Below are 115,343 nucleotides of genomic sequence, written 5' to 3'. Positions count from 1 at the left end.
CGAATACCACGCAAATCGACCAACGCTTACAGCAAGCCATCTTAATGGGTTTACAAAAAAATCAGTTCCAAATTGAACATGTCGCTACTCAACTGAATCTGTCCGTCCGACAATTACAACGCCATTTACAACAACAAGGCAGCACCTATCAGCAACGCATGCAGGAGGTCCGCTGTATGATGGCTGAAGAATTTTTAAGAGACCCACATTTAAGTTTGCAAAAAATTGCGCTACTGCTGGGTTATTCAGAACAGAGTGCATTTCAACGTGCTTTTAAACAATGGCGAAATTTAACCCCACAGCAATGGCGCTTATCGCAAATTGAAGCAGCAAGTTAAAATGTGACGCAGTTATCATTTTATATATTGTGATTTTCAGCAAAATCCATTAAAGCTATGCATATTCAATAAATGAATAAAACAACACTTCACAACTATATTGCACTCATGCTGAGTGAAAGATTGAAAATCTATTCCAAATGACAAAAACAAATGGAATTTTAAATGAATAAATATTTAGCAGAACTGATCGGTACGTTTTGGCTGGTCTTTGGTGGTTGTGGTAGTGCGGTCTTGGCTGCGGCCTTTCCTGAACTTGGCATTGGCTTCGCAGGCGTGGCACTGGCCTTCGGTTTAACGGTGTTAACGGCTGCTTATGCGCTGGGTCATATCTCAGGGGGACATTTTAACCCTGCCGTGAGTATCGGCTTGTGGGCCGGTGGTCGTTTTGAAGCGAAAGAACTAGCACCCTATATTATTTCTCAATTGCTGGGTGCAACCCTCGCCGCATTTATTCTATTCATCATTGTACAAGGTCAGGCCGGATTTACAGGAGTCGGCGGTTTTGCCACCAATGGCTATGGTGAATTATCTCCAGGTAAATACTCTATGCTCTCAGCGTTAGTCATTGAAATTGTGCTGACGGCTGGCTTCCTGATTGTGATCATGGGAGCAACGGATAAACGTGCCCCTGCTGGATTTACCCCAATTGCGATCGGTCTTGCGCTTACATTGATCCATCTGATCAGCATTCCCGTCACTAATACTTCGGTCAACCCAGCGCGTAGTATGGGTGTGGCATTCTTTGCTGAAACTGCTGCGCTATCACAAGTTTGGCTATTTTGGGTAGCCCCAATCATTGGTGCGGTGATTGGTGCGGTCATCTATAAACTGATGGCAAAAGACGAATAAATAGAAGAAGACACCATAAAAAAGCTCACAATCTGTGAGCTTTTTTTCATTCATCCCGAATTGAGCTTTGCTTCCTTCGACGGCCGATGACACAGCTTTAAAGAAATGGATTTTCTACTTCGTTTTCTTCACCGCCCTGCGCTATTTTTTCAGCTAAGTTGGTTTCTGCCTCAAGCGTGGTCACCACATCATTGAAAAATGCCTGTAAAGCTTTCGCTGCAGCTAAACCTGCTTGGTCTTTCGTCACCTGTAAATTGCCATAAATATTAATTCGATCTTGGCCATTTTCTAGTGTTAAGTCATGAATTGCATGCGACGCAGTGTCATTTTCAAATGCTTTGAACATGATGGATATCCTTCTTTTTTGTTGTAGTGATGCAGCAATAGAAATACGTGAAAAAGATTTCAACTGCAAGCAATGATCCTCTTCATCGCTCGCAGTTCAGCGCTATTATCTACTCAATTATTTCAAAATCTGTAGCAGATATTGCAGAATTTCTTCAATCAATTGTTTGACCAAGGCATCTTGATTGTTGTCATTTTCACTGCTTGCCATGGATGTCTCTCCCACAGAACCACCACTCGATTTAAACTCTTTTTGCAAACTTAAAATCTTGTCTTCTGCGACATCTGCAGCACACTGGCTTTCAGCATCCCAATGCAAATAAGCGATATCTTGATTTGCTTTTACTTGGGTGGCTTTGAGTGGCAAACGGTAGGTATTACGCTTTTGGTCTTCAGTTAATTCTGGAAAGAAATTAATTCCAGTCAGTTCTTCTAGCGCACAAATACTCATGACTTTGACTGTCGGTGCCGTATCACGCAAGGTATTGTCCGCATAGTACACGCCTGCAACACCTTTTTTCGGCAAATAGATCGCCTTATAAGTAGCGGTCGGCACGATGACCCCTTGCCCGATGGTTTTTAATTTTTTCGCACTATATACCGGCCCCGTTACCACATAGACATCTTGCTTTTGTTTGGTCACTATCGCCCGTGTGGCTTCTTCTAACTCACGCCACACTTGCTGATTATTTTTTGGAGCTTGCGGCACCATATTGGCCAAAGAAAAACTATCTAACTGCGCAGCTTTATTGGGCATATCGGCATTTGGCGCCATGTGTCCACGGTCATAGCCTGAAGATTTATAGTCTGAAAGCAAAGCCCGATATTCAGACGGCACGCGAGTCTCTTCATGAAAGTTATCTTCACGCGGAATTTTTTGACTCAGGCGTGCGGGGGTTAATGCTTCTGCAACCCAAAGCGGTGTCTTGGATATCCCCGAATACATGACATTAAAGCCATTAAAACACAGTGGAAAACTGTTTTTATGTAGGCTTTCACGGACCAAATAAGGTGGCACTTCACGATAAAATTGGTCCAAACAGGCGCTATTTGAAGTGCTGCTCATAGAAACAAGTTGTTGAATTTTTTCTTGCCCGAAAGCAATAGCAAAGCTTCCTGTTGCCACCAGACCCAACAGCACTTTTATGCCATTTTGCCCAAATAACTGTGAAAGCAGATTTGCTGAATTGCGTTTCTTTTTGACCATGACTTACAACAATGACTTCTAAAAGGACTATTTTTCCGCAGCTTAGCAAGGGTGCAAATTTTAGTACACTTTTCTTTTTTAATTTGCTTAACAATCACACAAATATTGTTTAACAAAGCAGCAGTTGATGTAACTTTATGTCGCAGTTGTGCAGGTCTTTATAGGAAGTCATGAAGCAGTTGCGTATGTTTCATTGAATTCGCCTCAAGAATTATGACAAGGTAAAAATACGAAAAATTGCGATAAAAATATACGGATTGATTATGCATTCTAAAATTTTAGGTTTAGGTTTAATTTCAGGTTTAATGAGCGCAGCAGCATTTGCAGAGCCGCCGATTCAACCCGGTGATACATTAGAAAGCTTGTCTAAAGTCAAAATTGTGACCACCGTGAATGGTCAATCTGGTTCCATTCAGGACTTGGTTTCAAGTGGCCAAGTTCAATTGGTTGAAGCTCCTGCCGGACAAGTCAATGCCGCTGCAACAGAACAGCCCTTAAACCCTGAACAAGCTCAGGCAAACCAAATCGATCCGAATGCCCCTGTAGTCCCTGCAAATGCTGAACAAGCCGTGACTGAAGCGGAAAATGCACTCGCAAATGAACAACAAAGTGTAGCTGCTGCACCTACAGAGCAGTCCGTTCCAACTGAACAAACAGCAGTGGCCAATACACCTGAAGCCGCGGTAACTGAAGCACCTGTGGAAACAGCACAGCAAGCACCTGAAGCCGTATCAGCGGATAACAACGCTGCACCCGTCATTGCCTCTTCTGCAGAAGCGCCAGTGAATGCCGATAGCGCATCGGCTGCATTGCCTGAAGCTCCTCAAGGACAACAAGATGCTTTTATGGCAGCACCTGAGACTCAAAGTGTAAATCCTGCAGATGCATCAATTCAAGCCAACCCAGAAGCACCTGTTGCTGACGAAGCCATCCAAGCTGCGCCTGAAGCCTCTGCAGATGTAGACGCGACAATCAACTAATCAGCATATTTTCAAGGATGAAATAACGCAACATCTTCATTCTGTTGTTTTGCTCGCATACTCCTCCCAGGAAAAAGCAACAGAATGATCTCTATGTCTTTGGACTAAAAAAGTTCAATTATCACAGATAAAAAAAGCCAGAATTGATCTGGCTTTTTCGTGTTTAACTATTAAATCTATGCCTAAAAGTTCAATCTAGGACTTAAATTTCAATCTGACTTCCCAACTCCACCACACGGTTGGTTGGAATTTGATAAAAGTCGCTGACTGGACTGGTATTTCGCTGCATAGAGATAAACAGCTTTTCTCGCCATGGCGCCATGCCTTCACCCAAGGTATGAATAATGCGGTCTCGGGAAATAAAGAAACTGATTTGCATTAAATCAAATTCAAAGCCCAATTCACGATACGCATGCTCCAAAGCCGCAGGAATATTCGGCTGGTCTTTAAACCCATAAAACATCGTGATTCGATAGAATCGATCATCTAGTTGTTCCGTGATCACCCGCTCATTTTCAGGTACAAATGGCACATCTCGGGTGTTGACCGTAACCATAATATTGCGTTCATGCAGAACTTTGTTGTGCTTAATATTATGCAACATGGCATGAGGCACGATCTCAGGCGTTCCTGTCAAGAATACGGCATCACCTGGAACAAACTTGGTTTCACTACCCATGCTAACACTGCGAATAAACAGGTCAATAGGCAAAGCATCTTTACCGAGCCGATTGAGCACCAATGCCCGTCCATCTTTCCACGTCATTAAAATCGTAAACAATACCGCACCAATCAGGATTGGAACCCAACCGCCCGCTGCGATTTTTAATGATGTCGATGCAACAAAAATCAAATCAATCAATAAAAATGGAACTGCAAAAATCGCCACTTTCCAAACCGGCCAACGCCATAAACCATAAGCTAAAACTGAGATCAAAATCGTACCGCAGAGCATGGTCATGGTCACAGCTACGCCGTACGCACTGGCCAAATTCGCACTGTTTTCAAACAGCAAGATCAAGATCAGCACCGAGATAAACAATGCCCAGTTAATAAATGGTAAATAAATCTGACCACGTTCAACTTCAGAGGTATGTTTCACTGTCAAACGCGGCAAGTAACGCAATTGAATCGCCTGATTGACCATGGAGAATACCCCTGTGATCACCGCTTGAGAGGCAATCACCGCGGCCGCAGTTGCCAAAGCAATCATTGGATACAATGCCCATTCAGGAATCAGCATATAGAATGGATTGGCTAAAGCTTCAGGATTACGCAGTAGCAAAGCACCTTGACCCGCATAGTTCAACAGCAAGCACGGCATCACCACAATAAACCATGCCAAGCGGATTGGGAGTCGGCCAAAATGCCCCATATCGGCATAGATTGCCTCACCACCCGTCATCGTCAAGATAACCGCACCCATAGTCAAAAATGCAACATAAGGCTGCTGAACCACAAAATTGAAGGCCCAATGTGGACTGATCATGGTCAATACAAATGGCGTTTGCGAAATACTCCATAGTCCAAAACCACCAATGGATAAAAACCACATGAGCGTTAAAGGCCCAAAGAATTTACCCATCGTGCCTGTGCCATGGCGTTGCACTAAAAATAGCCCCGCTAAAATACCGATCGATAAGGGTTGCAGCCATTGGTTAAACATCGGCGTCGCAATACTTAAGCCTTCAATCGCGGATAACACAGAGATTGCGGGGGTAATGATCCCATCACCAAAGAACAAAGATGCCCCAATAAAGCCAAGGGCAATCAGGTAGATTTTTTTGTTTTCGGCAATTCGTGTGGTTCGTAGATTCAAGGCCAACAGCGACATAATACCGCCCTCGCCATTGTTATCTGCGCGCATGATGATGCTGACGTATTTAAAACTAATCGTCAGCATGATGCACCAGAAAATCAGGGACAGAATACCCAGCACAGACGCTTCGCTAATCGCCAAGTGTGCTGTGAGGAAACATTGGCGCAGCGCATATAATGGGCTCGTCCCAATGTCTCCGAATACTACGCCCAAAGCTGCCAAGGTGATGGCAGGCAATGCGGCTTTTTGTGCAGTACTTTGCATATAATTGTCTTCAATTTAGACAGGATTTTTGCGAATCATAGCACCGCTCAAGATGTTTTTGTCTAATTCAATTGTTTCTCTTGGCAGAATATATTTTTTTCGCTATTATCCACCGCGCAAAAGGTGAAGTGTCCGAGTGGCTGAAGGAGCACGCCTGGAAAGTGTGTAAACGTTTATAGCGTTTCGAGGGTTCGAATCCCTCTTTCACCGCCAGAATAAACTGCAATGCCAAGCAGAATGAAGGTCTAAATTGATAAAATTTAGGCCTTTTTTAATTTTATTGTTCTCAATATTAAATATCCCCCTAATTGATCTTCTATTTGTTTAGCTCAATAACTTCACAGTATTTAAGTCCTGATTGACGGATTTCAATCACACGTTTTTTTCCTAATGCACGACTTATGGATTTTTTATTGGCAGCAATAAGTACACGTATATTTACAAATACAAATTTTATATTCTAAAGACAATTACTTAAGCCTATGCTAAAAATAAATCATCCTCTCAATATAGGTACTATTCAAAAAATTATTCATTAATTTAAACATCATAGAACTGAAACGCGATTGCGGTACTTTTAACTTGATCAACGAAAAACTTAAAAAACACATTTCATATATCACTGCTATTCGGGAGAGAACATGAATAACAGCCAGAATTATGTTAAGCAGATCAAGAACGCCAAACGTGGTGGCTATACCCCAACCCTTGCCAAAGACATCAATAAACATAAAATTCAAAAAGCACAGCGTCTGATTGACGAATGGCGAAAGCTCGCCAATGAACTCCGCCCCCAAATGCAACTGGAGATGGCATATACACTTGAAGAATGCGCACAGGATCTAGACCAAATTTTAAGAATGAAATAGCACTCAACGCTCACCCATCCTATTTTTTCGCCCACATCTTGTGGGCGAAACATTACCTATTTTTATTTCTCTGGTTTTTAGAGCCAAACATCGGTCGAATGCTGAATAAATCAAACGTATAAATTACATTCGATTTGCTGTTTTTTTAACTTGCACCACTTCAAAAAATCTGTAGAATGCATTCCACAACGCCGGCATAGCTCAGTTGGTAGAGCAACTGACTTGTAATCAGTAGGTCCACAGTTCGAATCCGTGTGCCGGCACCATTTCTTAGCCTCGCTTTTTAGTGAGGCTTTGATGTTTTTAAAGCCTCTTTTTTATGGCTTCCTCGCGCTAATCTGCACATAACGAATCAGCCCGTCTCGATACAACTTCTCACACAATTTTGCCGTCATCTTGATTTTGAATTGATCCACATGACTCAGGCTCATCTGACTTTTTTGTTCTTGAATATAATCGGCAAAACCCTGAAATACGAATTCGCTGATATCTTCAATCTGGATATTTTCGAAACCTGCCTGTTGCACTTGGTGTTGTAAATTTTGCTTTGAATTTAAATTTTTCAAATTCACATCTGCTGCTTTCAACAGACTTTGATATTTCAATCGTTGCACTGAATTTAAATTCAAAAACGCATCGGACAACATCAAATAGTGAAAAGCAAAGCGTCCTTTTGAATTCAAAACATCAACGACTGATAAAAGCAATGAATTCAACTCACTATGATACGCAGCATCAATACACAGCACTGCATCCATAGCGTTTTGTGGATAAATATTTTTTAAATTCAAAAATGAATCTTGCTGGATTTTAATCTTTGAATTTAAATTTTTTTGGATTTTTTCCACACATGCGGTTTGCAATTCGACTGCGGATAAGTTTTGAATTTGAAAATGTTCCATCCAAAAAACCAAGCTCGCACCCTGCCCACAACCGAGGTCTAAAACACGATCTGTAGATTTTAATTGAATGGATTCGGCAAGATGGAAAGCGAGTTTTTGACAGGCCGCAGGATAGGATGATTTTGCATCATCCCAATAGCCCAAATTGCTCCAAGCAAGTTCCGCATCATCTCCGAGTAGTCGACTGTTAATCGCATATTTATGGCTAGGGATGTGCTGACGAATTGCTTGAAGCCATTTCATGTTAGTAACCGAGTTGAGGGGCTACCTCCACTTTAGGTTTTAAACCCACAAACGGCAATGGTGCACCAAAAATTTCTGCAATATGCATAGCAGACGTTACCGCAGACTCTAAAATCGGCAGACCGTCACAAGACCATGAACCACAGAAGAAGACTTTACGTTCAGGGGATAAATGTCGTTGCTGTAACTCTTTATTCAGCGCCACGGTATGTGAATCCACCACTGCACGTGTCAAACTGACCGAAGAGATCACTTTTTTAGGATCAATCGGTGTCACTGGCTGCCAGGTTTGGAACACAGGGGTTTTACCCACCAAGCTCGGCTCAATGGAGTTGAGCCATACGGTAAATTGCTGACGGGTAAATTTACGATCCATCATATAACTTAGTACAGACCAATCTTTACGCTTCGGCGGCATCACTGTTTGATCGGTGTGAATCACCAATTGACCTTGCTCAAATTTAAATTTCTTTAAGAGCTCAATATCGTCAGCAAACTGGGTTGAATCTAAAAATTCTTCCGTTTTGGTGGTTGGTGTCGCAACAACCACACGATCGAATAGATGATGTGCTCCGGCCTCAGTTTCCACCAAGACTTTATTGTCTTGCTCGTGCACTTTGGTAATTGCCGTACCACTTTGAATATTTAAACCTTCAATCAGTTTATCAACCAACGCAGGTGTACCACCTTGGATACGCAGCAAGGCATCGCCATTGGTCAATTGACGCAAGAAAATCAACAGCGGTTTAGCAGGCCATTCGCCAATCGTTTTCGGGTTACAGGTGCAAATGGTATACAACACAGGCATGACCGCACCATGCCAAAATACTTCTTCAATTTCATTTTTATTAATGAATTCGGCAAGCGTAATATCCTGATTTTTTGATTTAAAAAATCGAGTGATCGCGGCTTTAAGTTGCAACATTCCTTTGACTAAACGCCAGCCATATTGTTGTAAGCCTTTCCGGTTATTAATAATTGGGAAATTACCAATACGGCTACGACTGGTGGTCAACCACGTTTCTGTACGATCTTCAAATAGCCAACTGCATGCCATATAGGTACGGACTGGGAAGGTTTTAATCCCTAAATGGGTCGCCAAACTTAAGGTATTTTTCCAGAGGTGTGGATTCATCACACGCAAAGGGGCATCGATCAAGCCGCCTTCAAACTCAGTGCTGTGGCTATCCATACCACGACCAGGCAGAGCTTCGAAAATTGTAATGTTATGCCCTGCGTCTTTAAGAATTCTTGCGGTAGCCAGCCCAGCCATGCCACTACCGATGACTGCAATTTCCAATTTTCTTTTCCATCTATAAAACACAGTTTAAAAGTATGACTGATCAGAAGTTAAAAATAGCTATTAAAAAATACCAGATTCGCACTTTTTGTATGGATTTCAGTACAGCCGTTTTTAAGTTAAATTTACAAATATTTACAGTCAAAAAGCACACAATTTAAGCTTTGTTTTTTAAACATATTTTTCTTTAAAATTTTAATTACTCTATAAAACCAAACAATTAAATTAACCATTTTTATAACTTTCGGTTTACTTTAAAGCCAAGTCTTGCTAAGATGCGCCACATAAGAAAGTGATAAATTCATCACAATTTATAAAAAGTAAAATGATATTTAAATCATGACAACTATAAATACTACAGCGCTCAATAAAAAAGCCTCTGACTGTTCAGAGGCTTTTTTTTCGGCTACTTCAACGACATGATTTTCGCTTAAGCTTCATGCACCAGCGCAATTTCACCAAATTTTCCGTTATTGAAATCATCAAAGGCTTGAATGATTTCAGCTTTGCTATTCATCACAAATGGGCCATAACCTTGAATCGGCTCATTTAGTGGCTCACCGCTAAGCAACAAAAATTGTGTGTCCTGCAACGCTTGTAGCTGAATGGCGATATCGTCTTTGGCAAACATGACCATCGAACTGTCTTGCACTTTATGGCTTTCATTCACCACAACCTCACCCTTCAAGACCACCAAAATGGTGTTATGCCCTTCAGGTACATGTAAGGTGGTTTCATATTGAGCTTTCAATTCACCATCCCAGACATTCACTGGACTAAAGGTTTGTGCAGGCCCAAGGTGACCACCCATTTCACCGGCAATCACCCGAATATGCCCTGCACCTTCATCCATGTCTATGCGAGGAATATCTTGGCGTGTGATCGCTTGGTAACGAGGCTGAGTCATTTTGTCTTTTGCCGGTAAATTCACCCACAATTGAACCATCTCAAAAAGACCACCTGCTTGAGTAAATTCAGGCGAATGAAATTCTTCATGCACCAGACCCGACCCTGCGGTCATCCATTGCACATCGCCTGTTTGAATTGTGCCGCCACCACCACTTGAGTCCTTATGAGTCACTTCACCGCTGTAGGCGATAGTCACCGTTTCAAAACCACGATGTGGATGTGAACCTACACCATGCCGTGCAGTGGTGGGATCGAACTGATAAGGTGCCGCATAATCCAAAAGCAAAAATGGGCTAATCGCCTGACCTAGACGATTATAGGAAAATAAGCTTTTGACTGGAAAACCATCGCCCACCCAGTGCATTTGCTGATTACGATAAACACCAATTACTTTTTTCATTTCTTAGCTCCTATATTCATACGATAGGATGAACATAGCGCTTATTTTAAGCTTTGAAATACTTGATGGCCATCATCCAGATAGCATTCTATATCTCAAATTTAGAACAATACTCAGACATACAATCTGCACCTCACTCAAAACCAAGCATTAATTCAGAAATTCTAAGCTTTAAGTCATATATAACGATGAATTATCCCAATTTTATGATTGAGCTTCTCATTTAAACCCATTTCATTGTCTCATTTTTACAACTTTTCTAAATCTAGTTAACACGCAGATTTCATCTGATCCTGCGTACTTGCAAACAGGAAAGAGGACAATAAAATGGGGCAAACCTTACGTTCGTTTAGACAAAGATAATGCCGCGGTACTTTTAGTTGACCATCAAACAGGTCTACTTTCATTGGTTCGCGACATTGATCCAGATAAATTTAAAAATAATGTACTCGCACTGGCTGCAGCCGCAAAATATTTTAATCTTCCAACGATTCTCACCACCAGTTTTGAACAAGGTCCAAACGGTCCATTGGTTCCAGAACTCAAAGAGATGTTCCCTGACGCACCTTATATTGCACGCCCAGGTCAAATTAATGCTTGGGACAATGAAGACTTTGTGAAAGCCGTCAAAGCAACAGGCAAAAAGCAATTGATTATTGCCGGTGTAGTGACTGAGGTTTGTGTTGCATTTCCAACCTTGTCTGCTTTAGAAGAAGACTTTGACGTCTTTGTGGTGACCGATGCTTCAGGTACATTCAACCATTTAACCCGTGACTCAGCTTGGCAACGTATGACGCAAGCGGGTGCGCAGCTTATGACGTGGTTTGGTACCGCGTGTGAATTACACCGCGACTGGCGTAATGATATTGAAGGTTTAGGTGCGCTTTTCGGCAACCATATACCGGACTACCGCAACCTAATCAACAGCTATACGCAAAATACTGAAAAGAAATAATCCTTCAGTAGTAAAAAGCGGCTTCGAGCCGCTTTTTTTATACCTGATGTATAAATTGACGTATGATGATTTGAATTGAAATAATTTTCACTGCATAAGGTGATCCATGCATTCATTTGATGATTATTACTACTTTTACTTGGTGGTGAAACATGGCGGTTTTAGCGCTGCAAGTGAAGCATCGAATATTACAAAATCAAAATTAAGCCGACGCATTTTAGATCTTGAAGCCAAATATAATGTCACCCTTATTCAGCGTTCTACCCGACACTTTAAGGTCACGACATTAGGCCAAGAATTGTATGAAGAATGCATAAAAGTAATCGAACAAGTTGAATGTGCGCATCAGGTGCTCCTGAAGCAAAAAAGTGAACTTGAAGGCTTGGTTAAAATTAGTTGTCCACCGGTCATGATGGAACATCAAATTCGCCCCTTGTTAAATCAATTTTTAAAAGATCATCCCAAAGTTCAGGTCGAACTTGAGCTGTCTAGCCGCCGTGTAGATGTCTTGCATGACGACATTGATTTAGCGATTCGTACCAATTTTAGTAAAAATGAAGACTCGAGCATTATTGTACGTGACGTGATTAAAACCGTGCATTGCTTAGTGATTAGTCCTGAACTTTTACAAGGACGCGAGTTAAAGCATATTTTCGAATTGACAGAATTTCCGAGTATCGTTTTGGGTACACAGAAAAACCGCTATCAATGGCATTTGCATCATACGGGACAGCAAGAGCAGATTGAAATTGCCTTACAACCTCGGATTAAAAGCAATGACTTAGCCGGTGCTTATTATGCGGTACTCGATGGTTTAGGCATCGCAGACTTACCGTATTTAACGGTACAAGCAGATATTGAGGCAGGTCGTTTAATTCACCTCTTCCCCGAATGGTGCTCAAATGTCGGTACGGTACAATTGGTATATGCTTCGCGCAAAGGTCAACGCCTAGTCATGGAAAGATTAATTGACTATTTAGTCGATGGAGTTCGTGGCTATGCTCCAGAACATGATGGCTATTTAGTTTAATGTTCTAGACCACAAAAAAAGCCAGAACTGAGTTCTGGCTTTTTTAAATCTACGGTTGGATCACCAAATTAGATTTTACCCACTAGGTCGATCGATGGTGCAAGCGTCGCTTCACCTTCTTTCCATTTTGCAGGACATACTTCACCTGGGTGTGCATGTACATATTGAGCAGCTTTTACTTTACGCATCAATTCAGAAGCATCACGACCAATACCACCTGCATTGATTTCAACGATTTGGATTTTACCTTCAGGGTCAATTACGAAAGTACCACGGTCAGCAAGACCATCCGCTTCAATTAAAACATCAAAGTTTTTCGCAAGTGTCCAAGTTGGATCGCCAACCATTGGGTATTCGATTTTCTTAATTTCTTCAGAAGAATCGTGCCAAGCTTTATGCGTAAAGTGTGTATCAGTAGATACTGAATAAATTTCTACGCCCATTTTTTTGAATTCAGCATAGTGATCAGCAAGATCGCCTAATTCTGTTGGACATACAAAAGTAAAGTCAGCAGGATAGAAAAACACCACAGACCATTTACCGTAGAAGTCTTTTTCTGAAACTTCAATAAATTGACCGTCTTGGTAAGCGGTAGCGTTAAATGGTTTTACTTCAGTATTAATTAAACTCATTTGATATTCCTCTAACTCATTTCAGGGATTGCTTATCTGTTGAAGCTAGAATACGACTTATCAAATCATAGGTAAAACCGAACTTTTTTATAAAAACTATCGGATTTTTAGATTTATTATTTAAATCAATCTTTGCCTTTCCATCGAGCAAACCAATCAATTTCAATGAGAGCAAGGCTTTATATCCATACAGAGGGCCTGCCAAGCAGCCTGTGTAAACTGTTGTTTATAGTGTGATGGTGGCGTTTTGACTTTATGCGATAACCATGCCCGACAATAATTTTCCGTTGCCCCTAAGACCAAAGACATCATTAATTCTTTGGGTAAATGCTCGATCAAATGCCAATCGGATTGTGCGGTCAACCAATCCAGCAGCGCGGTATTGCGTTGTAGATTATGTTGTTTTAACTCGGCTTGTAGCGTTTCCTTACGCATACTAAACCCTGCCGCATACAAGAATCCTGCAAAATCAGGATACGCTTCGACCCAGTCTATATACGAGCACAAAATGGCTTGAATGCCTTCCTGCAGCGATTGGGCCTGTGTCAAGGCGTCTGCCCTTTTCGCAAATTGATCTTGCAATGCCGCAAAATACAATGCTGCTACTAAACCATCTTTATTTTTAAAATGATGGTAAATCGCACCAACACTGGTCTCTGCGCGGTCTCGCACAAGTTCAATCGTCGTCGTTTCAATCCCTTGTTCTAAAAAACATGCAAGGGCTTCTCCTAAGATCTGCCTTTTAAGTTCCGCTCTGCGACCGCTGTAAATTCGTTGCAATAATGCTTGATTTGACGACATTGATACTTTCCTTTGCTCGGGTCATTTTAAAACAATGTTGGCTTTTTTTAATAGCTGTGACGTCATTTACGCCATTAACAGAACAATATTCTGTATTAGAATTATATTCTGAATAATGACGGATAATTAAGCATGAGCCAAGCATTAAAATTATGGAAGACCTTCCAAAACAAACCCGCAGGGAAATGGACTTTTTCAAAATTGCTGTGTTTAAAAGCACCGTATTTCAGCAGTATTTCGCCTGTTTTTGATGAATTAAAGCCCCAATACTGTGAACTACATATTAAAAAACAGCGCAGTGTGTTGAATCATATTGGCACTGTCCACGCGATTGCCATGTGTAATATGGCTGAATTGGCTGGCGGTACCATGACCGATGTGACCGTTCCGAGCAGCCATCGTTGGATTCCCAAAGGCATGACTGTGGAATATTTGAAAAAAGCCGATACAGATTTAACGGCCATTGCCACGCCTGTCGATGCTAATTTTACGTGGAATGCAGGGAGTGATTATTTGGTGAATGTAGTGGTGAACAACACGCGTAATGAAGCCGTTTTTAAAGCCGTAATTACCATGTGGGTTTCTGCAAAAAAATAAGTCGTCGACTCAATTGCAAAATAAAACTGATCTTTCAAGATGAGACCTGCGAAAAAAAACCCTCAAGATTGAGGGCTTTTTTTGATGATGATCTACCGTTTTAAACGCTGTGTTTAAGGTTCATTAGAACGGTAAGTCGTCATCTAAATCTGCTGCTGCAGGAGCCGGTGTCGGTGCAGGCTGTTGTTTTGGCGCAAAACCACCTGGGTTGTTATTGCCATAGCTATTGCCTTGAGCCGGTTGGTTATTGCCATAACCGCCTTGGTTTGAGCTATTACCGTAGCCACCTTGGTTTTGGTTATTGTTATAACCACCTTGTTGATTATTAAAACGAGGCTGACCAAAATCACCGCCTTGACCTTGTTCGCCTTGTTGGCGATTATTGTCAAGCATTTGCATTTGTTCACCACGAATTTCAGTCGTGTAACGCTCTTGACCGCCTTGATCTGTCCACTGACGAGTACGTAATGAACCTTCAATATAAACTTTAGAACCTTTGCGCAAATATTGCTGTGCAATTTCACCTAAGCGGTTATGTAACACAATACGGTGCCATTCTGTTTGCTCTTTACGTTCACCTGTATTTTTATCTGTCCATGAATCACTCGTTGCAATTGAAAACTGAGTGAGAGAACCACCATTTGGGAAAGTTTTTGTTTCAGGGTCACGACCCAAAGTACCAACTAAAATGACCTTATTTACACCACGCATCAGACGTATTCTTCCTATTTGTTTCTATTATTTACTTTATAAGAGTTATGCTTAAATGGCTACCTCTTTCCCTAACAAGTGCGTTAAATGTTGTCGCGCAGATTCATCCATCTGCTGCTTATCCACTTTTACATAAGCCACTTGCTGGTCAGACATCACCACAACTTCTTCAATACCACGAATTGCTAAAAGCTGAGAAGTCCATTCATCCGTTTCTTTATCTTCAGGCAAACTGAAAACCATAGACGATAAATAACGCGGCTGAGCCAACCCAAAACTAATGATCAACCATAAAATGGCTAGCCCTGTCAGGATGCCCCATCCCATTGCCGTATCATTTAGCAACAGAAGTTGCCCGCCAATCATACCACCAAAAAATGCCCCCAGAAACTGACTGCTGGCGTTCACCCCCATGGCAGTCGCTTTGGATTGAATTGGAGCTGCTTTCGATAACCATGACGGTAATAATGCCTCCATCACATTAAATGCGATAAAGAATAATCCTAAGCCAGTAAGCAGAATATATTTTGATTCGAAACCAAAAATTAAGATGCCCAATCCTAAAATAATGCCACCAATGGCGGTCAAGAAAATGCCGCGCATTTTGCGATATTTTTCCGCCAAAATAATACTTGGAAAGGCAAAAAACAGGCTCACGACCAAAAGCGGCAAATACACCAAACCATGTGAATGTAATGGAATATTGGCAAAGTCAATCAACTGAGACGGTACATAAATAAACATCGCGGTGAGCAGTAAATGCAATGAAAAGACTGAAACATGTAAACGATTTAGATCAGGCATTTTCAGTACTTGCTTTAACTGCGTCAGATAACCTTGTTGAAAATTTTTATGATGACGCGTTACTTTCGGTACCAATAGCAACATCGCAATCGCGGCAAGTCCCATGATGGTGGTCACCCAAAATAAACCCGAGATGCCGACTAAACCTGTGAGCCAAGGCCCAAGGCTGAACGCGACCACAAAGGACAAACCGATACTCATCCCCATCATGGCCATGGCTTTAGTACGCTGTTCTTCACGTGTGACATCGGCTAACAAAGCCATCACTACGGCAGATACAGCACCACCACCGGCAATCGCACGCCCGATAATTACGCCGTAGATGCTATCGGACATCGCCGCAATTGCACCGCCTAAAGCAAACAACAGCAGCCCGATCACCACCAACGGTTTACGGCTATAACGGTCTGCAATCAAACTAAACGGAATCTGTAAAATCGCTTGGGTCAACCCATAGACACCCACCGCTAAACCAATGAGTGCCGGTGTTGCCCCTGCATATTGCTGACCTGCCACAGAGAAAACAGGAATAATCATGAACAGCCCCAGCATACGTAAGGCGAAAATACTACTCAAAGCAAAAGTTGAGCGTCGTTCAAGAGCATTCATCATAGCTGGTTAAAAATTCATTAATCTTGGAATGGGATTATAGGACATTCAGCTTAAAGCGAAGCAGGATTTTTATTGATTTTAAATATCCTGATGATTGGACAAATAAAAAGCGCAGCTGACGCTGCGCTTTTTGGGAGATTTTAGGCAAATTTAAATTAGCCTAAATTTTCTTGACGCTTTTTATATTGAATTGAGGCAATCACAGCCCAAACAATAAATGCCACACCAATTAGACCCGTTACCACTTCAGGGACATGAAGACCTGTGCCACTCGCCAACATAATGAAGGCCAAAGCACCAATCGCATAATGCGCACCATGTTCAAGGAAGATATAAGCATCTAAGGTGCCTTTATCCACTAAGTAAATGGTCATTGAACGCACGAACATAGCACCAATAGCAAGACCGAGCATAATGATTACGACATCAGAGGTAATCGCAAATGCACCAATCACACCATCAAAACTGAATGAGGCATCGAGTACTTCAAGGTAAAGGAAACCACCAAAACCTGCTTTGATCACGCCCGTCGGTACGCCATTTGCGTCATGTCCAACCGCATTACCGTTTTCATCAACTTCAGGTTCACCACCCAATAAATGACTCAGTACTTGGACACCGATATACACCACGATCCCCCAGATACCCGCCATCACTACCGCTAGACGAGAGGCTTCGGCCACGTTTGCTGCCATTACCAATAACGCAATTAGGGCAATAAACACGGACATCGCAGGAACGTTTGCAAGATTAGCTAAACGGCGCTCTAGCCAACGGAACCAATGGGTATCTTTCCCTTCATCTAAGAAGAAGTTCAGGAACACCAACAATAAGAAAGCACCACCAAAGGCCGCAATTTCTGCATGATGTGCCATCAATTTTGCAGAGTATTCAATTGGATTATTCAATGCCAATTGCACCACTTCCATAGCGCCCATGTCAGCCGTTACAGCAACAATGACGATTGGGAAAATCAAACGCATACCGAATACAGCAATCACGATCCCGACAGTTAAGAAAATCATTTTCCAGAAATGATCCCAACCACGGAGTACCGATGCATTCACTACAGCATTATCAAATGACAATGATACTTCCATCACTGCCAAAATTACAGTAATGGTCAGTGCTGTCAGCATGGCTTGCACACCTGCATTTGGGCCATGATTCAGACCCCAATATGCAGAAATGGCAAGACACACGATTGTAAAGACGATTGAGAAACCAAAATGTTTCATCATGATAGATCGACCTATTCATTCAATAAGATTTCAAAATGAGGGAATACCCAGTTTGAAGCTAAGTTTATGGCGCAATTATGCCGCTTTTCAGGATTGAAACCAAAAATTATTCGTTACATTTTGAATAAACACTCTAAGATGGAGTCTCTCAATTACATCGCATCATGGTGTAGACCCGTCTTTCATTTTTAACGACAGGAATGTTCAATGCGTTTTTCTGAAGAAGTTTGGCAACGTAATACCGCGTTATATCAGCAGATACTCCATCTACCGTTTAATCAGGAATTGGCTCAGGGCGGCTTAAGCCGCGACGCCTTTTGTCACTTTGTCATTCAGGATGCCCATTATTTATTGGCCTATGGTCGTGCACTTGCAGTGTGTGCAGCCAAGGCATTTGATGCCGACGATGTGATTCAGTTTTCTGAAGCGGCAAAAATTGCCATCGTGGTGGAACGCAGTCTGCACAATGACTTTATGCAAGGTTTCAACATCAGCAAAGAACAGTTTGAAAATACTCCACTGACCCTTGCCTGCCATCATTACACTTCATTTCTAACAGCGACAGCATGGTCAGAAAGTTACCCTGTGGTCCTTGCCTCACTCCTGCCTTGCTTTTGGATCTATGCTGAAGTCGGCAAAGCCATTGTCAGCCAATCTGTGCCGAATAACCCTTACCAAGCATGGATCGACACCTACTCAGGTCAAGACTTCAACAGCGCTGTACAAAATGTGATTCAAACCATTGATCGAGTGGCGGCTCGCTGTGATGCAGATACACGTGAAAAAATGCATGCGGCTTACACGAACGGCGCAAAATTAGAATGGATGTTCTGGGACAGCGCGTATCAACAGCGGACTTGGCCCATTGAATAAACCTGTGATTTTAGCTGTATAAAAATTTAAGGATCTAAAATTGCTTTTAGATCCTTTTTTTATACGGTTGGATTCGGTTTTTAGAATGACCTTGCATGATCATTTTAAGCATTAGCGTTTAAAACGATACCATCCGAGGAAAACCCCCATCGCAATAATCACCAAAAAAATCGCAAAACGTGCTTCACGCAATTCACTGCGCGCTGCTTTGCGTTCCTGCATTTCTTCTGAATGAAATTGTGATTTGATCATCGGATCAAGTTGAGCAATGGCCAATAAATCTTTGGGTTTCTCGCCTTTACCTAAAATCAAATACAGCCCTTTCATCTGCATTTCATTCAGTTTGCCCAGCTCAATATTCAGTTGAGTTGCTTGTGCATTATAGTCAGGCACCCAATCTTCTACGCGGGCATATACATGGGCACGACTAGCATCAAAGATTGATGCATCCTGCACTTTCTTGCCAGTTTGATCTTCCAGTTGTTCACTCAGATCGGAAAATTGGGACAGTACATAGTCTTTTTTCTGTGCCAACTGCACGCCGTCAAAACCGTACTCTTGTATTTTTTGTGCAGGATTATTTTTTAATAATATACCTTGAGGAACGACTTTAAAGTCCAGTACGGTGTTATCAGGGACTTGGTTGGTTTGCAGCACCATATATACTACAGACCATAGCTGTTCATTTTGCGCGACCACAGGCACGCTCACGCTATAGCGCTGCTCTTCTGCAGGGTCAATAAACTGTTCAAACGCGAGGATTTGACTGTCTTCAGCCCACAGGATTTGGCTTGAAAACATGAGGCAGATGATCACCCAAAATTGTTTTAACATTATTTGCTCTTATCATGATTATTTGCTGTTCTGGCAGAATTATAATCAATTATTCAAATACTTACATTTTAAATCACACATTTAGTGATTGGAAATTCATCATAATTTAATACAAATCTATTGTTTTATAAATGATCTAGAACCGATAAAAAGTTAATCTGAAACAGCATCGATATAGGCTTTTGATGCTTACTGAAAACTCTGCCATGCATAAATCAAAACAGCCGCAGCAAGCACCCAACTCAAAGTTGCTACACTCAAACATGCCGTTAAGCTCAAACGTGTTGCGAGCAGGTACACCATCAATAAATAAATGAAATATGGGATGAGAGACCAGAGTCCAAACAGCGCAGTTTTTTGTAATGCGGCTGCACCCTGATCATTTGCCACAATTACATGAGCAATCAACGCAAAAGTCGGAAACAATGGAACCAAACCTGCAATATAAAACACCTTACTTTTAGACAGCAAAGCAATTAATACCACAACAAAGGCACCCATTAAGCTTTTGAGAAATAAGGACAACATGGCATTCTATGGTTTCGATAAAACTGCATTTTACGCCTTTTCTGCGATAGTCCTGAGATTTTCTAATGCATTTTTATGCGCATAGCACAGGAGATTTAAACGATGAACTTAAAACAGTCATAGTGCCGTGATCTTTATGCACCTTTACACCACAGGCTAGATGTAAAGCGCGCTTTTTGTTGCTCAGCCATGTGCTTAAACTGCGCTTGAACTTTTAAATCTTCAGCGCTCATCAAATGTTGATTGTTTTCGACAATTGCCAAAACTAAATCAAACTGTTGAGGAATCTTTTCACAAGCCAGCTGCTTTTTTTCAGCGTCTGTTTTGGCCTGACCTAATTTCGCAATATACAGATCAATTTTTTCACTTTCGGTATTCAGCGCCAAAGTTGCTTGTTCTAAGCTGTCATATTTTTGCACTTTCGGTGTCTGATTTTCGGTACATGCACTCAAAAACACACTACACATCAATAAACCCATCACAGCTAATATTGGATTGAGATGAAGTTGCCATTTCATGTTAAAAGTCCTAGATTGCTGATTTGCAGATGTTTTAGAGCATCGGCACAGACAGCTATATTTTGATTCGGCCATTTTTCTCACAAAGTCACGCATAAATCTAGGTTTAAATTACACTTGAACATTTTTCATGCGCTATCATATATAGGTTTTTCGATGAATATTTTAGGACCCCTTGCATGAGCCAAAGCCATATCCGTATTCGAGGCGCACGTACCCATAACTTAAAAAATGTGTCACTCGATATTCCACGCGACAAGTTTGTGGTCATTACGGGTCTTTCTGGTTCAGGGAAGTCCTCTTTGGCTTTTGATACCTTGTATGCTGAAGGTCAACGTCGCTATGTTGAGTCCTTATCTGCCTATGCACGCCAATTCCTTTCGCAAATGGAAAAGCCCGAAGTTGACTCGATTGAAGGCTTGAGTCCTGCGATTGCCATCGAACAAAAATCAACGAGCCACAACCCACGCTCAACAGTGGGAACAATCACCGAAATTTACGACTATTTACGTCTACTCTATGCCCGTGTCGGCACGCCGTATTGTCCTGAACATGACCTCCCGATGGTGGCTCAGACTGTGTCTGAAATGGTCGATACCGTCAAAGGTCTAGAAGAAGGCACGGCGCTTATGTTGCTTGCCCCTGTGGTCCGTGACCGTAAGGGTGAATACACCAACTTATTTGAACAATTACAAGGTCAAGGTTTTGTCCGTGCGCGTGTCGACGGTGAAGTCATTGATATTGATACTCCGCCTGAACTCGACAAAAAGAAAAAGCACACCATCGAAGTCGTTGTTGACCGTTTTAAAGTTCGTGATGACCTCGGTAACCGTATTGCAGAAAGCTTTGAAACTGCACTACGTATGGGTGGCGATATTGCCATTTTGTCGTGGATGAAAGGCGAACAAGAAGATCGCGTATTTTCTGCGAAACACTCTTGCCCTGAATGTGAACGTGCCGTTGGTGAACTTGAACCACGGCTATTTTCCTTCAACAATCCATTCGGTGCATGCCCTGTTTGTGATGGTTTAGGCACACGCAGCCATTTTAGTGCTGACAAATTGATTCCCAATAATGAAGTTTCGATTAGCCAAGGGGCAATCCGTGGTTGGGACCGTCAACGTCCGTATTACTACAGCATGATCCAAAAAGTTGCCGATCATTTTGGTTATTCTCTAGACACACCGTGGAATGAACTCGATGCCGACACCAAAAAGAAATTTCTGTATGGGACAGGTAAAGAAAAAGTTGACCTGAGTTATATCGATGAACGTGGTCGTTCGCACAAACGCGTGCAAGCCTTTGAAGGGATTCTACCTCACCTAGAGCGTCGCTACCGTGAAACGGAGTCGAACTATGTGCGTGAGGATTTAGCACAGTATTTGTCGAATGCCGCTTGTGATGCCTGTGATGGTTCTCGTCTGAATGAAATCTCACGTAATGTGAAAATTTTAGATAAAACCATCGCGCAAATCACCAAGATGTCGATTGGCGATGCTGAAAGCTATTATCAAGACCTCAACTTAAGCGGTGCCAAAGGCGAAATTGCTGACAAGATTTTCAAAGAGATTCGTGAACGTTTGCACTTCCTAGTCTCTGTCGGTTTGAACTATTTAAGTTTATCGCGTTCGGCAGAAACACTGTCGGGTGGTGAAGCTCAGCGTATTCGTTTGGCTTCGCAAATTGGCGCGGGCCTGATGGGCGTAATGTACGTGCTGGATGAACCCTCAATTGGTCTACATCAGCGTGATAATGACCGCTTGCTTGAAACCTTAGTTCGCCTACGTGACCTTGGTAATACCGTGCTCGTCGTTGAGCATGATGAAGATGCCATTCGAGCGGCTGACCATATTATTGATATTGGTCCAGGTGCAGGTGTGCATGGCGGTCATGTCATTGCCGAAGGAACTTATGATGAAATTTTGGCAAACCCTGACTCACTGACAGGTCAGTATTTATCAGGCAAGTTAAAAATCGAAGTTCCAAAACAACGTGTACAGCCACCCAAACCTGAAGAACAAATCAAGTTAATGGGCGCTGCGGGTCATAACCTGAAAAATGTCGATTTGACTATTCCTTTAGGTGTGATGACCTGTGTGACAGGTGTATCAGGTTCAGGTAAATCGACGCTGATTAACCGGACATTATTGCCGCTTGCAGCGACTCAATTGAATGGTGCAACCACATTAACGGCTGAGAAATTTGATTCGATTGATGGCTTACAGTTCCTCGATAAAGTCGTTGATATTGACCAAAGCCCAATCGGTCGTACACCACGTTCAAACCCTGCAACATATACCGGTTTGTTTACCCCTATTCGTGAACTGTTTGCGCAAACCCCTGAAGCCAAAGCACGTGGCTATGCTGCAGGTCGATTCTCGTTTAACGTGAAAGGCGGTCGCTGTGAGGCCTGTGAAGGCGACGGTATGATTAAGGTTGCAATGCACTTCTTACCTGATATGTATGTGCCTTGTGATGCCTGCCACGGCAAGCGCTATAACCGCGAAACGTTAGAAGTTGGCTATAAAGGTCGTAACATTTCTGATGTCTTAGAAATGACGGTTGAAGATGCGATGCATTTCTTCGATGCCATTCCTGTGATCCACCGTCGTTTGGAAACCTTGAACCAAGTGGGCTTGGGCTATATCCGTTTGGGTCAGTCTGCAACCACACTTTCAGGTGGTGAAGCGCAGCGTGTGAAATTGGCACGTGAGTTGGCGAAACGTGATACAGGCAAAACCTTGTACGTGCTTGATGAACCGACGACAGGTCTGCATTTCCATGATATTGCCAAATTACTCGACATCCTGCATGAGCTACGTAATAAGGGCAATACCATCGTGGTGATTGAGCATAACTTGGATGTGATTAAAACCGCCGATTGGATTGTAGACTTAGGCCCTGAAGGTGGTGCTGGCGGCGGTATGATTATTGCCGAAGGTACGCCAGAGCAAGTGGCTAAGAATAAAGTGTCGCATACAGCGAAGTTCTTGAAGCCGATGTTGAAGTAACAATCTCCCCTTGCGGAGCAATGCTCCTCATCTTTAAAAAGAATGGGATTCCCTCTCCTCAAAGGAGAGGGTTTGGGAGAGGTATTTATTAATAAAAATCACTAGGATATGTAAAAAAAATTTTCTAAACTTCCTATTAAATCCGTACGATAAAAAGCATTTACCGTAATCTCAATTGGTAGATAAAACATGAAAATTTTAAGCTTACTAATTTTACTTTTTTCAACAAATATTTTTGCCGATCAATTACATGAACCACTTTATTTAATTAAAAAGCAAAATTCCTTGTGTATTTATACAAACAACCCTAGTTCTAAATTACGTGATGATCATATAACACTTATATCTCTAGGTATTCCTGATTCTAATGCTGGATCTGTTTCAGAGACTATTATTAAAAATCTCGTACATCCTCCTATATACGAAGAAAATTGCCTCTCATTTTCCTTAAAAAATATCAGAAAATCTGGGCCATACTCTGTAATTTTAGATATGGATAAAACTTATGCTGCGAATTTCTGTATAACTGTTGATGATCAAAAAAAGATATCAATCCATAAGCAAGGCAGCCAATTACAATGTCAAAAATCTATATATAACAACCCCTTTAATATTTCCTTAGAAATTAAAAAAAATTTTATAAAAATTAAGAGTTTTTTAAATGAAAAAACGGACAGTAGTAAATTTTAAAGTTATTTCTAAGAGATATGCTTTTTAATTAAACAAACTCAATCACATGAAGGCGACATGGATGTCGCCTGTTTGACTAGGGCAACACGGATGTGCCCTCAGTCAAACAAAAGCATTTTGCCTACTTTTGTGCTTTCAAAAGTAGGAATCTCCTACGCAATGGAAACTAAAACCTAATGCAAAGCGAGGACGTGCCAATTCAAAATTCAAAATTCAAAATTCAAAATTCAAAATTCAAAATTCAAAATTCAAAAAATTAACGTAAATAATGAAACACACCCAACTTATCCAACACATCCAACGTCAACTGCTTACGCTCCGCCACATCATCCCCTGCAGCCATCTGCAAATTCAAACTAAACGCCGTGATCTTGCCATGACCATCATCCACCCAACCGGTATACCAACCGACTTGAGGTTCCACATCCATACCCCAACCACTCTTGGCATATAACTTCGCATCCCCACGGCTTTCAATATAAAGCATGTCTTTGACTTGCTTTTGTACCGCGACATCAAACGGTAATTTCTCTGTCGCAAGCTGATACGCAAATTTGACTTCTTGTTCAGGCGTAATCTTTAACGGCCCAACCAACCAAAAATTATCCACCTGTTTGCCAATATTGGCATTGCCAAAACCGACCCGTTTGACTTCTTGTTGCATTAACGCCAAACCTATTCGCCTTGCCAGTTCCTGATATACAGGAACTGCAGATGCTTGCATGGCTTCACCCAAAGTCAGGTCTTTTTCCCATGAGGGGAAAGCACGTTTTTCACCTTTCCATTTAAAAACTTCATTGGCTGTCGCCTTCTGATGCTGCAAACCAATTAATGCATTTAACATTTTAAAAGTAGATGCGGGAATGTATTCGGTGTGGGTGCGCTGTAAGTCATTGCCATAATGGCTCAAACGCTGACCATCAAATGTGACAAATACCGCCTGTGTCTGTGCTTGATTAAATAAAGACGTAATCTCTCTCACCCGTGAATTTACTAAATTGGCTTGAGCCGTTTGTTTTAAGTGTTGAGATGAATCCAACATGCCTTCATTTGTTGTACATGCTGACAAACTCAGGACAGTCATCAACGATAGATATATTTTTTTCATTGCACTATTTTTATGGCGTTTAAAGTCCACAGTATAAGATGAAGTTCAAACCTGAATTGTGTACTTTTCAACAGTCTTGTATCTGTTGCAAACTTAGCATATCGACTATTTATTTTTAAACAAAACATCCTTATGATGACGCCTATCGTGAACTCAACAACGAATAATTCTTAACTTTTTAAAATATAAAAGCATACTAACAATGAATAAATTTATCTTAAGTTTCAGTCTCTTATTATGTCCAATATATAGCTTTGCCGATGGCTATCTAAACGAATACATGGTGCTGTTTGTCTCACAAGAAGACCCTGATCTTAGCCCATGGAAAGATAAGCCGCAGTGTAAAGCCCTCAGTACCCCGACTTCACACAAAGGGATCTATGAAAATCAATATGTCTATGCCAATGGCAATGCCCTAACCACCATCTTTCTGAGCAACAGCAAAATTAAAAATGGTGAATGTGAACATCTAATTCACTTTCCAGATGGTATTCAAGGCTCAGGCGTATTTGAAAGTTTCTTCCCCAACGGCAAATCCCGTAGCCGCATTGCCTATAAAAATGGGGAGTACGAAGGCAAACTCGAGTTTTGGTTTGCCAATGGGATAAAAGAGCAAGAAAGTAGCATCATCAATGGTGAATCTCAGGGGGATTACAAAATTTGGCATCCGAATGGCCAACTGGCTTTTTCTCAAAATTATAAAAATGGTATCGAGCATGGCCTGCGCCAACGCTGGTACAGTAATGGTAAACCGTGGACCTATGCCAATTTTCAAAACAATAAATTGATTGGCGAGCTGAAAATGTGGTTTGAAAACGGCAAACTAGAACGCCAAGGTTATTATCGTAATGGCGTTCGTCATAACAGTTATAAAATTTGGTATGACAATGGGCAACCTGAAGCGGTGCTTCAGTACGATTTAGGCAAAATTACCCAAGCCCAGTGTTGGAATGAAGATGGGAGTCAAATGAACCAACAAGCCTGCAATAAATTATATAAAGATGAAGATTAATTGATTTTTCTAGCTAACTTTATGAATCTGCCAAGATATTTATGAATATCAAGCTGCGTTTAGGCTGAAACACGGTCACGCCCCGCAGCTTTGGCTTTAAATAATGCTTGGTCTGCGCGCTCTAATAAATCGATCCAGCTTTTGGCACCCACTGCAACACCAATACTCACTGTCACGATGAGATCTGCTTCGTCTTCTGCCAAATTGAAATTCACATGCTGAATATCATGCCGTATGGTTTCGGCAATGTGCTGGGCTTTGAGCATATCAATCCCCTCGATCAGGACTAAAAACTCATCTCCACCATATCGCACCACCAAGTCGGATGAACGAATATGTTGTCGTAATTGATTGGCAACATGTTGAATCACCAAATCGCCGACAATATGCCCATAGCGATCATTCACCTGTTTAAAGTGATCAATATCAATCACGATCAGTGCTGTATGTAAAAAGCCTGAATTTTGGCTGTCGCGAAATTTAATATATTCATCTAAGGCAAAACGATTGGCGACATTGGTGAGTGAGTCAGTATTGGCAATATGTTTAAGCTGAAATTCAAAGGCATCACGTTGTTCCAACATGTTTTCAATATGCTGAATGGCATCAAATAAACTGAGATAACCTACTTTGGCAGGTTCAATCACGCCTTGATCCATTTGTCGGTGCCGAGCCAGTTTAAATAACTGATTACGAGCACGAATTAAAGGTTCAAACACCCATTTCTTGGCATAGAACATCGTTAATAATGCAGTCAGTAATGACACAAGCGAGACAAAAAGCGTGAAAATCAATTTATTTCGCGCTTCACGTTGTTCATCCGCAGCTACTTTGAGACTGTAATCTAAAATATAACTTTGCAATTCCACCACTGTGACAAATTTATTGACCATTACATCAGTGAGCTGGGTGCCATCCATGTGATAACGCTGATGTTGAAGACTTTTTTGAGCCAAACCATCAATAATTGGCAAACCTTTATCTAAAAATTCCGTTCGTACCGCATGATGTAACTGTTTAAACTCGGGTGTTTTGTCATGTTCGGACTGCACGACATTGATCAATTCCCATAGATAGCGTGTTTGACGCTGGGTTTGTAAACTCCGCGCTAAATTTTGCTCTGGAATTTCCTGTTGAAATGATACCGCAGCCATAATATTTGATGCGACTCGTCCCGCCTGATCACGTAATTCTGCCAGTAATAAAATCAGCGTGTAATAATTCGATACACGGGTATCTTTACCATGTGAATGATTGACCAATTTCTGCATGGCAATATAGCTTTGATCCCAAGCTTGGAACATCGCCAAAATGGCATGATCCAATTTTTTAGCTTCACGCTGTTGTGTCGGCAGCGCAATATATTGATCGACCGTTTTGCGACCCTGCAACAAATATGGATATAAATTGGACTCTAACTGCTGGGCGATCGGTGCAAAGCCCGTTTCTTTTAAAACCGTCAGCGTATCTTGATATTGTTGATCGACACCTTGGCGATATTCAGCCAATTCAATTATTTTTTGCTCACGCTGAAGACCTTGACTCGACATTGCTCTGTTGGCTGGTGCACGTTCACGGGAAATTTGGTTGGTTAAATCTGCCACTATTTTTAGCATCTGAATTTCTTTCAGCGCTTGAGCATTTTTGAGGTAGTTTTGATAACTGCTCACAATCAGTGGAACACTGATAAATACGATAGACAAGACGATTACTAGCATCGCAAGTTGCAAGCGCTTACTAATATGCTCTGTTCGTAATGTTTCCATCTATTTTATGCCCCACACTTGTTGCATACCCCAACCCACTTATCAACTAAACGCGGGAATATTTAAATTAATGATCAATAATTTATTAATTTATAAAATGAACATTTATACAGCTAAATTCTATACAAATGTGTTGAATCTGTCACATTTTTATCATTTTAAAACGAGATAATTTGCTAAAAAACAGCAACATATTTGAAAGGAATAAATTTTTTTATGAACTTGCTTAAATAAATATTTACAATTGCAATAAATTGGTGCAGAATGCACCGTATTAGGGCACACTAAATTTCTTCCTCAGCAGAATATTTTAGTTTCCCGAAAATTTTGGCTAAAAAATCCTGATTTTCCATGAAAATCAGGATTTTTTTTGTCTGGACCTACTGAACTCGATGATAAATTCAATAATATATGCACCATAAAAGGGCATTTATTTTTATTCCATCTCCGTTTTATCTATAATCTTTGCGGTAAAGTTCCATTTTTAGACAAAAAAAAGCCCAACCTTGGGGAAAGCTGGGCGAATAAAAAACAAATGATGGAGAATCAGGGTCAAAGTCACACTTTTAAACTGTGTGACGACTCGATTGGCAAATTATGAATCAAATAAAACCTGATGTAAAGCCAAGTATTTCACAAGGATATTAAATTTATCACTAAGATATTCATTTAAGTGAATTAGACCTCAGATTTAAAACAAAAACGTCCATTTACTATGCAAATAAACAGTTTTTGCCCAACAATTCGGCAGTCAAAGCCGCAATTTATCGCTTCAAATGCGTGAAAAGCGTTAGAATTTGCCCTTCGTATTAAATGTTATTTTAAATAAAAATAAATACATTGATTGTTATTTCAGATTGAAAAGTTGTGTATTTTTTCAAGTGTATTTTTTTAATTAAGAATTTAATCAAACTTACTTAATTGTTCTCAATGATTTTTTTTCAGTGACTTATTAGTTAGAGTAAAAACTGAATTTCTTATTATGAAATAAAGATCTGAGTCAGAGACTGAATAATAACCTTTAGGATCATTGACTTAATATATTGTTACAATACAATGCTCAATGTTTAATCCATTTGTAACAACTGGTAGAAAATCATGAAAAAACTCGGTTTAGCCACTGCTTTATTATTAGCCATGACCGGTGCTCAAGCTTACCAATTTGAAGTTCAAGGCCAAGCAGAATACATCGACACAACTGCAAATGACAAAGATTTCATTGGTGGTGTTCAAGGTACTTACTACTTCAAAAATGTTGACTCTACAAAAGGTCCTTTAGCAGAAGCTGCATTCTTAAACCAAGCTTCTAACGTATCTGTTGCTTACAACTACGGTGAAGTTGGTTCAAAAGGTACTGACGTAATTGCTCATAACTTCGGTGCTAAAGCTGAAGCTTATGTTCCAACTAAAGTTGTTCCTGTATATGCAAGCGCGTCTTACAGCCACACTATTTTAGATTCTAAAAACCAAGCATCTAAAGTATTAGAAGACAACGGCGACCGTTATGCATTAGAAGTTGGTGCGCTTCCAACTCAAAACTTCTTAGTTGCTGTTGGTTACACTAGCGTTGCTGACCAAGCTGCTGTTGACGCGTTCAACGTTATGGGTAACGGTGTTGCTAAAGCTGTTGCTGAAGCTGCGACTATCGATCAAGACCAAGACGCTATCACTGCACGTGCTAAATATGTTGGCGCAATCGACGACACTAACATGGCAATTGGTTTCGAATCAGGCATCATCTACGGTGATGACACTGCTTACCAATTCAAAACTGATCTTTTCGTAACTCCTAAATTAAGCGTTGGTGCTTCTTACGCTGAATCTAGCTTTGCTGGTACTCCAGACTCAGCTTGGGGCGCGAACGTAAACTACTTCATCACTCCTGCTGTTGCAGTTGGTGCTAGCTATGTAAATGCTAATGCTGAAGAAGTTGCGCTTGACACTCAAACTGTTGGCGTAAACGCTAAATTCCGTTTCTAATTCATATTAGATACTGAATACCAAAAAGGACGCATTTGCGTCCTTTTTTTTCCTGCCATTATTTGTCTTTGGGCTCATGGCGTTCCGGTAAATGGGCAATATATTGCAATGCAATTAAGCGTGAAACGATGAGAGCCAAATACATCACCCCACAGAACATTTGAAGCATCGCCAAGACCCGTGCAGGCGCACTCACAGGCATGAGATCCGACAAGCCCGTGGCAGACTGCAAACTAAAACTTAAAAATAATAAATCTAACCACGACTGCATGCCCGGCTCTGCAGGATTTACAAAACTATCCGGATAAATCAGCTGACAAATACTATAGAGAAAAGCAAAACCCCATGCGATGAGGGTAAATACTGCCCCTGCTGCAAAAAGTTCATCTTTGGTTAAATAACGATCGGCAAACATATAGCGTAATAAGCCATAGGCTGCACTAAAATACGCACAGGCTTCAAAACCATGCGCAATAATTTGAATATTCGGATGATTTACACCGAGCATAATCAAAGTAGAAAACAATACGGCGCAGCCAACAAAACTCAGTCCTAGAATCGTAAACATTGGAGTTTGGCGAATCACTTTGGCAATGATCAATAGTACCGACACCCCAAGTACCCAAATTAGCGCACGAAAAGACAGACTTTCTCGGGTAATCGCGGTTAAAACCAAGATCAGAAACTGCACCAGTAACAGCCATGCTGAGGGTAAAAGTCTAAAGCTTTTCCAAAAATCTACAAAACCTTGCATTATGTTCAATCTCTATATTTTTTTCATGCGCTGAAATGATTGATCTGAAGCATCATCAACTGATTGATTTTAAATTAGCACGAAGTGAGTTTTTTATACTGCAAAGATTTGTTGAGCGTGACCTGAAAAACATCACATATGCCTACTGTTCTGCCTCAATTTTTTGATCACCCTTGAAACTCAAAAAGCTTATTGTAAGTTTCAGTTTTCAGGCACATATTCAAAGGAATCTCCTACGTGGTAGATTTAATTATGAAAAAACATCTCGTATTTGCACCCCTCTGTCTGCTCATGCTCTCTGCCTGTACACAAAACAGTCCGCTCCTCAAAGGCCATGAAAATTATGTGGGGACTTGGCAAAACAACCACAGTGAATTAGTGATCAAATCGTCGGGCGAAGTGACGTATTACCATCAAGAACATACGGAAAAAAGTATTGCCAACCAAACCTTCAGTGGTGCTGAACAGTCGCGAATAAAAGCCCATTTGAGCAGTTTTGGTGATCAGAGCTTTAGCATCGATCAGGATAATTTCTCTCAACAATTCACCATTCAGCGCTCGCCTTATCAAGATGATCAAGGCCATTGGAAAATGTCGATCAATGGAGAAAATTATACACGCAAATAGGACAGAGATTTGTCTACAAACCTCTGTTTCATATCATTCACTCAAACATAAAAAAAGCCCCTTATTAGGGGCTTTTTAGGCGATTCAGATTAGTGATCTGAAGCACCAGAGATACCAATGCCAGTTTGTGAACGTACATACTGTGCATCGAATGCTTTACGCTCAGCTTGTGCTTGTGCTGAATTATCAGTTATAGAGAACAACCAGCAGCAGATGAATGCCAATGGCATTGCAAAGATAGCAGGACCATTGAATGGGTTAATTGGTGTTTCAGAGATTGCGAATGTATCTACCCAAACTGCTTTAGATAAGATAATTAGAATCACGGCAGTTGCTAGACCAACCACACCACCAATCACCGCACCACGCGTCGTTAAACCTTTCCAGAACATCGACAATACAAGCACTGGGAAGTTTGCACATGCTGCTACAGAGAACGCCAAGCCAACCATGAATGCAACGTTTTGTTTCTCGAACAAGATACCTAAAATCATCGCGAAGATCGCAAGACCTAAAGTCGCGATTTTAGACATACGAAGTTCAGATTCTGGCGTTGTTTGACCTTTCTTGAATACGTTTGCATACAAGTCATGTGAAATAGCTGAAGCACCAGACAATGTTAGACCTGCAACTACTGCAAGAATCGTTGCGAATGCTACCGCTGAAATAAAGCCCATGAACAAGTCACCGCCCAATGCATCAGACAAGTGAACCGCTGCCATGTTGTTACCACCAACAAGTTCTAACTTGCCAGTTACCGCCATTTTCGCTACATCAAGAAATTGTGGGTTGTTCGATACATAAAGGATCGCACCAAAACCGATGATGAAAGTCAGTAGGTAGAAGTAACCAATAAAACCTGTAGCAACAACTACTGATTTACGTGCTTCTTTTGCATCTTTTACAGTAAAGAAACGCATCAAAATGTGTGGAAGACCTGCTGTACCGAACATTAATGCAAGACCTAGAGAGATCGCATCAATTGGGTTTGCAGCCAATTTACCCGGCCCCATAATGTTTGCAGCTTCAGCTAAAGATACGTCATGTACTTTAGAGAAAACTTGGATCGATTGAGTGAACATTTCAGAGAAGCTGAAGCCCACGCCTTTCATGACCATAAATGCCATGAAGGTTGCGCCAGACAAAAGCATCACAGCTTTAATGATCTGTACCCAAGTTGTTGCCAACATACCACCGAAGATTACATAAGCCATCATCAGTAGACCAACGATCACAACCGCAATGTTGTAGTTCAAACCGAATAGTAGTTTGATCAACTGACCTGCACCCACCATCTGTGCAATCAGGTAGAACGCTACAACCACAAGTGAGCTTACTGCTGCAAGGGTACGGACAGGTTTCTCAGCCAAACGGAACGATACAACGTCAGATAAGTTGAATTTACCTAAGTTACGCAGACGCTCTGCTACTAAGAACAATACAATTGGCCAACCCACCATAAAGCCCAATGAATACAGCAAGCCATCAAAGCCTGAACTGAATACCATTGCGGAAATACCGAGGAACGATGCTGCTGACATATAGTCACCGGCAATCGCTAGACCATTTTGGAAACCTGAAATACCACCACCAGCAGTATAGAAATCTGCAGTGTTGGTAGTTTGTTTTGCAGCCCATTTAGTAATTAGCAGCGTAAAACCTACAAAGATGGCAAACATGATAATTGCGTGCCAGTTGGTCGCTTGCTGCTGTGCTTCACCTAAATCTGGTCCTGCCATTGCCATGCTTGACATGAGCAGAGCGGGAGCCGCCAGTGCTGTTGCTTTCAATGAATTCCATTTCATCTTAGTGAAGTCCTTTTTCTTGAGTAATTGCTTCTACTTCACGCATTGCTTCTTCGTTTAATGCATCTAATTTATTATTTGCAATGTACGAATACACACCACAGAGCAGGAATGACAATACAATAATGCTCAAACCTAATGGCATACCAATCGTGGTTACACCACCACTCACGGATTGCATCAAGAACTCTTTGTTATAGCCCACAAGTAGCATGAAGCCGACATAGACCACCAACATGATGATCGTCAAAGTCCAGCTCAACTTACTTTTACGGCTAACCATTTCCTTAAATTTTGGATTCTGTAGAATTTGTTCTACCTGTCTCTCATCCATAATGTTCTCCTTACGCCGAACCTTGGCGCGCAATTTTCTAATTCGAATTATTTCGAAGCTAAACTTACCAATGTTCCTTATCTCTTGTAATTTAGACTTTGGTCGTTAAATTTTGAGCAATAACCTCCCTAAGCCTATGGATGCGTTATCATTAAGCGAGAATTAATATGCTGCAGGCTCTATGAATAGTTGGCTTATCGTCGGGGTATTGGCCCTTTACATCGCATTACTCTTTGTATGTGCATTCTTTGGTGAAAAGCATGCCAGCAGGCTCAGTACTCGCGGCAGAATGCTTCTCTTTAGTCTAACTTTAGGGGTTTACTGTTCATCTTGGACGTTTTATGGCGCAACAGGTGCCGCGGTTCGTGAGGGCATTATTTTCCTGCCGATCTATCTAGGACCGCTGCTATTTGTTGCGCTCGGCTATGATATTTGGCGACGTTTAGGCCGTGTCCGTCAGCATCATGCCATTTCATCGATTGCCGACTTTGTAGCAGCACGATATGGTAAAAGTGGCCCCTTAGCGTCATTAGTCACGATCCTTGCAGTGATTGCCATTATTCCCTATTTAGCCTTGCAACTACGTGCAATTGCCCTAAGTGCAACGGTCATTTTAGAACCGACCGCTGGTCTGACCGGCACCACCAATAGTGTGCTGTTTTTGACTGGTGTATTGGCGATTTTGGCGATGATGTTTGGGACACGACAGATTGCCAATACTGAACAGCACGGCGGCTTAATGTTGGCTGTGGCATTTGAGTCTTTCGTCAAGCTGTTTGCACTACTTGCAGTCGCATTTTTCTTTGTTTTTGAATCACCTGAAAACATGGCTCAAATCAGCCATGACATCAACACCACCTTTAAAGATGTTCAGCTCAAAGGTGTGCCAGAAAGCTTTTGGATTCAAACTTTATTGGCTGCATTAGCGATTATTTGTCTACCACGTCAGTTCCATGTCGCGGTGGTTGAACTGCGAGATGAAAAGCATATCCGTGGTGCTCGTCGTTGGTTTGCCATTTATCTGATTTTAACTATTATCGCGATCATCCCGATTGCCAGTTGGGCGCTGCATGCAGCACCTGCCTACTTGGCAATCCCCGATGTTGCTGTGCTCTCACTGCCTTTGAGTTATAACCAAGACTGGTTGACCTTACTTGCATTTCTCGGTGGTTTTTCAGCTTCGACAGGTATGCTGTTGGTGTCGTCAGTGGCCTTGTCGATTATGCTCAGTAATGACTTGATCATGCCTGCACTGTGGCGTACACGCTTATTGTCACGTCATGACAAACGCCTACCACTCGTACTGAAATTCACACGTCGTGTATGTATTTTAGCGGTCATGTTATTGGGCTTCTTGTTCTTCCATTTCTTCAATGACATTGACCAATTATCGGTATTTGGCCTATTGGCCTTCAGTGCTGTGGCACAGTTTGCACCGGCGTTAATTGGTGGTTTATATTGGCGCGGCGGAAGTAAGCAAGGCGTATATGCAGGTCTGTTGGTCGGCTTTGGCATGTGGGCTTATACCCTGTTATTACCAACCGTATTGCGTAGCCTGCCTGAACAATTTAAAACATTTACCGAAAATCTTTTAAGTCAGGGTCCGCTAGGCTTGAGTTGGTTACGTCCTGAAGCACTGTTAGGGTTTGAATCTTTCGATCCACTTACCCATGGCGTAGTTTGGGCACTCGGTTTAAATATCACCCTCTATATTTGGATTTCCCGCGTCTTCCGTCCAAGTGTTGCCGAGCAAATTCAGGCCGAAAGTTTCTTTTATTATGAAACCAAGCCCCTCCCGGCTCAAAGTACATCAAACGACATCAGCTATATTCACCATGATGTGGCACGCTTAAAAGTAGGTGATCTGATTACTTTGGCAAAACGCATTACCGGTGAAGGTCCAACTATGCGCGCCTTCAACCAGTTCTGCGCACAAAACAATGTCGTTTTGAATGAAAATAGCAGCGCCAACGGCATGTGGTGGCGTTTTACCGAACAGTATCTTGCCGGCACCATCGGTGCGGCATCTGCCCGTACCCTACTCACCACAGCCATGGTCAATAATGGTTTAGCACTCGGTCAGGTCGCCAATATTCTTGACCAAGCCTCACAGTGGCAGCGCTTTAACCAAAACCTGATCATGACCATGATCGACCATATGACTCAAGGTGTGTCCGTGGTTGATGAAAATATGTGTTTGGTGGCATGGAATAATCAATACCTCAAACTGTTTGATTATCCAAAAGACATTGTCTATGTCGGTTGCCCAATTTCAGACTTGATTCGTTATAACGCTGAACGCGGCGAATGTGGTCCCGGTTCAGTCGAGGAACATGTGCGTAAACGCATGCATTGGATGCAAGTCGGCAGCGCACACGAATTTGAACGGATTCGTAAAGATGGCCGTGTAATTCAGATGCGTGGTAATCCGATCGAAGGCGGCGGTTTCGTGACGACCTTTGCCGATATTACCGCATTCCGTGAAAATGAAGCCTTGCTTGAAGGGCGTGTGCAAGATCGTACCCAACAGTTGGCAGATGCCCTGTCCGAACAACAATTGGCACGTGAACAAGCCGATAAAGCCAATATGTCGAAAAGCCGCTTTATCGCTGCCGCAAGCCATGACTTATTGCAACCGATGCATGCTGCGCGTCTGTTTAGTACCGCCCTCGAGCAAAGCGTACAAAATGACGATGATCGTAAAACGCTTCAGCAACTTGATCGTGCGCTGCATGGTGCGGAAAGTATGCTCTCTGCCCTATTGGACATTGCACGACTCGAAGGTGGAACCATTCAACCAAAACGTCAGCCTTATCCGCTGCATGACTTACTCAGTGATCTTGAACTTCAATTTAAATCGATTGCGGCACAGCGTAATATCAAACTGACCGTACACGATGCTCAGTTCTGGATTGACACCGACCCACAGTGGATTCGTCGTATTATTCAAAACTTCGTCAGCAATGCCCTACGCTATACGGCACGTGGTCGTGTGGTTGTCGGTGTGCTACGTTCAGCACGTCCAGGACATATTCGTATTGGCGTTTGGGATACAGGTCCTGGGATCGCGGAAGAACAACGCATTAAGTTGTTCCAAGAGTTCGAACGCTGTGGACATACCTCTCCATGGGGCGAACAAGGTCTGGGCTTAGGTTTAGCCATCGTGCAACGCATGACCAGCCTACTCGACTATCCGGTGCATGTGTTCTCAGAACTTGGTCATGGTTCGTGCTTTATGATTGAAGTGCCTGTGGTCGCTGCGCCAAAAGTGGTCGCTGCACCGACCCAAGCGGTTCCGTTGAAAACCAAAGCCTATAAGATTCTGTGCTTAGACAATGATGAAACGATTTTGGAAGGGATGTCGACCTTACTGACCAAATGGGGCTATCAAGTCTTTAAAGCCACTGAACCTGAACAGGCCATGGAGTTGATTCAACAAGAAAATATTCAAGTTTGGTTGGTTGACCAACATTTGAATAACAACAAGATCGGTCTCGACTTTATTTTAGATAACCGTCAGGAAAATGTCCCTGTGGCGCTGATTACCGCAGATTCTGATCCTGAACTACCGCAACGTCTAAAAGAGTTAAACATCGTCTTACTGAAAAAACCATTGAAACCGGCTTCACTGCGTTCATGGTTATCTGGTTTAAAAATTTCAAATCAGTAGCGTTGTTACAGGACATCGCTCTGTGAAAAGTAGCCCATTTCATTCACATGAAATGGGCTTTTGTTTACCTTGCTTTTACTTAAACTTACCTAACTGGCAAAAAAATTTGTCTCAACAGCAAGACCATTCAAAATAGCCCCGATATTTCGTCTATTTATTAGCCATAAATATCAAATTAAGATTGCCTATGGCAAAAGATATCGAATGCGTGAGTGAACACTTGTACACTTAGTTACAATTAAAAATCTATTTGATTTAAATCATATTTTTATAACCAAAAATAAAAACTAAAACTTTAGTCGTATATTTAGCTGCGGCCGTTCGTTTTAAAAATATTCATAAGAAGTTGATCAGTTTCAAGCCAATTCAAGAAGCGTCATAACTCAACACTTGAGAAGCTGATCTCCCCCTCATATTAGGAGTGATCTTGTGAATATTTCAGAAACAATGCCGCATGGTTTTGATCAAAATCTACAGTTTCATCGTCAGTATGGTGCCAATGCTATTTTGCCAGAGATCGATTGGCGTCAGCTATTTAAGTTCAGCAAATTAAGTGATGTGCAAGTCGAAGCGCTGGAAACGCTCTATCGCAGTGCCGTTCCTCTCGCTTTACAAGTATTTGACGAACTGAATTTTGATGTCTTTGCGCCAAATGCCTACAAACCTCAAGGCCTTGGCTTATTCGATCGACTGGCAGAACAGGAAGATCTACTACTGCAAAATTTAGAAGCAGAATCCAATGGCTTAGGTTTGGACACCCGTCATCAGATTTGGAGCATGCTACTGCGTGGTGGTGCGGTCTTAGTATTTAAAGCTTGGCTCGGTAAAGTCAAAACCGACAAAAACCAGCTGGATAAAACACAGTTTGATGAATTATCCGATTTACTATTTATTAAAACAGCGCCATTTGAATTGGCACAACGTTTAAATGTTGATGCCAACTCCAAGCAAGACCATATCTTCCTGATGTATGACAATGATGTTTATCTGGACCGTTTTAACAGCTTAGAAACCGCAGCTCTATTTGTGGATTTGGGTGTTTATGATGCTGCTTTCCTGAGTTTACGTGATGACCGTGTCGCGGATTATCTCAAAGCGCGCGGCTATGTGTCCGATGAACAAATTGATGAATTACAATGTGCGCTCAACCCTTTGTACTGTACCGATCTGACGCCTAAGCAAGACTATATTGCTTAAGTTGAAGTGGTTTGTTTAAGTCATTGTTAAGTTGCATTGCTCTATTGCTTTTAAACCACATGTAAAGACCTAACAGCATTTACACCGAAATGATCCAGCGCCAGCATTAGCGCTTAAATAGCATAAAAAAAGACCTCCATCGTGGAGGTCTTTTTTTTTGAAAAAATCCTTAGATTTTCTTTTCTTCAATATTCAATGCATTAATTGCCAATACAGCTTGAGTTCGGTTTTGTACGCCCAACTTACGGAAAATCGCCGTTACATGCGCTTTAATGGTTGCTTCAGACACATCCAACTCATAGGCAATTTGCTTATTCAACAAACCTTCCGCCACCATCATTAACACACGGAATTGTTGCGGTGTTAAAGACTGAATACGTTCTGCCAATGCTGTTTCATCTGCAGCACGTGGGTCAAAATTCATGTTGGCAGGTAAATTTGGTGGCAACCAAATCTCGCCTTCTAATACTTGACGAATCGCTTCACCAATGTGGCTTGGATGCGCAGATTTTGGAATATAACCCATCGCGCCATGTGCAATCGCACGTTGGATAATCGACGCTTCTTCATGCGCAGAGACCACAATGATAGGAATCGATGGATATTGTGCGCGAATATGCACCAAGGCAGAAAAGCCTGAAGCACCTGGCAAGTTTAAATCCAATAACACAAGATCAGGCTCAGGGCCATTTTCAAGACGTTCATAGCATTCATTGACTGCTGCAGTCTCATGAATTTGCGCCTGAGGCAAACTATAACGAACCGCCTGAATTAAAGCATGACGAAACAGCGGGTGATCATCAACGATTAAAATATTCATAAGCAACGTGAGAGATCTTGTGCACAATGACCCTATTCTAACCACACATGCTATGTGAAGGATATGCAAGAACTTATTTTTTTGCATTTAAAATGTAGATTTTCACATAAAATGCGTCTTTTTTCGCATTTTCTATAAATCTTTAAATCTAATCATATTTTCATATAAATTTTATCAACACAGTAAAAATGCTTATATCTAAGCATTATATGTTGAAATATCAACAGTTTAAAACTTGAAATTTCACGAATCTTCTGGTTTTTCCAACATATCTAAAAATCAGATAACTTTTCTGATTTTCGTTATTTTACAGTGATCCACCCATCGGGATTAATAAAAGGCATTCCGAGAAACCACACTTTTAGGTTTAAAAAATGTCTCAAGTTAATCTACAAAAACCCCTGAATATTGTTGCTGTGTCAGGTGGTCTAAACAATCCATCTAAAACTGAAGCTTTGGTACAAGCCATTGTTGATGAACTCGGTGATGCAACTCCAATCAATGTGCATTTTATTAAGTTTAGTGAAATTGGCAATTTATTAGGTGGCGCGATTTACCGTAACCAATTGCCACAACGTGTACAAGATGACCTTGCTGCTGTTGAAGCTGCTGATGCACTGATTGTTGGAACACCCGTTTACCGTGCTTCATTTACAGGTCTGTTTAAACACTTCTTTGACTTTGTCGAACAAACTGCATTGGTGGATGTACCTGTCTTGCTTGCAGCTTCGGGTGGTTCTGAACGCCATGCTTTAGTGCTTGAACATCAACTGCGTCCATTGTTCAGTTTCTTCCAAGCGCAAACATTGCCGATTGGGGTCTATGCAACAGATCGTGATTTCACCCCTGAATACACCATTCATAGTGAATTACTGCGTGACCGCATTACTTTAGCTGTAGCACGTGCGCTGCCGATTTTGGAATGGGCTCCAGCCAAAGGTCAGCGTGCTGAAGTGGTGAAAGCCAAGTCTCAACAAGCCAACCAAAACTTGGGCATTAATAAGCAAATCGAGCAAGAAGAAGTCCTTCCTTCTGCAGCTGTTCCAAGTTTGGATGCCGCTGAAGCTCGACTGCATAGTAAAAAGCCAAAAACGCAAGTGGCCTAAACACCACAGCTTAACAATTCGATCCCGAGGGTTTGCAAAATGTCAGTACAAGAAAAAAACATTACATTTGCGTACTGGGTACCAAACGTCAGTGGTGGTTTGGTGGTCAGTAATATTGAACAGCGTACCGATTGGAGCTATGACTATAACGTGCGTTTGGCACAAGCTGCAGAAAAAAGTGGCTTTGATTATGCGCTGACTCAAATTCGTTTTACCGCAGGCTATAACGCGGAAAATCAACATGAGTCGGTGAGTTTCAGTCATGGTATTTTGGCCAAAACCGAAAAGCTCAAAGTCATTGCCGCGATTTTACCCGGCCCTTGGAAACCAGCTCTGGCTGCGAAACAATTGGCGACCATCGATCATCTCACCAATGGCCGTATTGCGATTAATGTTGTAAGTGGTTGGTTCCGTGGAGAGTTTGATGCGATTGGTGAAGAATGGCCCGAACATGATCAACGCTATGCGCGCTCTGAAGAATTCATTCGTAGCCTAAAAGGCGTTTGGACGCAGGATAACTTTAGTTTTGATGGTAAATACTATCAATTTAAAGACTACACTCTATCTCCGAAACCGGTACAAAAACCGCATATTGAAATCTTCCAAGGTGGCAGTTCACGTGCAGCACGTGACATGGCATCACGTGTTTCCGATTGGTACTTCACCAACGGCAATACCCCTGCTGAGTTGAAAAAGCAGATCGATGATATTCGTGAAAAAGCCAAAGCTAACAACCATCAGGTCAAAATCGGGGTGAATGCCTTCATTATTGCCCGAGATACGGAGGAAGAAGCCCAAGCGGTGCTTCAAGCTATTATCGACAATGCCAATACCGAAGCGGTCAATGCTTTTGGCGATGCAACTCGTGAAGCAGGTGCATCCACCAAAGAGGGCGAAGGTAACTGGGCAAAATCAACTTTTGAAGATTTGGTTCAATATAACGACGGCTTTAAAACCAATCTGATTGGCACACCACAACAAATTGCTGAACGTATTGTGGAACTCAAAAGTGTAGGCGTCGATTTGGTACTCTCAGGTTTTCTCCACTTCATTGAAGAAGTGGAATACTTTGGCGAAAAAGTGTTGCCACTGGTTCGTGAACTGGAAGCTCAACAGCAGCAAGTTGTGCAGGCTAAATCAGCATAATTGTTGATGCAGTCACAGCTCATAAAATCAGCATAATAATCACAATCGGCTCACTTCACTTTCCTCCCCTAAGGCTCGGCTTAGGGGATTTTTTATCTCGAGTCCCATTTAAAGATATGCTTTGATTCTAGAAAATGAGCTAACCTATAGACAAAGAAAAAGCCCGACATCCTGTCGGGCTTTTTCTATATGGATACTTAAGCATGACTCCTGTCTTGCTTCACAGTCCTGATGGTGAACACTTTGTTATTGTTTTATGTTCCGGAACATCCTGTTCCTGTATGAGTTCATCTTAGGTAAAATTTAAAAGTGCGCCTAGCGTCAAAAACTTCGTTGCTTGTACGCTTAAGCTGACAGCATTGTGCGCAATCGGTTAACTTAAACCATAGATATTATATGGTTTTTTATAGAAATCGATTTTTTAGATAATTTCATTACCACTAGATACCCCCGTAATTCTGGTGATATTTCCAACACAAACGAGGCAATAAACATGCAACTGGTTTGGTTTCGACAAGATTTAAGACGACATGACCATAGCGCACTGTGGCAGGCGACACAGTCTGGTCCAACGATTGCCTTTATTGCGCTTTCTCCTGAACAATGGGCAAGGCATGACGATGCCCCCATTAAAATCCATCGCTATCTTGCCCAACTGGAACTTTTGCGACAGCAATTGGCTGAACTAAATATTCCACTGATTATTCAGCATATTCCCCATTGGTCAGACATCGCCAATGAGCTATTAACCCTATGCACTCAGCTCAATATACACACTGTTCATGCACATATTGAACATGGTGTGAATGAGCTTAAACGAGATCGCGAAGTACAACAGTTATTAGAACAGCAGCACATCTCTGTTGAGCTGTACCATGACCGCACCCTGTTTCCTGTTGGCAGTATTCGCAATCAATCTGGACATCCTTATCAAGTTTTCGGTGCATTTAAGAAAAATTGCTACGAAAAATTGAGCATCAGTCTGCCTACTTGTTATCCCGCTATTGAAGCCCAAGCGGCTCTCGAACCGCATCCGCTGTGGCAAAATCAATTTGATTTAACTCCTTTTTATCCCACATCGCTGTTAGCTGCTCAAATCGAGCTTTGGCCGATTGGAGAAGATCACGCACTACAGTGCTTAGATGAATTTATTGAACAACATCTGCATCGTTATGCTGATGATCGGGACTTTCCTGCGCTCAATGGAACCAGTCGAATTGGCATGTATTTAAACTTGGGCATCTTGTCTATTCGCCAATGTCTGCAAGCCCTTTTTCGTGAACAAGGCGGCTATTTCCAGATCGACCACAGAGGACAACAAACTTGGCTCGATGAGCTGCTTTGGCGTGAATTTTACCAGCACATTTTATTTGACTACCCGCAAGTTTCTCAGCACCAGCCGTTTCAAGCCAAAACCTTAAAAATAAAATGGCGCCATGCACCACAAGACTTTGCTGCGTGGCAATACGGCCAGACGGGCATTCCGATCGTCGATGCAGGGATGCGTCAACTACTGGCTACGGGTTGGATGCATAATCGGGTGCGGATGATTTGTGCCATGTTCCTCAGTAAGAATCTACTGATCGATTGGCGGTTGGGGGAGCAATGGTTTATGCAGCACCTTGTCGATGGTGACTTAGCAGCCAATAATGGCGGTTGGCAATGGTGCGCCTCGACGGGTACAGATGCTGTACCTTATTTTCGGATTTTTAACCCGATCAGCCAATCTCAGAAATTTGATCCGAACGGAGATTATCTACGTCAATGGCTACCTGAGCTGGCAGATTTGGATGCAAAGCAAATTCACCAACCCTTTGCCAAAAATCCTCAATTGGAATTGAACTACCCTCAGCAGATCGTTGACTTAAAACAGTCTCGCCTAGCGGCAATTGAAACATTCCGAGCATTGTAGATATTGCCAAGATCGAACTGCGACAGATCAAAACGCCGTACTGAAATGATCACTCTAAGGCATAGCCGAGCGTTCGTTTTGTCCCTACAATATAGAAAACGCAAATCATTTTAGAGACGCTCACATGTATACAGGCATCGTGCAAGGTTTAGAAAAAGTCTTAGACATTCGTCAAGGCAATGGCTTCACAACCTTGGTGATTTCAAATCATCAGAATTTTTTTCATGATGTCTTTATCGGAGCAAGTGTAGCGATTAATGGCGTGTGTTTAACGGCCACACATATTGATTTGGCAGCCAACCAAGTACATTTTGATGTTTCTGAATTGACCAATCAACTCACCACGCTGAAAACTCTCAAAGCTGGTGATGAGGTCAATGTCGAACGCTCAGCCAAAGTTGGGGCAGAAAATGGTGGTCACAATCTATATGGTCATATCGAAGGCACAGCCACGATCAAAAACTTAGAGCATCGCGGGGAAACCTTTCATCTCGATATTCACATTCCGGCAGGCAATATTAAATATTTCTTTCTCAAAGGTTTTATTGGACTCAATGGTTGCAGTTTGACTGTGAACCGTGTTGATCGTGCCAATAGTGAAATTTCAATCGATCTCATTCCTGAAACACTGCGCCTCACTACATGGAAAGATGTCCAAGTCGGTGATGCCGTGAATTATGAAATTGATCAAACAACGCGAACCTTAGTCGATACCTTAGAAAATATTCATCAGCGTTAAAATCGACTGACAGCACATTGCAAAAAGCCTCCCTTTCGGAGGCTTTTTATTGGCTCATTTGCAATATACGTTTAAGAATAAAAACTTGGATCTGGCACTTTGGCTGTGAGCACCCATTCACCAACTTCCTGATATTTATAATCAATCGGATCGTGCAGGGTCTGGGTACGCACATTGCGCCAGAAGCGGTCTAAATTCAGTTTGGCCGTCGTGGCACGTGCGCCCATCACTTGGAAAATATTTTGCGTAATGTACAGCGAACTATTGGTGGCCGCAATTTTGGCTGTTGCAATCGCAATAGAGACTTCTCCACGTTGTTCCGCCGTCAAAGCTTCACCAATCTCCCAAGCCCCTTGCAAACGCTGAACCGCTTTATCTGCCAATAAACGTACACTTTCTAATTGCACATAAAACTCAGCAAAATGCTTTTGAATAAATGGGTCATTCACTGCATTTTCAGCCAATGATTTTGACCACGCCTTTTGGTTTTGAACCGTCTGTTTTGCTGTTTCAAAAGCTCCTTCTGCCACCCCTAAAAACAAATGCACAAAGATCAACTGTGCAATCAATGGACGCAAGCTGGAATACGGCGTACTCAAAGGCCCCGGGTTCAGTAGTAATTCATCTTTGGAAATTTTTACCTGTTCAAAATGACTGCTTCCACTGTCGGTTTGACGTTGTCCCATATTGTCCCAATCGCCGAGAAAACTGACGCCTTCACGTGCTGTAGGAATCACCCCGATCAATAATTTTCCGTCATCATTGAACCCAGAACACAGCAAAATGTCAGAATCCATGGAACCCGAACAAAAACTTTTATCGCCATGAAACACATATTCATGTTCAGACAGTTGCGTCACTGTCGTACGACGGTCCAAAGGGTTTAAGGTGTTGCCCCAAAATAAATGCTCACGTGCAGTCTGTTCAAACCATGGGCCATATTGCTCTGGCTGCGCGAACAACTGTACGGTTGCAATCAATAAATGATGGAAACCATAAACATGCGCCAATGAGCTATCCACTTGGGCAATGGTTTGAATGGTTTTAAAAATCGTCTGCCAATCTGCACCCTGTCCACCATATTGCTGTCCAATGGACAGTGCAAGCAAACCACTTTGACGAATCAAATCACGTTCAGCTTTGGGATTTCCCCCCTGCTTATCACGCTGAGCAGCCGTGGTGGCAAATTCTGCCGCCAGTTTTTGGGCAATATCGATTGGATCTTGAGTCAATGGAGTTGAAGCGTTCATATGTCTATCTGATTATTCTGTTACCGTTTTAGCTTAACAAAGCGCAGGCATTCAGCTTATCTCAATGCCTGCAGTCTATATCTGTAAAATCTATATCTCATGAAATCTAAGTCACCTAAATTCAGGCGACTTATGGCTTGGTCTTTTTATACGTCGTATGTACGGTGGATTAAAAGCATCATGAACATCCCTTCTTCCTAATCAACTTTCCTAAGGGAAAGGACGTTCAATATTGCCTTAATAACCCGTCGTATGAGCGATAGTGAACTTTCATCAGAACGCTATCACTCATGCTCAAATTGCTCTTATGACTTCGGATAAACCGTCACAATCAAATGTTCAACCACTTGAGGTTCTGCCAAGGTCGAAGTGTCGCCTAAAGAGTCCAGCTCATTGGCCGCAATTTTTCTTAAAATTCGGCGCATGATTTTACCAGAACGGGTTTTCGGTAAGGCTGGCGCCCAATGCAGTGCATCTGGCGTTGCCACTGGTCCAAGGACTTTTCGTACCCAAGCCACCAGTTCCTGACGCAACTCATCCGTCTCGGCTGTCCCGGCTTGTAAGGTCACAAAGGCGCAAATCCCCTGTCCCTTAATATCATGCGGCATACCCACCACCGCAGACTCTGCCACAGCATCATGTGCAACCAGCGCACTTTCAATTTCAGCCGTTCCTAATCGATGCCCTGAAACGTTTAAGACGTCATCCACACGGCCCGTAATCCAATAGTAGCCAGACTCATCACGACGTGCGCCATCACCTGTAAAATACGTCCCCGGATAAGTGGAGAAATAAGCTTCAATAAAGCGCTCAGGATCACCCCAAATGGTTCGCATTTGTCCCGGCCAAGAATCCTTAATCACCAAGTTACCTTCTACGGCGCCTTCAAGCTCATTGCCTTCAGCATCAACTATCGCAGGTTGTACACCAAAAAATGGACGCGTCGCCGAACCCGGTTTTAAATCAGTTGCCCCCGGCAATGGCGTAATCATGAAACCACCCGTTTCTGTTTGCCACCATGTATCCACCACTGGACAGCGGCTTTCACCTACCACGGTGTAGTACCAATTCCATGCCTCTGGGTTAATGGGTTCACCCACCGAACCCAGTAAACGCAAACTACTGCGGTCACTTTCTCGGACAAAGGCATCGCCTTCTCGCATCATGGCGCGAATTGCAGTCGGTGCCGTATATAAAATGGTGACATTGTGCTTATCGACAATATGTCCCGTACGTGCCCAACTTGGATATTGCGGCACCCCTTCAAACATCACGGTCGTGGTACCATTCGACAAGGGACCATACAATACATATGAATGCCCAGTGATCCATCCGACATCTGCGGTACACCAAAACACATCATCTTGTTTTAAGTCAAAAACTTCACGGAAAGTACAATTCACATAGGTTAAATAGCCTCCCGTGGTATGCAATACACCTTTCGGTTTTCCAGTTGAACCTGATGTATATAAAATAAACAGCGGGTCTTCGGCATTCATGGGTTCAGGTGGACAAATATCATTAACCGACATGATTTCCATGTGATACCACAAATCACGATCCGCTTTCATTTCGATCGGGTTACCTGTACGGTGCACCACAATGACATTTTGAACCGAAGATGTGCCTTCGATGTCGAATGCAAGGTCGACATTTTCTTTGAGTGGGATGGGCTTACCACCACGCATCCCACAATCCGCAGTAATCACGACTTTCGCCTGACTATCATCAATACGACTTGCCAATGAGTCTGGTGAGAATCCGCCAAAAACCACGCAGTGTACTGCACCAATTCGGGTACAAGCCAACATCGCAATTGCCGCTTCGGGTACCATTGGCATATACAGCACCACACGGTCGCCTTTACCCACGCCATGTTTTTTCAGCACATTGGCAAAACGGCAAGTTTCATCATGCAGTTCTTCAAAAGAAATGATTTTATGCCGTGAAGGATGATCACCTTCCCAAATAATGGCCGGTTTATGTGGATGTTCTTTTAGATGTCGATCGAGGCAGTTGGCACTGACATTCAGTTCACCGTCAGCAAACCACTCGATCTTGAAATCATCTTGCTTAAAATTGGTATTTTTAACTTGGGTAAACGGTTTGATCCAATCGATCTTTTGCGCTTGCTCCGCCCAAAACTCATCTGGTTGTTCAATCGATTTTTGATAACGCTCAAAGTACTCCGACTCATTGATGCGCGCGGTTTTTTTAAAACTTTCAGGTACTGGATAGATCTCTTTCATATTGTATTTTCCTTGATCTGATTCATCTCATCACGAGATGCCATGCCACATTTCTACTTTTATAATTTCTGCATCACAGCAGTATGACGATTAATTTTTAATCGCAGCAATCATGCTTTGGTCGTATTATTCTTTCCCATTTAAAGCATATTTTTGAGCAAAATTTCAACAAAAACATGTTTCAATTCAGTATCTGATCAGTTCATTTGAACCTATAATGCAAAGGTAATTTTACTCAGCATTCCGCATTTTTATTCTTCCATACACGTTGAGTTGACCCAAGCATGAATACCCAAGACTCTTCTTTCTTTTCCCGTCAGACGAACACTACATCGGACAATCCCTTGAAACCAGATGGACGTTTTGGTCGACTGAGCATGATTGGTTGGTATGGCTTTCTCAATATCATCAGCTTTTTTGCCTTGATCGCCTTAAGCCTTGCTGTGGGTATTTTCAACATCAATACCATGGCGTTAAATGAGCAATTTGTTGGCATATTCACAGGGGTATCTGGCCTCGCCTATTTGGCGATTATTATTCTCTACATTTATTTTTATTGTGTCTTTGTCGTGCGTCGGCTGCATGACCTCAATAAAGCCGGTTGGTTGCTACTATTATTATTTATCCCCCTGATCAATCTGTTCTTTATCCTGTATTTATTATTGGCCTCAGGCACACCGACCGTAAATCAATACGGCGCGCCACGCCCTGCTGCGGTTTGGGAAAAAATTCTGGCATGGTTGATGATTTTAATCAGTGTCTTGTCGCTCTTGGCTACAGGTAGCATCACCTCGTATATGATGGGTAGCGGAGAAATTGAATCGCCTACAGAAATCATTCAACAAGGTACTGAATACTTCTAAGCCACTGACCGAATTTGAGCCTGTCTGAATTTTGATACATCTGTTCGCAAGCCTGTAAATGAGGGTTATTTTCGCCACTAATTTCAGGCAAAATAGCGAAAAATCTGAACATTTGGAAAACTCGTGGCTGAAAAAGAAAATGCCTTGAGTGATGTCACTCAAGGCACGACTCAACTTTTGCAAGAGGCAACAGAAAAAACCGCACAAACCGTGCTGGAACATACCTCTAAATATAATGACGCATACTCAACGATCGATAAATTTGTCGATGGATTTTGGGAACGCCTGCCTTATATTTGTATCGCATTAATTGTTTTTACGATCTTCTATCTACTGTCAAAACTCTTTAGATTCTTTGTTCGTAAAGCGCTCACTGACCGTTCTTATTCAAAACAAAATCTAGTTTTGGTCCTGAACCGTGTCGGTAGCTCAGCCATTATGTTCTTCGGTTTCCTGATTGCAATGGTCATTGCGATCCCTGGTTTCACACCGGGTCAGCTCATGAGTGCCTTGGGGATTGGTTCGGTTGCAATCGGTTTCGCGTTTAAAGATATTTTCCAGAACTTACTGTCGGGTATTTTGATTCTCCTCGGTGAACCGTTCAAAATCGGTGACGACATTATTGTGTCAGGAATGGAAGGTACGGTTGAAGATATTCAAATTCGTGCAACCTTCCTACGCTCTCCCGATGGTCGTCGTATCGTGATTCCAAACGCGACGGTTTACACCAGTGCGGTAACGGTGAATACCGCTTATCAACGTCGTCGTTGTGAATTTGTGGTGGGTATTGGTTATGAAGATGACATTCAAAAAGCTAAAAACATTGTTTTGGCCATTTTAGACAAAGACCCAACCATTTTGAGCCAACCTGCGTTTACCGTAAACGTGAATGCTTTGGCTGATTTCTCGGTCAATCTGAATGTCCGTTGGTGGGTAGATACCACAGAGACCACCACTGCAAACTCGATCAGTGAAGTGCAAGAACACGTTATCCAAGCATTCAATCAAAATGGTATTTCAATTCCGTACCCTGTACAGGAAGTGAAAGTTTACCGTGGTGATCAAGCTGAGGCAGAAGCTTCAACAGCTAAATAATCGCCCTAAAACGTACGGAATCACAGTTTCTGTACGGATAATTCGGTTGCCTAAGCTGACTGCTTGGCAGCCGTTTTTTATGAGTAAATCCACCTCATAAGGGATAAATCCACCTTCAGGTCCAATGATGATCGTACATCCATGTTGAATCCCTGTAGGCATCACATCTTCGACATAAGGATGCGCCACATAAGCAGGATAGTCCGAGGAGATCATGCTCGGTAGAACATCCTCCACAAAGGGCTTAAAGCGTTTATACAGTTCAATTTTGGGCGCAATGGTGTCACCTGCCTGCTCCAAACCTAAGGTCACATAGTGATCGAGCTGCTGTAAAAATGGCGTCTGCCAATAGCTTTTATCCACGCGATAACTGTGCAGCAAAATGATTTTTTCTACACCTAAGGTGACGGCATCCATGATCAGACGGCGCAACACTTTCGGACGAGGCATTGCCACAATTAAAGTCACCGGATGCTTTGCAGGTACTTCTTCTTCTTGTAAGGGTTTAAGTTGAATGCGCTCATCACTGATACTGACGATTTGGGTTAAATAACGCTTTCCTTCCCGAATACCGACTTTGAGTGTATCGCCCACCTGTATATTCACATGGTTTTTTAAATGCTCAATTTGACGTTTGGCGCTAATACTCCAAAGTTCAGATTCAGTTTGACGAGGATCAAGCAAGACGATGTTCATAAATAACCATATCAATTCACGCAAAGCATATGTCATTGAGGACAGGCGACATGGATGTCGCCTGTGCGCTGAGGTACAGGAAGTACCTTCAGCGTACAGAGGATTTTTGCTACTTTTAATCCTTTAAAAGTAGATTATGCCTACGAATAGGATGTTCAACGATCACCATAAAATAAGGCCGTGATAAAACTTGCCTAATAAAAATTAATGTATCGCAAAATTAAAACTTAAAGGTACTGATCAATCACTTGAATATGTTGAGCCAATGACCCTGTATTCTTTTGCATAATCTGCTGCGCTGCAGCATTCAAACACTGAGCTTGAAGCTTATCTTCGATTAACTCAAACAACACCTGAGCAGCCTGTTCTGCATCTTGCACTACTCTCACGCCTTGAGCAGCAACGAACTCATCCACAATGGTTTGAAAATTAAAATAATGCTGACCTAATACTGTCGGGACATGCAGCGCGATAGGCTCCAAAATATTATGTCCACCGCCCGGTTCATTTAAAGAACCACCGACAAAACACGCCTGACTCAGTGCCAGCCAAAGCCATAATTCGCCCATACTATCCGCCAAATATACTTGTGTTTCAGGCTGAATCGTTTGCTTTAAACTGCGGCGCTGTGTGCGTAAATTCAGTTTCTGCGCTTCTACAAAAACGTCATCAAAGCGTTCAGGATGCCGTGGTACGACGATACATAACAGCTCAGGCTGTTGTTGCAAAATCGGCTGCAGCGCTGCGAGTAGTTTTTGTTCTTCTGGCGCATGCGTACTGGCAATGGTAATGATTTTGCGGCCTTGCAAATCCCAATCTTTTCGTAACTGCGCTGCTTGTTGCACAAAGCTATCGGGCGCATGAATATCAAATTTGATACTTCCCACGACCTGACTGGTATGCGGGTTTGCACCCAATTCAATAAATCGCGCTAAAGTTGCCTGATCTTGCGCCAATAATTGTTTCAAACTCTTTAGCATCGGCTGCGTCAAACTCGGGACTTTGCCATAACCTTTCGCCGATTTTTCAGATAATCTGGCATTAATTAATAAACACGGAACGTTGGCCTGATCGGCTTCAATCATCAAATTTGGCCAGAGTTCAGTTTCAACTAGAGCCAACATTTTTGGTTGATATTTTTCGATAAAACGACGGACTAATTTTTTTTGATCTGCTGGCAGATACACGGCCTGAAATAGCGATTCATACGGTGCTTTTAAAAATAATTGTTTCGCACGCGCTTGTCCGGTTTTGGTGGTATTGGTAACTAAGACCGGATGACCTGCTTTGAGATAATGTTCAATCAGCGGCTGCGCAGCGTTAGTTTCTCCGACGGAAACCACATGAAACCAAATTGCATTACGGTTTTTAACTGGCTGAAATGGCCCAAAGCGCTCAATACACTCTTGCTGATATAGTTGGAAATCTTCAGCACGTTTTTTGATGCGCCATTGATATAGCGGCTTAATCAGCGCCAAAGCTGCGTTATACCAAAAAGGAGTAGTCAAATTATTACGCTCAAAAACGGTTTGAATCGGCAGAATATATCAGAGCATTATCCACATGTTAATGGATAATGCGTATTCAAGTGTCGATTAATAGGTTGAACGACCTGAACCAAATTTATTTTTCATGCTTGGATAATCAATATAGCCTTCGGCAACATCTGTTCCAATCATATTTTCCAACTGCAATTCATTCAGTGCAGCATTCGCTAGCAAACGTTCAAACAAATCTGGATTGGCAATATAAGCTTTACCAAAAGACACCGCATCGGCTTTACCTGAGGCCAATAAATCAACAGCATCTTCACGGCTTAAACGCATATTGGCAATGTACGGCACTCCATTTGAGCGCTGTTTCAGATAGTCACTAATACTGTCATCCGCCAGATATTCACGGGTAAAGAAAAATGCAATCTTCCTCTGCCCCAACTGCTCTAAGGCATAGCCAAAGGTTTCACGTGGATCATGATCGCCCATATCGTGTTCATCACCACGCGGCGCAAGATGTACACCTACACGACCTGCACCCCACACTTCGATCAGCGCATCCACCACTTCAAGCAATAAACGTGCGCGGTTTTCGACAGAACCACCATACTCATCTTCACGTAAATTGGTTTTGCTTTGTAGGAATTGATCGATCAAATAACCATTGGCCGCATGCAATTCCACACCATCAAAACCGGCTTCTTTGGCTTTGATCGCAGACTGTTTGTATTGTTCTACAATGCTTTTGATTTCTGCAATCTCTAATGGACGTGGCACGACATATTCGCGTTTTGGGCGAAGCAGACTGACATAACCCGCCTGTTGTACCGCACTGGCAGAAACTGGTGTATCACCATTCAAAAGGTCGGGATGTGAGACACGTCCGACATGCCACAATTGTGCCACAATTAAACCTTGCTGTTCATGTACGGCTTGGGTCACCAATTTCCAGCCCTGAACTTGAGCATCGGTAAATAAACCCGGCGTCTGCAAATAGCCATTAGCTGCTTCTGAAATGACTGTTGCTTCTGAAATGATTAATCCAGCACTTGCACGCTGTGCATAATATTCAGCCATCATCGGCGTTGGAACACGGTCAATGGTTGCACGACTACGGGTTAGTGGCGCCATTACAACGCGATTTTTGAGGTGTAAATCACCCAAAATGAGAGGAGTATTAAGTTCAGCCATATATGTCTCGCCTAACACTTCAAATGCGAAAAATGATTTAAAGTGAGTTCTGCAGATAATCAATATATTGCTGAATGAGTTCTTCATTGCGCGAAAAATACGACCATTGACCATATTTCTCGGCTTGAATTAAGCCCGCCTGTTGTAACACAGACAAATGATTAGACATCGTAGACTGCGAAACATTACCGAGTTTTTCGATATTGCCAGCGCATACACCACGATTAAAGCCGCCACATTGTTCTTCTGACAAAAATTGTTCAGGTGTTTTCAACCATTCCAAGATTTGACGTCGAGTCGGATTGGCAAGTGCTTTAAAAATTAAATCAATATCCATAATTTAAACGGGTTTAATTAAATAAAAATTTGGACAACAAAGTTCTATTCAGCATCTTGAATACACTATATCGTATTTTTTCGATTTTTATATCGATTTTTTTAGATATGATGATCAAAAACAGATAGAACTTTGTTTTCTATATAAATTTAAATTACAAACCTTGTTTGAGGCTGGCTTCAATAAACTTATCTAAATCGCCATCAAGCACTGCACCAGTGTTTGAACTTTCCACACTGGTACGTAAGTCTTTAATACGCGAGTCATCTAAAACGTATGAGCGAATTTGGCTGCCCCAACCGATATCTGACTTGGTATCTTCCAACGCTTGTGCCGCATCATTACGTTTTTGCATTTCAAGTTCGTACAATTTTGCACGTAACTGTTTCCATGCATGGTCACGGTTGGCGTGCTGTGAACGTTGGTTCTGACATGCCACCACAATCCCTGTTGGAGCGTGAGTTAAACGTACCGCAGAGTCTGTTTTGTTAATGTGCTGACCACCCGCACCAGATGCACGATAGGTATCAGTACGTACATCAGCTGGATTGATTTCAATTTCAATATTGTCATCAATTTCAGGCGATACAAAAACCGCTGAGAATGAAGTATGGCGACGATTACCCGAGTCAAAAGGTGACTTACGGACTAAACGGTGTACGCCGGATTCTGTACGTAACCAACCATATGCATACTCACCTTCTACACGGATCGTTGCAGACTTGATCCCTGCCACATCACCATCAGACTCTTCCATCACTTCTGCTTTAAAGCCATGACGTTCAATCCAACGTAGATACATACGCAGTAACATGGATGCCCAATCCTGTGCTTCAGTACCACCAGAACCCGCTTGAATTTCGACATAGCATGGGTTCGGGTCCATCGGATTACTGAACATACGACGGAATTCTAATTTCGCAAGTTCTGCTTCCGCTGAAGTTAACTCTGCTTGCACATCCACAAGTAAGCTTTCTTCTTCTGCTTCAACCGCAAGATCCAGCATCGCTTGGGCATCTTCTAGCTGAGTTGAAAGCCCTTCGAGCACGTTAATGACGTTTTCGAGTTCACCTTTTTCTTTTGCCATTGCTTGTGCACGGCTTTGATCATTCCAAATTGCTGGGTCTTCCAGCTCACGTAGAACCTCTTCTAAACGCTCTTTTTTCAGATCGTAGTCAAAGATACCCCCGTAATGTTTGACCACGGTCGTTTAAGTCTTTTAGCTGTAATAGATACGGATTAATTTCCACGTGAATTACTCTCAATCAAAAAATTTGGCTTAAATAGCCGCCTATTATATCACAGAGCATTTGCACAGTTTCAGCCAGATTGATCATCCAAATCATTGACTTCAATGCACATAATATGAACAATACGCTCGCATTACTATTTATTACATTTTTTTTACAACAATAATGTTTCGAGGGTTTTATGAAAAAGACATTACTTGCACTAGGGTTAGCTGTTATCACTTCATCAACTTTTGCTTATGATGGTCAAGTTGATGGCGGTTTTACTTATACAGATTGGGACAATGACATCGTAGATTCAAACGGATTGTTCAACTTACAAGGCACGTTATATTTAGACTCAGTAAACCCTAAAAATGGCCCATTAAACGAAGCTGCATTTTTAGGCCATAACAGCAATATTTATGCTAAATATAGCTATCAATATTTAGATACAAAAACAGTTGATGTATCAGATTATTTTCCTGTTTCAGGTCCGCTTGCAGGCAAAGCAGAATATGACAGCCACCATATTTCATTAGGTGCTGAATACTTCTTTGAACAATTCTACTTTAATGGTGAATTAGGCTACAAAGAAGAAAAAGCTGAAGTAAAAGTTGCTGGCATTTCAGCAAGCGAGGACTATGATTCAACAACATACCGCGCATTAGTAGGTTATTTACCTGTCTCTAACCTTTTACTTGCTGTTGGTATTGATGGCTATCAAGGCGACAATGATGAAGACGAAGACAACCGTTTTGCTGTAAAAGCAAAATATGTTGCGCCTTTGAACAATGGTCAATACATCAACCTAGAGGCAGATGGCGCTTTTGGTGATTTAGACTCTGTTACGATTGGTGCAGACTACTACTTCGACCAAGCTTTTAGCATTGGTGCATCTTACAACATCGAAGATGATGGTGATGAAGACACGGATTACTTCGCTATTCGTTCAAAATACTTCCTTAACCCGAACCTAGCAATCGGTGGTCAAGTTGGTTTTGGTGATGACGTTCAAGCGTTCAACATCAATGCAACTTTCCGTTTCTAATTTCGTTTGAATTAGGAATGTGCATTAAAAAAGCACCTCAAATTTGTGGTGCTTTTTTCTTTTCGATGTAATATTTACTTTAAAAAAAGTCCAGTTGTTGACCAAATAATCTACAAATTCATAATATCTACACAGTTTTAATAAAACAAAACATTAATAATAATTATATATTTTTCAATATTTTAAATAATTAAAATTACATAAAATTACCGAATACACAGTTCTGCAACTTTGCAGCGATTGACCTTCTTTAAAAATTCTCTAGACTAAAACTTGTAACAAAAAATGTATTAAATTTAGCCAAACAATTTAGAGGGGTAGTTTCCATGAAAAAACTCGCAATTGCTTCAGCACTTCTTTCTGCACTTGCTATTACAGGTACAGCTCATGCTTATCAAGCAGAAGTGGGCGCTTCAGCTGGTTACATCGACCCAGATAATGGAAGCTCTGGCAGTGAATTTGGTGTAAACGGTACTTATTACTTCAACCCTGTTCAAACGCGTAACGCTCCTCTTGCAGAAGCTGCATTCTTAAACCGTGCAAGTAACGTAAATGCACATGCAACTTTCGCTGACCGTGGCGATGTTGACGACAATACTTATGGCGTTGGTATCGAATATTTCGTACCAAACTCAGATTTCTATGTATCTGGTGATGTAAGCCGTAATAATGTCGAAGTTGACACTCCATTCGGCACAGTAGACAACGATACAACTTATTATGCAGCTGAAGTGGGTTACCTTCCTGCACCTGGTTTCTTAGTTGCTGCCGGTCTAAAAGGTTGGGACAATGACGATGACGACGGTGTAGATCCAACTTTACGTGCTAAATACGTAACAACTTTAAGCAATGGTAAAGACATCAACCTTGAAGCGGGTGCAGCATTCGGTGATCTAGATGAATTCAATCTAGCAGCGGATTACTTCATCGACAAAACATTCAGTGTTGGTGCTGACTACTACAACAACGATGTCACTGATCGTAACGAAGTAGGGATCAATGCACGTAAATTCTTCAACCAACAAGTGAGCCTTGAAGGTCGTGTTGGTTTCGGTGAAGTTGGCAACAATGACTACAATTCATTTGGTGTAGCAGCGAAATACCGCTTCTAATCCATTGAAGTCAAAACCATAAAAAAAACCGCTCTTCTGAGCGGTTTTTTATTTGCCTGTAAAAATGGAATTTATTAAGCCAAGTGTAAAACTCTCAATTGAACACTGACATTTCCTCTAAATTCATTTTTATCGAGTTCGTAGACCAAGCGGATTTTATCTTGCATAGGATTAAATTCATATTTTTCTGCCGCATTAAATGCAATTGCGTCCACCATTAAACCATTATCTAAAGCAAGTTTTAATTTCAGATGCACATCTTTCAACCAACGATAATCTAAAATTTTAAATAGGCCTTCATAGACCGGTGCAGGGAATTTTTGTCCCCATGGACTTAAATTTTGCAGAAGATCGACGGTTTCGACATTAATGGCCGAATCGGGCAATTCGCCATCTGTCCAAATAGTGGCCTGAAATAAACTTTCATCTTGCGCAGCGATGAGTGCTTCAAAAGCGGTTTTAAATTCAGAAAAATGCTGCTTTTGAATGGTTAGTCCTGCTGCGGCTGCATGCCCGCCAAAATGACTCACCAAATGCGGATGTAATTCAGCAATACGCTCAATACTGTCTCGAATATGAATACCTTCGATAGAACGCGCAGAGCCTTTAATATGTACGCCATCCTCATCTGCGGCAAAGACGATTGCAGGTCTATGAAATTGTTCTTTCAAACGCCCTGCAACAATCCCAATCACCCCTTGATGCCAATGCTGTTCAAACATGATCAAGGCTGCAGGTAAGTTATCCTGATCAAGCTGAATATGTTCTAACTCAGCCAGAGCTTCCTGTTTAATCTGCCCTTCGACTTGGCGTCTTTCAATATTGAGTTGATTCAACTGCTGCGCAATCGGATAAGCCGTACTTAAATCTGCCGCAATCAGACACTCAATCCCAATATCCATAGTCTCCATACGCCCAGCTGCATTGAGTCGTGGGCCGACCACAAAGCCCAAGTCTTGTGCTTTTAACTGTGCGGGATCACGACCAGCGATATCCAATAATGCACTGATCCCTGGACGACATAGTCCTTGCTGAATCCGCTTCAAACCAGCATCGATCAAGATCCGATTATTCAGATCTAGACTTGCAACATCGGCATAAGTGCCTAAAGCCACCAAATCCAAATATTGGCTGAGGTTGGCTGTGGATTTAGCATTTTTTTTACGCATACTGGCCAAATTGGCCAACACATAAAATGCAACACCTACGCCAGCCAAGGCTTTACTTGGAAATTCACATCCCAACTGATTGGGATTTACCACCGCTTCTGCTTGTGGTGTTTCCTTAGTGGTCAGGTGATGGTCGGTAATGATCACCTGCATACCATGCGCCTGTGCCTGTGCTACACCAGCATGGCTCGAAATACCATTATCGACTGTAATCAGCACATCTGGGGTAAAACTCACGAAGGCCAAATCGGCAATGGCGGGTGTCAGGCCATAACCATATTTGAACCGATCTGGAACCAGATATTCAACATCCGCACCCATATCACGCAGTGCCAAGACCATCAATGCAGTACTGGTTGCACCATCGGCATCATAATCACCAACAATGACGATTTTCTTTTGAGTATCAATTGCTTGATCGATTATTTCAATCGCTTGCTCTAAACCCTTTAAGTTTGGCGCATGTAAGTGCTTAAGCTTCAATTCCAGTTCTTGTGCGGAAGAAACCCCGCGACGTGCCAATAAGTCCGCAATAAACGGCGCAACGCCCTGAATATCTTCAGGGCGCGTCAAATAGGGTCTTTGTTGAATTAAAAGTTTAGACATTTATGGCATCAGTCGCTGTAAAACCCATTGACCATCCTGTAGTTTATAACTCAAGCGGTCATGTAAACGATTCGGACGGCCTTGCCAAAATTCATAATAATCCGGAACTAAACGATAGCCGCCCCAAAACTCAGGTTTCTCCAAAACGTCTTTGCTTTCCACTTGATCATGCAAATTTTGGAAACGCTGTTGTAATTCTTCACGACTAGCGATAACACCACTTTGTGGAGTACTAATGTGCGCTGCAATTTGGCTATCACGCGGTCGCTTATGGTAATAATCTGTCGATTCTTCGAGAGATATCTTTTCCACACGACCACTGACCCGAATTTGACGTTCCTGCTCTTGCCAATAAAACAATAATTCTGCATAAGGATTATCGAGCAGATCATTGCCTTTTTGACTGTCATAGTTGGTGTAGAAGTCATAACCTGCATGGGTCGCACCGCGCAACAAGACCGTCCGCACGTGCGGACGACCTTGGGCATTTGCCGTAGCCAAAGACATAGCATAGGGTTCATGCAGTTGTGCTGCTAAGGCATGGTTAAACCATAATAAAAACTGCTCATGTGGATCACGGTTCACCTGATCTTCATGCAACTCACCTTTTTGATAAGTTAAACGCAGTTCACTTAAGTCCTTAATCACATCATTCATGCAATTTCCCCTCTTGATTTAAGCTGCATTGGCACGAACAGCATCGGCCAAATGATTTGCCAATGCGGTGACTTCTTCAAGGTCATTACCTTCAACCATGACACGAATGACCGGCTCTGTGCCTGATTTACGAATCAAGATGCGACCACGCCCTTTAAGCTGAGCTTCAGCTTTTTCAAACTCGCTCACCAGTGCAGGTACGGCGTAGGGATCAAACATCGCAGCCAAGCGAACATTCACCAAGACATTTGGTAATAACTCAAACCCTTCCACCAATTCATGCAAAGCTTTACCTTGCTCAACCATCACCGTTAACACCTGAAGTGAAGCAATGATCGCATCACCTGTGGTGCTCTTGTCCAAAGTCAGAATATGACCTGATGGCTCACCACCTGTTACCCAACCTTTTTCTTCCAAACCTTGCAATACATAACGATCACCGACTTTGGCACGCAGTAATGGCACTTGGGCTTTATCTAGCGCAATTTCAAGCGCCATATTGCTCATAACCGTACCCACGATACCCGCAGGTTTTTGACTCGCTTGAGTGGCTAAAATATAAAGAATATGGTCACCAGTAATTTGCTGACCGTTTTTATCGACCATAATCACGCGGTCAGCATCACCATCAAAAGCGATCCCTAAATCCGCCTGATGTTCAACCACTGCTTTTTGTAAAAATTCAGGATGCGTCGAACCACAGTCTTTATTGATGTTCAAACCATCCGGTTCATTAAACAGCGCAATCACTTTTGCACCGAGTTCACGATACACCGAAGGGCCAACGCTATAGGCTGCACCATTAGCACAGTCCACTACAATTTTTAAGCCTGTCAGGTCAAAATGGTACGGGAAGGTTGATTTACAAAACTCGATATAACGACCATTGGCATCTTTTACACGCACACTTTTACCTAAGTTTGCAGGGTCTTCGATCACCAAGTCATTTTCAAGTTCTTTGTTTATGGCTTCTTGAATTTCATCCGGCAATTTTTTACCTTCGCTCGAGAAGAACTTAATGCCATTATCAAAATAAGGGTTATGCGACGCCGAGATCACGATGCCTAAGCTGGCATGTAATGCACGGGTTAAATGGGCAATTGCGGGTGTAGGTAATGGACCCAGCAAATGAACATAAACACCTGCTGCGTTTAAACCGGCTTGTAATGCTGACTCTAAAATATAGCCCGATAATCGGGTATCTTTACCTAGTACAACGATGGGCTTTGCTTTTTTACTGTATTGTTTTAATACTTTACCTGCGGCAAATCCTAGTTTTAATGCAAATTCAGGGGTAATAGGCAATTCACCGAATTTGCCACGAATGCCATCTGTACCAAAATAACTCATGTTGTACTCACTTCTTAATGGTGATCTTAATCATCACTTTTTACTGCAAATACTTTACACCAAAAACAAAAAGGCCGTCATATTAATGACGGCCTTTTCGGCTAAAAGCTACTAAATATCAACCAACACGGTAGTTTGGTGCTTCTTTAGTAATAGTCACGTCATGTACGTGAGATTCAGACATACCTGCCGCAGTAATTTTGACAAACTGTGCATTTTTACGTAAGTCATCGATCACTGCAGAACCGGTATAACCCATAGATGAACGTAAACCACCCATCATTTGATGAACGATGTTACCCATTGGGCCTTTGTACGGTACGCGACCTTCAATACCTTCTGGTACAAGTTTTTCAGCACCGGCTTTTGAGTCTTGGAAATAACGGTCAGCAGAACCTGTTGCACCTGCCATCGCACCCAATGAACCCATACCACGATACGCTTTGTAGTAACGACCTTGGAAGAATTCAACTTCGCCTGGTGCTTCTTCAGTACCCGCCATCAATGAACCTACCATGATGGTACTCGCACCTGCACCAATCGCTTTTGCCATATCACCAGAGAAACGGATACCACCGTCTGCGATCAATGGAATTTGGTCTTTCAGTGCATTGGCAACGCTGTCAATCGCAGAGATTTGCGGCATACCAATACCAGCAACGATACGTGTAGTACAGATTGAACCTGGGCCAATACCCACTTTCACTGCATCTGCGCCAGCATCTAATAATGCAAGTGCTGCATCACCAGTCGCGATGTTACCGCCAATCACTTGAACTTGTGGATAGTTGGCTTTAACCCAACGTACACGTTCAATTACACCTGCAGAGTGACCATGTGCAGTATCAACAACAATCGCATCAACACCCGCTTCTACCAATGCTTCTACACGACTTGGTGTTTCTGCACCTGTACCAACTGCAGCACCAACGCGTAAACGACCTAAGTCATCTTTGCAGCTGTTTGGATAGTTTTCAGCTTTACGGAAATCAGTAACCGTGATTAAACCTTTCAGTTCGTTGTTGTCATTTACAACAAGGACTTTTTCAATACGGTGTTTTTGAAGTAATGCTTGGATATTTTCTTTTGATTCGTTTTCACGAACAGTCACCAAACGATCATGACCTGTCATGATGTTACTAACAGGTTGCTCAAGATTGGTTTCAAAACGAGTGTCACGACCAGTAACAATACCCACCACTTGACCGTCTTTCACCACTGGTACACCGCTGATGTTATTTGCTTGAGTTAAAGCAATCAGCTCACGTACAGTCGTTTCTGGTGTAACGGTAATTGGGTCTTTCACCATACCTGCTTCAAATTTTTTCACGCGGCGAACTTCTGCAGCTTGTGCAGCAATATCCATGTTTTTATGCAGGATACCGATACCACCGTTTTGCGCCATTGCAATCGCCATACGTGATTCAGTCACAGTATCCATTGCAGCAGAAACAAGTGGAATATTCAAATTGATGCCACGTGTGAAACGTGTCTTAAGAGAGACATCTTTTGGGAGAACAGTAGAATAGGCAGGGAGTAATAAGACATCATCAAAGGTTAGGGCTTCTTGAACGATGGTCAACATAACAGTCTCGCTGGTAATTTCCGTGAGCCATTATATACAAATTTCCGTTCAATTTTCATTTTAATTGCCGCAATTCTTTACGGAGTTTTCAATATTAACCATCAAATATGCTGTTTTCAGCAAGAATACTCTGGGGGTTGGTCAGCATCCAGTGCAATACAGGCAGAATCCGAAGATTCTACCTCTTAGATTTCAATAAATTTATTCTGGAAATAAAGCCTTAACTGACTTGATCGAAATCTTCGTCATTTTCAGCGTCATGCAGTGGAATACTGATCAATGGAATCATTTGATGCGCGATGCGTGCTTTATTACATTGCTCATCGGCGATTTGAACTTCTTTACAAGATGAACTACGTGCCTCATACATGTTACAACTCACCTGTTTGCCTACTTCTCCACCCAAAGCAATACAACGTGGATTTGCCTGATTCGTACCCACCATACATGAATACACCGATGTCACAGGTTCCGTATAATGTTCAGGCATATTTAGCCCTTCTGCCCAATAAAAAGAAACGCGATAGTGAGCACAACATGCTCCACAGGTTAAACATGCATCCTGAGTCGGTATTTGAGACAACATTTTTATCTATTCTCGTCATCTAAAGGCTTATTTTATGGACGAAAAATACTAAAAAATGTTATCTGCAAACTCAATTATTTTTTCTGAATTTTCAAGTCATTATACTGGGCAAGTAAAGACTGTTTCATCCATTAAATCGACACCACACTGCAAGGTTTCGATCCAATCTAAGAATTGGTTGATCTGTTCTTTACCAATAAATGGCGTGCCGTGCTGCGGTACGATCATTTCCACATCCATCGTCCGTACCATGTTGACCCACAGACGGATCACTTTGTTCGAACACATGTAGCGCTGATGGAAGCCTTTCATTTTAGGAATATGAGCGGCAAAATTTTCTAAAGGTTTAGAGGCATCATCCACCATAGATGCGCCCATATCCCCTGAGAATAAAATTTTGGCAATCGGGTCATAAAATTGGAAGTTACCAACCGAATGTAGGAAATGTGCAGGAACAGCCACCAAATGACTATTGCCTAATGGAATCACCTGACCATGATCTGGCAGTTCGATCAGACGATCCAACCAGTTGCCTTTCATCCGGTCACTCATAAATGCAGAGTTTAAATGCGGTAAGAAACGCGCCCACAGCTTAGATGCCACCACTTTGGCGTCAGTATAAACCAACCAACGCGGCATCGAGGTAATAATGTCTGGGTCCTGATGCGAGGCCATCACATAGTCAAGATTGGTCAAACGGGTATATTTATTCAGTTCCATAGTCAGTGGGACATAGGTCAAGTCACCACCCGGATCGAGCACCGCTGCGCGCTCATTATCCAAAATCAGGAACTGGTTCGCCTGTACGCCCTCGCCTTTTACCAAGCTGGTAAAGCTAATACATTTATGCTTTCCATCATCATAAAGTACCTGTGATGTTGTGCGTTCGAAAGCCATTCCCATTCCCCAAATTTTTTATCAAAAAAAATATATTCTATAGGTTAATAACATATATTTATTTAGGGAAACTTACAATAAATATTCAGTCAATATTATCTGAAATATCAGTGAATTGGGTCTCATTTATTGGCAAAGAATCCTGAGTTTTTAACTCAGGATTTCATGTATTTTTAATATGGTGAGATCATTATTTAAAATAAATAGTGTTGTGCCAACGCAGCCAAACCAATCACCAAGAATACTAGGGCGCCAATTTTATGAATCAGTGAAATCGGTAGTTTTTCTGCTAGTTTGTTCCCAATAAATACCGCAGGCGCATTAACCAACATGATGCCTAGTGTCGTCCCCAAAGTCACCCAGCCAATACTGTCAAAGCGTGCAGCCAGTGCAACAGTGGCAATTTGGGTTTTATCTCCAATTTCAGCCAAGAAGAACAAAACGAAAGTGGCGGTGAAAACCCCATATTTTTGCCACTTATTGATACTTTCAGATTCATCATCCAATTGATCGGGGATCAACATCCACACCGCCATAGCAATAAAGCCCAGAGAAACGATCCACAATAAAACGGTTGGACTTAAAACAGTGGTAATCCATTGACCCAACACAGCAGAAACCCCGTGGTTCACCACAGTCGCGAGGAAAATTGCAATTAAGATCGGAACGGGTTTACGAAAACGTGCAGCAAGCAGTAAAGCAAGTAATTGTGTTTTATCGCCCATTTCTGACAGGGCAACAACAGCAAGGGAAATGAAGAAAGCGGTTAACATGGTGCATTTCTCTGGCTAGCAAAAACATATACCGATGACTTATCCCTCCTGCTAGCCAATGTGCAGAGTGATAAATCAAAGGTCTTGCCAACAAAAGAAAGCTACGAAGAGCTCATTTGGTTCTTTGCTATGATGACCATGCTCGTTTTAGAGCAAATATGTTGACCATCACCTTTTTACTTTGCGTAAAAAGCGGCTACTCCCCAATGAAGTAATGTTATTCTAGCGAGGAATGCATGTTTTCGCAATTTTAATTTTCGATGACTCAATTTGATATGCAAAACAATAATCAAAAATTTCAAGAATTTATTCAACACTATATGCATGTGCAGGATGTATTAATCATTGCAGGTGGTCCATCTCAGCTCAATTTCGACTTAACCACCATTCAGCCCTCAAAAAAACTGCTGATCATTTGCTGTAATCAAAGTTTTCTTCAACTTCCTCAGGCTCAAATTGCTCATCATTCAGACTATGCATGGTGGTTACAGTATCAGCCCATGCTCAAAGCCTGCTTTCAAGGTGACATCATTAGCGGATGTGGTTTAGGTCACAACCGGCCATATCCTGAACATGAAGTGATTAACTTCAAAACCGTGCGCATCGATACGCAAGCGGAGTTATTTCATTCACCGTACTTTGTTTATGGTAATAATTGCGGCCTTCAAGCCTATTCACTCGCACATCTCTTTCAACCGCATCGTATTTGGCTGATGGGCTATGACTTTCAACACCAACAAGGTCAAACACATGCTTATCAGCATCAACATGTGCAAGAACTGGAGCATTATGAAAAGTTTTGGGGCTTATTTTTAAAAGACTTCCAACGCTTTGAACATTTAAGGCACAAGCTTTGGCCGACGGCGCACCCGCATCGTACGCTTCCACTCACCTACAACCTCAACGCAAACTCGGCATTAAAGCTGTACCCTTCACCCATTGAACTTCCTGATTGGCTTTGTCAGTCCACCACCACGCCATAAAAAAAACCCTGCCAAAGCAGGGTTCATTTTGAAACTTAAACAGGTCAGATTAGATCAATAAAGTTCGGATATCTTTGAGCAGCTTCGTCAGTTTATTGGCAAAACGTGCAGCGTCCGCTCCATTAATCACACGGTGATCGTATGACAATGACAGCGGCAGCATCAAACGTGGATCAAAGCTTTCACCATTCCATACTGGCTGCATGGTTGCAGGTGAAATACCCAAAATCGCCACCTGTGGCCAGTTGACCAACGGTGTAAATGCCGTGCCACCAATTGAACCCAAACTGGTAATGGTAAAATTCGCACCTTGTAGATCTTTTGGCGATAGTTTTTTGTCACGTGCTTTTTGACTCAGCTCACCCAGCTCAATTGCAATCTGCTTAATCGATTTTTGATCTGGATTACGCAGTACAGGCACGGTCAAACCATCAGGCGTGGCAACGGCAATCCCCATATGGATTTCATTGCGTAGCAATACTGACTTGCCATCATCAGACAAATGACCTGCAAATTCACGCTCTTCTTTCAACAAATAAGCCACTGCTTTGATGATGAAAGCCATAATGGTTAAGCCAATACCTTCTTTCTTAAAGTTAGCTTTTAAATCATTACGCCAAGCTTCAAGATCGGTAATATCCGCAGCATCGAATTGCGTCACTTGCGGGATAAAATTGTTTAAAGACAATTGCGGAATCGACACTTGTTGTAAACGTGTCAAAACTTTCTCTTCCACACCACCAAAAGCATCAAAGCTTGGCAATTTCGGCAAGCCTGAAACCTGTGCCACAGCTTGAGCTGCAGGTGCAACTTGCGGAGTGGTCAAACGGGTTTTCACATAAGCGAATAAATCTTCTTTCATTAAACGCTCATGCGGGCCCGATGCTTTGACTTCTGCTAAAACCACACCCAATTCACGTGCAAGCTTACGAACGGCAGGTCCTGCATACACTTTAGCATTCGCCGCATTTTGCTCTTTGGTGAGCTTATCTGCGCCTTGTGGTTGCGGTGCTGCTTCAACTTTGCTTTCAGCTTTTGGAGCAACTGTCGCAGGCTGTGCTACAGTTGGAGTAGGTTTCGCTGCTGGCGCGGGTGCTGCAACAGCTTGACCTTCAGCTTCAATCGTCACTAAAGCGACGCCTTCAGAGACACTTTGCCCTAACTGGACATGAATCGCGGTGATTTTACCAGCGGTAGAGCTTGGCACTTCTACCGTTGCTTTGTCTGATTCCACCACGATGATGCTTTGGTCTTTTTCAACCACATCACCCACAGCGACTAAAATTTCAGCCACTGCTGCTTTATCAACACCTAAGTCAGGCACTGCAATATCAACAGGTCCAGACGCCGCAGCCGTAGACGGCGCTGGTGTTGCTTCTGCAACAACAGGTGCAGCAACAGGCTGTGCAGTTTCTTGCACAGCAGCCGATTCAACCGCAGCAGATGAAGCCGCCGTTTTCACCGTTAAAATCACTACACCTTCTTTCACTACATCGCCAGCACTGATTGTGATCGATTCAACACGGCCTGATACAGTACTTGGGACTTCGACTGTCGCTTTGTCTGATTCCACCACGATAATACTTTGATCGACATCAATCTCATCACCAACAGAGACCAAAATCTCACTTACCGTAGCTTTTTCTACGCCAATATCAGGAACTTGCACATCGATACTTTGCGACTGAGTAGCATTGGCTGCAACAGGTGCTGCTGCAGCTTGTTCTGCTTCCACAACCGGAGTTGGTTCTACTGCTTGGTCTTCAGTTGCATTTTGTACTGGCTCAGCGGTAGCAGTACTTTGACCTTCTGATTCCAACTCGATCAGCACAGCACCTTCAGCAACACTGTCACCCAGATTAACTGCAATGCTTTTCACCACGCCTGCCGAAGTGCTGGGCACTTCAACAGAGGCTTTGTCAGACTCTAACAACACAATGCTGTCATCAACGCTAATGGTGTCGCCGACTTTCACTAAAATCTCAGCGACCGTTGCTTTATCTACACCAATATCAGGAGTCGTAATTTGCATGATTAGTTCTCCTCTTTGTAGTCAGCCACAGCATGCAGTTCCGGCGTTTCCTGCGGAGCCCATGCCACTGGACGGTCAGTATCTAGTTCAAAGCTTGAGATGGCATCTTTAACCAAACGTGCATCAACTTCGCCTTCATCCGCGAGTTTTTTCAATGTTGCTACCACAATATGTGCGGCATCGACACCAAAGTAGCTACGTAAGTTGCCACGTGTATCTGAACGACCATAACCATCTGTACCTAATGCAACGAATGGACGATTGTCTGGAAGATAGGCACGGATTTGTTCGCTATATGCACGCATGTGGTCAGTTGCCGATACCACAATACCGTCTTTTTCACGAAGCAATTGAGAGACCCAAGCTTCTTTCGTATCTTCAGCCAATGGATGTAAGCGGTTGTATTCTTCACACGCCATACCATCACGAGCTAATTCGTTAAAGCTAGTGACGCTCCACACGTTTGAATGAATTTGATATTCATCACGAAGGATTTTCGCTGCTTTGATTACTTCGCGCAGAATCACACCTGAACCCATCAACTGAACCGTTGCTTTCTCATCTTCTTCGAAGAGATACATACCACGTTTAATGCCTTCTTCAGCACCTTCAGGAATAGCTGGATGTTCGTAGTTTTCATTCATTACTGTTAAGTAGTAGAACACACGCTCTTGGTTCACGTACATGCGTTTTAAACCATCATGTACGATTACTGCCAACTCATAACCAAAACATGGGTCATAAGAAATACAGTTTGGAATCGTATTTGCCAAGATATGTGAATGACCATCTTGGTGCTGTAAACCTTCACCATTCAGTGTTGTACGACCCGCAGTTGCACCGAGCAAGAAGCCTTGCGCCTGCGCATCACCTGCAGCCCATGCAATATCACCAATACGTTGGAAACCAAACATCGAGTAGTACATATACATCGGAATCATTGGCAAGTTATTGGTTGAATAACTGGTTCCTAACGCAGCCCAAGCACTCATCGCACCCGCTTCGTTAATCCCTTCTTGTAACATGTGACCATCTTTAGCTTCACGGTAATGCATCAACTGTTCTTGGTCTTCAGGGGTATATTTTTGACCATGCGCAGCATAGATCCCCAACTGACGGAACATACCTTCCAAACCGAAAGTACGCGCTTCATCTGGCACAATTGGTACGACACGATCTTTAATGGCTTTTTCTTTCAATAATGATGAAATCAAACGTACCATCAACATGGTCGTCGATTGCTCTTTACCGCCACTGCCTTTGAGTACCGCATCAAACACAGACAATTCAGGAATCGCCAGCTGCTCGCTTTCTTTACGACGTGCAGGTAAATAACCACCCAATGCCTCACGACGTGCTTTCATGTATTTAATTTCAGGTGAATTTTCACTTGGACGGTAGAATGGCACTTCTTCAAGCTGTTCATCGGTAAATGGCAAGTTGAAACGGTTACGCACGTATTTCAACGACTCAAGCTGCATTTTCTTGATTTGATGCGTCTTATTGACTGCTTCAATCTCTTCCGACAAACCATAACCTTTGACTGTTTTTGCCAAGATAACTGTTGGCTGACCCGTTTCCTTCATCGCTTCGGCATAAGCCGCATACACTTTGAATGGGTCATGACCACCACGGTTCAGGTTATCAATATCTTCATCGCTTAAGTTGCGCACCAACTCTTCAGCTTCAGGATACTTACCAAAGAAATGTGCACGCGTATACGCACCGCCTTTCACTTGATAGCGTTGGAAGTCACCATCGACCGCTTCTTCCATCACCGCTTTTAAGGCACCTGAATCATCTTTTGCCAGTAGCGGATCCCAATGACGACCCCATACCACTTTAATTACCCGCCAGCCTGCACCACGGAACAATGATTCAAGTTCTTGAATAATTTTACCGTTACCACGAACTGGGCCATCTAGACGCTGTAAGTTACAGTTCACGACCCAAATTAGGTTGTCGAGCTTTTCACGACCTGCAAGTGAAATGGCACCTGTACTTTCAGGTTCATCCATTTCACCATCACCGAGGTAAGCCCAAACTTTACGGTTTTCTTCTTTGATCAGGCCACGGTTCATCAAGTACTTTTGAATGTGTGCTTGATAGATCGACATGATTGGACCTAGACCCATCGATACAGTTGGGAACTGCCAATAATCTGGCATCAAGTACGGATGTGGGTATGAAGGCAAACCTTTACCGCCGACTTCACGACGGAAATTATTTAAGTGTTCTTCAGTCAAACGACCTTCTAAGAACGAACGTGCATAGATACCTGGCGCACAGTGACCTTGATAATAGATCATGTCACCGCCAAAGCTGTCGCTATTGGCACGGAAGAAGTGGTTAAAGCCCACGTCATATAAAGTTGCAGATGATGCAAAACTTGCCAAGTGACCACCTAAGTCATCACCTGTTTTATTGGCACGCAGTACCATCGCTAAGGCATTCCAGCGGATCAACGCACGAATACGGCGCTCCATATCCGAATCACCTGGCATAGGTGGCTGTTCTTCAACTGAAATGGTATTTAAGTAAGGAGTATTTAGTCGCTGAATGGGAACGTGCTTAGCAATCGCTTGTTGATAGAGTTTTTCAAGCAAAAATGCAGCGCGGTCAGTTCCCATGTGCTGTAAAACTGAATCAAATGCGTCCTGCCATTCTTGGGTTTCTTGCGCATCTGTATCGCCATAAAACGCCATACTTCACCTATCCTATGTGCTAAATATATGGCTCTATTAGTACCATATTTTGGCTAAGCTCAGTTATCGCCACAAATGAATACGAAATAGCTCTGTTATTTATTTACTAAATACTCATTGATTAACAATTACACAAATTTACATTTTTGGGTCAATTTTCGCCATTTTTCATACAGACAATATTTTTTAAAATGATAATTTTATAGTTATTAGCGATAAATAAAAAAGCCATTGTCTGTAGAGGTTCAGACAATGGCTTCGTATATAGATGTTATATGTGCTTATGGCAACATCGCTAAATACGTTGATGGGTTTTTACGTTGACCATCTTTCACTACTTCGTAATGTAAATGTGGGCCAGTACAACGACCAGTACAACCAACGTTAGCAATATGCTCACCCGCAGCAACACGGTCGCCTACACGTGCAATTAAGCGTGATGCATGTGCATAACGTGTCAGGTAACCATTACCATGGTTGATTTCAACATATTGGCCATAACCTGTGCCCCAGCCTGATTTGGTTACAATGCCTGAACCCGTTGCATAAATAGGTGTACCACTTGCCGCAGAAAGATCTAAACCTGAATGATTTTCTGCACGGCCACCCATGGTACGGCCACCATAATTTGAGCTCACGCGCTTCATGTCTGGAAGTGGGTGGGCAATTAACCATGAATATGGATTATTTGAACTTGCTGAATAGTTTTGAGAGGAATTGCTTGAACCGTATTTTTTTGCGATTGTCGCATTGTTGAGTTCAATTGATTTTTCACGAATTTGAACATTCAACTTCGTTTCCGCTGGAACATCAATATCATTGCTTTCAGAGTAAGCACCTTGAGACAAAGTGCGAGTTAACTGTTCAATACGATCTGATGAGTCTGCTTGATTTAATTCAACTAAATCTGCAAAAGCGACTGAAGCGGCCGAAGCTGCCAATGAAAACGCCAATAAAATACGTCGTAAATGCATAAAAAACCTCTATAAACTGTTCTCTTTTGTTCCTTGTGTGATTTCGTCCTTGATATCAGCCAAAAGGAGCGCATAAGATTAAGACATAAACATGTAGGAAATATGTATGTCAGAACCTGTCAACGTCTTTCAACCAACAAGAAAACACATAAAAACAGGAAACTTGTCGTTTCTCTCAACGCAAGTTGCTGCATGGCAGAAACTTACGAAAATTGTTCAACCGCTATTGCCCCAACCGGATCAATGGCAAGTTGTTTGTTATATAAATGGTGTACTTATATTAACTGGAGAAAATCAGGCACTGATTAGTCAGTTGGCCTATTTGCAAAAGCAATATATTGCACAATTATCACAAATATACGAATTCAAGGATTTACACAAGATTCAAGTTCGTCTGAGAACTCCGTCTCCAACGCCCCACTCCCCTGAAAAAATTTCAAGAACCCTCAGTACAGAAACTCAGGATTTACTCCGTAATGCTGCTGACTTTGTGAGCGACCCTAAGCTTAGCCAAGCAATGCTGCGTTTGGCAAGCAATAAAAAGTAACCACCGAGTTGTAACAGATAAATTTGAATATTCAGAATGTGACAGACTTAACACTTACAAGTGATACAATATAACATCACTATTATAAGACAATGACTTATGTCACATTCACATAACTAATTGGGCAATCTTTAATGTCATCAAATGTTACAATTTCATAGCTATCTGGATCACTTTTGACATTGCGTAATAACTGATTATTTAATGCATGACCTGACTTATAGGCATCATATTTCGCAATAATTTGATGACCAAGCAAATATAAATCACCCACAGCATCTAATATTTTGTGACGAACAAACTCATCCGAGAAGCGTAAACCCTCTTCATTGACCACACCATTTTCATCTACGCCAATGGCATTTTCGAGACTCGCCCCCAAAGCCAAATTATTGGCTTTGAGATAATCCAAATCTTTCATAAAGCCAAAAGTCCGCGCTTCACTGACTTCATAGACAAATGTTTCGGTTGAAAAGTCGATGGTTGCCGACTGAAATTCTTTCTTAAATGCAGGATGGTCAAAATCAATCGTAAAATTTAATTGGAAACCGTCATGCGGTTGAAAGGCAGCACGTTTATCATCGATCAGTGCTTCGACAGGTTTGCGTATTTTTATGAATTTTTTAGGTGCATTTTGTTCTTGTAGTTCACCTTGCATAAGCAAATAAATGAACGGGCCGGCACTCCCATCCATAATGGGCACTTCAGACGCCGACACTTCCACGATCAGGTTATCAATCCCTAAACCAGCAATCGCACTCATAATGTGCTCAATTGTGCCCACCTTGGCATTTTCTTGCACCAAGTTAGAACACATGAATGCTTCTTGAATCAGCATAGCATCGGCTGGAATATCAATCGGTGGATTTAAGTCGATACGACGAAACACAATCCCCCCATCGGCATGATGTGGCACAAAGTTAATCATCACTTTTTGCCCACTATGCAGTCCGATGCCACTCGCTTTCACGATGCGTTTCAGGGTACGTTGTTTCAACATGTGTCTTCTATCATCAGTTCACAAAACCGCTATACGTTAGCATATTTAGCCATTGATAAAAAACAAAAAGGTAGCTGATCAGCTACCTTTTGTAATCAATAGACACTTAAGTCATTGAATTTATGTTATTTACGTTGCTGATTTTTCAAGTAGTCTTGAATACTCATTGGCGTAGGGCGTGAATTCGATGCTGACGCCGCCGCAGCCGCCGGAGCAGCTGCTTCATTGTGCTGACGTTGAATCGCTGGTACATCATCTTCATCTACAGGTGCTTGTGCAGAAGCGACTGTACGCGTTGCTTGTGCGACAGGGCGTTTCACTGGCTCAGCAGAATCGGCAGAATTACGCGTTAAACCCGTTGCGATCACCGTTACACTAATTTCATCACGTGCATCTGGATCAAATACCGTACCGTAGAAAACTTGACCTTCATCAAGATCCACAATTTGGTTCACTACATCAGTGATTTCTTCAATTTCACCGAAGGTTACGTCATCGCCACCTGTTACGTTAATCAAAATGCCTTTTGCATTCATGATCGTCACGTTATCTAACAATGGGCTACGGATCGCTTGTTCAGCAGCTTGACGTGCACGGTTTTCACCACGACCAGAACCTGCACCCATCATGGCATAACCACGTGTACTCATCGCAGTTTTCAAATCGGCGAAGTCAAGGTTGATATGACCAGGACGCACCACAAGATCGAAGATACTACGCACCGCATTTAACAATACATCGTCTGCCTTTTTATAGGCATCTTTCATTGAAATATCGCGGAACACTTTTAGCAGGCGTTGGTTCGGAATAATAATCAGAGAATCAACATGTTGCTCAAGTGCTTCGATACCTTTCTCAGCAGATTGCTGACGACGTTTACCTTCAAAGTTAAACGGAGTCGTCACCACACCTACCGTTAAGATACCCATTTCTTTGGCAATTTCAGCAACAACTGGCGCAGCACCTGTACCTGTACCACCACCCATACCTGCAGTCACGAACACCATGTCCGTTCCTTCAAGGTGTTGGCGAATCAACTCACGGCTTTCTTCAGCAGCAGTTTGACCCACTTGTGGATTTGCACCTGCACCCAAACCACGGGTACTTTGCTCACCCAGTTGGATTTTAAATTGTGCATTCATGCGATCGAGTGCTTGTTTGTCTGTATTGGCACAAACAAATTTCACACCCTCGATATCTGATTCCAACATGTGTTGCACAGCGTTACCGCCAGCACCACCTACACCGAATACTGTGAAACGGGCTTGACCGTTGCTGTCGCTTTGATCATCTTCTAAAAATTCAAATGAGGCCATGCCTAAAAAATTCCTAATCCATAATTGGCAGACACTTCAGCCCGTATACTGCCTTGATCTTAATAAAAATTGTTTTTTAGAATGCTGTCCAAGTTCCAGCTTGTCAAGTACAAGCAATAATCCGTACAACTTCCCAACAATATTCCCAAATATTTCAACTTAAAAGATCGACTTCAAGGTGTCATTGAAGCCCGACCATGCCCGTTTTACCCGATTCAATACTGAAAGTTTTTCCGTATCTTCTGGCTCAACGATCGTATCTTGTGTTTCGCTTTGACTGAAAATTAACAGACCTGCGGCAGTCGCGTATTGTGAACGACGTAAAGCTGCTTGCTGTTGATCATCGGCATACACTTGCATAGGTGGATTACCTAAATGTGCAGAGACACCTAAAATCCGGCGTGCAAATGTCACCATTCCTTCAATTTGGCAGGCATCACCTGTGAGTACAACACCATGGTATAAACCATGAATTGCACCATGATCGACCAATTCATTACGCACTTGATTAAAGATTTCTTCATAGCGCGCAATAATGATTTCGGTCAGTTCAATACGGCTAATGGTTTGTGGACCATCAATCCCTTGGAACTGAATCATACTTTCAGGTTTAACCACTTTCAGGTCGACACAACCATACAACAGCTTAATGCGTTCCGCTTCTTCTGTTGTGGTTTGCAATACAGCAGCAATATCACGTGTTACATGCTCACCGCCACGTTGCAAGGTATGTGTCATCGCCAAGCGACCATCTAAATACACCGCGATATTGGTCGTACCTGCACCAATATCGACCAAGCACACACCATATTCTTTTTCATCTTTAAGCAAACTGGCTTCAGCTGTTGCTAATGATGAAATGACCATGCGTTCAACACCAATATTGGCGCCTTTTAATGCACGATCCAAATTCTGCATGGTGCTGATGGGCAACATCATCAAATGATAATGCCCTGTCATACTCCGTGCTGACATGCGAATCGGGTTTAATACCCACTCAGGTTCATCATCTAGTTCAAAACCTAAAGGTACAGCACTCACCAAATAGTGGTCAGACGTTAAATGACTGGCTTTGGCCAGTTCTAATGCACGCACCACTTCATTGGTGGTAATCGCATGGTCATTATTTTCAATTGGAGTGCGACCAGAGGCATAAAAACTTTTTAGTTCAGCACTTGGAATGGAAATCCACGCAGAATGTACACGACATTCCGCCATATCTTCCGCTTCCTGCACTGCATTTTTAATTGCGGTAACAACTTTATCGAGACTGACAATTTTCCCTTTATTCATGCCGCGGTTACGAGCGGTCGCCATCCCTACCACTTGGATATTGTCTGGCGCGTGTACCTTACCAATCAAAACTGAAACTTTGTGTGTCCCAATGTCAATCGCAACAACCGAGGGAACAGCTTCATTCATTATTTACTACTACCATTCACATGTTTGTTTAATTTATGGCTTAAAGCCTCTACTTATAAAGCCGATCATTATGGCTTTACCGGCGCTGCATTCGCAATGCCTATGTCATCACTGGTTACAACAAACTGACCATTTACCGACTTTGCTGGCACAGAGTTTTTCCATTGAATCGCTAAACCATTTCGGTAGCGCAAATCGATGGCAGAAATTCGTGGCCATACAGGTTTTAAGTCACTGTGTGCGAGATAACTTAAACGCTGCAACTTACTCATGGTCTGATCTTGATCGACAATCACGCGTAAGCCTGAATCAAACTGCATAAACCAAGTCATTCGTTCGGTTAAATATAATTCTTTTAAACGAATGCCAACAGGTATAAATAATTGATTAATTTCATTATAGCGACGCATCATCATTTTGGACTGACTCGTCGGCCCATGCAATAACGGCAAATTCTGATGATTGGTCGGGGTTAATTCGGCAAATACATCACCACTGTCGCTTAACAGTCGCCCAGTTCCCCAACGTGCAATTGCTTGACGCGGCATCACCCGTACACGAATTGCATTTGGCCAAGCACGCGATACCACCACGCGATCGACCCACGAGATTTCTAAAGTACGGTCACGAATGACACGTAAATCAGAGGTAAAATAATTTTGAGTCATCATCGGTGAAACGTATGACATGACTTGTTGTTTTTCTTGGACGCTCCGCACACCCACCACATCAAGTTCAGCCACACGTGCATCCGTCATGACTTTATATAGCCCCCAAATTCCGGCAATCAAGACCACACATGCAATAAACAACAACAGCCATCCACCCACATTGGTAAGCTTTTCCTTACGTGTCGGTGGTTTGTCATGTATCGATGTCGTTGCTGCACGTTTACGGCGCATAGACGCAGGAAGTTGAGCCATAATTTAGTGTGCCGCACCTGTTAGGGTTTGTTCCAAAATCGCGACACAAAGATCATCAAAACTATAACCTACGGCATTGGCCGCTTTTGGTACTAGAGAATGACTGGTCATACCCGGAACAGTATTTACCTCAAGTAACCAGAAGTTTCCTTCTGCATCCTGCATCGCGTCAATACGGCCCCAACCACTCGCACCTACCGCTTGGAAAGCGCGTAAAGATAAAGCTTGTAGACGCTTTTCTTCATCTTCAGTCAAGCCACATGGAATACCATATTGCACATCGTTACGGTTATATTTCGCTTCGTAATCATAAAAAGCCACATCTGCAGGCGGTTCTAAACGAATCACCGGTAATGCCTGACCATTTAAAATCACAATGGTAAATTCACGTCCGGTAATCCATTTTTCAGCCATCACGACTGCATCATGCTGGGTCGCTTTTGCAATTGCGGTTGCAAAGTCTTCAATTTTTTCAACTTTGCTCATACCAATGCTTGAACCTTCATGCACCGGCTTGATAATAAATGGCAAACCAATTGAATCTACAATTTCTTGTAAATCTGAATCTTTACTGACAATACGATAAGGTGCTGTCGGTAGTTCTGAACCTTGCCAAACTTGTTTAGTTTTGACTTTATCCATACCAATCGCTGAGCCTTGAACGCCCGTTCCAGTGTACGGAATGTTTAACCATTCCAAAGTACCCTGAATTTGACCATCTTCACCACCACGGCCATGAAGTACGATAAATGCACGGTCATAAGCCACCAACTCAGTCACACTGCGTTGCTGCGGATCGAATGCTTCGGCATTTACACCCGAACGCACCAATGCTTCAAGTACAGCTTTACCACTATCGAGAGAAACCTCACGTTCGGCAGATTTCCCACCTAATAACACGGCAACTTTGCCGAATTTTGAAGCATTTGACACGTTTATATCCTTAAACTTTTATCTACAGTCTAAACAAACTTTGGATCACCAAGCGATGATCATTTTACATAGAGATTGTTTTGAGCAAGTTCGATTGAGATTGCTCCAACATTACCTGCGCCCTGTGTTAATAACAAGTCATTTGCTTGTAACACTTTTTTCATTACTGCTTGTAAGTTGCCTTCTACTGGATCGATGAGAATCGGCTCCACTTCACCACGTAGACGAATGCTTCGAGCCAATGCACGACTATCCGCACCCACAATTGGTTTTTCACCTGCAGGATAAACTTCTAATAACAACAGTTGATCAACTTGTGACAAGACATCGACGAAGTCATCAAAACAGTCACGCGTACGACTAAAACGATGTGGCTGGAACATCATCACCAAACGACGATCTGGATGACTTGCACGTGCAGCTTTAATGGTCGCTTCCACTTCTTTTGGATGGTGACCATAGTCATCGACCAATTTCACCAAGCCATCTTCAACTTCAAATTCGCCTTGGACTTGGAAACGACGACCTACGCCACTGAAGCTTTCTAAGGCACGCGCAATCGCAGCATCAGAAACGCCTTCATCCGTTGCAATACCAATCGCTGCCAAGGCATTTAAGATATTATGAAGACCCGGCAAGTTAATGGTTAAACGTAACGGCTCACGGTCTTTACGCAAAACTGTAAAGTGTGATTGCATGCCTTCTTGAGCCACATCAACGGCACGAATGTCATTGTCTTCATTGAAACCATAAGTCACGACAGGACGACCAATACGCGGCATAATTTCACGGATGTTGGCATCATCACCACACATCACAGCTAAACCGTAAAATGGAAGGCGCTGTAAGAATTGTACGAAGGTATCTTTCAATACATCGAAACTACCGCCATAGGTATCCATATGGTCAGCATCGATATTGGTGACAATCGTTGCCATCGGCTGTAAATGCAGGAATGACGCATCTGATTCGTCTGCTTCAGCCACGATATAACGGCTTGCACCCAATGCAGCATTCACACCAGTACGATTTAATAAACCACCAATGACATAAGTTGGGTCCAGATTTTCTTCTGCCAACATGCAGGTCACCAGACTGGTTGTCGTGGTTTTACCATGCGTCCCCGCAACGGCAATACCATGACGGTAACGCATTAATTCACCCAACATTTCTGCACGACGCACGACAGGTGTACGGGTTTCAATCGCCGCTTTCACTTCTGGGTTTTCAGAATCAATAGCTGTTGATACCACGATTACATTGGCGCCTTGAATATTTTCAGCAGCATGACCGATGAAAACTTGAATGCCGTTTTCTTCAAGCTGAGCCGTGGTTTTCGACGCTTTAATATCTGAACCTGAAACTTTATAGCCTTGGTTTTTCAATACTTCGGCAATACCGCACATGCCCGCACCACCAATCCCAATAAAATGGATGTGTTTAATACGGCGCATTTCTGGCACTTTAATGAGCTTTTTCGCTTGATCGGCAGGCGTTGATGGAGACATAGATTACTCGAATTTTACAAATCTTGAATTAAACCAACCACGTGCTGTGTCGCATCGGGTTGTGCCTGTTGTCGAGCCTTAACCGCCATTTCCATAAGTCGTTGGCGATTCATCAGCGGCTTCAACAACGCTGTTAAACTTTCTGCGGTCATATCCGCTTGTGGGCAAATTTTTGCAGCATTGATATTGGCCAAGAACCCTGCATTTGCAGTTTGATGGTCATCCACTGCACTTGGCAGAGGAACAAACACGGCTGCTACACCTGCTGTCGCAATTTCAGTGACGGTTAGCGCACCAGCACGGCAGATAATCAAATCCGCTGCAGAATAGGCTGCTGCCATATCTTCAATAAACGGCTGAACTTCAACTTGCATATGTTCAGGTGCATTTGCATAACGAGCCAATGTGCTTTCAGCGTTATTTTGACCACACTGGTGATATACACTGAGTGGCTGTTCTAATTGCTGCAAGGCTGCCGGCACACATTCATTTAAGGCACGTGCGCCCAGTGAGCCACCCACAATTAAAACCCGTAATGGCAACCCAGCTTTTTCACGCTCTTGGTAACGCCATGACGGATTTAAAATTTCTGTAATTTCTTTACGTACAGGATTCCCTGTGGTTACGATTTTATCTTGTGCTGGAAAGGTATTTGGAAATGCCTGACAAACAATTTTGGCCACACGTGACAACTGCGTATTGGTAAAACCTGCCACCGCATTTTGTTCATGGATAATGACTGGAATGCCCAATGCACGAGCTGCCAAGCCACCCGGCCCAGCCACATACCCCCCAAAGCCTGCAACTGCATCGACTTTGAGTTGTTTCATATAACGCATGGCACTCAATGTAGCTTTGAGAATTTTAAATGGTGCCATCAGCTTACGCACGACTCCATTGCCGCGTACACCTTGGATATCAATTTGATAAATTGGAATATTATGATTTTTAAGCAGGCGATTTTCCATACCTGTTGGCGTTGCGAGCCAAGAAACTTCACAGCCTTGTTGTTGCAACTCTTTGGCAACAGCGAGCGCTGGAAAGACGTGACCACCGGTTCCGGCAGCCATCATCATGACATGTTTCGGCTTTACTTGCGTTACTTCGGTCACTGTCTAATTCTTCAATTCTAAAAAGAGGCTAATGATATTCGATTTTAAGCAAACAATTGTAATCACAAACGCATGACCGTGAAAGGTAATTTACTTTTTTTCAACAGGCGTATGATTGTTTTTTTCTACTATTTTAAAAGTTTAAACTAGTTTTATTATTAATCTATGAGAATTGAAAAAAAATCAGACAATTTTTCACTTTAATTGCATTCACTTACAGTTTTTTTGCTTTTTAAGCTCCCCTCCCCTTAGCGCAGGCCAAAAAAAGAGCCCGTGAAGGACTCTTTTAAATCTAGTGCAAAATTAAGCTTTTAAACCTGCCTCAAGGACATCAAATAAATCATCGGCAATCGAGGTGCCAAATTGCGCATCAATTTCACGTACGCAGGTTGGACTGGTGACATTAATTTCAGTCACGTAATTACCAATCACATCCAGACCAACAAACACTAACCCTTTTTCACGAAGGAATGGCCCAACTTTGGCTGCAATGGCTTTATCATTTTCGGTCAATGGACGCGCCTCGCCCAAACCACCTGCCGCCAAGTTGCCACGCACTTCGCCATTTTGCGGAATACGCGCCAAACAATACGGTACGGGTTCGCCATTGATCATCAAGATGCGCTTGTCGCCATCCACAATTTCTGGGATGTATCGCTGCGCCATAATCGGCTGAGTGCCGTTATTGGTCAGGATTTCAATGGTTGAACCGATATTAACGCCATCTTGGTATAAACGGAAAATGCCCATGCCGCCCATGCCGTCTAATGGCTTCACAATCACATCACCATGTTCTTGTAAAAATTCACGAATCAGACTTTGCTGCGAAGTCACCAAGGTTGGTACTTGAAGTTCAGGGAATTGTGTCGCAAACAATTTTTCATTGCAGTCACGTAGGCTTTGTGGCTTGTTAATAATCCATGCACCTTCGCGTTCAGCCTGTTCCAAAATATAGGTGGTGTAGACAAAGTTCATGTCAAACGGCGGATCTTTACGCATCAAAACCACGTCATAAGCAGCAATTGGTTCTTTTTGTTTTTCGCCGAGTTCGTAATAGTGGTTGTAGTCTTCAAAAACTTTTAGCGGTGAAATCAAACCAAAGGCTTTGCCTTGATCGATATATAAATCTTGCTGTAATGCATAGCCTAGCTCATGTCCACGACGTGCTGCTGCCCATAGCATCGCCATTGAGGTATCTTTTTTTAGGTTTACATTTTCGATGGGATCCATCACAACAAGTACACGCATTATTCAGTGCTCTGTTCATTATCAATTTATGAATGAGTATAGCCGAGATTTTTCTTTTGTTTATTCTGATTTTGCATGTGTATGTATGGATTCGTGTGATGCAGGCGATAATTCGATATATTTCTATCATCGGCCTTATCTCAATAAAGGAAATAAGCCGTGAAAGCATTATGGCGTTAGGCCTGTGTAAATCGACGCCAAACAATCGATACAGATATTCATCACATCTACATCTCGCCCATCACTATTTTTGGTGAAAAAACACGTGCTTTTTATTTTTTTTAGCTATTGTGTTAATTATTGTAAATAAAGAAATAGAATTAATTAATGATCAACATTGAGCAGATGGCTATCATTCTTAATGCTTTGCCAGACCCTGCTTTTGTCATATCGCGTAGTGGAAAATACGTTGCGGTTTTTGGTGGGCGCGATAATCGCTATTACCACGATGGTTCCGGTCTTGTTGGTACCTATATTTCAGATGTGATCAAGCCAGATAAAGCCAACTTTTTTATGCAACTGATCGACCAAGCTCTAGCGTCAGGAAATCTACTCATCGAAGAGTACGAATTGAGCAATAGGGATGTAAAAGGTCTGCCCGATTATGGTCCTGAAGAGCCCATTTGGTTTGAAGTGCGCATCCAAGCCCTTAGTTTTTCGGTAGATGAAGAAGACGTTGTACTTTGGGTCGCAAGTAATATTTCAGCGCGTCACGACTTGGAAATCAAGCTGAAAGAACTCAGCCATACCGATCAGTTAACTGGTCTTTTCAACCGAAGAAAATTAGAGCATGACTTAGCATTACATTATGAGCCATACCTACGGCATTCCATACAGACCTCGATCTTGATGTTCGATCTTGATAACCTCAAAAAAATCAACGACAGCAAAGGTCATCATGTCGGTGATGAGGCAATCCGAGCAGTCGCAGATATTCTTCGTTTAACGCTGCGCAAGACTGATTGCGCCTGCCGCTTAGGTGGAGATGAGTTTGTGGTCGCATTACCCAACACGGGCTGTGAACAAGCCATTCAATTTGCCAAACGGATTCATGAACATTCCAGAAAAGAATTAAGTCGGTTTTCAATAGATAACGCCCATGTCACCGTGAGCATAGGAGTAACAACCATCATGCCTGAAGATTGTACCTACGAAGATACAATTAAGCGTGCTGATCTAGCGCTGTATAAAGCCAAACATGGCGGGAAAAATAGAATTGTCGCGGCGTAAGCGTGCGGCAGAAATAAACCAAATTTCACAGTCTATTTAGCAATTTGATATTCAAGCCGTTGTGATTGCTCAGCATGAGCTCTCTCCCCTTTTCAACATAAGTTCAGTTTAGATAGGTGTCCGATATGCAGCAAGCCATTGTTGATTTTGCCTTGGATGATGAAAATCATTGGTATGCTATTTTAGCTTGTGGCCATACACAGCATGTCCGGCATGATCCGCCTTGGCAAAACCGTCCTTGGGTTATCACTGAGCAAGGACGGAACGAAAAGTTAGGGGTAATGTTGGAATGTAAGAAGTGTGATGAAGAGAGTTTCGTATAAGAGATTTTATGTTAAATAGGGGTAATTAAAGATTGAATTTCAACCCCATTTTCATCAACTAATTCAATACCGACTGCTTTTAAACGATCTATAGGATCACCTGTTTTCAAACACCATCCATTAGGCATATTTGTTTTTAATCCTGAAAATTTAGTATCTAATTTTTTCTGTTCTTCATAGGAAATATGGGCTACACCAAGATTTCTTTGTAGAATTTTGGAGAGTTCAGCATCTGATAATTCATTGCTTTCAATTAATACCCATAAGTTGTTAAAGACATAAGCCATGGGAACAATATGTTCTTTCCATGGCTTAATAGCCATTGCTGATTTATTATTAAAAATATTCTTTGAGTATCCTTTAAAAAGCAGTTCATTTTCTGGATGAAATAAATGCTCCATTAATCTGGAGCTATATCCCCATGGTTTATTAATGTTTTCTTGAAGAGTGATAATGTTTTTTACATGTTGAATGATTAAATCACACGTGCTCTTAATATATTGATTAATATGTTCTTTTTCAGTCATGTTGGTTTTCCAAAAAATTACTGCTACCTTAGCGATTTTATTATAGTGATAAAATGAGTAATCTTAAGAAAGTTATTTTAATCCAAACAGATATTACAACATTCGCTGTACAGGCTATCGTTAATTCAGCGAATAAGTCTTTGCTTGGTGGCAGTGGGCTTGATTATATCATTCATAAAAAAGCAGGACCTTTGATGAAGACTGAATGTATTCAACTTCATCAAGAAAAAGGCGGGTGTTCAACTGGACAAGCAGAAGTTACTACTGCTGGAAACCTGCCTGCCCAATATCTTATTCATGCTGTTGGGCCAAGATGGTTAGATGGTGAGCGTAATGAGCCACAATTGCTTTGTGATGCTTATAGTAATGCGATTATGAAAGCTAACCATGTTGGTGTAAAAACTATTTCTTTTCCAAACATCAGTACAGGTGTTTATGGTTTTCCTCGCCAACTGGCAGCCGAAATTGCAATTGGTACCATACTTTCAACACTTCCCCAATATGACTGTGTTGAAGAAGTATTTTTTGTATGCCGAGATGATGAAAACTATTTAATTTATAAGGAGATACTTTCTAACATTAACGACCAAAAAATAAAAATACAGATTGAATAAATTAAATTATAGATAGCTCATATAAGAATCCTGCTACCAGTTTGGCTAAAAGCTCATGATCTTCTTGGGATTCAACGATATCAACCATTAAATCATCTAAACCCGTGTGTTCTTGAATGGTCACACCTTGGATTTCAAGATAAGTTAGCATCACTGCTAGCCCTGTTCTTTTATTTCCATCGACAAATGCATGCCCTTTAGAAATTGCAATACCAAACCATGCAGCAATTTCAAAGATATCACTCACATTACTGTAATACATTTGCTGATCTATACGGTTTAGGACGCTTTCCAGTTTCTCAATCTGGCAACCAGATCGACCTACACCTGTTTGAAGCAAAATCTCGTCATGTACAGCAATTACGAATGTCGAACTAATCAAGCTCATTTATAAGCTAACTCTTGTATTTCTGCTTTATGTTGCTGGATCACTCGTCTAGCACTATGCATAACAACTCGTTTAGTTGCTTCATCATTACTAAACTTTATAGGTAAAACTTGTCCAGAAACCTTTTCACGAGTAGATACTTGTTCAATATTATAATCTTTAAGACGTTTTCTCATATCGCTTACCATTCTAAGAGTGATCGTGTGTATTTTAACGCAAGTTTGTTGATCTAACAGTAGTGTTGGTCAAATTTGATAGTGTGAGTCTTTTTTTAGCACCGATCGTTCTGGATTTAAATTAAAAAAATCATAGACTTTATTAATTTTTGATTTATATAACAATGTCTTATCCAAATAAATAATTGATTTTTCTTTGTTGGTATCAAAAATTACTCGACCTCTTGGGATCTGTTCATACTCATAGTTTTGTAGTTCAGAATACTTTTCTTGCAATGTAATCCAATATTCAATATGTGTATATGGGCTATCAATCAGGCCAATAGAGTCTGCTTTCGTAATATTAAAGGAATGTGCAATACCAATGACTTGATTATTCCAGTACCAAAAGATCCCTATTTTCATTTATCTTTATGCCTAGTTTTAAGTTCAACTAAAATTAATATAATACGGATTATCCGAAAATATTCAGACAATAAAAAAGCCCGACATCCTGTCGGGCTTTTTCATATCGGGTTGCTAGTCTTACTGATCTCGTGCTGCCCATTCCTTGCGCTATTTTCTTATTCTTGTTTTCTAGAAACATCCAGTTCCCTTATGTATTCATCATAGGGCTAATGCTTTGGATTACCAATCCGCAAAATCCTTAAATCTGTGTAAGTTTTAGCTTACAAAGTTGGCCTATTTTATCCCAAGAGTTGTCCGCAGAAATTGGGGATAGTTTCGGGATGTGGGGTATTGATAAGCCAGAGAAAAACGACAATTTGATTAAATATTGATCAATTTTGTTGGCAGAATATATCAAAACTGCTCATAAAAAAGCCGACTTGTTTCAAAGTCGGCTTTTTACTGTTTTTGCGACCAAGGTGAAATTTTTAAGCGATTGATTTTTATATTAATATACAAGTGTACTTCGTATAATCGCCATTATGTTAAATGGGGTCTAAAAAAGGCTTTATTTGAGTTGAAGAATGGATGTAAAGAGGATGTTTCGGTTCTCCACTTTTATTTAATTCAAGATAGTACAGTTTGTCTTTCAGAAGCTGTTTTACAAAAGCTGACCGCTCTTTAAAAGCTCCATCGTTTCCCCAACAAGCAATGATGTGTTTTGACTGAGAAGCTAAACGGTATAGATATTCATCATTTTGAGTACCAATAGGATCTTCTTGAGCCATCATCTCTTGGGGTTTAGTGGCTCTATATGCAAATAGATTGGCCATATAAATACCTCCGCCCCCCCAACTTTTAGCAAAGTTAATACAGCGAGTTATAGTGGGATCATCTTGAACATGGTCTGCTGTCGAAGGATTTAATCCTATAAATGTAAATATGGGTTTATCCTTATCCCAAATTCTCCAAAGAGAATAACGATATTTACTGCATTCTGAGATTTCAGCACCCTTTTCCATTATAAATTTTTCCTAAAATTGACATAAAACGAGTTATAAAAAGTGTGGATACTGGAGCCACGCTTTTTTACTTCGTATAACTACCTACATTAAATACAGAACTACATTTTTTTCTATTTTTATAATTTTCTTTTTCTGTAGGTTAGAGACAATTATGGATCTATCTTCCTCTGAAATAGATCCTTTAAATTGAAACATAGCATCGATGAAATTTTCCAAGCTTTTTACTTTACTTGGACGGCTTTTAAGTAGTCGTTCTGATACATAATCTAAATCTATAGAGTTATCTTCTTTCACTTTTTCAACGTATTGTTCTTCTTCCTCTTTTCTTCCAGTTTGAATGAGTAGTTGAGCAAGTCGAAATTTATCGCGATAAGTCAGTTGTAATGTTAAATCTTTAATTTCTTCGTAAGTCATGTTTATAAATCAGATTTTGTACAATTTCATTAATTATAACCAGTTAGCTTGAAACATCTATTATTCTTATTGATATGGAGTTTTTAAAGTTTCACTAAAATTAACATAATACACGTTATACGAAATTCTTTAAATTTTCTATAAGTATCAATACTTTAACTAAAGCCGTTTCAGTAAATAGCGCACTGAGACGGCTTTTTATTGATTCTTCACGTTTAACGCCTACTTTTTAAGCAATATTTCACGTTTTTTGTTAGTTAGATGCAACAATCATCATTTAAAGACGTAAAAAAGGCAGCTTCAGCTGCCTTTTGAAATCCCGAAAAATTAGATGCCGTATTTAACACGGTACGCTTCCATTTTCGCCAAGGCTTCAGTTTCGCCTTTTGCATCTAAGAAAGTCATTAAATCTTTCATAGTGATTAAAGCATGTACAGGAATTTCGAGTTCTTTTTGCACTTCTTGAATCGCAGACAAATCGCCCTGACCTTTTTCTTGACGGTCTAGCGCCACCAATACGCCCGCAATTTGTGCACCGGCATTTTTCAGAATAGTTACTACTTCACGAATCGCTGTACCCGCAGTGATCACATCATCAATGATCCAGACTTTTTTACCTTCAACAGACGCACCAACCAATACACCGCCTTCGCCATGGTCTTTCGCTTCTTTACGGTTAAAGCCCCAAGGTACGCTCACACCATGGTTTTGTGACAGTGCGACAGCCGTAGCGGCTACAAATGGAATACCTTTATAAGCTGGGCCAAAGACCACTTCCACATTATCGCATTGTGTTAATTTAGCTGCATAGCCAGAAGCCAATAATGATAAGGCTTCACCATCGTTCAGTAGACCTGCATTAAAAAAATAAGGACTCACACGACCCGATTTTAAAGTAAACTCACCAAATTTAAGCACACCACGTGATAATGCGAGTTCGATAAAAGCTTGTGGATTAAATGCCGCTTGCGCTGTCATGAGGTGCTCCATTTTTTTAAGTTTGAGGTTAAACCTGAGCATGATACCAAAGAGTAGCTATCCAAGTGATCAAAAAATTTTACGTGTCGTTTCAATTAATGTGAATGGTCTGCGTTCCGCTGAAAAAAAAGGTATTTTTGACTGGATGGCAACTTCAGATGCCGATGTCATCTGCATGCAAGAAAGCCGCATTACCCATGAACAATGGACCGATAAATTTAAACCCGAAGGTTGGTTTACACACCTTTTCCCTGCAGAACGCCCAGGCTATGCCGGTACTGCGATTTATAGCCGCCTACCCTTTGTATCAGTGAAAGATGGCTTAGGCTTTGAATTAGCCGATAGCCAAGGCCGCTTTATTTCTGCTGAGTTCGATTTAGGACTTGGACAAACTGCACATATTTGCTCGCTCTACCTGCCTTCTGGTTCATCGGGTGAAGAAGCTCAGGCACGTAAAGATTTATTTTTAAACGAATACAAACAAATTTTGAAGCAATGGCGTGCTGAAAATAAGTCAGTGATTGTTTGCGGTGACTACAACATCGTGCATAAACGTATTGATATTAAAAATTGGTCTGGGAACCAAAAGGCTTCGGGCTGCTTACCACATGAACGTGCATGGCTCGATCATATTTATGATGAACTTGGCTATGTCGACACCTTCCGTGAGGTACGTAAAGAAGCCGAGCTTTACTCTTGGTGGTCTAACCGCGGACAAGCCCGTGCCAAAAATGTGGGTTGGCGTATCGACTACCATGCATGTTCACCTGACTGGAAAGAACGTACCGTGAATGCTTGGGTATTCAAAGATGAGTGGTTTAGCGACCATGCCCCAGTGATTATTGACTATAAAATTTAAGCTTTCAGCAATTAATTGAGTGAACGATTGTTTACTCAATTAGAGGTTATTTCTCACATTACATGACGAATTTGTGGATTTATCTCACAACTCGAACGTAGCATTATGGTCGCACGGCAAAGGGACATGTCAGGATGACACAAAAGGATTGGACGCCGAAGGAAGTATAAAAACAAACTAAATGATTTAGCTTGTTTTCAAGGATGTGACAATGGACGTTGGACTGAGACCCGCATGATCAGGATGATTAAATGCGGGTTTTCTCTTATCTAGCCCTTACATCTCTAGACTCCCCCAAATAAAACAGCTAAAAATTCGATCTGCACAGCAAATTCTTATTCTCGCTTTATTTTTACTTCTGACTGTGCAACCTTAGGCTGAATTTTCTAGTTATGGCATCGCTTTCTTTTCTGATTCGTTTTGTTCTGTAGGCTATTCTAAAACGCCAAAATGTCGTTTTGATGACAATGCCTAATATTTACAGCATGCGACTTGTACAGCAAAACATTTATTTCTTAATCCACATCACGATCGTGCTTTGAGCATTGATGAATTAGCCTGTAGGATAATGCTGAATTGTATTTTTTATCTTATTGTTTTGAATAATTGAGGACACCTGTTCATGCTTAAAATTTATGGCATCAAAAACTGTAATACCATGAAAAAAGCTTTCGACTTGCTCAACGAATTAGGCCTGACCTACGAATTTCATGACTATAAAAAACAAGCGATTGATGCTGAAACCGTAAAAAAATGGCTCGATGCCAAAGGTGCTGATGTGATTCTCAACAAAAAAGGCACCACATGGAAAAGACTCAGTGAAGAAGAGCAACAGACAGCCTTAGCCAGTGAAGAAAATTTGATTCAGTGCTTAACAGCGCATAGCAGCATGATTAAACGCCCAGTACTGGATACAGGTAGCGACTTATTGGTTGGCTATGATGAAAACGCTTACCGTGCATTGAAATAAATGTTTTCATCACACTCATGCACTGCCCTTGTTCAATTTTGACTGAGCAAGCAGTCATAAAAAAAGCCTGACATCGTCAGGCTTTTTGTTGGAATCACGTCAAATTAGTTGGCGCGGATCCATGTTTGGTTACGACCTAAAGCAGCAACACCAATAAAGCCGCGAAGCTCTAATTTTTTGCCGCCATCAGCCAATTGACCTTTTAACTTGTAAGTTTTACCTGATTGAGGATCCAAAATTGAACCGCTCTCATAGCTTGTACCACCAACATTTTTAAGACCGGTCACAATTCGCAAGCCTTTTAATGATTTGTTGTGATATGGGCCTTCACATTTTTTACAAGCGTTCTCTTCACCTGGTGTCAAAACTGACTGAATGCTCGCAGAAAGCGTACCATTTTTTTGCTCGGTGAATTTTACAATCGCTTTTGGCTGCTTGGTTTTATCATCAATGGTTTTCCAAGTTGTACCATTTAGCGGGTCTGCAGCATTTGCAAATGCGGCTAAACTCATCAATCCTAATGCTAGTGCAATTTTTTTCATTTTTGTTTATTTCCCTGGTCTGATATAGACGACATTAGTATCCAAAAGTCACAACAATTTATCAATTTTTGTATGTGACCGTTTAGTGTAACCTTGTAATTTGTGTTGGTAAATATGCTCACACGATTCCTAAAATAGAAAAAGATGGAAAGACAATGAAGATATCGCCACTGACGAAACAACTGATTACAGAAAGCATTTTAAAAACAACAATTCGTGGGCCGAGCCAGTTCAATTTACCGCCCAATACTTTACGTTTTGCTTTGGAACAAATGTGTCGTGCATTTCCCCAAAACCCGGATGTACAAATTCGCCCGATTCGTTTAGCCGGCTTAAAAGCCGAAGAAATCAAACCGCAACAGGCATCGACCCAACTCATTTTTCATATTCATGGGGGCGCATTTTTCTTGGGTTCGATGAACACACATCGGGCGTTTCTGACTCAAGTTACCGCACGCACGCAAATGCAAGTGTTACATTTGGATTATCCTTTATCCCCAGAAGCACAGTTTCCTGAAGCACTCGATGCCCTTTTTGATGTGTATGCAGTGTTATTAGATCAAGGGATTCAAGCCAAAGATATTATTTTGTCAGGCGACTCTTGTGGTGCAAACTTAGCGCTTGCCTTAGCCCTTAAAATTCAACAGGAACAACTTCCACAAGTCAGTGGTTTGGTGTTGATGTCACCGTTTTTAGACCTGACGTTGAGCAGTGAGTCCCTACGCTATAACCGTAAGCATGATGCGCTGTTAAGCATAGAAGCCCTCGAAACAGGCATTGATTATTATGTACCACGCTCGGTCGATCGAGCTGATCCATTGGTCTCGCCTTTTTTTGCCGAGCTCAAAGGACTGCCTCCGATTCATATTCAAGTGGGTTCTAAAGAAATTTTATTGGATGATGCGCAGCGCTTTAAAGTCAAAGCAGAAGAAGCCGGCCTAGATGTCGAATTTAAGCTGTACACTGGCATGTGGCATAACTTCCAAATGTTTAGCTCTTGGTTTGAAGAAGGACAACGTGCGCTGAGTGATTTAGCCGATTTTGCACACCGACTGGATCAGGACTAATCCCTGAAAACTAATTCCCTGAAACGGATCAAAGTCACCATAAAAAAAGGTCAGCAGATGCTGACCTAAGAGGGAAATATCAATCAATTAAATGGCTTGAATTTGAGCCTGAGCTGTCGCCATTGCTTGTGCTTTCATGTCAGGTCCCATATTGACACCTTCGGCACGAATCACATCAATATCGCTAACACCTGTAAAATTAAATACGGCTTTTAATAAACCTTCTTGATAATCTACAGGGCTGTTATCGCCATACACGCCGCCACGACTGCTGGCAATATAGACTTTTTTATCACCTGCCAAGCCCACTGGACCTTGTTCTGTATATTTAAAGGTACGACCAGCAACACTGATACGGTCAATCCATGCTTTCAAAGTTGATGGCAAACCGAAGTTATACATAGCAGCACCAACCACAACCACATCGGCATCTAAATACTGTTGCAACAACTGCTCGCCTAAAGCCGATTGTTCTGCATTTTGACCCATCAAAATTTCACTGCTGAGATGTGGAATCTGCTGTACAGCTAAATCGAGATGTTGAACCTGTGCCGCATCACCATGTTTTTGCTGTAGCTGTTGTACAATTTCAGCGCTGAGTTGACGTGAAACTGAAGCGTCGCCCATGATGCTTGAATCAATATGCAGAATTTTCATGACTAAAACCTAAAGCTGTTGTTATTAACTTGAGCCTAGTGTAATCACTTTTCATAAATAGAATAATCCCGATCCTTATGACACTATGTTTTATTTTTAGAACAATCATTTTGAACTCGCAAAAAATTTAAAATTACTGAGCGGTTCTTGACCGTTATCAAGTGTAAATTTTCATGCTAATGTAAGCCTATAAAATGATATCTATATAAACTTTAAGAAAAAAACTGATAACTCGAACAGGGCAATGACACAGGATGACGGTGAAATCAAGCATACGTGACATGATCCTCCGCAATAGAATCGCCCAGTATTTACTGGAAGATGAAGTGGTGATGAATTGGAGTATCCTGAAAAAGTGTATGCTCATGCTGATGCTTGGCTCAGCCATTCATCTGCTTTGGATCATCTGGAAATTTTATGTTTATGTCACGCCAGAACTTTGGCAGTGGGTTAACCTTGAGCTCATCCACTCTCAATTGTGGACCAACATCGTCTTTTTTTGCTTAATGGTCCTGCTGATTTGGCCTTGCTATGCTGGAAAAGATAATCCCAAGATTCAGCTAATTTTACCTTATCTTTCGGTCGGCTTATTCGTCATTTCTTTATGTCGTGATGGTTATTTAATTGGCGTCATGAGTCCAGCCACTATGATCTCCTACGTGAGCCTTGTGACCGTTGGATTGGTACTATTTACACGAAAAATCGTCTATAGCATGCTGATTCCAGCCACGATTTTTTTATCCATTTGTATGTATTTAAGCATCCGCGGCATTATCCCCTATGCCCCGATTTTTCAACCTCATGCCTATGGCTATCAAAATAGTTTTTGGCTCTTCTCAATGATCTTTTTCATTGTTCCTATTTTATTAACCTGTTTGGCTTTATTTGAAATCTTACTCAGCCAATGGCGTCACCGAGAGCATCTGATTCAAAAACTTAGTCAAGTCGACCCACTGACCAATTTATTTAATCGACGCAGTATCAATCAGTGTTTGGAACAGCTCGATAGTGCTAAAACAGATACATATGCACTGGTCTTATTGGACTTAGACCATTTCAAACGCATCAATGATGAATATGGACACGATAAAGGCGATGAAACCTTGATTCTTGTCAGCCAAGTATTAAACCAACATTTACGCGGTAGTGATGTGGTTGGGCGGTTTGGAGGGGAAGAGTTTATTTTGGTGCTAAAAAATTCTAACTTAGAACAAGCGATATTCATTGCAGAGCGCTGTCGAAAAGCCATTGAGCAGCTTGAAATTTGGGGACATGATGGTCAGTTAATTCATGTGACAGCCAGTTTTGGTATTGCGATTTCTACGCCAGAATTGGTACCGCAACAATTGCTGACCCATGCAGATCAAGCGCTATACGCAGCTAAAGCTGGCGGCCGCAACATGGTGATGGCCTACACCGAACAACAAAGCTTTAGCCATTTGGTTTAAAACTTTTATACAGATCAGACGTGGCGTTGAGCTTTTAACGTGGATACTGTTCCATACGACGGACTGGCTGTTCCAGTTGAGCAGCCGCGATCCATGCCTCCACAGAAGGATGCTGCAAAATCTTTTGCATATAACGCTGTGTGTTGTCACTCACAGGTAACTGAAAGGTCTGTAAACGTGTTACCACGGGTGCAAAAAAAGCATCGGCAATAGTAAATTCACCGCATAGAAAGCCATCCACCGCAGGACGACTCGACCAAATCTGTTCGATTCGCGCTACTTCAGCACGCAATTCGGCATGTTCAGACCATAATATTTGACCATGGCGACCATAATCCGCCTGCAAATTCATACTGCATAAGCTACGCAATTGCATAAAACTACTGTGCATTTCCGCGCAAATACTCCGTGCCCATGCACGTTGTGTGGGATCTTTGGGCCACAGTGTAAGCTCTTGAAACTGCTCTGCCAAATATTCACAAATCGCCAATGAGTCCCAAATCATCACACCGTCATGTTGCAGTAGGGGCACCTTGCCATTGGCATGTAGGGCTAACATTTGCTGCTTGAACGCTGCGCCATCTGCTTCTTCAGAAAAAGGAATCAAGATCTCTTGAAAGGGTAAATTAAACGCGTGTAACACCAACCACGGTCGCATAGACCACGTCGAATAGTTTTTATTGGCAATATATAATTGCATCATTTTTATTCTCCACGCGATTTAAATTTTTCCAATTGCGCTAACAATTCTTTCTCGCTAAATGCGCCCGTCAAGCGCAGTCCACGTATCTCTTGATGCGCTGTATCTAAAAATAAATAGGTCGGTGGCCCTAAAATATCCCATTGATTGAGCAGTACTTGATGGGTTGCATCATACTGACTCAAATCCAACTTAATTAAGTAATACGGTGCCAAAGCCTGTTGCACTACTGTCGATTTTAAAACTTTATGTTCAATCGGCTGGCAGGCCACACACCAATCGGCATAGACATCAATAATTGCGGATTGACCTTGAGGAATTTCACTTAATAAACGTTGAAACTCTTCCGCTGTATGTGCCACATGCCAAGCACTTTGTTGTTGATTTTCTTCGACTAAAAAACGTTGGCTATGTTGATATTGACTGTACACAATATAAGGTACGGCGGCACAGAACACCAAGATATACAGCCATTTGAGCTGAGTACTGCGCCATAAAATGCGCCAAAGCACATAAGCGCTAAACACCAGACCCAGAGCAAGGGATAACCACTGTAACCAAGCTTCACTGATCAATGGTCGAATAAAATACAAAGCCAATGCCAACATGATGAAAGCAAAGAGCACCTTGATTTGATTCATCCACAAACCCGCTTTAGGCAATACCCGTGAGCCAAGGACACTGGCCAACAATAGCGGGGTCCCCATGCCAAAGCCGAGGGTGAATAACAATAACGCACCTTGCCACTGACTTTGGGTTTGGGAAATAAATAATAATGCGCCTGCCAACGGTGCTGTCATACAAGGACCGACCAGCAATGCTGAAATCATCCCCATGACTCCAGCGCCAACGAGACTGCCGCCCTTTTGCATCGACTGCGCTTGGTCTAAGCGATTAACCCAACTGCGTGGTAATTTCAGTTCAAATAAACCAAATAAATTCAGGGCAAAAACCACAAAGAGCACGCTAAAGGCAATTAAAGTCGAGGGTTGTTGCAACCAACGCTGGAAATTCAAACCTGCAGACGACGCCACCAAGCCGAGAATGGCATACACCATCGCCATACTGGTGACAAAAGTCAGTGCAATCATCCATGCTTTTAAACCTCGGCTGTCGCGGACAATCAGTGAGGTTAAAATCGGCAGCATCGGCAATGAACATGGGGTAAAAGCCAGCAAAAAACCCAGGCCAAAAAACAGCAAAAGTCCATAAAATATAGAGCTTTGCGCTAATTTTTCAGACCACATTTGGTCACTTGCGGTATAGCGATCAGAAGCCAATGCGGCATTATTTGCCCTTTGCTGATCTAAACGATTCGCCATAGGCTGTTCGACAGTATTTTCTGCTGCGAAGTCGAGTAAGCGTTTATTTGGACTGGCAAGATTTTGCTGTGTGACCAAGCCAGATGCATCCGTTTCAAAGCTAATGCTCTGTGGTGGATAACACACCCGATCCTTGGCACAACCTTGCCAACTGACTTGATAGGTCTGCAGTTTTTGAGTCGGAATTTTAAAACTCAACTGTTGGTAATACACCTGCGTATGACCATAGTTATCGTCTTTTAAATTCTCAGCAGCAGGCAAATCCAAAGCTAAAACTTGATTGCCCTGCTTCACCTCTATTTTGTGCTGATACAGATAATAATGCGCTGGAATATCCCAACTCAGCTCCGCCTGATCTGCACGCTCAGAGACGACCGAGAAAGGAAAAGCATCTTCAGCTGAAAGTAATGCATCCTGAGCAGAGACGCCCATACTGAACGACAGCACAGCCGCTGCCGCAACATAAGTCCATTGTTTCATTCAGCTGAATTCATCCTCAGTCTGTATTTATACGTTTTAAAATTTAGGATTCTTTTAGAACAGGTAAGATACACCTAAACCTGACTGATAATTTTTATGACCGCCAGTGAGTTCTAGACCAACGCTCGCATCCAACTGCATACGATCTGAAACGGCATACGTCAAACCTGATGCTAATGACACTTCCTGATCGGTACTCTCTGCTTTGCGATAAACCAGCTCAGAAAAACCCGATAAATTACCCGCTATTTGATATTCCAATCCAGGAATAGCACTCACAGCCCAATCACCATCTTGAACTTCATAACGCATGGTCATTGAAGTCCCAATTGTATCGCTATAATCATAAGCCACAGCGGAAGTCAGACTATAAATGTCATCTTCAGCACTAAAGCCTTCATTGCCTGTTGCAATAATGGCTTCTGCAAGAATGGCCATCGACAATTTCTCATCATTCAAATCAATGGCTTTTTTCAGGCCAATGCTGACATCACCCAAACCATCTTCTTCAACTGAGCGACCCGCAACTTTGGTTTTAGACCATGCAGGACCTTGCCAACCCAATTGCAATTCCAAATCTTTTGCCAAACCAGTACGGAATAACATGTCTGCATTTAAAGTGGTGTTTTTTACTTTTTCACCATTGTCATCACGACTTTCACTATAGCTCGCTGCTGGCAAACTTTGTTCCCATGCCAAACGACCTACAGGGGTAATGCCTGTGCCCATACCCGCGCCCGGACGGTCAAATGAAAAATCCGCCGCAAATGCAGACAGGCTCAAACTGGATAATGTTGCAATGCTTAAAACTTTAAATACAGTCATGTTTTTACTCACAATTATGCTAATTCTTTGCTCATTTTTGCGCCATGGCTACGCAAAAGCTCCAAGGTTTGTTTTTCTTCTTCCAATGCTTCCGACCAATTTACCGCGTCAAAATCACAGTCAAAAAATAATTCACTAATCGACGACAAAATGGTTAAACCATCGCTATCAATCATATTTGGATTCACTTTTTCATCCAATAAACGCTGTACCGCAGGGACACATGCTGCACTCGCGGCATCCCATAATGGACCATAAATTTCTTCAGCATCCCATAAATGCACATTGGCTTTGGCTTGAATCAGCGCTTCCAAGATTTGCATATGTACGTCTAAATGTTGTGTTTTCTGTTCTGCTGTTAAGGGTTGGCCTGCTTCATACGCTTCGCAAACCATTTCCCACCATTTAAACAAACCATCAGACCATACAGAAACCGCAGGTCCTTTTTCAAAGTCGATAAAATTTGGATTAAGACCATCTGCCAACAGGCGTTGCACCTGTGCAAGATCTTGTTCTTCTAACGCTTGCACAAAAAGCTGTTGTTGCGCTGTTAACATCTGGAAAGCTCACTTCAATTTATTTTGATCTATTATGCCGAATAAAGCTGCGTTTGTTTGAATTTCATGTAAAACAAAATACAAAACACACGAAAAAAGCCCCGCAGGGCTTTTTTTAAATTTTGAGACTTATTCGTCGTCTACGCTGTCATCCGCTTCAGCAAAAGCAGGTTGCGTACTGCGTGGGTTCTCTTTCTTTTCGAACACATGTTCAAGACTACGTTTAAGTCGATCAATTGCACCGTGAATAGCTGTATCTACATTATGACCACGATGGTTGACCACGACAGGTTTCAAACCTGCTGGACGTGCTTCAATCATACATTTGATGTCGTCGCTGCCGCCCTTGTCCCCATTTTCATCACTTAAATGCACCGAAAAGTGGGTAATGCGTTCACTATGGCGCTGAAATTCTTCATTAAGTTCTGCACGAACGTATGTAATTAGTCGATCACTATTAGGAATGTTTTTATCTGTACGGATTTCTATGTTCATAATATCATCCTCATATCTATCTGTATTAGCTATAAAAATTTGTGCAAAACTTATTATCTTGGCACGTTACATTTGCTGTAAATGTTACAGCAATGACCATCTTCAACTTTGTATGGAACGTCGTCCTCCACATTGAATGATGAACACTTTAGAGTCTGCAGATCCGTGTCCTTATACTTCGAATATCGGTCTTAAGTTAGAATTTTGCAAGTGCTATTTTGATATTTTTTTAATATCCATAAAAAAAGTAAGACTTTATTGTAGATTTGCATTGTTTTAATTGATTTGGGTCATATTTTTGTGCATTTCCTCGACGCCCACCTTCTATTTGCACAATTCCATTCAAACTCAAAATCTCGCTTTTACCGTCATCGATCATTCACAGCGTATTTCCCCTTCAAATTACAAAACAATTTTGCCGTTGAGTAAAGTTTGGCTTTATTTTTGCTTAATAATCTGTATGCTTTCAGTGCTTCTCGGGGGGAGATATTTTTTAATGAAACTTACACAAATCGTTGCATCATGTGCATTAGCATCTGCTGCTGCTTTCACTCAAGCTTCACCTATCGTATGGCAAGATTTCAGCTTAACTGGCCTATATGGTGAAAATTATGTTGTGCCTTTTGATGGTGACAACAATGAACAGAAAACGATCACAGCTGAATATGCCGCTAAACTGAAATATTCAGATGTATTCTTCTTCGTTGACCAAGCTTGGGACAAAGATGATGAAGCATCGACTTACCTTGAGCTTGCACCGCGCCTTAGCTTAGGCGAAGTTTCTGGTAAAGACCTTTCTATGGGGCCGATCAAAGACGTTCTGATTGCAACGACTTGGGAACATAATGCCGGCTACGACAAAAATTCTGAGTTTAATAACTTCTTGTATGGTATTGGCTTTGCTTTAGACATTCCATATACACAGTATGCAAACATCAACTTCTATAAAGCCGATAATGATTCTAAATCAGCCGGTACTAAAGATGATTATCAAATGACGATCACTTATGCTGTGCCATTTAAAATTGGCTCTGAAGATTTTCTAGTAGATGCTTTCCTTGACTGGTCAACAGCTGAAAAAGGGGCGCAAGCTAGTGAATTAAACTGGACAAGCCAATATAAATGGAATATAGGTAAGCATATCTCTCCTAAGACTAAGCTCTACGTAGGTGTTGAACACTCGGTTTGGAACAACAAATATGGCCTGAAAGGTCAGGACCAAAACGATGTCAGCGCTTTGGTGAAATACCACTTCTAAGTTCGACTCAGAACGCGATGAAGAAAAAAGCAAGGTTCATCACCTTGCTTTTTTTATGCCTAAGTTTTTAAATTGACTTTATTTTTATCAGAAATTTGCGCATGTCTTTTCTCATTCGACCTGCAACTCCACAAGACTTAGCGGCCATTCTCGCAATCTATAATCATGAAGTTCTCAACGGCTTTGCGACATGGAATGATCAAGCTTACACTCTTGACTCTTTTCAACAGAAATTGCTGGATTTCCAAAAGCAAAATTTTCCTTTTGTGGTGATTGAAGATCAGGATCAACAGCAAATCGCCGGTTATGCTGACTATGGTTCTTTCCGCCATTTTGCTGGCTATCGACATACTGTTGAGCATTCTGTCTATATTGACCCAAACTATGCTCGACAGGGTCTTGGTCAGCAATTATTAGAGCACCTAATTCAGCATGCCAAAAGCCAAAATATGCATGTCATGATTGCAGGCATTGATCACGGCAATAGCGCCTCGATTGCCCTGCACAAAAAATTAGGCTTTAAGCAAACAGGTTATATGCCTGAAGTGGGACAAAAGTTTGGTGAATGGCGTGATCTGGTCCTGATGCAACTTCAGTTATAGCCCGTATTGAGCTGTGTTTATGGTAATTTATCCAAACGAATACCATCTTGTATCACACTCAGCACCGATAAATTATGACGCACCGCATCACGATAAAGATCTTGTAACTGTAAAAAAAGTAGTTTTAATTCGGCCAATTTAAGCTCTTGCTCAGGTGCGGTTTCTGCAATCGTGACCAAATAACGTTTTTTGATTTCATCCACGCTTAACTGTTGTAATGCCTGATGGATTTCTGCAACGCGAACTACAGTATTGTAATGCACTGCAAGGCTCAGTCCCGGTCGTCGCTCTGACAAAGGATGTTCTGCCTGAATGGCATAACTCAGTGCCGCAACTGAATCACTGTTCACGCTTAATAATGGATTCAACTCTTGCCACGCTTCCCCTAAAAAAAAGGAGTGTTGTACAAAAGGTGAATCCAAGACATCTTGAGGGGTTTCTGCTTCTAAAATCAGTGTTTCCAAATCATTCGGTGGGATCAAATATAATATCGCGTCCATATTCTTATCTTCTTGTTATGTATTTAGTTAAGATTAACTTTTATTGAGCAATAATTATACAATTTTTTGTATATCAGCTGACTTATTCAATTCATGTATAGCCCAATCTATTCCGACTGAAATCATAAGTAACTCACTATTACTATGCTTACCGCCAATTCAATTAGACCACCTGCTATCAAAAAACAAATGCATGTCTAAAGTTTAAAAGCGAATTATTTCAAAGTATGAATTTTATGCGCTAAAATTTAAAATTATCAAAATTAATCAGGGGGATAAATGGCAAAATTCTTAAATACCAGTGGCACTAACTTCTTTCTTGAAGAGTTAATCAAAAATGCCAAAGAGCGTTTGATTTTAATCAGCCCCTATTTACGTTTAAATGACCGTATTAAGGAGCTTCTTGAAGATAAAGACCGTATGAAAATTGATATTCGTATTGTCTACGGTAAGAGTGACTTACATCCAGATGAAATAAAATGGATGCAAAAACTGGATTATGTCCGCGTGAGCTTTTGTAAAAATTTGCATGCAAAGTGCTATTTAAATGAAGGTGAATGCATTATTTCAAGTTTAAATCTTTATGAATTTAGCCAAGTAAATAACAATGAAATGGGGATTTTAGTTCGTAAATACGAAGATGATGAAGTCTTTAAAGATGCCTATGAAGAAGCCCAACGTATTATTCGCATCAGTGATGAAGTACGCATTACTTTAGATGAGGTGAAAGCAGAAAAACCTACTATTGAAAAAAATGAAGAAGAATCACTTTTACAATCTAAATTAACCAGTTCAAAACTCGCCGCAAAGCACAAATTAAAACCCCCTGAATTATTAGAACTATTGGTGAGTAAAGGGTTACTTGAAGAAAAAGCAGAAGGTAAGCATACGCTTACAGATTCAGGTAAATTCATTGGAGGAGAATTCAAGCCCAATCAATATGGTGGCTATTTTCTTTGGCCTGAAAACATTGAACTTTAATCCACATAAAAATTTCCTCCCTTTAAGCATTACAGCCGTGAGTAAAATACCTACCCCCTCTCTTGCCCCAAAATATGGAGCAAAAGAGGGTATTAAACAACCTAAATCGCCACCAGTTCCCGAATACCTTTTTCGGGCATTTCACTACCGACACCTTGTGCAATCACTTGCCCCCGCGCCATCACGGTATATTCATCTGCCAGTTCTTCTGCAAAATCATAAAACTGTTCAACCAAAACAATCGCCATTTCTCCGCCATCAGCTAACTGACGAATCACACGACCAATGTCTTTAATAATCGAGGGCTGAATGCCTTCAGTCGGTTCATCTAAAATCAATACCCGCGGTTCGGAAGCGAGCGCACGGGCAATCGCCAATTGCTGCTGCTGACCTCCAGATAAATCTCCACCTCGTCGATGTTTCATTTCATCCAATACGGGGAAAATCTCATAGAGATGTTCTGGCACTTTTCGGGTTTTAGCGCCTTTAAATTTTGCCATCCCAATCAAAATATTTTCTTCAACGGTCAAGGTCGAGAAAATATCCCGCCCTTGCGGTACATAAGCTAAGCCTTCACGTACACGCTGTTCTGGACTTAGCTTAGAAATATCTTTGCCATCCAGTAGGATCTGCCCTGACTTGATCGGTAAAATGCCCATTAAACATTTTAATAAGGTGGTTTTACCCACACCATTTCGCCCGAGCACCACTGAACACGCCCCCACGGGAGCGGCAAATGTCACATCTCTTAAAATATGACTGCCACCATAAAACTGATTGACGTCTTTGACTTCTAACATGGTCTGCTCCTTAACGTCCAAGATATTTTTCAATGACATCTTCATTGGCTTGGACTTCGGCCAATGTACCCTCGGCCAAAATCGCACCTTGCGCCAACACGGTGACTTTTTCACTGATGGTGTCAATAAAGCTCATGTCATGTTCAACCACGATAAGGGTATGGTTCTTTTTCAATTCTAAACACAGCTCTGCGGTACGCTCTGTTTCAGCATCGGTCATCCCTGCTACGGGTTCATCTAGCAGAATCAACTTTGGACGCTGCATCAGTAGCATGCCTATTTCTAACCACTGCTTTTGACCATGTGACAACAGCCCTGCCGGTTTATGGATTAATTCTTCTAAGCGGATTTGTGCTAAAGATTCGTCCAAGGCATTTTGCGCATCTGGATCGAGTTTGCTGAAGAAACTCTTTTTCACCCGTTTATCTTTCGGTGCTGCCAATAACAGGTTTTCCATCACAGTAAAATTTTCAAATACAGTAGGCTTTTGAAACTTACGACCGATCCCAGCTTCTGCAATTTGCTCTGTACTCATTTTTGCCAAATCATAGGTTTGCCCAAAAAAAGCCGAACCTTCTGTCGGACGAGTTTTCCCTGTAATCACATCCATCAGCGTGGTTTTGCCTGCACCATTGGGACCAATGATGCAGCGCAGCTCACCTTCTTTGATATATAACGACAAATCATTTAATGCACGGAAAGAATCAAACCAGACACTGACTTTTTCTAAATACAAGGCAATGCCGTGACTGAAATCCGCACCCTGCTCCTTTGGTCGTCCATAACCTTCAGCAGCATGACCGCCATGCGGTTGAACCCATTGATCATTCATTCGCTGCGCTCCTTTTTAAACCGCTCTAATAACCCAATCACACCTTTTGGCAGGAATATCGTTACCACAATAAACAGCGCACCTAAAATCAATAGCCATGCCTCTGGATAAGCCACCGTGAAATAGGTCTTCACCCCATTGATTAAACCTGCACCCAGTATCGGGCCAATCAGCGTACCGCGACCACCTGCAGCCACCCACACCGCCATTTCAATCGAATTGACAGGGTTCATTTCACTCGGGTTAATAATGCCTACTTGGGGGACATACAGAGCGCCTGCAATCCCTGCAATCACTGCGGACAAAACCCATGCAGAGAGCTTGTACCATAAGGTACGGTAACCTAAATATTGCAAACGGTTTTCACTGTCACGAATTGCACCAAGGACGCGCCCATAGGGTTTATTCATCAGGTGACGTAAACCGACAAAACAGATAAGCAAAGTCAGTGCCGTGAGGAAACACAAGGTTGCACGCATTGGTGCAGAGGTAATATCCATACCTAAGATGGTTTTAAAACCGGTAAAGCCGTTGTTACCGCCAAAGCCTGTTTCATTGCGGAAAAACAGTAGCGCCGCAGCAAAGGTCATGGCTTGGGTAATAATTGAAAAATACACGCCTTTAATTTTTGAGCGGAAGGCAAAGAAGCCAAAAATGAAGGCAATCAGTCCTGGGACCAAAACCACCAAAGCCAATGCCCACACGATATGTTCAGTACCCATCCAGTACCACGGTAGCTCGGTCCAACTCAAAAAGCGCATAAAGTCGGGTAAGCCATCGCCTGCCGCTTCACGCATGAGATACATACCGAAGGCATAGCCGCCCAAGGCAAAGTACAGACCATGCCCTAAGCTTAAAATGCCGGCATAGCCCCAAACCAAATCTAAGGCCAATGCCACCAAGGCGAGACACATAATCTTGCCAATGAGCGTGACCCAATACGCTGATAAATGCAGTGCTGAATCGGCGGGTAATACATGTAACCAAGGTAAAATCAGTAAAATGGCAAAGCACACGGCAATCGCCATACCGCTATAGGGTTTATCCGATAATAACGAAGTGATTTTCATGCGCTTACTCCACAAAACGGCCTTTGATGGCAAACAAACCTTGTGGACGTTTTTGAATAAACAAAATCACAAGAACCAGTAGAATAATTTTCGCTAAGACTGCACCCATGCCGATTTCCAGCACTGTGCCACTGACACCTAGACCTAAAGCCGCCAATACTGCGCCCCATACTTGGCCAACACCGCCAACCACAACCACCAAGAACGCATCGATAATATAGTTTTGTCCTAGGTCAGGACCGACATTGCCGACTTGTGCTAAGGCACAGCCTGCCAGACCTGCAAGCCCCGAACCTAAACCAAAAGCCATCATGTCAATGCGGCTAGAACGGATACCTACGGCCTGTGCCATTTGACGGTTTTGCGTCACGGCACGAACAAATAAACCAAAACGGGTTTTATTCAGTAAATAAACCAGCAACAACAGTACCGCAACGGTAAAGCCAATAATGGCAATGCGGTTATAAGGCAGCATCAGGCTCGGTGTCACAGCGACCCCTCCTGACAGCCAAGAAATATTTGACACCTCAACGTTCTGCGCACCAAAAACCATGCGCACCACTTGCATTAAAATTAAGCTCACACCAAAGGTGGCTAATAGAGTTTCCAATTGACGGCCATACAAGGGACGAATAACAGTACGTTCAATCAACATGCCGATCAAAGCACTTACAATAAATGCAGCAGGAATCGCGGCAATCAAGTACCAGTCGACATAGCTACTGAGATAACTCCTAAACAGGCTTTGCACCACATAAGTGGTATAGGCCCCGATCATGATCAGTTCACCATGCGCCATGTTAATCACGCCTAGCAGACCATACGTAATGGCTAAGCCCAACGCCGCCAGTAGTAAAATACTGGCCGTGCTGAGACCTGAAAAGACATGTCCAGTCCATTCACTGGCCTGAATACGAGTTTTAATATTGCTCTTGGCTTCTGTCAGTGCGGCTTTTAACTCAGGATGCAGGTTGGCTTGTTGTAATTCCTGTTCCACCATCGCCAACACATCGGGACGGTTAGAATCTTGCAGCACTTTGGCCGCCTGTATTTTTTGTAAAACATCAGGGTTTTGATAATCCAAGCGTGCTTTGAGCTGCGCTAAACGGGCTTTAACTTTGTTATTTTTTTCATTTAAATACAATTGATTAATATTTTTAACATCCAACTCAGCCAAGTTATTTTCTAAAATATCAATTGCATCCAAACGTTGGTTTAAATCATCCGATTGCAGCTTTTCTTTCGCTTGCGCAAACGTTAAGGCTTTACGAAGGGTATTCACCAAGGTGACTTGAGATAAATCGGCAGGCCAATCCGTCACGGTTTGCAAATCAGGATAGCTCAATAATTTTTCGTCAGTTTCTAAAATATAGGTTTGACCGCTTTGACCACTATATAACTGGTCTTTTTCGACCAATGCGGCCAACTGATCTAAGGATTCAATATCGCCCGGCCATTGATTCAGTAAACTGCGGCGCTCGGTAAAACTACCGCGAACAAATTGCTGAATGGCGTCACCTTGCTGCACAGATTGCACCGTAGGCACGACATTCGCTGCAGTTTCTGCATGCACGATTTGCAGACAGAATAATTGGCTCAGGAATAGAAAAAGGATCGGGAAATTGCGTAATTTTTTCATCTTATAAGCATCCCTATTGAGTAATAGAACAACCCCATCTAGGGATCACATCAAAACATGCCCACTACACAATGGCAGTAGGCATTTGGATTGAATTATTTCGGGATGTACGGGCTCCATGGCTCTGCAGCAATGGTTTTTGCCGTTTTGTGCACCACATCAAACTGACCATCGGCACGGATCTGACCAATCATGACTGGTTTATGCAAATGATGGTTCGACGCATCCATTTGCAAGGTATAGCCCGATGGCGCTTTAAATTCTTGGCCGGCCATAGCTTCACGCACTTTATCGACATCTGTGCTTCCTGCTTTTTCTACCGCTTGTTTCCACATATTGATGCCGACATAGGTAGCCTCCATCGGGTCATTGGTCACAAATTTATCGGCATTTGGTAGTTTGTATTCCACGGCATACTGCTTCATTTTATTGGTGAATTCAGTATTCACTGGATTTTTCACTGACATGAAGTAGTTCCACGATGCCAAGTGTCCGACCAGCGGCTTGGTGTCGATACCGCGTAATTCCTCTTCACCTACAGAGAACGCCATCACTGGAATATCCGCAGCTTTGATGCCTTGGTTGCCCAATTCACGATAGAACGGCACATTTGAATCGCCGTTAATGGTCGAGATCACAGCAGTCTTTTTCCCTGCCGCAAACTTCTTCACATTGCCCACAATGGTTTGATAGTTGCTATGACCAAATGGGGTATATTCTTCCATGATGTCTGCATCGGCAATGCCTTTCGACTTCAAAAATGCACGTAAGATTTTGTTGGTGGTACGTGGGTAAACATAGTCTGTGCCCAATAGTACAAAGCGTTCTGCCTTACCACCCTCTTCACTCATCAGATATTCAACAGCAGGAATCGCTTGCTGATTCGGTGCTGCACCTGTGTAGAAAATATTTTTAGACTGTTCCTGACCTTCATACTGAACAGGGTAGAACAATAAGCCATTTAATTCTTCAACCACGGGTAAAACCGACTTACGAGATACCGACGTCCAGCAACCAAAAATCACGGCTACTTTGTCTTGGGTAATCAACTGACGGGTTTTTTCCGCAAATAGTGGCCAGTCCGATGCAGGGTCAACCACCACAGGTTCTAGTTTTTTACCCAATACCCCGCCATTGGCATTAATTTCATTAATCGCCATCAAGGCCGTATCTTTAAGAGAAGTTTCTGAAATCGCCATCGTGCCTGACAGCGAATGTAAGATCCCAACTTTAATGGTGTCATCACTTGCTGCAGCGGCTTTTGGTTCAGATGCAGCACTTTCTGTTTTTTCTTCTGCAGGTTTTGAACAGCCCGTTAAAGCAATCGCCCCAGTCATCGTTGCCGCTAAAATACTTTTAGCAAATACATTACGTTGAAACATTATTTACACTCCCAACCTAAGCTTGTAAGTCACATTTTTAAAATACATTTGTTGTCTTTCATCACAACAGAGCAATTCAATAACTGTGCCAAGCCTTATTTTTTATTTTGATTGAGTGCTTTTATTTATTTTTAAATGTTATTTTTCAAATAGTTACAATCATAAAATTTGCTTTTAATTTTTTATGGGTCGATTCAAAAATCGTAAAATCACCGCAAAGATGCATACAAACTTGTATCCAACATTTGACCTATAATTGAACAATTTTGCGACGTTTTTCAAAAAACACGGTGTTTTGGCACACAAATCATGCAGCTTTTCCTAAATTTGAAGCAAAAAAAAACCACTTGCGTGGTTTTTTCCTTGTTGCAATTTTAAACCGCTAAATCGGCCAAATTACCCTTCTGTTCCAACCAATATTTACGGTCTGAAGAGCGCTTCTTCGCCAATAATTTGTCGAGTAAACCTGAAGTAAACTGTACGTCATCCAAGTCCAGTTGCACTAAACGACGTGTATCGGGATCCATAGTCGTTTCACGCAGCTGACTCGCGTTCATCTCGCCCAATCCTTTAAATCGTGTGATTTGAGGATTTTTGGTTTTACATTTCTTTAAGATGCTTTCTAGTTCATCTTCATCCAAGGCATAGTGCACATCTTTATTGTCATCTATACGGAACAGCGGTGGCATCGCCACAAACAGATGTCCTTCCTCAACCAAAGTATGGAAATGTTTGACGAACAATGCGCAGAGTAAAGTCGCAATGTGCAAACCATCAGAGTCCGCATCGGCCAAGATACAAATCTTGCCATAACGAAGTTCTGACAAGTCGTCACTGCCCGGATCTACACCAATCGCAATCGCAATATCATGTACTTCTTGCGATGCTAAGACCTCATCAGATGACACTTCCCAAGTATTTAAAATCTTACCGCGGATCGGCATGATCGCTTGGAAGTTCTTATCACGTGCTTGTTTGGCAGAACCACCTGCAGAATCCCCTTCCACAATAAACAGTTCTGATTCTTCGAGGGTATGGCCCACACAGTCAGCCAGTTTACCCGGCAAAGCTGGGCCGGAAACGATCCTTTTACGTTCAACTTTTTTCGCAGCTTTTAAACGGCGACCAGCCTTAGCAATCACCATTTCAGCCAGTTGCATAGCAATATCGGAGTTTTGATTCAGCCACAGTGCAAAAGCATCTTTGGCAATATTTAACACCACACCAGAGGCTTCACGGCTTGAAAGTCGTTCTTTGGTCTGACCTGAGAATTGTGGCTCTTGGAATTTCAAAGACAGAATAAAGTTGACGCCATCCCAGACATCTTCGGCAGATAGCTTCATATTCCGTGGCAATAAATTCCGTAATTCACAGAATTCACGAATCGCATCTGTCACACCCGAACGTAAACCATTGACATGGGTACCGCCTTGCGCAGTCGGGATGAGGTTGACATACGACTCTTGAATGGACTCACCACCTTCCACATTCCAACAAATCGCAAACTCAGCGCTGGCACGCTCTGCCTCACCGGTCGCCACAAATGCAGGGGCAGGAACGATGTCACGGTCTTGCAGTTCATCCATCAAATAGTCAACCAGACCATTTTCAAATTGCCATTCGATCTTTTCGTTGTTGATTTGATCGATATAAATAATCTGCAAGCCTGCCGCCAAAACAGCCTTGGCTTTTAAGTTGTGTTTTAAGGCTTTCAGCGCAAATTTAGGCGAATCAAAATATTTGGCTTCAGGCCAAAAATGCACGGTAGTACCCGTTGCACGTTTAGCGCATTTACCTTCCAACACCTCAAGCGGTGCCACAGGAACGCCATGTTCAAAGGCCATTTTATATAGATTGCCTTGACGTTGAACTTCCACCTCAACACGGTTAGACAATGCGTTGACGACAGAAATCCCTACACCATGTAGACCACCTGAAAATTGATAATTGTCTGTGCTGAATTTACCGCCGGCATGTAGTTTGGTCAGAATAATTTCAATCCCGCTTTGACCATACTCAGGATGGATGTCAACTGGCATCCCACGACCATTATCTTCAACTGACAATGAGCCATCTTTATACACTGTCACGGTAATTTTATTGGCATGTCCTGCAAGCGCTTCATCGACGGCGTTATCTATCACTTCCTGCGCCAAATGGTTTGGTCGTGTAGTGTCTGTATACATCCCCGGACGACGACGTACCGGATCTAGGCCAGATAAAACTTCAAGTGATTGAGCCGTATATTGCGTCACGTTGCAAAATTCCCTGCTTTTTTGGTTAAAACATTTCTTCAAGCGCTACAGTATATGCTTTTTTATTAAAATGCATATCTCTTGCGATCAGCCGCCATTTTCTTAAACAATTTAAACGTCAAATGATGTCGTAACTGCCCATTTTTTGTATGTTGGATCTAGCTTTTCAGCATTTGGATTGGATCATTTTATTTAGGCATATTTTTGACAGCATCGGACAAAAACTGCAAGAGCATCGGTATTTTTTCTGCAAAATCATCCATGCCATGCGTTCCACCCACCTCAGTGATCAGCATAGCCGTGCCGGCTTGAACCGCACTATAAAAATCAGCAGCATCTCGATAATCCAAGGTTTCATCACCTTGTTGGAGCAAGACCAACAGTTGATCTGCATTTTCAACCTTAGATACAGCCAAAGCCTGCATTTGATTGAGCTGTGCATCATCCAAGCACCACGTTTCAGTCACCTGATAAGGCAATGCCGTGTCGCCAAATAAATCACGAAATAATTGCCATGGATAGACCGCAGGATTGATGAGTACCGCAGGAATGTGATGGCGTGCCATCAACTGCGTCGCATAAAAGCCACCTAAACTGCTACCGACCAAAACCACATTATCCAAACCTTCAATCAGCTCTGACATCTGCTGCATTACCTGTAGTGGTGGCATATTCAAATCTGGCAAATGCACGTGCACACCATTTAAGTCTGCGCAATAGTGCCGCAATATCTGCCCTTTCACTGAATTTGAGTTACTTTGAAAACCATGCAAATACACAATATTCATCATTTTGATTCCAAATTGATCTTTAAATTGCTTTAAAAGTGGCATATAAGTGCTAACTGCGTCACATTTTCTAAATTTGAATTTTTAGTAAAATTGTCAGACAAAAGGCATTCACCGACAGGTCTGTTATCGGTATTGTAAAAGCTGTTCGTGAGAATTTTATAAAATAAACAATGAAACTTCAGGCTATTCCAGTAATAAATACAATCGAGGGATAGCATTGAATGTAAGGATAGGAACATTATGCCTAGCTTAACACCATTGCATGAAACCTATTGTAAATGGGATCGCACACCACCCAGTCAAGCTGATGTTCTGGAAGGTTTGGCACAGCTCGTGACAATGCGTTTTAGTGATGTCGTGCATGACTTGATCAAAAACATTCAACGTGAAATTTTAATCAGTATTTTTGGAATGAGCGAACAAGGCTCGAAAGCCTTTCATAAGCAGCCGACCATTGCACGGATTTATGAATTTTCTTACAACACCTTTTTCAATTATGGCAATTATTTACTCGCACCAACGCTGCGTAGCATTATTGAAAAATTCCCACGCTTACACGACAAACCGCTCACGCCATCTTTACATTTTTTAGTGGGCGCGCTGAATGGGGTCTTGGGCGACTATTTACTGAAATATCACAACCCGATGGCCTTACCCATGGTGGTTTACGACCATTATGGTGCGGTACAAAAAGGCGAATTAACCGGTCGTATTACCCTGTTGATTCATGGGCTCTGCATGAATCATCTGTCATGGTCGACAGCCAAATATGGCGGCATTGGTGAAAAATTACTGTCACAACGTGACCACAACACCATGCTGTATTTAAATTACAACACGGGTCGTCGTATTTCGACCAATGGCCGCAGCCTAGCCAATACATTAGAAGATTTGGTCCGTCGCAACCCCGGTATTACCAGTATCGACTTAATTGGTCATAGTATGGGGGGCTTAGTGTCCCGTAGTGCCATTTTTTATGGCAAACAAAATATGTATCAATGGATTCATCAGGTTGAAAATCTAGTCTGCTTGGGCTCACCACATCATGGTGCGGTACTTGAACGTGTCGGATTTCATCTGCAAGATCAATTGGGGCGTTTCCCCTTGGTCAAAATCGTGGGCCACGTGGTGAATATCCGTAGTAACGGCATTTTAGATTTGCGCTATGGCAGCGTGCGTGATGATGATTGGGAACATAATGATGTCCGTATTGGACTCATGGACGACAACCGTAAACCAGCCCCGATTCCATCACATATCAATACATACCTCGTGGCAGGGACCATCGAATATGAACATCGTCGCAATAAAACGCGACATGTGATTGGAGATTACTTGGTCAGTGTGAAAAGTGCATTGGGGGAACATCCAAATGCACGATATCAACTGAAAGTGCCAGATTCACATAAAGCGATTTTTTATGGACTAAACCATTTTGAAATTCAGCATCACCCGCAAGTGGCCGAGCAAATCGTGCATTGGTTCTATCCAAACAATGACGATAAAGCTTGTGATCATATCTATGAATTTATGATGGACTTGGAAAGTATGGAAGGCATTGCCCTAACCTAACGCAATTTTCCCTCCCATGCAGACTCGTATAAAAAAAGCCCTCAACTGAGGGCTTTTTTAGTATCACTGAATTAAAATTTATCACGTAAACGTGGCACGGGTTTGCTTGGATATTTACGCAATAACTGCCAAAGACTAAGTAAAGTTAAGACCGCAAAAAACACCAATGACCAAACCGGTAATGATTGTCCCAAGAAGGTCCAATCTACTTTGGCACACTCACCTGAGCCAGTCAGTACTTGTTCAAAGACCGATTTTAAAGGCAGCGTTTCTACCCAATAATCCAGTCCCGGGCCACAGCTAGGTACTTTGTCTGGCGGTAAGTTTTGCAGCCAAATATGACGCGCAGCCACCCCAGCAGACCAAAGAATTGATAGTGTCCCCAACAATGCGTAAATGCGTTTACCCCAATTCGATGCTGGATTGTGAATCAACGCAATCAATGAAATGATGCCGAGTCCAATCAAACCAATACGTTGGAATACGCATAATGGACAAGGTTCTAAGCCTTGTACATGTTCTAAAAACAGCGCAAAAGACATACCGATCACGCTGGCTAAAAACAACAAACCACTCACGAAGCGGAAACTCCATTTCATGGTAAATCCTCTTAAAATTTTTTATCTAAAGTTTTTCAAATATTCTTCAAAACTCAAGGTGCAGTCTTGCTCAAGTTGAGCCTGTTTTTCTAAAGACTGCTCAGCAGCTTGTGCAAAATATGCTGCAGTTTCAGGGCTCAAAACATGCTGCTCATACACTTCAGCATGTTGTAAGGCCATAAAGCTACCAAAGCCCCAAGTTCCACCTTGTTCTAAAGTATCGCTAATCATACGTGCCGACAATGTTTCATCGACTTCATCGATGCGTGATTGCATCACAGCCATTGCCTGAGTGTAAATATCTGTATTGTAAGAATCATCCAGCAATTCAGCCAACGGTTGCATCGCTGCAACATGTGTACGACACCATGTTTCAATTGGAATCGCTTGGCCTTGCTGTAAAATCACTGCGTTTGGCGCACGGCCACGGTTTACTACTTCAGCCTGATTTTTCTCAATTTCATTTTGTTCGGCATCTAACAATGCTGGGCTGTCTTGCAATAAACAGTATAAAGCCACCACTTCGAGCAAGCCTGCCGTGTCTTCATTGATCCCAATTGGGCTATAAGGATTGACGTCTACTGCGCGTAATTCTACATAACCCACACCACGATTTTGCAGGGCTTCAGATGGTGTTTCACCATCCTGTGGCACTTGTTTCGGACGAACCAAACTGTAGTATTCATTTTCAATTTGCAACACGTGGTCATTAATTTGAATCGGTTCACCCTGTTCATCATTTAAACCTAAATGACTAAATGCGGCATACGGGGTATGCACCGCTTTTTGCAAACCTTCCAAATATGCCTGAATGTCGTTGTAGTGAATCCCTAACTGTTTTTGTGCCGAATTTTGATAACCAAAATTTCCCATACGCAGCGCCGTTGCATAGGGTAAAAATAGCGTGCCTTTTAAGAGCGGTAACAGCTGATGTTCACGTCCAGTCATAAAACATTTACACACCGACGGGCTCGCCCCAACCAAAAACATCACCAATGGCGTTAAACGAATAAAATTACGGATCAGGCCGAAATAACGATGACTGCGATAATCTTGTAAGCTCAATGCTTTGAGAGCATCGTCAGTTTCGTGTTGTTGTAGTGCTTCAAAGAAATGATCTGGGAAGGATAAATTATAATGCACCCCTGAAATGGTCTGCATCCGGCGACCATAGCGCACCCCTAAACCACGACGGTACAAGGTTTTAAAACGTCCTATATTCGAGCTGCCATATTGCGCTAAACGAATACTGTCTTCGTCTTTATCCAACATGCATGGCATCGACAATGGCCAAAGTTTTTCACCATGTTCTAAATGCGTATGTGCAACAGCGTGAATATCTTGCAGATAATTCAACGCCTCGGTAATGGTTTCTTTTGGCGGCGTGATAAATTCCATTAAAGCTTCAGAATAGTCTGTCGTAATATGCGGATGAGTCAAAGCCGCACCCAAGGCTTGGGGATGGTCGGCCTGAGACAAGAAACCGTTGCTTTGCATACGTAAGCTTTCACGCTCAATACCGCGCAACATTCCTTTAATCAGCGAAGAATCTACCCAAGTCGGTAAAATGTCTTGAGAGGTCGATTCGGGTTGACTCATTGCTATCTCGCTTAAATGGAAGAAACTACTAAAATAAAATCATCAGTTTATATCAGTATAACGCGATTTGAAGTGGGCATATGACCCACTGTATAGTTTTGAGACAAACCGTGATTTTATTTTGGCAATTTTTTATCACAAACTTACTCTATATGACATTTGAAATTTGTGATTTTATAAACAAATATATGCTAATAATGCTTAAAACTTATGAATTATCAAGATATTCTCGAATTTTGGTTTAACCCAGAAAATCAGCCCAATTGGTTCGCTAAAAGCAATAATTTTGATGTTTTAATCGAAAAAAAGTTTAAAGACATCCATCAAGCGGCCAGTCAAGCAGAACTATGGCAATGGCGTACTACTGCCGAAGGTCGCTTGGCTGAAATTATTGTTTTAGATCAATTTTCTCGAAATTTATTCCGTGACTCTGGCTTGGCTTTTGCCCAAGATGCACTGGCTTTGGCGCTTGCACAAGAAGCTATCGCGCAGGGTTTAGATCTACAATTAAGCCCTGAACAGCGCTCATTTTTATATATGCCCTTTATGCATAGCGAATCGACAAAAATCCATCAAAGCGCGTTAAAATTATTTGAGCAACTGGGCAATCCGATCAACTTAGAATTTGAAAAAAAGCATAAAGTGATTATCGATCGATTTGGACGTTACCCGCATCGCAATGCGGTATTGGGCAGAACATCTACAGCAGAGGAATTGGAATTTTTAACCCAGCCCAATTCTAGCTTTTAATTGACGGCTTTTGGCCAGTATCTCCCCTTGCCATGAACCGACTGAACAGGAGTATGCGCATGAACAAACTCATTATCGCAGCAGCCATGACCGCAGCACTCGGTTTGACTGGCTGTGCCACAACCCCATCAAAACCTTTGACCTTTGAACAACTCGGTCAATATTCTGCGACACCATTAAATGCGCAAAGCTATCGTATTAGCTTTCAAGCTAGACCCAATATGAGCTATGGTACTGCCGAAGAAATCACCTTGGTTAAAGCCGCTCAAACCACCCTACACAATGGCTTTCAATATTTTAAAGTCATGGATGACCCGAGTAATCGGAGTCAAAAACCGCCGCGCCAAGCAGTGATTTACCCAGACCCTATGCCTTATCCATATGGCTATTACCGTCGCCATCCTGGTTTTTGGCCAGGCCCGTTTTATGACGTTCCACAGGTGGTCACACTCGATCCAACTCAAGTTTCCTACAGTATTACTTGCTATAAAGATCGTGCCAAAGCCCCTCAGGATGCCTTTGATGCTCGCTTGATTTTGCAATCACTCGGGGCTAAATATGGTTTAGACAGCCAAGGAAATCCTTTGCCTGTAGCCGCTGAGCCTGCCACCAAATAAGTCAACCCATAGAGACCCGATCATTGATGAACCCAACTGAACAGCCCGCTGTTTCACCCAGTCTGCAACGCAGTAAACGCTTTGCCACCATTGCTTTGGTGGTGGCTGTGCTGGCGTGGATTGCATTGATGATCGCAGCTAAATTGCTGCCCGAATATGTTTGGCTCATTCATATTTTGATGCTTTCAGCAGAAGCTGGCGTGGTTGGTGGTTTGGCAGACTGGTATGCGATAACCGTTTTATTTCGCAATCCCTTTGGTCGGATTCCGATTCCTAAATTTTTACGTGACCACACAGAAATTATTCCACGCAATAAAGCACGCATTGCCGAGTCAATGGGCCGCTTTGTTCAGGAGAATTTTCTTTCACCACAAGTGGTTGAAAAAAGCTTAGCGGAGACGGATCTCTCTCTTGCCGTCGGGAAATGGTTGGCCAATCCGCACAATAATGCGCAAGTGACCCAAGTCATTCAGCAAACGGTACCGAAAATTTTCGAATTTGTCGGTCAGGAACAAATTGGACAATTTATCCAAAATAACAGCGTGCAATGGGTACGCAATACGCAAGTCAACCATCTTGCCAGTGAAATGCTACGGGCAGTTTTAGAAAATGACTTCCATCAAGATGTGTTACAGCGCGGGCTCGATTTAGCCCATGATTGGGTCACACAGCATCCAGAACAAACCCGCGACCTTTCACGTCAATTGTTTAAAGAACTCGGGGTTTGGAAGCTCGCCAAAGGTGCGAGCTGGATTGGTATTGATGTACAGCAGCGCACCATTGATTCACTGGTCAGTCGTGTTGAGTCCATGCTTGCTGACCATGAACATCCGTGGCGCCGTAAAATCGAAGACATGGCACAGCAACTCATGCATGAGTTGGCAGACAATCAAAGTGTAGCCAGCCAACGTTTGAATAGCACCAAAGACGCTTTATTAGACAGCCCACAAATGCTTAACTTTTTAAGCGGCGCTGTTGT

The 115,343-nt window shown here is 42.1% G+C and carries 108 protein-coding genes, 2 tRNA genes and 1 riboswitch (2 of these 111 cut by a window edge); of the genes, 41 read left to right on the top strand and 69 right to left on the bottom strand.

The features are described from left to right. On the top strand, nucleotides 1-338 hold the 3' end of the coding sequence (locus FTU77_RS00845; RefSeq protein ID WP_180054213.1) for an AraC family transcriptional regulator. It extends 673 nt beyond the left edge of the window; 338 of the gene's 1,011 nt are visible here — the last part of the coding sequence; its start codon lies off the left edge, out of view; its stop codon occupies nucleotides 336-338. 165 nt (nucleotides 339-503) lie between these two features. Then, entirely contained in the window at nucleotides 504-1,190 is a 687-nt protein-coding gene (gene aqpZ / locus FTU77_RS00840) for an aquaporin Z (RefSeq protein WP_180054212.1), read from the top strand. A gap of 97 nt (nucleotides 1,191-1,287) precedes the next feature. Here the strand turns inward: aqpZ and FTU77_RS00835 are convergent, their stop codons facing one another. Then, a complete protein-coding gene (locus FTU77_RS00835; RefSeq protein WP_180002780.1) occupies nucleotides 1,288-1,536 on the bottom strand; it encodes a hypothetical protein in 249 nt (82 codons plus the stop codon). 117 nt (nucleotides 1,537-1,653) lie between these two features. Then, complete coding sequence (locus FTU77_RS00830) at nucleotides 1,654-2,742, bottom strand: DNA/RNA non-specific endonuclease (protein WP_180054211.1); 1,089 nt, start codon at nucleotides 2,740-2,742, stop codon at nucleotides 1,654-1,656. A 263-nt stretch (nucleotides 2,743-3,005) separates the two neighbouring features. On the opposite strand from FTU77_RS00830, the gene FTU77_RS00825 reads away from it, so the two are divergent. Then, the gene (locus FTU77_RS00825) at nucleotides 3,006-3,722 is read left to right on the top strand and encodes a hypothetical protein (RefSeq protein ID WP_180054210.1); all 717 of its coding nucleotides are present in this window, start codon (nucleotides 3,006-3,008) and stop codon (nucleotides 3,720-3,722) included. Nucleotides 3,723-3,924: 202 nt separating this feature from the next. Here FTU77_RS00825 and FTU77_RS00820 read toward each other — a convergent pair whose 3' ends face one another. Further along, nucleotides 3,925-5,805, bottom strand: a complete 1,881-nt coding sequence (locus FTU77_RS00820; protein ID WP_180009243.1) for a potassium transporter Kup — start codon at nucleotides 5,803-5,805, stop codon at nucleotides 3,925-3,927. Between the two features lie 122 nt (nucleotides 5,806-5,927). Between FTU77_RS00820 and FTU77_RS00815 the strand changes: the two genes are divergently transcribed. The 3 genes from FTU77_RS00815 to FTU77_RS00805 all read left to right on the top strand — a co-directional run bounded on the left by FTU77_RS00815 (nucleotide 5,928) and on the right by FTU77_RS00805 (nucleotide 6,940). Beyond that, a tRNA-Ser gene (locus FTU77_RS00815) sits at nucleotides 5,928-6,018 on the top strand. Nucleotides 6,019-6,446: 428 nt separating this feature from the next. Beyond that, nucleotides 6,447-6,674: a hypothetical protein gene (locus FTU77_RS00810; protein WP_078190515.1), complete on the top strand. Its 228-nt coding sequence runs from the start codon at nucleotides 6,447-6,449 to the stop codon at nucleotides 6,672-6,674. Between the two features lie 190 nt (nucleotides 6,675-6,864). Next, nucleotides 6,865-6,940 (top strand) — tRNA-Thr (locus FTU77_RS00805). A 51-nt stretch (nucleotides 6,941-6,991) separates the two neighbouring features. On the opposite strand, the gene FTU77_RS00800 is transcribed toward FTU77_RS00805, so the two are convergent. From FTU77_RS00800 to FTU77_RS00790, 3 genes are all read right to left on the bottom strand, one after another. Further along, a complete protein-coding gene (locus tag FTU77_RS00800; protein WP_180054209.1) occupies nucleotides 6,992-7,819 on the bottom strand; it encodes a cyclopropane-fatty-acyl-phospholipid synthase family protein in 828 nt (275 codons plus the stop codon). Between the two features lies 1 nt (nucleotide 7,820). After that, nucleotides 7,821-9,119 (bottom strand): FAD-dependent oxidoreductase, encoded by a 1,299-nt coding sequence (locus FTU77_RS00795; protein ID WP_180010613.1) that lies wholly within the window; start codon nucleotides 9,117-9,119, stop codon nucleotides 7,821-7,823. Nucleotides 9,120-9,549: 430 nt separating this feature from the next. Continuing rightward, on the bottom strand, nucleotides 9,550-10,428 hold the full coding sequence (locus tag FTU77_RS00790) for a pirin family protein (protein WP_180054208.1): 879 nt from the start codon (nucleotides 10,426-10,428) through the stop codon (nucleotides 9,550-9,552). A gap of 322 nt (nucleotides 10,429-10,750) precedes the next feature. Here FTU77_RS00790 and ycaC point away from each other — a divergent pair, with 322 nt between their 5' ends. Both ycaC and FTU77_RS00780 read left to right on the top strand, forming a co-directional pair. After that, nucleotides 10,751-11,383 carry an isochorismate family cysteine hydrolase YcaC gene (ycaC, locus tag FTU77_RS00785; protein WP_180025950.1) on the top strand — a complete coding sequence of 211 codons (633 nt, stop codon included), beginning with the start codon at nucleotides 10,751-10,753 and terminating at the stop codon, nucleotides 11,381-11,383. Nucleotides 11,384-11,489: 106 nt separating this feature from the next. Then, nucleotides 11,490-12,413 carry a LysR substrate-binding domain-containing protein gene (locus FTU77_RS00780; RefSeq protein ID WP_180054207.1) on the top strand — a complete coding sequence of 308 codons (924 nt, stop codon included), beginning with the start codon at nucleotides 11,490-11,492 and terminating at the stop codon, nucleotides 12,411-12,413. A gap of 68 nt (nucleotides 12,414-12,481) precedes the next feature. On the opposite strand, the gene ahpC is transcribed toward FTU77_RS00780, so the two are convergent. Continuing rightward, the gene (ahpC, locus tag FTU77_RS00775) at nucleotides 12,482-13,045 is read right to left on the bottom strand and encodes an alkyl hydroperoxide reductase subunit C (RefSeq protein WP_078190520.1); all 564 of its coding nucleotides are present in this window, start codon (nucleotides 13,043-13,045) and stop codon (nucleotides 12,482-12,484) included. Between the two features lie 162 nt (nucleotides 13,046-13,207). Next, the gene (locus FTU77_RS00770; RefSeq protein WP_180054206.1) at nucleotides 13,208-13,846 is read right to left on the bottom strand and encodes a TetR/AcrR family transcriptional regulator; all 639 of its coding nucleotides are present in this window, start codon (nucleotides 13,844-13,846) and stop codon (nucleotides 13,208-13,210) included. A 132-nt stretch (nucleotides 13,847-13,978) separates the two neighbouring features. Here FTU77_RS00770 and FTU77_RS00765 point away from each other — a divergent pair, with 132 nt between their 5' ends. Further along, the gene (locus FTU77_RS00765; RefSeq protein ID WP_180054205.1) at nucleotides 13,979-14,443 is read left to right on the top strand and encodes a hotdog fold domain-containing protein; all 465 of its coding nucleotides are present in this window, start codon (nucleotides 13,979-13,981) and stop codon (nucleotides 14,441-14,443) included. A gap of 123 nt (nucleotides 14,444-14,566) precedes the next feature. On the opposite strand, the gene ssb is transcribed toward FTU77_RS00765, so the two are convergent. The 3 genes from ssb to FTU77_RS00750 form a co-directional block, all read right to left on the bottom strand. Continuing rightward, the gene (ssb, locus tag FTU77_RS00760) at nucleotides 14,567-15,154 is read right to left on the bottom strand and encodes a single-stranded DNA-binding protein (protein WP_078193176.1); all 588 of its coding nucleotides are present in this window, start codon (nucleotides 15,152-15,154) and stop codon (nucleotides 14,567-14,569) included. A gap of 51 nt (nucleotides 15,155-15,205) precedes the next feature. Beyond that, nucleotides 15,206-16,570 (bottom strand): MFS transporter, encoded by a 1,365-nt coding sequence (locus tag FTU77_RS00755; protein ID WP_111884498.1) that lies wholly within the window; start codon nucleotides 16,568-16,570, stop codon nucleotides 15,206-15,208. A gap of 155 nt (nucleotides 16,571-16,725) precedes the next feature. Then, on the bottom strand, nucleotides 16,726-17,811 hold the full coding sequence (locus tag FTU77_RS00750; protein WP_180050623.1) for a DUF475 domain-containing protein: 1,086 nt from the start codon (nucleotides 17,809-17,811) through the stop codon (nucleotides 16,726-16,728). A 207-nt stretch (nucleotides 17,812-18,018) separates the two neighbouring features. Between FTU77_RS00750 and tenA the strand changes: the two genes are divergently transcribed. Further along, a complete protein-coding gene (gene tenA / locus FTU77_RS00745) occupies nucleotides 18,019-18,684 on the top strand; it encodes a thiaminase II (protein WP_180054204.1) in 666 nt (221 codons plus the stop codon). 111 nt (nucleotides 18,685-18,795) lie between these two features. Here tenA and FTU77_RS00740 read toward each other — a convergent pair whose 3' ends face one another. The 3 genes from FTU77_RS00740 to FTU77_RS00730 all read right to left on the bottom strand — a co-directional run bounded on the left by FTU77_RS00740 (nucleotide 18,796) and on the right by FTU77_RS00730 (nucleotide 20,564). After that, on the bottom strand, nucleotides 18,796-19,518 hold the full coding sequence (locus tag FTU77_RS00740) for a hypothetical protein (protein WP_180054203.1): 723 nt from the start codon (nucleotides 19,516-19,518) through the stop codon (nucleotides 18,796-18,798). 189 nt (nucleotides 19,519-19,707) lie between these two features. Further along, nucleotides 19,708-20,046 carry a GlpM family protein gene (locus tag FTU77_RS00735; RefSeq protein WP_180002743.1) on the bottom strand — a complete coding sequence of 113 codons (339 nt, stop codon included), beginning with the start codon at nucleotides 20,044-20,046 and terminating at the stop codon, nucleotides 19,708-19,710. 134 nt (nucleotides 20,047-20,180) lie between these two features. Continuing rightward, a complete protein-coding gene (locus FTU77_RS00730) occupies nucleotides 20,181-20,564 on the bottom strand; it encodes a hypothetical protein (protein WP_180054202.1) in 384 nt (127 codons plus the stop codon). 179 nt (nucleotides 20,565-20,743) lie between these two features. Here FTU77_RS00730 and uvrA point away from each other — a divergent pair, with 179 nt between their 5' ends. Together uvrA and FTU77_RS00720 are read left to right on the top strand one after the other, a co-directional pair. Beyond that, entirely contained in the window at nucleotides 20,744-23,575 is a 2,832-nt protein-coding gene (gene uvrA / locus FTU77_RS00725) for an excinuclease ABC subunit UvrA (RefSeq protein ID WP_168378956.1), read from the top strand. Nucleotides 23,576-23,764: 189 nt separating this feature from the next. After that, nucleotides 23,765-24,265 (top strand): NF045616 family extracytoplasmic (lipo)protein, encoded by a 501-nt coding sequence (locus tag FTU77_RS00720; RefSeq protein ID WP_180054201.1) that lies wholly within the window; start codon nucleotides 23,765-23,767, stop codon nucleotides 24,263-24,265. A 256-nt stretch (nucleotides 24,266-24,521) separates the two neighbouring features. Here the strand turns inward: FTU77_RS00720 and blaOXA are convergent, their stop codons facing one another. Beyond that, nucleotides 24,522-25,373: a class D beta-lactamase gene (gene blaOXA, locus FTU77_RS00715; RefSeq protein WP_257223558.1), complete on the bottom strand. Its 852-nt coding sequence runs from the start codon at nucleotides 25,371-25,373 to the stop codon at nucleotides 24,522-24,524. 202 nt (nucleotides 25,374-25,575) lie between these two features. Here blaOXA and FTU77_RS00710 point away from each other — a divergent pair, with 202 nt between their 5' ends. Next, nucleotides 25,576-26,385, top strand: coding sequence for a toxin-antitoxin system YwqK family antitoxin (locus FTU77_RS00710; protein ID WP_168379426.1), 810 nt, complete (start codon nucleotides 25,576-25,578; stop codon nucleotides 26,383-26,385). Nucleotides 26,386-26,444: 59 nt separating this feature from the next. On the opposite strand, the gene FTU77_RS00705 is transcribed toward FTU77_RS00710, so the two are convergent. Then, entirely contained in the window at nucleotides 26,445-28,151 is a 1,707-nt protein-coding gene (locus FTU77_RS00705; RefSeq protein WP_180054200.1) for a diguanylate cyclase, read from the bottom strand. Nucleotides 28,152-29,249: 1,098 nt separating this feature from the next. On the opposite strand from FTU77_RS00705, the gene omp33-36 reads away from it, so the two are divergent. Next, the gene (omp33-36, locus tag FTU77_RS00700) at nucleotides 29,250-30,131 is read left to right on the top strand and encodes a porin Omp33-36 (RefSeq protein ID WP_180054199.1); all 882 of its coding nucleotides are present in this window, start codon (nucleotides 29,250-29,252) and stop codon (nucleotides 30,129-30,131) included. Nucleotides 30,132-30,189: 58 nt separating this feature from the next. Here the strand turns inward: omp33-36 and FTU77_RS00695 are convergent, their stop codons facing one another. Then, nucleotides 30,190-30,885 carry an ion channel gene (locus tag FTU77_RS00695; RefSeq protein WP_180008803.1) on the bottom strand — a complete coding sequence of 232 codons (696 nt, stop codon included), beginning with the start codon at nucleotides 30,883-30,885 and terminating at the stop codon, nucleotides 30,190-30,192. A gap of 252 nt (nucleotides 30,886-31,137) precedes the next feature. Here FTU77_RS00695 and FTU77_RS00690 point away from each other — a divergent pair, with 252 nt between their 5' ends. Further along, on the top strand, nucleotides 31,138-31,512 hold the full coding sequence (locus FTU77_RS00690; RefSeq protein ID WP_180054198.1) for a hypothetical protein: 375 nt from the start codon (nucleotides 31,138-31,140) through the stop codon (nucleotides 31,510-31,512). A gap of 89 nt (nucleotides 31,513-31,601) precedes the next feature. On the opposite strand, the gene FTU77_RS00685 is transcribed toward FTU77_RS00690, so the two are convergent. Next, nucleotides 31,602-33,317, bottom strand: a complete 1,716-nt coding sequence (locus FTU77_RS00685) for a cation acetate symporter (RefSeq protein WP_180054197.1) — start codon at nucleotides 33,315-33,317, stop codon at nucleotides 31,602-31,604. Between the two features lies 1 nt (nucleotide 33,318). Next, nucleotides 33,319-33,651 (bottom strand): DUF485 domain-containing protein, encoded by a 333-nt coding sequence (locus FTU77_RS00680; protein ID WP_078190540.1) that lies wholly within the window; start codon nucleotides 33,649-33,651, stop codon nucleotides 33,319-33,321. A 181-nt stretch (nucleotides 33,652-33,832) separates the two neighbouring features. Here FTU77_RS00680 and FTU77_RS00675 point away from each other — a divergent pair, with 181 nt between their 5' ends. Both FTU77_RS00675 and FTU77_RS00670 read left to right on the top strand, forming a co-directional pair. Beyond that, nucleotides 33,833-37,321, top strand: a complete 3,489-nt coding sequence (locus FTU77_RS00675) for a PAS domain-containing hybrid sensor histidine kinase/response regulator (RefSeq protein WP_078190541.1) — start codon at nucleotides 33,833-33,835, stop codon at nucleotides 37,319-37,321. A gap of 447 nt (nucleotides 37,322-37,768) precedes the next feature. Continuing rightward, on the top strand, nucleotides 37,769-38,518 hold the full coding sequence (locus tag FTU77_RS00670; protein ID WP_171525947.1) for a hypothetical protein: 750 nt from the start codon (nucleotides 37,769-37,771) through the stop codon (nucleotides 38,516-38,518). A gap of 169 nt (nucleotides 38,519-38,687) precedes the next feature. Here the strand turns inward: FTU77_RS00670 and FTU77_RS00665 are convergent, their stop codons facing one another. Further along, complete coding sequence (locus FTU77_RS00665) at nucleotides 38,688-39,338, bottom strand: response regulator transcription factor (RefSeq protein ID WP_078190543.1); 651 nt, start codon at nucleotides 39,336-39,338, stop codon at nucleotides 38,688-38,690. Between the two features lie 374 nt (nucleotides 39,339-39,712). Between FTU77_RS00665 and msuE the strand changes: the two genes are divergently transcribed. The 4 genes from msuE to FTU77_RS00645 all read left to right on the top strand — a co-directional run bounded on the left by msuE (nucleotide 39,713) and on the right by FTU77_RS00645 (nucleotide 44,241). Beyond that, nucleotides 39,713-40,444 carry an FMN reductase gene (msuE, locus tag FTU77_RS00660; RefSeq protein ID WP_078190544.1) on the top strand — a complete coding sequence of 244 codons (732 nt, stop codon included), beginning with the start codon at nucleotides 39,713-39,715 and terminating at the stop codon, nucleotides 40,442-40,444. 39 nt (nucleotides 40,445-40,483) lie between these two features. Continuing rightward, nucleotides 40,484-41,590, top strand: a complete 1,107-nt coding sequence (gene sfnG / locus FTU77_RS00655) for a dimethylsulfone monooxygenase SfnG (protein ID WP_078190545.1) — start codon at nucleotides 40,484-40,486, stop codon at nucleotides 41,588-41,590. 493 nt (nucleotides 41,591-42,083) lie between these two features. Next, nucleotides 42,084-43,502, top strand: coding sequence for a deoxyribodipyrimidine photo-lyase (locus FTU77_RS00650; RefSeq protein ID WP_180054196.1), 1,419 nt, complete (start codon nucleotides 42,084-42,086; stop codon nucleotides 43,500-43,502). Nucleotides 43,503-43,626: 124 nt separating this feature from the next. After that, complete coding sequence (locus FTU77_RS00645) at nucleotides 43,627-44,241, top strand: riboflavin synthase subunit alpha (RefSeq protein WP_180054195.1); 615 nt, start codon at nucleotides 43,627-43,629, stop codon at nucleotides 44,239-44,241. A gap of 71 nt (nucleotides 44,242-44,312) precedes the next feature. Here FTU77_RS00645 and FTU77_RS00640 read toward each other — a convergent pair whose 3' ends face one another. Both FTU77_RS00640 and acs read right to left on the bottom strand, forming a co-directional pair. After that, on the bottom strand, nucleotides 44,313-45,491 hold the full coding sequence (locus tag FTU77_RS00640; protein ID WP_168379415.1) for an acyl-CoA dehydrogenase family protein: 1,179 nt from the start codon (nucleotides 45,489-45,491) through the stop codon (nucleotides 44,313-44,315). Between the two features lie 305 nt (nucleotides 45,492-45,796). Beyond that, nucleotides 45,797-47,740: an acetate--CoA ligase gene (gene acs / locus FTU77_RS00635; protein WP_180054194.1), complete on the bottom strand. Its 1,944-nt coding sequence runs from the start codon at nucleotides 47,738-47,740 to the stop codon at nucleotides 45,797-45,799. A gap of 284 nt (nucleotides 47,741-48,024) precedes the next feature. On the opposite strand from acs, the gene FTU77_RS00630 reads away from it, so the two are divergent. After that, nucleotides 48,025-48,603: a DUF805 domain-containing protein gene (locus tag FTU77_RS00630; protein WP_180054193.1), complete on the top strand. Its 579-nt coding sequence runs from the start codon at nucleotides 48,025-48,027 to the stop codon at nucleotides 48,601-48,603. Between the two features lie 123 nt (nucleotides 48,604-48,726). After that, a complete protein-coding gene (locus FTU77_RS00625; protein WP_078190551.1) occupies nucleotides 48,727-49,698 on the top strand; it encodes a mechanosensitive ion channel family protein in 972 nt (323 codons plus the stop codon). Here FTU77_RS00625 and FTU77_RS00620 read toward each other — a convergent pair. The 5 genes from FTU77_RS00620 to prfB all read right to left on the bottom strand — a co-directional run bounded on the left by FTU77_RS00620 (nucleotide 49,684) and on the right by prfB (nucleotide 54,665). Beyond that, complete coding sequence (locus FTU77_RS00620; RefSeq protein ID WP_180011588.1) at nucleotides 49,684-50,394, bottom strand: 16S rRNA (uracil(1498)-N(3))-methyltransferase; 711 nt, start codon at nucleotides 50,392-50,394, stop codon at nucleotides 49,684-49,686. The genes FTU77_RS00625 and FTU77_RS00620 overlap by 15 nt on opposite strands. A gap of 227 nt (nucleotides 50,395-50,621) precedes the next feature. Beyond that, nucleotides 50,622-51,902 (bottom strand): 3-deoxy-D-manno-octulosonic acid transferase, encoded by a 1,281-nt coding sequence (locus FTU77_RS00615; protein WP_180054192.1) that lies wholly within the window; start codon nucleotides 51,900-51,902, stop codon nucleotides 50,622-50,624. Nucleotides 51,903-51,989: 87 nt separating this feature from the next. Beyond that, nucleotides 51,990-53,078 (bottom strand): alkene reductase, encoded by a 1,089-nt coding sequence (locus FTU77_RS00610; protein ID WP_111884475.1) that lies wholly within the window; start codon nucleotides 53,076-53,078, stop codon nucleotides 51,990-51,992. A 37-nt stretch (nucleotides 53,079-53,115) separates the two neighbouring features. Further along, complete coding sequence (locus FTU77_RS00605; protein ID WP_078190555.1) at nucleotides 53,116-53,415, bottom strand: helix-turn-helix transcriptional regulator; 300 nt, start codon at nucleotides 53,413-53,415, stop codon at nucleotides 53,116-53,118. Nucleotides 53,416-53,569: 154 nt separating this feature from the next. Continuing rightward, nucleotides 53,570-54,665, bottom strand: a protein-coding gene (prfB, locus tag FTU77_RS00600; RefSeq protein WP_168379411.1) for a peptide chain release factor 2 whose coding sequence is annotated in 2 segments (ribosomal slippage) — nucleotides 53,570-54,592 and nucleotides 54,594-54,665 — 1,095 coding nt in all. Because the reading frame shifts where the segments join, the coding sequence is not laid out codon by codon here. Nucleotides 54,666-54,846: 181 nt separating this feature from the next. Between prfB and FTU77_RS00595 the strand changes: the two genes are divergently transcribed. Then, a complete protein-coding gene (locus FTU77_RS00595) occupies nucleotides 54,847-55,695 on the top strand; it encodes a putative porin (protein ID WP_180054191.1) in 849 nt (282 codons plus the stop codon). 326 nt (nucleotides 55,696-56,021) lie between these two features. Next, nucleotides 56,022-56,807, top strand: coding sequence for a putative porin (locus FTU77_RS00590; protein ID WP_111884472.1), 786 nt, complete (start codon nucleotides 56,022-56,024; stop codon nucleotides 56,805-56,807). 74 nt (nucleotides 56,808-56,881) lie between these two features. Here FTU77_RS00590 and recJ read toward each other — a convergent pair whose 3' ends face one another. The 7 genes from recJ to FTU77_RS00555 form a co-directional block, all read right to left on the bottom strand. Next, complete coding sequence (recJ, locus tag FTU77_RS00585; protein ID WP_180054190.1) at nucleotides 56,882-58,582, bottom strand: single-stranded-DNA-specific exonuclease RecJ; 1,701 nt, start codon at nucleotides 58,580-58,582, stop codon at nucleotides 56,882-56,884. Further along, the gene (pdxH, locus tag FTU77_RS00580) at nucleotides 58,583-59,239 is read right to left on the bottom strand and encodes a pyridoxamine 5'-phosphate oxidase (protein WP_180041705.1); all 657 of its coding nucleotides are present in this window, start codon (nucleotides 59,237-59,239) and stop codon (nucleotides 58,583-58,585) included. A gap of 18 nt (nucleotides 59,240-59,257) precedes the next feature. Continuing rightward, a complete protein-coding gene (gene glmM, locus FTU77_RS00575; protein WP_180054189.1) occupies nucleotides 59,258-60,589 on the bottom strand; it encodes a phosphoglucosamine mutase in 1,332 nt (443 codons plus the stop codon). Between the two features lie 118 nt (nucleotides 60,590-60,707). Next, nucleotides 60,708-62,174, bottom strand: coding sequence for an IMP dehydrogenase (gene guaB / locus FTU77_RS00570; protein ID WP_078190562.1), 1,467 nt, complete (start codon nucleotides 62,172-62,174; stop codon nucleotides 60,708-60,710). 220 nt (nucleotides 62,175-62,394) lie between these two features. After that, a complete protein-coding gene (locus FTU77_RS00565) occupies nucleotides 62,395-62,760 on the bottom strand; it encodes a YkgJ family cysteine cluster protein (protein ID WP_078193208.1) in 366 nt (121 codons plus the stop codon). A gap of 99 nt (nucleotides 62,761-62,859) precedes the next feature. Then, entirely contained in the window at nucleotides 62,860-63,657 is a 798-nt protein-coding gene (locus FTU77_RS00560) for an MBL fold metallo-hydrolase (RefSeq protein WP_078190564.1), read from the bottom strand. Nucleotides 63,658-63,851: 194 nt separating this feature from the next. Beyond that, entirely contained in the window at nucleotides 63,852-64,430 is a 579-nt protein-coding gene (locus FTU77_RS00555; RefSeq protein WP_180041739.1) for a TMEM165/GDT1 family protein, read from the bottom strand. A gap of 74 nt (nucleotides 64,431-64,504) precedes the next feature. Next, nucleotides 64,505-64,647, bottom strand: a riboswitch (yybP-ykoY riboswitch). Nucleotides 64,648-64,705: 58 nt separating this feature from the next. Here FTU77_RS00555 and FTU77_RS00550 point away from each other — a divergent pair. Continuing rightward, entirely contained in the window at nucleotides 64,706-65,413 is a 708-nt protein-coding gene (locus tag FTU77_RS00550; protein WP_180054188.1) for a methyltransferase type 11, read from the top strand. Nucleotides 65,414-65,462: 49 nt separating this feature from the next. On the opposite strand, the gene FTU77_RS00545 is transcribed toward FTU77_RS00550, so the two are convergent. The 3 genes from FTU77_RS00545 to FTU77_RS00535 form a co-directional block, all read right to left on the bottom strand. Continuing rightward, entirely contained in the window at nucleotides 65,463-67,445 is a 1,983-nt protein-coding gene (locus FTU77_RS00545; protein WP_180054187.1) for a 2-oxo acid dehydrogenase subunit E2, read from the bottom strand. A 2-nt stretch (nucleotides 67,446-67,447) separates the two neighbouring features. After that, nucleotides 67,448-70,150 carry a pyruvate dehydrogenase (acetyl-transferring), homodimeric type gene (gene aceE / locus FTU77_RS00540; protein WP_180022342.1) on the bottom strand — a complete coding sequence of 901 codons (2,703 nt, stop codon included), beginning with the start codon at nucleotides 70,148-70,150 and terminating at the stop codon, nucleotides 67,448-67,450. A 281-nt stretch (nucleotides 70,151-70,431) separates the two neighbouring features. After that, on the bottom strand, nucleotides 70,432-71,124 hold the full coding sequence (locus tag FTU77_RS00535) for a M23 family metallopeptidase (protein WP_180054186.1): 693 nt from the start codon (nucleotides 71,122-71,124) through the stop codon (nucleotides 70,432-70,434). Nucleotides 71,125-71,230: 106 nt separating this feature from the next. On the opposite strand from FTU77_RS00535, the gene FTU77_RS00530 reads away from it, so the two are divergent. Beyond that, on the top strand, nucleotides 71,231-71,671 hold the full coding sequence (locus FTU77_RS00530) for a DciA family protein (RefSeq protein ID WP_180054185.1): 441 nt from the start codon (nucleotides 71,231-71,233) through the stop codon (nucleotides 71,669-71,671). 97 nt (nucleotides 71,672-71,768) lie between these two features. Here FTU77_RS00530 and lpxC read toward each other — a convergent pair whose 3' ends face one another. The 8 genes from lpxC to gshB form a co-directional block, all read right to left on the bottom strand. Beyond that, nucleotides 71,769-72,671 (bottom strand): UDP-3-O-acyl-N-acetylglucosamine deacetylase, encoded by a 903-nt coding sequence (gene lpxC, locus FTU77_RS00525; RefSeq protein ID WP_180054184.1) that lies wholly within the window; start codon nucleotides 72,669-72,671, stop codon nucleotides 71,769-71,771. Between the two features lie 125 nt (nucleotides 72,672-72,796). Next, a complete protein-coding gene (gene ftsZ, locus FTU77_RS00520) occupies nucleotides 72,797-73,987 on the bottom strand; it encodes a cell division protein FtsZ (protein ID WP_168379400.1) in 1,191 nt (396 codons plus the stop codon). Nucleotides 73,988-74,146: 159 nt separating this feature from the next. Beyond that, nucleotides 74,147-75,409 carry a cell division protein FtsA gene (ftsA, locus tag FTU77_RS00515; protein WP_078190573.1) on the bottom strand — a complete coding sequence of 421 codons (1,263 nt, stop codon included), beginning with the start codon at nucleotides 75,407-75,409 and terminating at the stop codon, nucleotides 74,147-74,149. A gap of 68 nt (nucleotides 75,410-75,477) precedes the next feature. Continuing rightward, entirely contained in the window at nucleotides 75,478-76,332 is an 855-nt protein-coding gene (locus FTU77_RS00510) for a cell division protein FtsQ/DivIB (protein ID WP_180054183.1), read from the bottom strand. A gap of 3 nt (nucleotides 76,333-76,335) precedes the next feature. Next, on the bottom strand, nucleotides 76,336-77,265 hold the full coding sequence (locus FTU77_RS00505; protein ID WP_078193219.1) for a D-alanine--D-alanine ligase: 930 nt from the start codon (nucleotides 77,263-77,265) through the stop codon (nucleotides 76,336-76,338). A gap of 59 nt (nucleotides 77,266-77,324) precedes the next feature. Further along, the gene (gene murC / locus FTU77_RS00500) at nucleotides 77,325-78,773 is read right to left on the bottom strand and encodes a UDP-N-acetylmuramate--L-alanine ligase (protein WP_078190576.1); all 1,449 of its coding nucleotides are present in this window, start codon (nucleotides 78,771-78,773) and stop codon (nucleotides 77,325-77,327) included. A 14-nt stretch (nucleotides 78,774-78,787) separates the two neighbouring features. Next, the gene (gene murG, locus FTU77_RS00495; RefSeq protein WP_168379398.1) at nucleotides 78,788-79,885 is read right to left on the bottom strand and encodes an undecaprenyldiphospho-muramoylpentapeptide beta-N-acetylglucosaminyltransferase; all 1,098 of its coding nucleotides are present in this window, start codon (nucleotides 79,883-79,885) and stop codon (nucleotides 78,788-78,790) included. 303 nt (nucleotides 79,886-80,188) lie between these two features. Next, nucleotides 80,189-81,133, bottom strand: a complete 945-nt coding sequence (gshB, locus tag FTU77_RS00490; RefSeq protein WP_168379397.1) for a glutathione synthase — start codon at nucleotides 81,131-81,133, stop codon at nucleotides 80,189-80,191. A gap of 327 nt (nucleotides 81,134-81,460) precedes the next feature. On the opposite strand from gshB, the gene FTU77_RS00485 reads away from it, so the two are divergent. Together FTU77_RS00485 and FTU77_RS00480 are read left to right on the top strand one after the other, a co-directional pair. Next, entirely contained in the window at nucleotides 81,461-82,363 is a 903-nt protein-coding gene (locus FTU77_RS00485) for a GGDEF domain-containing protein (RefSeq protein ID WP_180054182.1), read from the top strand. A gap of 125 nt (nucleotides 82,364-82,488) precedes the next feature. Next, the gene (locus FTU77_RS00480) at nucleotides 82,489-82,686 is read left to right on the top strand and encodes a DUF3565 domain-containing protein (protein WP_180054181.1); all 198 of its coding nucleotides are present in this window, start codon (nucleotides 82,489-82,491) and stop codon (nucleotides 82,684-82,686) included. Nucleotides 82,687-82,697: 11 nt separating this feature from the next. Here the strand turns inward: FTU77_RS00480 and FTU77_RS00475 are convergent, their stop codons facing one another. Then, nucleotides 82,698-83,213 carry a hypothetical protein gene (locus FTU77_RS00475; protein ID WP_002125020.1) on the bottom strand — a complete coding sequence of 172 codons (516 nt, stop codon included), beginning with the start codon at nucleotides 83,211-83,213 and terminating at the stop codon, nucleotides 82,698-82,700. A 53-nt stretch (nucleotides 83,214-83,266) separates the two neighbouring features. Between FTU77_RS00475 and FTU77_RS00470 the strand changes: the two genes are divergently transcribed. After that, nucleotides 83,267-83,827, top strand: coding sequence for a macro domain-containing protein (locus tag FTU77_RS00470; protein ID WP_168379858.1), 561 nt, complete (start codon nucleotides 83,267-83,269; stop codon nucleotides 83,825-83,827). Between the two features lies 1 nt (nucleotide 83,828). Here the strand turns inward: FTU77_RS00470 and FTU77_RS00465 are convergent, their stop codons facing one another. The 6 genes from FTU77_RS00465 to pyrE form a co-directional block, all read right to left on the bottom strand. Continuing rightward, nucleotides 83,829-84,215, bottom strand: a complete 387-nt coding sequence (locus FTU77_RS00465) for a type II toxin-antitoxin system death-on-curing family toxin (RefSeq protein ID WP_002125026.1) — start codon at nucleotides 84,213-84,215, stop codon at nucleotides 83,829-83,831. Beyond that, nucleotides 84,212-84,391: a hypothetical protein gene (locus FTU77_RS00460; RefSeq protein ID WP_168379859.1), complete on the bottom strand. Its 180-nt coding sequence runs from the start codon at nucleotides 84,389-84,391 to the stop codon at nucleotides 84,212-84,214. The genes FTU77_RS00465 and FTU77_RS00460 overlap by 4 nt, the downstream gene beginning before the upstream one ends. A 69-nt stretch (nucleotides 84,392-84,460) precedes the next feature. Beyond that, nucleotides 84,461-84,796, bottom strand: a complete 336-nt coding sequence (locus tag FTU77_RS00455; protein ID WP_168379860.1) for a hypothetical protein — start codon at nucleotides 84,794-84,796, stop codon at nucleotides 84,461-84,463. Nucleotides 84,797-85,323: 527 nt separating this feature from the next. Then, complete coding sequence (locus FTU77_RS00450) at nucleotides 85,324-85,800, bottom strand: DUF1643 domain-containing protein (protein WP_180054180.1); 477 nt, start codon at nucleotides 85,798-85,800, stop codon at nucleotides 85,324-85,326. Between the two features lie 84 nt (nucleotides 85,801-85,884). Then, nucleotides 85,885-86,217, bottom strand: a complete 333-nt coding sequence (locus FTU77_RS00445; RefSeq protein ID WP_180054179.1) for a hypothetical protein — start codon at nucleotides 86,215-86,217, stop codon at nucleotides 85,885-85,887. 327 nt (nucleotides 86,218-86,544) lie between these two features. Beyond that, a complete protein-coding gene (gene pyrE, locus FTU77_RS00440; RefSeq protein ID WP_180041430.1) occupies nucleotides 86,545-87,195 on the bottom strand; it encodes an orotate phosphoribosyltransferase in 651 nt (216 codons plus the stop codon). 40 nt (nucleotides 87,196-87,235) lie between these two features. Between pyrE and FTU77_RS00435 the strand changes: the two genes are divergently transcribed. Then, the gene (locus FTU77_RS00435; protein ID WP_180054178.1) at nucleotides 87,236-88,054 is read left to right on the top strand and encodes an exodeoxyribonuclease III; all 819 of its coding nucleotides are present in this window, start codon (nucleotides 87,236-87,238) and stop codon (nucleotides 88,052-88,054) included. A gap of 622 nt (nucleotides 88,055-88,676) precedes the next feature. Then, entirely contained in the window at nucleotides 88,677-89,024 is a 348-nt protein-coding gene (locus tag FTU77_RS00430) for a Spx/MgsR family RNA polymerase-binding regulatory protein (protein ID WP_168379696.1), read from the top strand. A 104-nt stretch (nucleotides 89,025-89,128) separates the two neighbouring features. On the opposite strand, the gene FTU77_RS00425 is transcribed toward FTU77_RS00430, so the two are convergent. After that, nucleotides 89,129-89,566, bottom strand: a complete 438-nt coding sequence (locus FTU77_RS00425; protein ID WP_078190586.1) for a DUF2147 domain-containing protein — start codon at nucleotides 89,564-89,566, stop codon at nucleotides 89,129-89,131. A 155-nt stretch (nucleotides 89,567-89,721) separates the two neighbouring features. On the opposite strand from FTU77_RS00425, the gene FTU77_RS00420 reads away from it, so the two are divergent. Next, entirely contained in the window at nucleotides 89,722-90,633 is a 912-nt protein-coding gene (locus FTU77_RS00420; RefSeq protein ID WP_168379695.1) for an alpha/beta hydrolase, read from the top strand. A gap of 87 nt (nucleotides 90,634-90,720) precedes the next feature. Here FTU77_RS00420 and FTU77_RS00415 read toward each other — a convergent pair whose 3' ends face one another. After that, a complete protein-coding gene (locus tag FTU77_RS00415) occupies nucleotides 90,721-91,290 on the bottom strand; it encodes an FMN-dependent NADH-azoreductase (RefSeq protein ID WP_078190588.1) in 570 nt (189 codons plus the stop codon). A 281-nt stretch (nucleotides 91,291-91,571) separates the two neighbouring features. Between FTU77_RS00415 and FTU77_RS00410 the strand changes: the two genes are divergently transcribed. Beyond that, nucleotides 91,572-92,738 (top strand): GGDEF domain-containing protein, encoded by a 1,167-nt coding sequence (locus FTU77_RS00410; protein ID WP_257223557.1) that lies wholly within the window; start codon nucleotides 91,572-91,574, stop codon nucleotides 92,736-92,738. A gap of 34 nt (nucleotides 92,739-92,772) precedes the next feature. Here FTU77_RS00410 and FTU77_RS00405 read toward each other — a convergent pair whose 3' ends face one another. The 5 genes from FTU77_RS00405 to FTU77_RS00385 all read right to left on the bottom strand — a co-directional run bounded on the left by FTU77_RS00405 (nucleotide 92,773) and on the right by FTU77_RS00385 (nucleotide 97,117). After that, entirely contained in the window at nucleotides 92,773-93,441 is a 669-nt protein-coding gene (locus FTU77_RS00405; RefSeq protein WP_180022331.1) for a glutathione S-transferase family protein, read from the bottom strand. Between the two features lie 2 nt (nucleotides 93,442-93,443). Next, nucleotides 93,444-95,240 (bottom strand): protein-disulfide reductase DsbD, encoded by a 1,797-nt coding sequence (dsbD, locus tag FTU77_RS00400; protein WP_180054176.1) that lies wholly within the window; start codon nucleotides 95,238-95,240, stop codon nucleotides 93,444-93,446. Nucleotides 95,241-95,294: 54 nt separating this feature from the next. Beyond that, the gene (locus FTU77_RS00395) at nucleotides 95,295-96,065 is read right to left on the bottom strand and encodes a transporter (protein ID WP_180054175.1); all 771 of its coding nucleotides are present in this window, start codon (nucleotides 96,063-96,065) and stop codon (nucleotides 95,295-95,297) included. Nucleotides 96,066-96,079: 14 nt separating this feature from the next. After that, nucleotides 96,080-96,622, bottom strand: coding sequence for an ankyrin repeat domain-containing protein (locus FTU77_RS00390; protein WP_111885128.1), 543 nt, complete (start codon nucleotides 96,620-96,622; stop codon nucleotides 96,080-96,082). A 129-nt stretch (nucleotides 96,623-96,751) separates the two neighbouring features. Then, complete coding sequence (locus tag FTU77_RS00385) at nucleotides 96,752-97,117, bottom strand: HPF/RaiA family ribosome-associated protein (protein ID WP_111885127.1); 366 nt, start codon at nucleotides 97,115-97,117, stop codon at nucleotides 96,752-96,754. A gap of 496 nt (nucleotides 97,118-97,613) precedes the next feature. On the opposite strand from FTU77_RS00385, the gene FTU77_RS00380 reads away from it, so the two are divergent. Continuing rightward, nucleotides 97,614-98,375 carry an outer membrane protein OmpK gene (locus FTU77_RS00380; RefSeq protein ID WP_168379688.1) on the top strand — a complete coding sequence of 254 codons (762 nt, stop codon included), beginning with the start codon at nucleotides 97,614-97,616 and terminating at the stop codon, nucleotides 98,373-98,375. 101 nt (nucleotides 98,376-98,476) lie between these two features. Continuing rightward, nucleotides 98,477-98,977: a GNAT family N-acetyltransferase gene (locus FTU77_RS00375; protein WP_180022328.1), complete on the top strand. Its 501-nt coding sequence runs from the start codon at nucleotides 98,477-98,479 to the stop codon at nucleotides 98,975-98,977. A gap of 17 nt (nucleotides 98,978-98,994) precedes the next feature. On the opposite strand, the gene FTU77_RS00370 is transcribed toward FTU77_RS00375, so the two are convergent. Then, nucleotides 98,995-99,477 (bottom strand): DUF1877 family protein, encoded by a 483-nt coding sequence (locus tag FTU77_RS00370; protein ID WP_168379686.1) that lies wholly within the window; start codon nucleotides 99,475-99,477, stop codon nucleotides 98,995-98,997. Nucleotides 99,478-99,756: 279 nt separating this feature from the next. On the opposite strand from FTU77_RS00370, the gene FTU77_RS00365 reads away from it, so the two are divergent. After that, nucleotides 99,757-100,458 carry a phospholipase D family protein gene (locus tag FTU77_RS00365; RefSeq protein ID WP_180022327.1) on the top strand — a complete coding sequence of 234 codons (702 nt, stop codon included), beginning with the start codon at nucleotides 99,757-99,759 and terminating at the stop codon, nucleotides 100,456-100,458. A 101-nt stretch (nucleotides 100,459-100,559) separates the two neighbouring features. Here FTU77_RS00365 and urtE read toward each other — a convergent pair whose 3' ends face one another. From urtE to FTU77_RS00330, 7 genes are all read right to left on the bottom strand, one after another. After that, the gene (gene urtE / locus FTU77_RS00360) at nucleotides 100,560-101,258 is read right to left on the bottom strand and encodes an urea ABC transporter ATP-binding subunit UrtE (protein WP_068532840.1); all 699 of its coding nucleotides are present in this window, start codon (nucleotides 101,256-101,258) and stop codon (nucleotides 100,560-100,562) included. 10 nt (nucleotides 101,259-101,268) lie between these two features. Then, nucleotides 101,269-102,090: an urea ABC transporter ATP-binding protein UrtD gene (urtD, locus tag FTU77_RS00355; RefSeq protein ID WP_068532837.1), complete on the bottom strand. Its 822-nt coding sequence runs from the start codon at nucleotides 102,088-102,090 to the stop codon at nucleotides 101,269-101,271. Further along, nucleotides 102,087-103,160, bottom strand: coding sequence for an urea ABC transporter permease subunit UrtC (gene urtC, locus FTU77_RS00350; RefSeq protein ID WP_180054174.1), 1,074 nt, complete (start codon nucleotides 103,158-103,160; stop codon nucleotides 102,087-102,089). The genes urtD and urtC overlap by 4 nt, the downstream gene beginning before the upstream one ends. A 4-nt stretch (nucleotides 103,161-103,164) precedes the next feature. Next, nucleotides 103,165-104,799: an urea ABC transporter permease subunit UrtB gene (urtB, locus tag FTU77_RS00345; protein WP_180004372.1), complete on the bottom strand. Its 1,635-nt coding sequence runs from the start codon at nucleotides 104,797-104,799 to the stop codon at nucleotides 103,165-103,167. 95 nt (nucleotides 104,800-104,894) lie between these two features. Continuing rightward, complete coding sequence (urtA, locus tag FTU77_RS00340) at nucleotides 104,895-106,181, bottom strand: urea ABC transporter substrate-binding protein (protein ID WP_180054173.1); 1,287 nt, start codon at nucleotides 106,179-106,181, stop codon at nucleotides 104,895-104,897. A gap of 374 nt (nucleotides 106,182-106,555) precedes the next feature. Beyond that, a complete protein-coding gene (gene parE, locus FTU77_RS00335) occupies nucleotides 106,556-108,436 on the bottom strand; it encodes a DNA topoisomerase IV subunit B (RefSeq protein ID WP_180054172.1) in 1,881 nt (626 codons plus the stop codon). A gap of 188 nt (nucleotides 108,437-108,624) precedes the next feature. Further along, complete coding sequence (locus tag FTU77_RS00330; protein WP_180054341.1) at nucleotides 108,625-109,224, bottom strand: YqiA/YcfP family alpha/beta fold hydrolase; 600 nt, start codon at nucleotides 109,222-109,224, stop codon at nucleotides 108,625-108,627. Between the two features lie 243 nt (nucleotides 109,225-109,467). Here FTU77_RS00330 and FTU77_RS00325 point away from each other — a divergent pair, with 243 nt between their 5' ends. Beyond that, nucleotides 109,468-110,799, top strand: coding sequence for an alpha/beta hydrolase (locus FTU77_RS00325; protein ID WP_180025879.1), 1,332 nt, complete (start codon nucleotides 109,468-109,470; stop codon nucleotides 110,797-110,799). Nucleotides 110,800-110,870: 71 nt separating this feature from the next. On the opposite strand, the gene FTU77_RS00320 is transcribed toward FTU77_RS00325, so the two are convergent. Beyond that, on the bottom strand, nucleotides 110,871-111,398 hold the full coding sequence (locus FTU77_RS00320; protein ID WP_078190602.1) for a disulfide bond formation protein B: 528 nt from the start codon (nucleotides 111,396-111,398) through the stop codon (nucleotides 110,871-110,873). A gap of 21 nt (nucleotides 111,399-111,419) precedes the next feature. Next, a complete protein-coding gene (gene gshA, locus FTU77_RS00315; RefSeq protein WP_168379700.1) occupies nucleotides 111,420-112,997 on the bottom strand; it encodes a glutamate--cysteine ligase in 1,578 nt (525 codons plus the stop codon). 210 nt (nucleotides 112,998-113,207) lie between these two features. Here gshA and FTU77_RS00310 point away from each other — a divergent pair, with 210 nt between their 5' ends. The 3 genes in view from FTU77_RS00310 to FTU77_RS00300 are tightly spaced (at most 59 nt apart) and all read left to right on the top strand, a layout consistent with a single transcriptional unit that may run on beyond the window. Further along, nucleotides 113,208-113,747: a DUF924 family protein gene (locus tag FTU77_RS00310; protein ID WP_078190604.1), complete on the top strand. Its 540-nt coding sequence runs from the start codon at nucleotides 113,208-113,210 to the stop codon at nucleotides 113,745-113,747. Between the two features lie 59 nt (nucleotides 113,748-113,806). Beyond that, on the top strand, nucleotides 113,807-114,364 hold the full coding sequence (locus FTU77_RS00305) for a hypothetical protein (RefSeq protein WP_180054171.1): 558 nt from the start codon (nucleotides 113,807-113,809) through the stop codon (nucleotides 114,362-114,364). Between the two features lie 26 nt (nucleotides 114,365-114,390). Continuing rightward, a protein-coding gene (locus FTU77_RS00300; protein WP_180025876.1) for a DUF445 domain-containing protein crosses the window boundary here: on the top strand, nucleotides 114,391-115,343 show its 5' portion. 358 nt of this gene lie beyond the right edge of the window; 953 of the gene's 1,311 nt are visible here — the first part of the coding sequence; its start codon is at nucleotides 114,391-114,393; its stop codon lies off the right edge, out of view.

The sequence above is a fragment of the Acinetobacter sp. YH12142 genome, assembly GCF_013418435.1.
Taxonomy (GTDB): domain Bacteria; phylum Pseudomonadota; class Gammaproteobacteria; order Pseudomonadales; family Moraxellaceae; genus Acinetobacter; species Acinetobacter amyesii.
The sequence above is the reverse complement of the archived record's forward strand: the minus strand, read 5'-3'. Positions and strand labels throughout refer to the sequence as shown.

Excerpts from the sequence above, each read along its gene's own strand:
- msuE (WP_078190544.1), top strand. The coding sequence starts at position 39,713 with ATGTCTCAAGTTAATCTACAAAAACCCCTGAATATTGTTGCTGTGTCA.
- FTU77_RS00640 (WP_168379415.1), bottom strand. The coding sequence starts at position 45,491 with ATGAACGCTTCAACTCCATTGACTCAAGATCCAATCGATATTGCCCAA.
- FTU77_RS00445 (WP_180054179.1), bottom strand. The coding sequence starts at position 86,217 with ATGACTTACGAAGAAATTAAAGATTTAACATTACAACTGACTTATCGC.
- FTU77_RS00535 (WP_180054186.1), bottom strand. The coding sequence starts at position 71,124 with ATGCATTTACGACGTATTTTATTGGCGTTTTCATTGGCAGCTTCGGCC.
- FTU77_RS00325 (WP_180025879.1), top strand. The coding sequence starts at position 109,468 with ATGCCTAGCTTAACACCATTGCATGAAACCTATTGTAAATGGGATCGC.
- FTU77_RS00705 (WP_180054200.1), bottom strand. The coding sequence starts at position 28,151 with ATGGAAACATTACGAACAGAGCATATTAGTAAGCGCTTGCAACTTGCG.
- FTU77_RS00450 (WP_180054180.1), bottom strand. The coding sequence starts at position 85,800 with ATGGAAAAGGGTGCTGAAATCTCAGAATGCAGTAAATATCGTTATTCT.
- FTU77_RS00605 (WP_078190555.1), bottom strand. The coding sequence starts at position 53,415 with ATGGATATTGATTTAATTTTTAAAGCACTTGCCAATCCGACTCGACGT.
- FTU77_RS00435 (WP_180054178.1), top strand. The coding sequence starts at position 87,236 with ATGATACCAAAGAGTAGCTATCCAAGTGATCAAAAAATTTTACGTGTC.
- aqpZ (WP_180054212.1), top strand. The coding sequence starts at position 504 with ATGAATAAATATTTAGCAGAACTGATCGGTACGTTTTGGCTGGTCTTT.
- FTU77_RS00595 (WP_180054191.1), top strand. The coding sequence starts at position 54,847 with ATGAAAAAGACATTACTTGCACTAGGGTTAGCTGTTATCACTTCATCA.
- FTU77_RS00630 (WP_180054193.1), top strand. The coding sequence starts at position 48,025 with ATGAATACCCAAGACTCTTCTTTCTTTTCCCGTCAGACGAACACTACA.
- FTU77_RS00690 (WP_180054198.1), top strand. The coding sequence starts at position 31,138 with ATGAAAAAACATCTCGTATTTGCACCCCTCTGTCTGCTCATGCTCTCT.
- FTU77_RS00780 (WP_180054207.1), top strand. The coding sequence starts at position 11,490 with ATGCATTCATTTGATGATTATTACTACTTTTACTTGGTGGTGAAACAT.
- FTU77_RS00305 (WP_180054171.1), top strand. The coding sequence starts at position 113,807 with ATGAACAAACTCATTATCGCAGCAGCCATGACCGCAGCACTCGGTTTG.
- pdxH (WP_180041705.1), bottom strand. The coding sequence starts at position 59,239 with ATGAATGATGTGATTAAGGACTTAAGTGAACTGCGTTTAACTTATCAA.
- FTU77_RS00545 (WP_180054187.1), bottom strand. The coding sequence starts at position 67,445 with ATGCAAATTACGACTCCTGATATTGGTGTAGATAAAGCAACGGTCGCT.
- FTU77_RS00680 (WP_078190540.1), bottom strand. The coding sequence starts at position 33,651 with ATGGATGAGAGACAGGTAGAACAAATTCTACAGAATCCAAAATTTAAG.
- guaB (WP_078190562.1), bottom strand. The coding sequence starts at position 62,174 with ATGTTGACCATCGTTCAAGAAGCCCTAACCTTTGATGATGTCTTATTA.
- FTU77_RS00555 (WP_180041739.1), bottom strand. The coding sequence starts at position 64,430 with ATGTTAACCGCTTTCTTCATTTCCCTTGCTGTTGTTGCCCTGTCAGAA.
- pyrE (WP_180041430.1), bottom strand. The coding sequence starts at position 87,195 with ATGACAGCGCAAGCGGCATTTAATCCACAAGCTTTTATCGAACTCGCA.
- FTU77_RS00550 (WP_180054188.1), top strand. The coding sequence starts at position 64,706 with ATGCAAAACAATAATCAAAAATTTCAAGAATTTATTCAACACTATATG.
- FTU77_RS00620 (WP_180011588.1), bottom strand. The coding sequence starts at position 50,394 with ATGAACATCGTCTTGCTTGATCCTCGTCAAACTGAATCTGAACTTTGG.
- FTU77_RS00770 (WP_180054206.1), bottom strand. The coding sequence starts at position 13,846 with ATGTCGTCAAATCAAGCATTATTGCAACGAATTTACAGCGGTCGCAGA.
- lpxC (WP_180054184.1), bottom strand. The coding sequence starts at position 72,671 with ATGTTGAAACAACGTACCCTGAAACGCATCGTGAAAGCGAGTGGCATC.
- FTU77_RS00720 (WP_180054201.1), top strand. The coding sequence starts at position 23,765 with ATGAAAATTTTAAGCTTACTAATTTTACTTTTTTCAACAAATATTTTT.
- FTU77_RS00480 (WP_180054181.1), top strand. The coding sequence starts at position 82,489 with ATGCAGCAAGCCATTGTTGATTTTGCCTTGGATGATGAAAATCATTGG.
- FTU77_RS00730 (WP_180054202.1), bottom strand. The coding sequence starts at position 20,564 with ATGAAATGGCAACTTCATCTCAATCCAATATTAGCTGTGATGGGTTTA.
- tenA (WP_180054204.1), top strand. The coding sequence starts at position 18,019 with ATGCGTTTTTCTGAAGAAGTTTGGCAACGTAATACCGCGTTATATCAG.
- murC (WP_078190576.1), bottom strand. The coding sequence starts at position 78,773 with ATGTCTCCATCAACGCCTGCCGATCAAGCGAAAAAGCTCATTAAAGTG.
- FTU77_RS00460 (WP_168379859.1), bottom strand. The coding sequence starts at position 84,391 with ATGAGAAAACGTCTTAAAGATTATAATATTGAACAAGTATCTACTCGT.
- urtC (WP_180054174.1), bottom strand. The coding sequence starts at position 103,160 with ATGAAAATCACTTCGTTATTATCGGATAAACCCTATAGCGGTATGGCG.
- FTU77_RS00820 (WP_180009243.1), bottom strand. The coding sequence starts at position 5,805 with ATGCAAAGTACTGCACAAAAAGCCGCATTGCCTGCCATCACCTTGGCA.
- FTU77_RS00415 (WP_078190588.1), bottom strand. The coding sequence starts at position 91,290 with ATGAAAATTCTGCATATTGATTCAAGCATCATGGGCGACGCTTCAGTT.
- FTU77_RS00650 (WP_180054196.1), top strand. The coding sequence starts at position 42,084 with ATGCAACTGGTTTGGTTTCGACAAGATTTAAGACGACATGACCATAGC.
- FTU77_RS00330 (WP_180054341.1), bottom strand. The coding sequence starts at position 109,224 with ATGAATATTGTGTATTTGCATGGTTTTCAAAGTAACTCAAATTCAGTG.
- FTU77_RS00740 (WP_180054203.1), bottom strand. The coding sequence starts at position 19,518 with ATGTTAAAACAATTTTGGGTGATCATCTGCCTCATGTTTTCAAGCCAA.
- FTU77_RS00565 (WP_078193208.1), bottom strand. The coding sequence starts at position 62,760 with ATGTTGTCTCAAATACCGACTCAGGATGCATGTTTAACCTGTGGAGCA.
- FTU77_RS00380 (WP_168379688.1), top strand. The coding sequence starts at position 97,614 with ATGAAACTTACACAAATCGTTGCATCATGTGCATTAGCATCTGCTGCT.
- sfnG (WP_078190545.1), top strand. The coding sequence starts at position 40,484 with ATGTCAGTACAAGAAAAAAACATTACATTTGCGTACTGGGTACCAAAC.
- FTU77_RS00410 (WP_257223557.1), top strand. The coding sequence starts at position 91,572 with ATGATCCTCCGCAATAGAATCGCCCAGTATTTACTGGAAGATGAAGTG.
- blaOXA (WP_257223558.1), bottom strand. The coding sequence starts at position 25,373 with ATGAAAAAAATATATCTATCGTTGATGACTGTCCTGAGTTTGTCAGCA.
- FTU77_RS00385 (WP_111885127.1), bottom strand. The coding sequence starts at position 97,117 with ATGAACATAGAAATCCGTACAGATAAAAACATTCCTAATAGTGATCGA.
- FTU77_RS00800 (WP_180054209.1), bottom strand. The coding sequence starts at position 7,819 with ATGAAATGGCTTCAAGCAATTCGTCAGCACATCCCTAGCCATAAATAT.
- FTU77_RS00765 (WP_180054205.1), top strand. The coding sequence starts at position 13,979 with ATGAGCCAAGCATTAAAATTATGGAAGACCTTCCAAAACAAACCCGCA.
- FTU77_RS00735 (WP_180002743.1), bottom strand. The coding sequence starts at position 20,046 with ATGTTGTCCTTATTTCTCAAAAGCTTAATGGGTGCCTTTGTTGTGGTA.
- FTU77_RS00645 (WP_180054195.1), top strand. The coding sequence starts at position 43,627 with ATGTATACAGGCATCGTGCAAGGTTTAGAAAAAGTCTTAGACATTCGT.
- FTU77_RS00825 (WP_180054210.1), top strand. The coding sequence starts at position 3,006 with ATGCATTCTAAAATTTTAGGTTTAGGTTTAATTTCAGGTTTAATGAGC.
- FTU77_RS00430 (WP_168379696.1), top strand. The coding sequence starts at position 88,677 with ATGCTTAAAATTTATGGCATCAAAAACTGTAATACCATGAAAAAAGCT.
- FTU77_RS00390 (WP_111885128.1), bottom strand. The coding sequence starts at position 96,622 with ATGTTAACAGCGCAACAACAGCTTTTTGTGCAAGCGTTAGAAGAACAA.
- FTU77_RS00755 (WP_111884498.1), bottom strand. The coding sequence starts at position 16,570 with ATGATGAATGCTCTTGAACGACGCTCAACTTTTGCTTTGAGTAGTATT.
- FTU77_RS00405 (WP_180022331.1), bottom strand. The coding sequence starts at position 93,441 with ATGATGCAATTATATATTGCCAATAAAAACTATTCGACGTGGTCTATG.
- recJ (WP_180054190.1), bottom strand. The coding sequence starts at position 58,582 with ATGTCTAAACTTTTAATTCAACAAAGACCCTATTTGACGCGCCCTGAA.
- FTU77_RS00530 (WP_180054185.1), top strand. The coding sequence starts at position 71,231 with ATGTCAGAACCTGTCAACGTCTTTCAACCAACAAGAAAACACATAAAA.
- urtE (WP_068532840.1), bottom strand. The coding sequence starts at position 101,258 with ATGTTAGAAGTCAAAGACGTCAATCAGTTTTATGGTGGCAGTCATATT.
- urtB (WP_180004372.1), bottom strand. The coding sequence starts at position 104,799 with ATGAAAAAATTACGCAATTTCCCGATCCTTTTTCTATTCCTGAGCCAA.
- FTU77_RS00685 (WP_180054197.1), bottom strand. The coding sequence starts at position 33,317 with ATGAAATGGAATTCATTGAAAGCAACAGCACTGGCGGCTCCCGCTCTG.
- FTU77_RS00395 (WP_180054175.1), bottom strand. The coding sequence starts at position 96,065 with ATGACTGTATTTAAAGTTTTAAGCATTGCAACATTATCCAGTTTGAGC.
- FTU77_RS00485 (WP_180054182.1), top strand. The coding sequence starts at position 81,461 with ATGATCAACATTGAGCAGATGGCTATCATTCTTAATGCTTTGCCAGAC.
- FTU77_RS00675 (WP_078190541.1), top strand. The coding sequence starts at position 33,833 with ATGAATAGTTGGCTTATCGTCGGGGTATTGGCCCTTTACATCGCATTA.
- urtA (WP_180054173.1), bottom strand. The coding sequence starts at position 106,181 with ATGTTTCAACGTAATGTATTTGCTAAAAGTATTTTAGCGGCAACGATG.
- FTU77_RS00665 (WP_078190543.1), bottom strand. The coding sequence starts at position 39,338 with ATGAATATTTTAATCGTTGATGATCACCCGCTGTTTCGTCATGCTTTA.
- FTU77_RS00790 (WP_180054208.1), bottom strand. The coding sequence starts at position 10,428 with ATGAAAAAAGTAATTGGTGTTTATCGTAATCAGCAAATGCACTGGGTG.
- omp33-36 (WP_180054199.1), top strand. The coding sequence starts at position 29,250 with ATGAAAAAACTCGGTTTAGCCACTGCTTTATTATTAGCCATGACCGGT.
- FTU77_RS00310 (WP_078190604.1), top strand. The coding sequence starts at position 113,208 with ATGAATTATCAAGATATTCTCGAATTTTGGTTTAACCCAGAAAATCAG.
- FTU77_RS00365 (WP_180022327.1), top strand. The coding sequence starts at position 99,757 with ATGGCAAAATTCTTAAATACCAGTGGCACTAACTTCTTTCTTGAAGAG.
- ssb (WP_078193176.1), bottom strand. The coding sequence starts at position 15,154 with ATGCGTGGTGTAAATAAGGTCATTTTAGTTGGTACTTTGGGTCGTGAC.
- ahpC (WP_078190520.1), bottom strand. The coding sequence starts at position 13,045 with ATGAGTTTAATTAATACTGAAGTAAAACCATTTAACGCTACCGCTTAC.
- glmM (WP_180054189.1), bottom strand. The coding sequence starts at position 60,589 with ATGAGTTATTTTGGTACAGATGGCATTCGTGGCAAATTCGGTGAATTG.
- FTU77_RS00835 (WP_180002780.1), bottom strand. The coding sequence starts at position 1,536 with ATGTTCAAAGCATTTGAAAATGACACTGCGTCGCATGCAATTCATGAC.
- ftsZ (WP_168379400.1), bottom strand. The coding sequence starts at position 73,987 with ATGGCCTCATTTGAATTTTTAGAAGATGATCAAAGCGACAGCAACGGT.
- FTU77_RS00750 (WP_180050623.1), bottom strand. The coding sequence starts at position 17,811 with ATGATGAAACATTTTGGTTTCTCAATCGTCTTTACAATCGTGTGTCTT.
- dsbD (WP_180054176.1), bottom strand. The coding sequence starts at position 95,240 with ATGAAACAATGGACTTATGTTGCGGCAGCGGCTGTGCTGTCGTTCAGT.
- FTU77_RS00710 (WP_168379426.1), top strand. The coding sequence starts at position 25,576 with ATGAATAAATTTATCTTAAGTTTCAGTCTCTTATTATGTCCAATATAT.
- uvrA (WP_168378956.1), top strand. The coding sequence starts at position 20,744 with ATGAGCCAAAGCCATATCCGTATTCGAGGCGCACGTACCCATAACTTA.
- FTU77_RS00510 (WP_180054183.1), bottom strand. The coding sequence starts at position 76,332 with ATGGCTCAACTTCCTGCGTCTATGCGCCGTAAACGTGCAGCAACGACA.
- FTU77_RS00810 (WP_078190515.1), top strand. The coding sequence starts at position 6,447 with ATGAATAACAGCCAGAATTATGTTAAGCAGATCAAGAACGCCAAACGT.
- aceE (WP_180022342.1), bottom strand. The coding sequence starts at position 70,150 with ATGGCGTTTTATGGCGATACAGATGCGCAAGAAACCCAAGAATGGCAG.
- FTU77_RS00830 (WP_180054211.1), bottom strand. The coding sequence starts at position 2,742 with ATGGTCAAAAAGAAACGCAATTCAGCAAATCTGCTTTCACAGTTATTT.
- acs (WP_180054194.1), bottom strand. The coding sequence starts at position 47,740 with ATGAAAGAGATCTATCCAGTACCTGAAAGTTTTAAAAAAACCGCGCGC.
- FTU77_RS00560 (WP_078190564.1), bottom strand. The coding sequence starts at position 63,657 with ATGGCTTTCGAACGCACAACATCACAGGTACTTTATGATGATGGAAAG.
- urtD (WP_068532837.1), bottom strand. The coding sequence starts at position 102,090 with ATGAATGATCAATGGGTTCAACCGCATGGCGGTCATGCTGCTGAAGGT.
- ftsA (WP_078190573.1), bottom strand. The coding sequence starts at position 75,409 with ATGAATGAAGCTGTTCCCTCGGTTGTTGCGATTGACATTGGGACACAC.
- FTU77_RS00455 (WP_168379860.1), bottom strand. The coding sequence starts at position 84,796 with ATGAAAATAGGGATCTTTTGGTACTGGAATAATCAAGTCATTGGTATT.
- gshB (WP_168379397.1), bottom strand. The coding sequence starts at position 81,133 with ATGCGTGTACTTGTTGTGATGGATCCCATCGAAAATGTAAACCTAAAA.
- FTU77_RS00470 (WP_168379858.1), top strand. The coding sequence starts at position 83,267 with ATGAGTAATCTTAAGAAAGTTATTTTAATCCAAACAGATATTACAACA.
- gshA (WP_168379700.1), bottom strand. The coding sequence starts at position 112,997 with ATGAGTCAACCCGAATCGACCTCTCAAGACATTTTACCGACTTGGGTA.
- FTU77_RS00375 (WP_180022328.1), top strand. The coding sequence starts at position 98,477 with ATGTCTTTTCTCATTCGACCTGCAACTCCACAAGACTTAGCGGCCATT.
- FTU77_RS00590 (WP_111884472.1), top strand. The coding sequence starts at position 56,022 with ATGAAAAAACTCGCAATTGCTTCAGCACTTCTTTCTGCACTTGCTATT.
- FTU77_RS00465 (WP_002125026.1), bottom strand. The coding sequence starts at position 84,215 with ATGAGCTTGATTAGTTCGACATTCGTAATTGCTGTACATGACGAGATT.
- FTU77_RS00370 (WP_168379686.1), bottom strand. The coding sequence starts at position 99,477 with ATGGACGCGATATTATATTTGATCCCACCGAATGATTTGGAAACACTG.
- FTU77_RS00695 (WP_180008803.1), bottom strand. The coding sequence starts at position 30,885 with ATGCAAGGTTTTGTAGATTTTTGGAAAAGCTTTAGACTTTTACCCTCA.
- FTU77_RS00610 (WP_111884475.1), bottom strand. The coding sequence starts at position 53,078 with ATGGCTGAACTTAATACTCCTCTCATTTTGGGTGATTTACACCTCAAA.
- FTU77_RS00425 (WP_078190586.1), bottom strand. The coding sequence starts at position 89,566 with ATGAAAAAAATTGCACTAGCATTAGGATTGATGAGTTTAGCCGCATTT.
- FTU77_RS00320 (WP_078190602.1), bottom strand. The coding sequence starts at position 111,398 with ATGAAATGGAGTTTCCGCTTCGTGAGTGGTTTGTTGTTTTTAGCCAGC.
- FTU77_RS00475 (WP_002125020.1), bottom strand. The coding sequence starts at position 83,213 with ATGACTGAAAAAGAACATATTAATCAATATATTAAGAGCACGTGTGAT.
- FTU77_RS00670 (WP_171525947.1), top strand. The coding sequence starts at position 37,769 with ATGCCGCATGGTTTTGATCAAAATCTACAGTTTCATCGTCAGTATGGT.
- FTU77_RS00420 (WP_168379695.1), top strand. The coding sequence starts at position 89,722 with ATGAAGATATCGCCACTGACGAAACAACTGATTACAGAAAGCATTTTA.